Origin of the sequence: Neobacillus terrae, assembly GCF_011393025.1 — a bacterium.
Classification (GTDB): domain Bacteria; phylum Bacillota; class Bacilli; order Bacillales; family Cytobacillaceae; genus Neobacillus_A; species Neobacillus_A terrae.
This window is the reverse complement of record NZ_JAAOEO010000009.1, coordinates 115,344-218,530: the sequence shown is the minus strand read 5'-3', so window position 1 is coordinate 218,530 and position 103,187 is coordinate 115,344. Positions and strand designations below refer to the sequence as shown.

The following is a 103,187-nucleotide window of genomic DNA, read 5'->3' as shown; positions in this document are numbered from 1 at the left end:
GCGATTGTGGCGAAGTGGTTAACGCACCTGATTGTGGTTCAGGCATTCGTGGGTTCGATTCCCATCAGTCGCCCCATATATTGTTATTGTATTTTTTCTTTTTTTATTTTATTATTGGGCTATAGCCAAGCGGTAAGGCAACGGACTTTGACTCCGTCATTCGTAGGTTCGAATCCTGCTAGCCCAGCCATTTGCGGAAGTAGTTCAGTGGTAGAACACCACCTTGCCAAGGTGGGGGTCGCGGGTTCGAATCCCGTCTTCCGCTCCAAAATCTTCGGCGGCATAGCCAAGTGGTAAGGCCAAGGTCTGCAAAACCTTTATCCACCGGTTCGAATCCGGTTGCCGCCTCCAATAAAAATTTAATATGCCGGTGTGGCGGAATTGGCAGACGCGCACGACTCAAAATCGTGTTCCTTCTGGAGTGTCGGTTCGACCCCGACCACCGGTATCCTTAAATTAAGACCCCAACTTTATGTTGGGGTTTTTTTCTGTTTTAAAACAGAAAAATTAATAATAAGATATTTTTGTGTGAATGGGAAACCTAAATGGAGAGTACAAGAGGACAGTTTTTGAAAACGGGGTACGTTAAGATGAGAGTATTTTTTCAATATCATTCCAACCTTGAACCATTTAGTCTTTTTTCGGTGGAGCATCTTTTGACAATTGGCATACTAATCATTCTGAGTATCCTTATGTTTAGTAATCGCAACACGCTGATGCAGAAAGGGAAAAGAACATTTTTTAGATTTTCGTTAGCTTTCCTTTTGTTCATTACTGATATATCGCAGCATCTTTGGCTTTTGTATGAGAAAGCTTGGTTGCTGGAAAGAGATTTACCGCTTCATTTAAGCGATTTGGCTGTTATCCTCGCCATTGTGATGCTATTGACCAGAAGCTATAAACTTTTTCAATTTATGTATTTTGCAGGTTTGGGAAGTTCCATCCAAGCTATCTTAACGCCTGACCTTGGAAAGTTCTCTTTTCCGCACTTTCGATATTTTGAGTTTTTTATTTCACATGGAGGTGTGGTGCTGGCTTGCTTATTTATGATAGTTGCCTTTAGGTATAGGCCTACAATTTTTTCTATGTGGATAACCATACTTATTTTGAACTTATATGCACTAATTGTCTTTTTTCTTAATAAGGCAGTTGGATCGAATTACATGTATATCATGCATAAGCCCACCAGTACTTCACTTTTAAATTATCTCGGGCACTGGCCCTGGTATCTAATCTCACTGGAGCTAGTGATGATTTTATGCTTTTATATTCTTTACACTCCTTTTTGGATTAAAAGTAAAATAGAAAAGACCACAAGTTAATGTGGTCTTTCTGTTGGTTTAACTTCCTTGTGTAGTTGGTCTTATGATGATCTCGTTTACAGAAGCCCATTCAGGTTGTTCGATTGCATAGGCAATGGCGTTGGCAATATCCTCTGCTTTTAATGGCTGACTGGTTGCGCGTGATTTCAATGCGCCTATAGCATCCTCATCTGTAATAGTTTCAATCAGTTCAGTCTCAACCATCCCTGGCGAAATAATGGTCGTTCTTATTTTGGAGGTTGGAGACAATTCCATACGAAGACCTTCAGTGATCGCACGGACAGCAAATTTTGTCCCGCTATATACCGCACCAGCCATACCAACACGGTGTCCGGCAACGGATGAAACATTTAGAATATGGCCTTCTTTTTGTTTCTCCATTGTAGGAATAGCAGCAGCAATGCCATTTAAGACACCCTTAATGTTTACATCCACCATGCGATTCCACTCATTAACTTTTAATTTATTCATAAAAGAGAGCGGCATTAAGCCGGCATTATTAATCCAAACATCGATCCGATTATAAGCATCAAGAGCAAAATTTGCTAAGTCCTGCATCTCCTCAAGAGATGTCACATCGGCTGTATAATAGGAGGCTTCTCCGTTAGCTTCTTTTATACGATTGACTGTTTCTTGTAAACGTTCGGTTCTCCTGGCTGACAAGATGATCTTTGCACCTTGCTCGGCAAGTTTTTCTGCAGCTGCTTGTCCAATTCCGCTGCTGGCACCTGTTATAACAACAACCTTACCTTCAATAGTCAAATGAATACCTCCCCTGATTTTTTTACTCGGTACTATACACTTATTCAGTCATACTTTTTTCCCAAACTCCTTTAACTTCAACACCAGTAGCCTTTGCTGCTTCTTCCAATTCCTTAATTTCCTGCTCATTTAAGATAATATCTACTGCAGATATCGCACTCTCAATGTGTTTTGGCTTAGTTACACCAATAATTGGAACAGTATGTTTTGCAATCGCCCAAGCCATTGCAATTTGGGCAGGATCTGCATTATGTTTTTTTCCGATTGTGTCCATAACGTCAATTAAGTCATCAAGCTTTTCTAAAACTTCGGAAGTAAAGGCCTCTCCTCTTCTTGTTCCGGCTTTAAAAGGATTTTTTGAGCTATATCTGCCTGTTAAAGCACCTTGTTCTAATACCATATAAGAAAAGAATAAAACTTTATTTTGATTACACCAATCAATAATGCCAGCTTCCTCAGAGGAGCGGTAAAGGAGACTATAGTGGTTTTGTACGGCAGAAAGCTGTAAACCTTCTTTTTCCAAAATAGACGCAGCTAATTTTATTTCCTCTAAGTTATGATTCGAAACTCCAGCATGTTTTACTTTCCCACTTTTCATAAGTGGAATTAGCTTTAATGTCCATCTTTCCACATCATTAGGGTTGTGGATCCAGTAAATATCTGTGTAATCCACACCAAGCCTATCAAAGCTCCCAGCTAGCATTTCTTCCATAGCATCTTCTGTCTGGGTTCCGCGAGGTGTAAATTTCGTTGAGAGTAAGAAATCGTTTCGGCCCTTAATAAAACTTCCTAGAATTGTTTCAGAAGCACCCATTCCATAAACAGCCGCAGTATCCCATAAATTAAACCCAGCCTTCATAGCGGCTTCAAAAACAGGCTTTAAATCTTCGTCAGTAAGATTATTACCAAAAACAGCGTCTCCGCCGTTTACACCATTTCCCCATGACCAGGTACCCAGTGCAATCGCAGGGATTTCTTGATGTTTCAATTTCACATATCTCATACTTAATCACACCTCCATAAGTTTTTAACACATTCATTATTAACTATTAAAGATATAAAAAACAAGATTAATGAACTGATGTTAATTTTGATAAAACGAAAGAGGGAAAAAATAGTCACTTCTAATAAAGATAAAAGGAAATGGGGAACTGAAGGTGGAGATAGTGACCCCAAACGGAAATATAAAAGGAGTAGGGGGAACTAAAGAGAGAGATAGTGACCCCAAACGGAAAAATAAAAGGAGAAGGGGTAACTAAAGGTGGAGATAGTGACCCCAAACGGAAAAATAAAAGGAGAAGGGGGAACTAAAGGTGGAGATAGTGACCCCAAATGGAAAAATTAAAAGGAGAAGGGGTAACTAAAGGTGGAGATATTGACCCCAAACGGAAAAATAAAAGGAGAAGGGTAACTGAAGGTGGATATAGTGGCCACATATGGAAAAATAAATGAAAAAGGGGTAGCAAAAGGGATAATTAAATATAATGAGCTGAACGACCAACACCCACCTTTTTAAAGTTTCCCGAAAGTGTATTTCTGATTGCTTTCTTAGACTTCATAATTCTGCACCAATCATAAATAACGTTAGTAGTTACTTTTTCACTAGGGAATAGAATTTGAAATTCTTTGACGCTTCTTAAGATTGCTGATGAAACTCCCTCTTTATGGCCACAACTTTTACAGGTTAAGATTTTTATATCATCATTAGTTAAAAATAGACCACAGGATTTGCATATTATTCCCTTTTGGATTTGTTGGTAGGTATAAGAAGGCCTTTTTGCATATTGGGATTTTTTTATATGTATTGCGGCCAGCTTTTCTGCCAACTTAAACGGCTTGCCAAATATTTCCGCGGATTTTCTAGATAACTGATCAAAAAATCGTGTTAACTGTGGAGGAAAAATAATGGGGAGGTTCAAAGGAGCTTGATAAAGGAAAAAAACGGGATTGATAAATATGAGATGGGCCTCCACATTAAAGGTGAACCCAAGCTCGTGGATCAGCCTGCGAAACAGCGATTCACTGCGTTTGAGCTGAAGGAGGGGGTTTTTAATTTCGTTCCCTGCAGCAGTATACCAATTGTCCTTCTCGACGTAAAAGTCACCTTCATAATTTTTTACTTCAAAGAGGTAAATGGTACCTTGAGAAATCAATAAGGAATCAATTTGAAATACGGTGTTACTACAATCAAACAAAAGATCATTTAACATCAGCCAATCACCTTTAAGATCTTTTAATAACAAATCAAATTGCTTCTCACCCAAATAGCCTTTTTCAAGGTGCAGGTAATTCGAAGCCTCCTTGGGATCAAGGTTCCACCTTGTATTCAGGATCCTTAATAATAATAATTCTTCCGGTTCAGTACGGGGTTTTATTAACATTTCTTCACATCCTTTCTTCTGAATAAAGTTCTGTTACAGACCCTTATTCCCTCTATACAAATAAGAAATAAATTCGACAAATTTCCACAAAAACCCCTTGACCTACTCGGAAAAAACGTGTATTATATAGTAGTTGATTCGTTAAGACGCATTTAAATATGCGGGTGTAGTTTAATGGTAAAACTCCAGCCTTCCAAGCTGATGTCGTGGGTTCGATTCCCATCACCCGCTCCATACATAGCCAACGCAGTGTTTCGTTAAAAATAATGAAGCGCTGCGTTTTTTCATGTCCTGTAGTATGAGCTGCTGCAAAAAAAAGGATGCATTAGCATCCCAAAACATCATATTTTCCTTCACCGCCATGAATTTTTATGAACATATTCATGAGCGAAGCGGTGAGATTTCTTGCATTTTCTTCTTTTGTGGATGGAGATAAATAAATAATCTGCAGGGCATTTTTTGTTTCTTCAGTTACTGGTGTTCTGGCCGAGTCGACGAATGGGCTTCCAAAAGGGCCTTCGCCATCTGTGGAAATCACCAGATCTTCTAAAGAATTAGATCTTCCGTTCAGCCCCTCATATTCCTCTCCGGGTGCGCCAACTCTAATTTCAACAGCCCCACTCAGCTTATCTGCATCATAAACCCCAATTGGCACCTGGTATTGCAGCGAAAAAAAGTTGTTAATATCGATGGCACTCTGGACAGAGGGAAGGTAGTTTTGTTTTTTTATCCTGCGGAATAGGGCCTCTGAGGAAGGACGGTAGCGGTTTGGATCCTTGCCCGTCATTTTAAAAATGCTTCGCCACTCTTGAACACCTGGCAGATCAGTAACGCTTTTGTCCTCGAGCTCAAAAAAAATCGATTCCTGGAAGAGCTGAAGTCTTCCTTTAAGCATTTGTGGCGAATCCCCAACTGTAATACCGCTGTATTGAATGATTCCCACTTTGAAGCCGGGAACCAGCTCTTTTAACTGGGATGACAGAGTAATTTCCATTGTTTCACCCTCCAAAATTCATTAAAAATAGTTTATCATAAATAAGATGTAACCATTAACCATATAGGCTCATGCCTTTAAATAAAAAGTACCAGGAAAGGAGGCTTATAAATGGATTTCAATCGGTTAAAAGATGAAGTAATTGCTTACAGCAAGACAATTGGCATTGATAAAATTGGATTTACAAGCGCTGCACCTTTTCTGGAGCTGAAAAACAGGCTTGTTCGCCAGCAGGAGTTAAATTATCAATCCGGTTTTGAAGAGCCGGATATTGAAAAACGCGTCAACCCATCATTGCTGCTGAATGATGCACAGTCCATTATTTCTATAGCCCTTGCTTACCCTGCAAAAATGACCGTCCATATTCAGGGAAAAAAGGGCGAAAGAAGAGGTATCTTTTGCAGAGCATCCTGGGGGCAGGATTATCATCATATACTTAGAGACAGACTTAGGAAATTAGAAGAGTTTATTCAAACAAAATTGCCTGGAGCAAAACTGCAGTCCATGGTCGATACCGGAGAGCTTTCAGATAGAGCGGTTGCAGAACGGGCTGGGATTGGCTGGAGCGGGAAAAATTGCTCTATTATAACCCCAGAATTCGGATCCTTTGTTTATTTAGGTGAAATGATCACCAATATACCTTTCGAGGCTGACATGCCTATCGAGGATCAGTGCGGAACATGTACGAAATGCCTTGATGCATGTCCAACAGGTGCGCTAGTCCAGGGAGGACAGCTAAATGCTCAAAGATGTATCGCCTTCCTTACCCAAACAAAAGGATTTCTACCAGACGAATTCAGGGAAGAGATCGGTAACAGGATCTACGGATGTGATACCTGTCAAACAGTATGCCCCGTTAACAGGGGAAAGAATTTTCACTTTCACACAGAAATGGAGCCAGACCCAGAAGCTGCTAAACCTCTATTAAAACCTCTTATTAAAATTAGTAATAAGGACTTTAAAGAGAGGTTTGGCTACGTATCAGGATCGTGGAGAGGGAAAAAACCTCTCCAGCGCAACGCAATCCTTGCCTTAGCATTTTTTAGAGACAAATCCGCTTTAGATCAATTAATTGAGGCGATGAAGGATGACCCTCGGCCAGTTATTCGCGGAACTGCTGCCTGGGCAATCGGAAAAATTGGCGGGGAGTTAGCTCAAAACGAACTAGAGAAAGCTAGGCTTAAAGAGAAGGAACCTGAAGTACTGGAAGAAATTGATAAAGGCCTGAAATTGGCAAAGGAGCTGGTGTAATCACTGGCTCCTTTATTTTTTTGGTTGAATTGCTTTTTTCTATCATATGTATGAAAAGAAAGGAGCGATGATATATGCGGAAGCAGCTTCAGGATTTTTTGGAAAAAAGAATTCAGCATTATGTAAGTACATCGAGAGATGAGGAATTTTCGAAACAAGCACAATTAAAAATTGACGCCTGTATGAAAAGGTCAGCAGAGATCGTTAAGGTAAATGCGTCAGGAAAGATACTCGAAAAAGCCGCAGAAGAAGAGTTTAGCAAGGCCAAATATCAGCTCCATTTTCAATATTTAATTAAACAGAAGGGAACTCTTTATATAGAGGAAGAAGTTGAGCAAAGGGAAGCTACTTTTTATAAGAATGTTTTGGTGGAAGACATAGAAATTAAATCTGACGATGGCAGCATAAAAATAGACAACGAACCCGACCTTCGGGTATTGGAAGAAGAAGATGACAGAATTTCATATGAATATAATCGGCTAAGGGCTGTTCAGTATGCTGAAAGATGGTGGAATGACTACAACCCGGCATATAGAAAATTTCAAAATGACTGTACTAGTTTTATATCCCAATGCCTGCACGCAGGTGGAGTGCCTATGAGAGGTTATCCAAACCGTCAAACGGGATGGTGGATCAAGGGGCAAAATTACAGTTATAGCTGGGCAGTGGCAAATTCATTGAGACTCTTTCTGGACAATTCTAAATCAGGGCTAGGGGCAAAAGTAGTAAGCAGGCCTGAGCAGCTTCTTCCTGGGGATGTTATTTGCTATGATTTTCAGGGGGATGGACGCTTTGACCATAATACAATTGTTGTAGCCAAGGATGCGAACGGAATGCCCCTTGTCAATGCGCACACCTACAATAGCCGGATGAGGTATTGGGCATATACAGACTCAACTGCCTATACCCCTAATATTAAATATAAGTTCTATTCGATTTTGGACGGGAGGTAACTTAAGTTGTATGAGAGGGCTGGAGTGGTATAATAACTGTTAGATTTACTTATATGAGGTGAAAAAAATTGGCATTGCATGTAGTTTTATATCAGCCGCAAATTCCTTCCAATACGGGAAATATCGCAAGAACCTGTGCCGGGACTGGAACAAGGCTTCATTTAATCCGCCCCCTTGGCTTCTCTACCGACGACAAAATGCTGAAGAGAGCTGGATTGGATTATTGGGAACACGTTGAAATTGCTTATTACGATTCATTGGATGAATTTTATGAAAAGAATGAAGGCGGTCAATTTTTTTATTTGACCAAGTTTGGGAAAAAACCGCATTCTTCTTTTGATTATAGTGATCCTAGCAAGGATTATTATTTTATTTTTGGCCGTGAAACAACCGGGTTGCCAGAGGAAGTTAGGGAAAAAAATAAAGAGACCAGCCTTCGTATCCCGATGAATGAAAATATACGGTCCCTCAATCTTTCAAATACGGCTGCAATCCTTGTTTACGAGGCTCTGCGCCAGCAAAACTACCCAAGTCTTTTAAAAGAATTTAACGATTAAAACAGGTCCCCAAGCGACCTGTTTTGTTTTTTATAGATATTTTTGGTTAAATTACTTTTGTATGAGGAAAGGAGAATTGAAATGAATGACGTTATTTCACTTTTACAAAGCCACCGTTCTATTCGGAAATTTAAGGATCAGCCTTTAACAGATGAACAGATTAGGCTGATTGTAGGTTCTGCCCAATCTGCTTCAACCTCTAGCTTTGTACAAGCCTATTCGATTATTGGTATAAAAGAAAAAGAAAAGAAGCGAAAGCTTGCAGAACTTGTTGGAAACCAGTCTTATGTTGAAAACAACGGACACTTTTTCGTTTTTTGCGCTGATTTTCACAGGCATGAGCTTATTGGAAAAAGGGAAGGAAAGGATGTTCTTCCTTCTATAGAAAGCACGGAAAAATTTATGGTTGGCATTATCGATGCTTCACTGGCAGCTCAAAATGCAGCTGTTGCAGCAGAGTCTCTTGGATTGGGCATCTGTTATATAGGGGGAATTAGAAATAATCTTCCTGAGGTTAAAGAAATTTTAAAAACGCCTGAACACGTGATCCCGCTTTTTGGAATGGCAGTGGGTTATCCAGACCAGGATCCCGATTTTAAACCACGTCTTCCGCTGGAGCATGTATACCATGAAGAAGAGTACCAGCAGGATAAAGAGGTATACGAAAGACAGCTGGATGAATATGATGCTCTGGTTTCAAGTTATTATGAGGAAAGAACAGAGGGCAAGCGGAAAGACCGCTGGACCGAGCAGATGGCATTGATGCTTGAAAAACGCGTGCGTATGTACATGAAAGAATTTGTTCAAAAAAATAAAATGGATTTGCATTAAAAAAATTTTTTCAAAGAAAAAAAGGCTGCCAAATGTAAATGGCAGCCTTTTTTATTTATTCTTACTTGTTTGGTGTTCCTGGCTTATCATTGTATCCGGCAGTAAATATGGCAGCAAGGAAAGTAATCATAACAGCGACGACTAGTACAGTACCCATAATTATGTAAGCCCCCTTTTTAGCATTTTTATTATACAAACATATAATATCATTATAGCCTATTTCCTAGCCTATGAAAACGTAAAGCTTAATTTTTCATTCAGGAAAAGTATTTTGGAATTAATTGGGATTAAGAATGTTCAAATAAACCTGCGCATAGAGTATATTAATCGTCTCTGATAAAGCGACAGGGGGAGGACCTGACCTAATGGATATATTAAAAAAGATTGAACACTACCGAGAAGAAGAGGAAAAGCTTCGCTGGGAAGGAAGTTTTAGGGATTATCTTAACTTGCTGAAAGAAAAGCCATGGATTGCTCAATCTGCACACTCACGGGTTTATAATATGATTAAAGATGCTGGAATTGAAGAGGTTAAAGGTAAAAAGAAGTATCAATTCTTCAGCAACCAGATGTTTGGTCTTGAGGAATCATTGGAACGCCTTGTTGAGGAGTATTTTCACCCTGCTGCTAAAAGGCTGGATGTTAGAAAACGTATTTTATTGTTAATGGGTCCAGTAAGTGGAGGTAAATCCACTTTGGTTACCATGCTGAAACGAGGATTAGAGGCTTATTCACGTTCAGACAGAGGCTCCGTCTTTGCGATTAAGGGCTGTCCGATGCATGAGGATCCGCTCCACTTGATCCCGCATCATCTGCGTGCTGATTTTAATGAGGAATATGGAATCCGTATTGAAGGCAATTTGTCCCCGCTAAATGTGATGCGTCTGGAAGAGGAATACGGGGGCCGGATTGAGGATGTATTAGTTGAAAGAATCTTCTTTTCCGAAGACAGGCGGACCGGAATCGGCACCTTTAGTCCTTCTGATCCAAAGTCCCAGGATATTGCTGACTTAACCGGAAGTATTGATTTTTCAACCATCGCAGAATTTGGATCTGAATCTGACCCGCGAGCCTACAGGTTTGATGGTGAATTGAATAAAGCCAACAGGGGAATGATGGAGTTCCAGGAAATGCTGAAGTGCGATGAAAAATTTCTCTGGCATTTGCTTTCACTGACACAGGAAGGAAACTTTAAAGCAGGAAGGTTTGCGCTGATCAGCGCGGATGAATTAATAGTTGCGCATACGAATGAAACAGAATACAGATCCTTTATTTCTAATAAGAAGAATGAGGCTCTTCATTCACGGATTATCGTTATGCCTATCCCATACAATTTAAAGGTAACCCAGGAAGAAAAGATTTATGAAAAAATGATCCATGAAAGCGATGTTTCAGATGTTCATATTGCCCCTCACACTTTAAAAGTTGCAGCCATGTTCACAATTCTTACTAGGCTGAAGGAACCGAAAAAAGGTGACATAGATCTGGTTAAGAAAATGCGCCTTTATGATGGCGAAAATGTAGAGGGGTATAATACTGCTGATATTGAAGAGCTTCAAAAAGAACACACCGATGAAGGTATGAGTGGTATTGATCCGCGTTACGTCATCAACCGCATTTCCTCAACCATTATCAGAAAAGAAGTACCTTCCATTAATGCTCTTGATGTTCTCAGGTCTTTAAAGGACGGGTTGGATCACCATCCATCCATTACGGCTGAACTGCGTGAGCGTTACATGAACTATATTTCTATTGCCAGAAGAGAGTACGACACTATTGCCAAGAAGGAAGTACAGAAGGCTTTTGTTTATTCCTATGAGGAGTCTGCGAAGACATTAATGGATAACTATTTGGATAATGTTGAGGCATATTGTAATAAAGCGAAGCTTCGCGACCCGCTGACGGGAGAAGAAATCAGCCCGGATGAAAAGCTGATGCGGTCAATTGAAGAGCAAATTGGCATTTCTGAAAATGCAAAAAAAGCATTCAGGGAAGAAGTATTAATCCGAATTTCAGCATTTGCCAGAAAAGGCAAGCGGTTTGATTATAATTCCCATGACCGGCTTCGTGAAGCCATCCAGAAAAAGCTGTTTGCGGATTTGAAGGATGTTGTAAAAATTACGACCTCCACAAAAACACCGGATGAACAGCAGCTGAAGAAAATTAATAATGTTGTGGCTAGACTTGTAGATGAACACGGCTATAATACTACTTCCGCGAACGAGCTTTTAAGGTACGTGGGAAGCTTGCTAAATCGGTAGAATACAGGGGCTGGCGCTTATGCGCCGGCCTTTTCTGTTTAGAAATCACCTAATAAGGGAAAAGAAACCTTAGAGGTGATAAAACATGGAAAAAGAACTTGATAAAAATTATCAACCCGATAACGGATCTATGGCACCAAATATGGAAGACATTAAAAACCTCGGCAAACAAATGGAAAACCGCAGAACAAATCAGGTGTTAAAAGAAGAATACGAAAAATACCCGGATCCAATTCAGCATGAACCGGAAGATGACTAGCCTCCACACAATGTGTGGGGGTTTTATTTTTTTATCCATATCCTCATCCCAGGCTGCTAGAGAAATAACCGGCTGGTCCACAGTCTAAATGCCTTTCATCCGGACGACCCCATGGAGGTGATATACTGCTTTTCATTTTTATGTCAGCCTTTTTTTCTATACACGAAATAATTGTCAAAATTATTTGTAAATTATTCACCAAACCTGCATAGGATAGAGTAATCAACTTTTCATTACTTTGTATTTTGGGCAGTCGAATTAGTGTATGCATAAAAAACCAAAACAGTGAAACAGAATAAAAAAGTGAATAAGGAGGGGTTTACATTGACCGATAAGAGTAGCCATCAGTTTGTGATTTCGCGAGAAGATTGGTCCCTCCACCGTAAAGGCCACGATGACCAGCAGCGCCATCAGGAAAAAGTACAGGAGGCAATCCGCAATAATCTTCCAGACTTAATAACTGAAGAAAGTATTATTATGTCAAATGGTCGCGATGTGGTTAAAATTCCAATTCGTTCTCTGGACGAATACAAGATTCGCTATAATTATGATAAAAACAAACACGTGGGCCAGGGTAACGGAGACAGCCAGATTGGGGATGTGGTCGCACGGGATGGTTCCGGCAATGAAAAAGGACCTGGTAAAGGCCAGGGTGCTGGAGACCAGGCAGGTGAGGATTACTTTGAAGCGCAGGTATCCATGATGGAGCTGGAAGAGGCGCTTTTCAAGCAGCTGGAGCTTCCAAATCTAAAAAGGAAAGAGCAGCAGGAAATAATTGTTGAGAACATTGAATTTAATGATATCCGGAAGACTGGGCTTATGGGGAATATAGATAAGAAGCGGACAATGATGTCTGCATTCAAAAGGAACGCGATGGCAGGGAAACCGGCCTTCCATCCAATCTACAAAGACGATTTAAAATTTAAAACCTGGAATGAAACCATAAAGCCGGAGTCCAAAGCAGTTGTTTTGGCCATGATGGACACAAGCGGCTCAATGGGAATTTGGGAAAAGTATATGGCACGCAGCTTTTTCTTTTGGATGACACGCTTTTTGCGGACGAAGTACGAGAAGGTAGATATCGAATTTATCGCTCACCATACAGAAGCAAAGATTGTTTCAGAAGAAGACTTTTTCTCCAAGGGGGAAAGCGGCGGAACCATTTGTTCTTCTGCATATCGTAAGGCCCTCGAATTAATTGATACAAAATACGATCCAAGGAAATTTAATATTTATCCATTCCATTTTTCAGATGGAGATAACTTAACATCAGACAACGCCAGATGCGTGAAATTAGTTGAAGAACTGATGAAGGTCTCCAATATGTTCGGTTACGGTGAGGTCAATCAGTATAATAGACATTCTACTTTGATGTCTGCTTATAAAAACATTAAGAATGAAGATTTCCGCTATTACGTTTTGAAGCAAAAGTCAGATGTATTCAATGCTATGAAGAGCTTTTTTAGCAATGAGGAGAGCAAGGCTTACGCATAATAAAAAGATCCGGCAGGGAGAAGCCCTGCCGGTTTCCTTTTGTATAAAAAACGGAACTTTTAATTAAGGGATTGTAAAAAACAAGGAAAAGTTCTATTATAGGGATAGATAATTAATTAATTTAATTAAGTTAGTTTTCCAGAGGATTTATAAAGCCAACTTCTTAGAATAGAGGTGTTTATTATGACTGACATATATCAATATATCCAGGACTTAATTGAATACGGAGTTAGGAAAAAATTAATCGAAGCAGACGATGTACTTTATACAAGAAACAGAATCCTTGCCTTGTTAGGTTTGGATGATTGGGAGGATACTGGTTCACCTGAAACCCTCCTGGAAATTTCAGATATTCTCGGGGGAATTTTAGACTGGGCAGCAGAAAATGGCCATCTTGTTTCCAATACAACGACTGAAAGAGATATTTTTGACACTGAGATTATGAATTGCATGATGCCAAGGCCGTCAGAAGTAGTCCGCGAATTTAAGCAAAATTATAAGGAAAGTCCCGAAACTGCAACCAATCAATATTACGATCTTTCTATAGCCTCCAATTATATACGCGAGGACCGGGTAGACAAAAATAAACAATGGAAGTCTCCAACACCATATGGGGAGATTGACATTACGATTAACTTATCGAAACCGGAAAAAGATCCAAAAGAAATAGCCCTTTTGAAAAATGCACCGGCAGCATCGTATCCAGCCTGTGCCCTCTGCAGGGAAAATGAAGGATTTAAGGGAAACCTAAGAAATGCAGCCAGAGCCACACACCGTGTAATACCCATCACTCTAAATAACGAGGATTGGTGTCTCCAGTACTCACCATATGTTTATTATAACGAGCACTGCATTGTATTCAGGGAACAGCATCTTCCAATGAAAATATCGCGGGAAACCTTCACAAGACTGTTGGAGTTTACTGAAAAGTTCCCTCACTACTTTGTTGGCTCAAATGCAGACCTTCCAATAGTTGGAGGTTCAATTCTTTCCCATGATCATTTCCAGGGGGGAAGATACGAATTCGCTATTGAACGGGCCAACATGGAAGAAACTATCACTCTTCCAGCCTATCCTTCAGTTACAATCGGAATCGTTAACTGGCCGATGTCAGTTTTAAGGGTAAGAGGGGATAAAAAGGAAGTGGAAGAGGTAACCGAGTTCATATGGAAGCAATGGCAGGGATATAGTGATCCGAATACTGAGGTATTTGCTTTCAGCGAAGATGTTCCCCATAACACGGTTACACCAATCGCAAGAAGGCGCGGTCAGGAGTTTGAGATGGACGTAGTATTGAGAAATAACCGGACATCGTATGAGCATCCTTTCGGTATTTTTCATCCTCACCAGGAAGTGCACCATGTTAAAAAAGAGAATATTGGACTTATTGAAGTAATGGGCCTAGCTGTACTTCCTGGGAGATTGGAAGGGGAATTAGAAAAGCTTTCTCAATACCTCATAGAAAAAACTCCTAAAGAAAATTGGGATGAATCCATTCTGAAGCATTGGGACTGGAGCCGGGAAATTCTAAAGCAGTATTCAGCTATCAATCATGAAAACATAAAACAAATAATCGAAACGGAAGTAGGCAGGAAGTTCCAAACTGTACTTGAACATGCCGGAGTATTTAAACGAACCGAGGATGGAAAGCAGGCTTTTCTGCATTTTTTAAAGCATCTCGAACAGAATGTTTAATAGTTTAAAAGAGAGAGTTCAATTTTTAAAAAGAATCGTAGAAGGAAGGTAAATTAAATGAATGCTTCAGAGCTTAAAGAGTTGTTTCAAAACCAATTTGGCTATAACGAGGGGGTAAGGGTGTTTTTTGCTCCGGGCCGTGTTAATTTAATAGGCGAGCATACGGATTACAATGGCGGCTACGTGTTTCCTGCTGCTTTAACATTTGGCACATGGGCAGCGGCAGCTCCAAGAAAGGATAATGTCTATCGGTTTGCTTCCGCTAATTTTCCTACTGAAGCGGAGTGCAGTGTATCAGAAACGCTTGTTTACCGGGAAGAAGATGACTGGGCCAATTATCCAAAGGGTGTATTAAATGAACTGATCCAGCTTGCCGAAGATGAAAACAAAAGCTACTCTGGAGCAGATATATTATTCTATGGTAATATACCTAATGGAGCTGGTTTATCGTCTTCTGCATCTATTGAGCTTGTCACAGCACTGGCTTTAAGCAAGCTTGCCGGCTTTGATATTCCTATGCTTGAGCTTGTAAAGCTAGGGCAGCGGGCAGAAAATCGCTTTGTTGGGGTTAATTGCGGAATTATGGACCAGTTTGCAGTAGGTATGGGGAAAAAGGATCACGCAATGATGCTTAAATGTGATACCATGGAGTATCAATATGTCCCTGTAAAGATTGAAGGGTACAAACTTGTTATAACCAATACAAACAAGCGTCGCGGCCTCGCAGATTCCAAATACAATGAGCGCCGAAGTGAATGTGAAGAAGGCTTGGCCATTATAAAAAAATACTTACCTGAAGTACAATCACTTGGAGATGTTAGTCTACAGAATTGGAATAAGGTAAAAAGTCATATTGAAAATGAAACGATTCGCAGGCGTGTGGAGCATGTCATAACTGAAAATGAGCGTGTTCTTTTAGCAACAAAAAGCCTTCAGGAAAATGCCCTTGTCTCTTTTGGTGAAATGATGAAGCAATCACATGAATCACTTAGAGACTTATATGAGGTAACAGGCTTTGAGCTGGATACCCTTTTTGAAGAAGCAGCAAAAATTGAAGGGTGTATTGGAACTCGTATGACCGGAGCAGGCTTTGGAGGCTGCAATGTCAGTCTGGTTAAAGAACATGCTGTGGATGAATTTAAAGAAAAAGTAGCTAAGAATTATTCATTAAAAACCAAACTCGATCCTGACTTTTATGTATGTGAGATTGGTGATGGAGCAAAGGAAGTATTTTAAGGAGGAATTGAAATGGCAATTTTAGTAACTGGCGGAGCGGGATATATCGGCAGCCATACAGTTGTGGAACTTTTAAATCAGGGTGAAGAAGTAGTTATTGTTGACAGCCTCAGAACAGGGCATAAAGAAGCAGTAACAGGCGGAACCTTTTATCAAGGAGATCTTCGTGACCGCAGCTTTCTTGATTCTGTTTTTAGCAAACATGAGATTGAAGCAGTTATTCATTTTGCTGCAAGTTCCCTTGTAGGAGAGAGCGTCCAGCAGCCACTTCCTTATTATGAAAACAATCTAATTGCCTCACATACCTTGGTATCAGCCATGATTGACCACGGAGTGAAGAAAATTGTTTTCTCTTCGACTGCTGCAACATATGGCGAGCCTAAACAAGTTCCTATTCAGGAAGAGGATATAACTAATCCGACCAATCCTTATGGCGAAACAAAATTGGCCATGGAAAAAATGTTCCGCTGGTGCGACCAGGCATATGGCTTAAAATCGATTTCCCTCCGCTACTTTAACGCGGCAGGTGCGCATCCTGACGGAATTATTGGCGAAGACCATAATCCTGAAAGCCATCTTATTCCGATTATTCTTCAGGTAGCCCTTGGCCAGAGAGAATCGATTGGAATCTTTGGTGATGATTATCCAACAGAAGATGGCACATGCATCCGTGATTATATTCATGTTATGGACCTGGCGAATGCCCACTGGCTTGCACTGGAGCATTTACGTAAGAATGATACAAGCGATGTTTTTAATCTTGGAAATGGAACAGGCTTTTCTGTTAAACAGGTTATAGAAACAAGCAGAGAAGTTACTGGACATAAAATTCCGGAGGTCATCAGTCCTAGAAGAGCAGGAGACCCTGCAGCACTCATTGCAACTTCCGAAAAAGCTCAAAATGTGCTCGGATGGAAGCCAAAATACAATGATTTAAAAACCATCATTGAAACGGCTTGGAAATGGCATAGTGCTAATCCAAACGGATATGGTGATGAAAAATAAAGTACGAAAAGAATCCTTGTCTTTAGCGGCACAGGGATTTTTTTTACACTTATTAAAACAGCTGCCGCATTAATGGGAGGCAGCTGTTTTTGTTCCTTTTGCTGAAAATATCTCGGTCAAAATAAGGGTGACTGCTCCCATCGCTGTTGCGTCTTTGCCAAATTTTGATACGATAATTTCTGTTTGTTTGGCCTCTTTTGTTAGGGCTCTTTGATTTACCGTTTCAATCACACTATCCAGAACGAACTCTTTTGCATTTGAAACACCGCCGCCGAGGATAATCCTTTTAGGATTAATGATATGTATAAGATTTGTTAAACCAATTCCAATATACCTGCCAGCCTGAGCAAGAGCGCTGATACTCAGCTGATCACCCTCTAGGGCAGCCTTATAGATTAGCTCTCCAGTAATGTTCTCGATCTTTTGGCCAGCAAGCTTTGGTAAAATGCTTGCCTGTCCGCGACTTATTTCATCTTTTACATAATCAGCTATTGCAGGGCCTGAGGTAAAGGTTTGAAGGCAGCCATTATTACCGCAGGTACATTTAGGGCCGTTAATATCAATTGCCATATGTCCAATTTCTCCGCTGATAAAATGATCTCCATGATAAAGCCTGCCATTGATGATTATTCCAGCTCCAACACCACGGCCCACATTAATACAAACAAAGCTGTCAATGCCTGTTCCGCTGCCAAACCATAGCTCACCAAGACCCATGGCCCGTGCATCATTTTCAACCTTAACTGTTATTTGGAATTCCTGTTCCAATGCCTGTTTTATATGGATATTTTGAAGCTTTAAATTAGGCGCAAAAACAGAAATGCCTTTTTCTACATTTACAATTCCGTGCATTCCTACGCCTATTCCAATAATCCTTCCATCTTCAATTATTTTCTCATTTTTTATGGAATAAATAGCAGTCTTCATTAAAGATAGCAGCGTATCGTTTGTTAGAATTTCAGGGATAGGGAAAATATCCTTTTTAATAATTTTGCCTTCAATTGAAGATAAAATTACTTTTAAATCATGCGACCCAATATCCAGACCAATTACAAAGAATTTATCTGAATTTAAGGTCAGCATCGTAGGTTTTCGGCCGCCGCTTGATTCTCCAAGATTACGTTCTATTACTATATCGTCCTCCAATAATTCTTTAACTAGATTACTGACAGTAGGAGGGGTAAGCTTTGTTACTTTTGCAATTTCCGCTCGAGAAATAGGTCCTTTTTCGCGAATAATATTTAAAATTAATGACCGATTGATCGATTTCATCAGCTGAAAGCTGCCAGTCATCATATTCTTGTCCATTGATATTCCTCCGCCTGGTGATAAAGTTACTTAATTAAATTTAATTATAAACTATATTAGAGAGTATTAAAACTGCTCCCCATTTAGGAGTAAGATATTATCATCTTCACAACTTCCACATAACTTCTCTATAAATTCTTCAAAAGTGTGCCTTATTATAAAGGTAACTTAATTGAAAGTTGGTTCAACAAACCTTACTTTCAAAAACTTCCCTTATTGAGATTGGTCATGGCACCAGTCTTTTTTTTTGGCTTAAAAAGAAAAAAGCCCCAAAAAGGTGGCTTATTCTCCGTGTGTAAAATGATTGTCTCCCATTGTGTAGTTTGAACTTTCTCCCGGTTTGGCTCCTGGATTTTTGGTTACGCCAGTGCTGTTATTTATTTTTTTATTTCTTCGGTCAATCAGAAAAGCGAAAAGGGAAATTCCAGCAACTAAAATAAGTACCCAAAACAATAACATCACCTCATCTTTATTTTAATGTATTCCCCAAAGTTAATAGAGTTTCCTACATATACTTCTTTCGTTTTAACCTCCCTATAAAAATTATCTCTTCGGTCAAAAATTTATTACCTTTCCGAAAGTCAGTAAAGTTCAAAAATAAATAAATTTTATTAATACTGAAATGGAGATAAGAGAGAAATCTGGTCATCAATTCTTTAAGGAGCGAATCATTGTCGAAATGTTGTCGATAACGAGACAAAACTTTAATAACCATTTTAGTAGAACGATAACCATACTTGATAAACTTAATGATAGCGATGATATTGAATGAGGGAAAACAGGGTGGGATAACCGCCCTGTTTTTTTATGTGTCTGTAAACTTTTTCTCTCTGTTGGGAAAATTTCTTTTAGACAGATAAGGAGTTTTTCCTACAAAGAAAGGTAGGGTAAGCTACTAAAAGATTACTAGAAATAAAAAAATAGTCCAAAAGGTGCAGAATAATTGATTAAATTGTCAGAAAATGAATCTTTCATACTGTTGTAAAATAATAATTTTCCAAATATTATAAATATGTGAATAACAAATTTTGAGGGGGTAATTCATTGAACAAATTTTTAAAGTCAGGTCTGACAACGGCTGTAATTGCTGGAACACTTTTCTCAGGGTTTCCTGGAAATTATTTTAATACTGCAGGAACCAGCCCATTACATAAGGTTCAGGCTCAGGCAAATGTTTCCCAATCTTACGGGTCTTTGGATTTATCAATTGTCAATGATGAAAAATTGCTAGAATCATTGATTAAAAGAGGAGTTATTCCTGCAGGTGCAAGTGCTGCAGAAAAGCAAAAAGCTTTAAACAATTATCTTGAGGTAAAAGGCAAAGACGATAAAGCGAAACAATCTGATCCGCTTGCCGCAAAAGTAAAAGCAGCAGATGCTGAAAAACAGCGGAAATTTAAAGATTTCAATCATGGTCTTTTAAAAGGTCAGGGTAATAAATATGGCCAGTTGAAGGGTAATCCGGATCCTGTTCAGGAAGGTGCATCACCAGGAGTTAAGAAGAAGGGCAAATTGCTAACCTTAACGGTAGAATTTTCAGATTTGCCACATAACCAAATTCAACCTGATGAAACAGATAATTATTATAAAGACTACAATCTTCAACATTATGAAGATATGATTTTTGGAGAAAAGGGTGTCCAAGGCCCAAATGGTGAAGATTTTGTATCCCAAAAGCAATTTTACGAACAGCAATCCGGTGGTACTTACACTGTCGAAGGTAAAGCTTATGGTTGGCTAAAGGTTCCAGGAACTGCAGCATTTTATGGGGCTGATGCTAAAGGCGGACACGATAATGTTGGGCCAGGCGGTTCTAAACAACTAGTAAAAGATACATTAGAGGCAGCTAAAGCTGCTGGTATTCCTCTTCAAGATTATGATTTGGAAGATCCGCATGATCTAAACGGAAACGGTAACTTATGGGAGCCAGATGGTTTAGTAGATCACTTACAAATCATCCACTCAGGTATGGGGCAGGAAGCTGGTGGCGGAAAACAAGGAGACAATGCAATATGGTCTCACCGTTCTGCAGTATTCTATGATCCAGATGGTCTAGGAAAAGGTCTTCCTGGCTTCTATGACTACACAATGATGCCAGAAGACGGAGCAACTGGTGTTTTCGCTCACGAGTATGGTCATGACTTGGGTCTTCCAGATGAGTATGACACTCAATATACAGGTACAGGCGAGGCAATCGGCTACTGGTCAATTATGGCAAGCGGCTCATGGGCAGGTAAAGTTCCAGGTGCAGAACCTACTGGATTCTCTCCTTTTGCTAAATCTTACTTTGCTTCTACATTAGGAGGAGAATGGGCCAAACCTACAGCTGTAAATTGGGAAGATGTGTCAACCAAAGGAACTCAATTCCTTCTTGATCAAGGTAATTCTCCTCTAGGTAAGAATGGCCAAACGGTTCAAATTAACTTACCACAAAAGAAAACACATGTTTTAGATCCTTTGACTGGAAGCTATTCCTTCTGGGGAGGAAATGGTGATGAGATTAATAATACAATGGTAACAAATGTTGATTTGACAGGTAAAACTACTGCCTCTTTAACTTTTGATGCTTGGTATAAGATTGAAGAATCATGGGATTTTGCTTTTGTCCAAGTTTCAGAGGATGGAGGAAAAACATGGAAGTCGCTCTCCAATGCTGATACTAGATCAGATGTAGTAAATGGTGTTTATCCAACGATTCCGGACAATCTTCCAGGATTCACAGGTGATTCCAAAGGGTGGAAAAAGGAAACCTTTGATCTTTCTGCATACACAGGGAAGAAGATTCAAGTACAATTCCGTTATATTACTGACTGGGGATACAGTGACACAGGATTATTCGTGGATAATGTAAGAGTTACTGCGGACGGTACAGATATTCTAACTGATGGTGCCGAAAATGCTTCTTCTGCTTTCACTATGAAAGGTTTTGACAGATTCGATGGTAATGTATATGCTAACCAATATTATCTACTTGAATGGCGTAACCATAAAGGCGTAGATGAGGGACTTGCTCACATCAAGCGTGGCAATTCATTAATGAGCTATGATGGCGGATTAGTAGTTTGGTATGTGGATGAAAGTTATACTGATAACTTTACTGGCACTCATCCTGGTGATGGATGGCTGGGAGTTGTCGATGCTCACCAAGGCAACGACCTTCTATGGCAGCTAGCTACTGGTAAAACTGCTGAGGCAAGCACGCGTTACCACATTGCTGATGCAGCGTTTGGATTGAATCCCACTTCTGGTTTGAATATTGATTACCCAGGAGTACAGACATTAACTTCACCAAGTCTGCCTGCTATATCGTTATTTAACGACAGCAATTCATTTGCAAATACTTTCATGCCAGACGCTGGCCGTAATCTCGGCAAATATGGCCTGAAAGTTCGTGTGAACGGCCAATCAACTGACAAATCAGTTGGTTCAATCGTAATCTACAAATAACATCTTTTTAGAAACCCGGGTCTATGACCTGGGTTTCTTTTCTGTAGAAAAAATATTACTGGGAAATAGATTAATAGTTTCCACTGCATTGACAGTGAAAACTAAAAGTACTAAACTTGTAAAAGTGGTGTTCATACTTTGTTTAAAAGTATGGGTGCTGCTTATCTTATTTATATTGACGGATTGGTAAAAAGTATTAGTAAATGCTCGATATACATCCATCATGAAGCAATTATGTGTTTTCACATATTTGCTTTGTGATGGATTTTTTGCGTTTATAGCTTTTTTTAGTAGAATTTTTAAACGCATTACTACGGCTCTGCCTTCGCCTTAAGGCTAGGCAATTGCCGAGGTTTCTTTAATTTTCTGGGGGTAAGGAGTATGACAACAAAAACAGTTACCGTTTCTATTAACGGGGAAACAAAAGAAGTAGTAGAAGGAGCACGCATACTTGACCACTTAATGGCCGAGGGAGTGGAGCATCCGCATATTTGCTATTCAGAAATTACCGGTCCTATTCAGACATGCGATACATGCATGTGTGAGATTGACGGCCAACTGATGAGAGCCTGCTCAACCACCTTTGTGGATGGTATGGACATTAAAACAAGCTCGGAGCTGGCTAAGTCAGCACAAGCAGAAGCCATGGACAGGATTCTTGAGAACCATATGCTTTACTGTACAGTGTGTGACAACAACAATGGCAATTGCCGCATACATAATACGGCGGAGCAAATGGGTATTGAACATCAAACACGCCCATTCACTCCAAAGGGATACGATGTCGATATGACCCATCCATTCTACCGCTATGACCCGGACCAATGTATATTATGCGGACGCTGCGTTGAGGTTTGCCAGGATGTTCAGGTTAACGAAACCTTGACCATTGATTGGGAAAGCCAACAGCCAAGGGTCCTTTGGGACGGAGGAAAGTCTATAAACGAATCCTCCTGTGTTTCATGCGGACAGTGTTCTACCGTCTGCCCATGTAACGCATTACAGGAAAAATCAATGCTAGGCCAGGCCGGATTTATGTCTGGTATAGAAGATAATCTTTTATCACCGATGATTGATTTGGTAAAAGCAGTTGAACCAAGCTATACAGGCATTTTTGCTATTTCCGAAGTGGAAGCAGCCATGCGGGATACTAGAACAAGGAAAACCAAAACAGTTTGTACGTTCTGTGGTGTCGGCTGTTCATTTGAAGTTTGGACAAAAGGCCGTGAAATATTAAAAGTAGAACCAGTTGAACAGGCACCGGTTAACAGCATATCTACCTGTGTTAAAGGTAAGTTCGGCTGGGACTTTGTAAACTCTGAAGAAAGATTGACTACTCCATTGATTCGTAAAGGAGATCAATTTGTTAAAGCATCATGGGATGAGGCATTAACTCTTATTTCACAAAAGATGGGCGCTATTCAAGCAACTGATGGTCCCAATGCAATCGGATTTGTTTCTTCTTCAAAAATTACAAATGAAGAAAATTACTTAATGCAGAAGCTCGCCCGCCAGGTATTTACGACAAATAACGTTGATAACTGCTCAAGGTACTGCCAGTCACCTGCAACAGACGGCTTAATGTCAACAGTAGGCTTTGGCGGAGACTCAGGTACAATTGAGGATATTTCAAAAGCAGGTTTAGTAATGATTGTTGGTGCAAACCCAACAGAAGGACACCCAGTTCTTGCAACCCGGGTAAAACGGGCTCAAAAACTGAACGGCCAGAAATTGATTGTTTCTGATCTTCGTAAGCATGAAATGGCTGAACGTGCTGACTTATATGTACACCCTAACCAGGGAACAGACTTTGTATGGCTTAGTGCCGTAGCAAATTACATTCTTGAAATGGGATGGGAAGATAAAGAATTTATCTTAAATCATGTTAACCAGTTCGAGGAATATAAAAATCATCTTTCCAAATTCACTTTAGAATACGCTGAGCAAACTACAGGCATTTCAATAGACACACTAAAAGAAATGGCTAAGATGATTCATGAAGCCGATGGAACCTGTGTGCTTTGGGGAATGGGTGTTACACAAAACGTTGGAGGAAGCCATACATCAGCAGCTATATCTAATCTATTACTGCTGACTGGTAACTATATGCGTCCAGGTGCAGGTGCCTACCCTCTTCGTGGACATAACAATGTTCAGGGTGCATGTGATATGGGAACTCTTCCAGGCTGGCTTCCAGGCTATCAGCATATTACTGATGAAGCTGCCCGTGCCAAATTTGAAGAGGCATATGGCGTAGAAATATCCGGTAAGCCTGGTAAAGATAATATTCAAATGCTTGAGGCGGTTGAAGCTGGAGAACTAAAAGCAATGTATCTTGTTGGTGAAGATATGGCATGGATTGACTCCAATGCTAATCATGTACACGACACATTATCCAAGCTTGAATTCTTTGTTGTCCAGGATGTTTTCTTTACAAAAACAGCTCAGTTTGCTGATGTTATTTTGCCTGCGGCACCATCACTTGAAAAGGATGGCACCTTTACAAATACAGAGCGTCGGGTACAAAGACTTTATCAAGTTCTTGAACCTCTTGAAGATTCAATGCCAGACTGGTGGATTATCCAGCAGGTTGCAAATTATATGGGAGCAGAGTGGAATTATCAGCACCCTAGTGAAGTTTATGCAGAAATGGCAAGCCTTTCACCTATTTTTAAAGAAGCAAGCTATGAAAAACTCGAGGGCTGGAACAGCTTCTTGTGGGGCAGCAATACTGGGGAAAGCACTCCGCTGCTATTTACGGAAGGCTTCAATTTCCCTGATAAAAAGGCGGTATTTTCTTTAGTTGAATACATTCCTCCTTATCATTTTGGAGAAGAATTCGACTTAGTTTTAAACAATGGCCGTTTGCTTGAGCATTTCCACGAAGGAAATCTGACTAATAAATCAAAAGGCTTGATTTATAAGCTTCCTGAGGTATTTGTCGAGGTTTCTCCTGAGCTTGCAAATGAGCGCGGAATATTCGAGGGATCTCTTTTAAGATTAGTTTCTCCTTACGGTGCCATTAAGTTAAGAGCCACCATTACAGACAGGGTTCATGGAAAAGAGTTATATGTACCAATGCACTCTGTCAGCCATGAAAATGCGATTAACCTGCTTACAGGAAATGCAGGAGATGTTAAGACCAATACACCTGCCTACAAGCAGACCAGGGTGAAAATGGAAATCTTGATTACAAAAGGGGATTCACCGCTTCCTTCCTTCAATCCAAGAAATGCGAAGCGCACACCGCAAATGGGTGCTGAAGTATATCGTAAATGGAAACGTGATGATTATCAGCCGATTGCTTCATTAAACGAGTATATAAAACCGGGTTCTCAGAAAACTCCGTCTGTTAAGGAAGAAGTAAAACCAGAATCTCAAAAAATTGATTCGGTTAACAAATCTGTAAAACAAATTTCTCGAGATAAAAAACAAGATTTAGTTCTGAAATAAATAACAAGGGTAGAAAGTCCATTGCCAATGCTTCTTTTTGGTGTGGACTTTCTGCGGTATAAAAAAGGGAGAACTTAAAGATGGCAAAACCAATTTCTATGATTTTTGAAGAACAAAAAACGGGTGAGGAAAAGAATCAGGAATCGATTCAAAGCCTGAAGGAACATGCAGCAGAAAATACGGAGGCATTAAAAGAAGCCATCGTACTTATCAGTGAGCTACAGGGGAGCGGAATATTGGATGCTGCTGTTTCTCTGGTAAAAGCAAAAGAAAAAGTGGCGGAAATTGCTATTGGACAAATGGTCCGCCCACCTGTCACCAATATGATTAATAACGCCATGGCTGCTGCGGGAGCCTTAAGTGAATTAGACCCAGAGTTTACAAAAAAGCTGGTTAACGGACTAAATTTAGGGATAAAGAAGGCTGATGAGGGATTACAGTCAAATAAAAAAGCAAGTGTATGGGACCTTGTAAAGGCAATGAAGGACCCTGATATAAACCGGACCCTTCTATTTGGCCTAAATCTTATAAAAGGCATCGGGCAAGGTTTAAAATAAAACAGTTGAAAATAAAATTATTTCTCTTAGAAAGGGTAAAACTAAATGGAAAATAAACTCATCATTCTTGCTATAACGAAATTTTCTAATGTGGTTAAAAACATTACATTATCAATTTTATTGATTCTACTAAGTTTTTTAATGATCAGGCAAATCTATTCAATAGGAGAAATGGCCATTTTCACCCCTAAAGATGTGCATTCAATTTTAGAACAGGTCGTTAACTTTTTTCTTTATTTTGCCTTTTTCACGATGGTAGTTGTTTATTTTAAAAATGGTGAGTATTTTCAGCTCCGGTACCTTATTTATATTGGAATTACAGCAACCATCCGATTTATCATTGTTAACCGGTCTGATGTATTTCAAAATTTGCTATTATCGATTGTTATTTTAGTACTTATAGTAGGCTATTTGCTTTTAGCCCCTTCAAAGTCAATTTTGGGGAAGAAAAGGGGGAAAACAGATGAGCAAAAGGGAACATCAATTTAATGAAGTTGTCCGCAAAGTCCGAAAAGATCTTTTTGGAAAAGGTCCTGACTCTATAAAAACGGTATTTGTTGATAATATGGCCATTACAACTTTAAAAGGAAATCTTACTCCGGTTGAAAAGTTTATTATACAGAGTTCGGAAGGCTTTGAACAAGTACACAGAGCAAGGACAAAAATGATTCAGGATCACTATAAAAAGGAGCCTCCAGTGGAGCTCGAAGAAGTAATGCAAAGTAAGCTGGTTCTTTTATTTTCGGATATTAATATTGAAGAAGATATCGCTGTATCCGTCTTTATGTTTGAACAGCCGATTGAGAGGTGACTTTAATTTTGCTGCAAAATGAAACCAATCTTTCTATTACTCGCTTTCAAAACGGCGAACTATGGGAAACAGATGATACGATTGTGACTGAATTCCCGATAACCATAAAGCTAAACCAGGAGGAGTTTGCTACACTTGTGTGCACTCCGGAATATTTGGAAGACCTGGTTATTGGATTTCTGGCTTCAGAACATGTAATTAAAGGCTATAGTGATATCGAGGATTTATGGATAGAAGAAGGACGGGGCTTTGCTCATGTTACGGTAAAAAATACCCATCTGCTAAATGATCAATTCCGTTCAAAAAGATATATTACTTCATGCTGCGGAATGTCGCGCCAGGGCTTTTACTTCGTTAATGATGCTTTAACTGTTAAAAAAGTGGGACATATCAAAATAAGCCTTACACCGGCTGAATGTATTGAATTGATGGATAATCTTCAGAAGGAGGCAGAAACCTTTAAGCGAACCGGCGGTGTCCATAATGCCGCGCTTTGTGACAAAACTGGGATGCAGCTAATGCGAATGGATATTGGCAGGCATAACGCTTTGGACAAGCTTTTTGGCTACTGTGTGAAAAATTCTATACCCACTGATGATAAAATTCTCGTTTTCAGCGGAAGAATATCGAGTGAAATTTTAATAAAGGCTTCTAAGATGGGATGTTCAGTTATCCTATCCAAATCTGCTCCCACAGAGCTTGCAATAGAACTAGCCAACAAGCTGGGCATTACAACAGTTGGTTTTATTCGAAATGAAAGTTTTAATATCTACACAAACGACTGGAGAATATCAGATAGAAAAGAACCAGAATTATCCTAACAGAGCTGTGAAATGGCTCTGTTTTTTTTGTTTGGGAAATTATAGATTTTTACCTTGTGAATTACTCCGAACTAAGTTTTTGTAATCCAGCTTCAGCGCCCAGCCAGTTTTCCTCGAGAATATGCTTCTTTGAATATCTTGTGAGGATCATGACCGATAGGTGATGATTCGAACAGCTCGGGGTCATAAGCCAACTCACTTCAGAAATCAGAACAAGGAACGCTTCGGAAGCATCTACATCGCACGAAGGAAAAGCTTTAGCTTTTCTGAGGATGACTAAGTGATTCGTCTTATGCCTGTTGGAGGCCCACAGGATGGGGGTCAGGAAGGCGTGGCCACAGGACAAGGAAAGCTCCGGCAGCATAATCATCGCACGAAGAAAAGCGCAGCTTTTCGAGGACGTGGCGATTTTTTCCTTTCATCATCTAACTCGAGCGCTTTCACCTTATGTTCTTGTCATATAAAACTGGTAAATGGAGGAAGAATGTACAAAATCCCTAATATGAGTTTGATAGATTTCCAGAAGGGAAAATTTAAAGCATTATTTGGTAGTTAAACCTCAGGAATCGAACAGGAAGGGATGGGAAATGGATGGAGTTTAAAAGAAACACTCGAAAGTGGTTTCTCCCAGGATTAATTGGTGCGTTAATTGGTGCTTTGGTCATTCTGGCTGCCACTTCATTTTTACAGGGAGAAAATTCAGTAAAGACTGCTGCCGATGCAGGAAAAAAGGCTGTAATGGACGGAAAAGCTCTTGCAGCAGATGATAATCAGGAATCAGAGGTAACCAAAGCTGTTAAAAAAGCAAAGGATGCTGTAGTAAGTGTAGTTAATTTTCAGGAGGGCAGCGGCGATATTCTGCAGGGCACAACGCCGAAAGCTGTAAGCTCCGGATCGGGTGTTATCTATAAAAAAGAAGGATCAAAAGCGTACATTGTGACAAACCACCATGTAGTTGATGGTGCAACCCAGCTTGAAGTTAATTTAAATAATGGTGATAAGCTGCAGGCAAAGCTTTTAGGCTCTGATCCATTATCAGACCTGGCTGTTCTTCAGGTGGACGGAAAAAAGATAAATGATGTAATCGAAATGGGCGAATCAGATCACTTAGAACCAGGAGCGTCAGCCATTGCTATAGGTAACCCTCTTGGATTCCTGCAGGGTACAGTTACAAAAGGTGTTATAAGTGCAGCCCAGCGAACAATGCCAGTTGACCTTGACCAGAATGGTGCAGTGGATTGGCAGGCTGAAGTTATTCAGACAGATGCTTCTATTAATCCTGGAAACAGCGGAGGTGCTTTAATTGATATCAACGGCCAGCTGATTGGTATTAACTCCTCAAAAATTTCCCAGGATGCTGTTGAAGGAATAGGGTTTGCCATTCCAATTAGTGCCGCCAAACCAATTATGAAGGACCTTGAAAAGTATGGAGAAGTGCGCAGGCCTTTTATTGGTATCGGCCCAATGTCAATTGATGAAATTCCATCCCAATACTGGAGCAGAACACTTCATCTTCCAGGCAGTGTGAAAAAAGGAATTGTGGTCATGTCAGTGGCTTCGAATTCTCCCGCCGAAAAAGCCGGCTTAAAAAAATTAGATGTCATTACGTCTATTGATAATAATAAGATTAATGATGCACTGGGATTAAGAAAATATTTATATCGCATTGCAAAACCTGGAGATAAGGTAAAAATAACATTTTACCGTCAGGGTAAAGAGAAGTCTGCAAATCTGACCATTGAAGAAGGCCAGGCATCAGCTCAATAATAAACCTTTTGTTAACAGGCAGTCTCATAACTGCCTGTTTTTTTATGAAAACTTTATAGACAAATTTGTGACAAAGACGAGCTGCCTCCAAAAGTTAAGAAAAAGTTAAGGTATCCCTTCCATAATGATGTTGTAAGACAGTAGAGGACGTAAGGAGGACATACAATGGAAGAAATCGGGCAGATCAAAAAGCGTCGTAAAAGGTGGTGGTTAATGGTACCGCTTCTGGCAATGATCCTTGCTGCTGCAATTTTTAGTTTCAGCCATGGCAGATGGGGAGCAAATGAAAGGAATCACTTCCTTCCTAATGCTCAGCAATTTAATGGGAGTCAACAAATGCCTCCACAGAATGCGGTTCAATCACCGCAGCAAGGGAAGCCGGGTAAAACTGGAACCTTCAATGGCCGTAGTGGCAGGGGCGGGGAGCACAGGCAGCAAATGAACGGCCGTCAAGCCAGTATGCATTTTGGACACGGGCCAATGGGAAGAGGCTTTAGAGGCCCTCATCACTTTGCTTTTGGGCTAGTCAATTGGATTTTGGCGGGTGCAGTATTCCTCCTTGGATGGCTATTACGCAAAACCGCTGGAAGCAGTATCGTAAGAAAGTGGACAGGCTGGCTTCTTATGTTTGTCGGAGCAGTTCTGATATTGAAAGAGTTCCTTATTGCAATCGCAGCTGCTGTCTTTGTTTATTGGCTATATAAAAAATGGAAGAAAAGTGAAAAAGGTCAAAGCTGGGATGTGCCAGTTTCATTTCAGGCTTCGCCTGTTCCGGTAAACAGCCATGCTGACCTGTTGGATGAATGGGAAAGAAGTATTTCAAAGGAGGAGAAGTAAAATGGGTATTTTAAAAAGAGTAAAAACAATTTTTACTGCAGATTTACACGAGGTACTGGATAAGATGGAAAATCCTTTAGTCATGATGAACCAACATATGAGAGAGCTGGAGGGTCAGGTTTCGGAGGCGCAAAAAGCACTTGCCCAGCAGCTATACTTGGAAAATCGGTATGCCCAGTTAGTGGCTGATGCGGAAGCTTTAGTTGCCAAACGCGGCAGGCAGGCAGAACTCGCAGTTTCAAGGAACGAGGAAGACGTGGCAAGATTGGCGTTAAAGGAGAAAATTCTTCAGGAAGAAAAACTGCAAAACTATCAGGCCCAATTGGCTGCGATCAAAAATCAAACCACTACTCTTCAGGGGCAAATCGTCAAGATGAGTGAAAAATATCAGGAACTGGAATATAAAAAGCTAAATCTTCTGTCAAGAGCTCACGCGGCTAAAGCAGTAAGGCAATCACAGGAGTCACTGTCCGCCTTTGATCCTTCAAGTGCTGTAAATGGATTTGCAAAAGTAGAAAGCTATGTTCAAAAGCTAGAAGCAGAAGCTGCTGCAAGCACACAGTTCTATCGATTAACTACTGGGAACAATACAGTAACCCTTAATGACGATTTGCAGGAAAAGGTAAACCAGGAACTTGAAAAGCTAAAAATAATAGAATAATCCGGAACATATTCCAGAAGAGCCACAGCTATGTGGCTCTTTTTCCCGTAATGGCAGTTGACCGGAAGTTTTATAAATATGTAATTTAATAATTAATTTTTAAAAATTTCGTCTCTATTATTTGGCTTTTAACAAATAACAGATTTAAGGTATAATGTTATTTGGTAAATTAAATGAATTCTTCACACACATATATTTTTTCAGCATTAGGGTACCGGCTCCTGAATAAAGCCGTGCCAAAGAATTAAAGATGAAAGAGAGTGTTCATAATGGGCCGTAAATGGAACAATATTAAAGAAAAAAAGGCGTCAAAGGACGCTAATACAAGCCGTATATATGCAAAATTTGGACGTGAGATTTATGTTGCTGCCAGACAGGGTGACCCGAATCCTGAATCCAATCAGGCATTAAAGTTTATGCTCGAGCGTGCAAAGACTTACAGTGTGCCAAAACATATTATCGACCGTGCGATTGAAAAAGCAAAAGGCGGTTCTGAGGAAAGCTTTGATGAACTTCGCTATGAAGGATTTGGGCCAAATGGCTCTATGATTATTGTTGACGCTCTTACAAATAACGTAAACCGTACTGCATCGGATGTCCGTGCTGCTTTTGGTAAAAATGGCGGAAACATGGGTGTCAGTGGATCGGTAGCCTATATGTTCGATCCTACTGCTGTTATCGGGATTGAAGGAAAATCAGCTGATGATGTGCTTGAGATCCTTATGGAAGCAGATGTTGATGCACGTGACATTCTTGAAGAAGAAGATTCTGTCATCGTATACGCAGACCCTGAGCAATTCCATGCCGTACAGGAAGCATTAAGAAATGAAGGAATCGAAGAATTCACCGTTGCTGAAATTACAATGCTTGCACAAAACGAAGTTACTCTTCCTGAAGATGGCCAGGCAAAATTTGAAAAGCTTATTGATACCCTTGAAGATTTGGAAGATGTCCGCCAGGTATACCACAATATAGACTTAGGCGAATAAAAAGAACAAAAGGCATTTGCCTTTTGTTCTTTTTTGTTTGGATTATGCTTCTCTAAAATCTTATGCTTTCCTATTAAAAATTGAAGTTGTCTGGGTCTGAACCAATTCGCTCATTTTTATTAAGAGAATTAATTCTTTCCATGTCCTCAGAGGATAATTCAAAATCGAAAATGCTGGCATTTTCAATAATACGATGTTCTTTAATCGACTTTGGAATAGTAACAACCTCATTTTGGAGATCCCATCTTAAAATAACCTGAGCAGCTGACTTTTGATATTTTTCTCCAATTTCTGCAATGACTGGTTCATTTAAAAGCTCACCTTGTTTTAATGGTGACCAGGCTTCAAGCTGAATGCCCTCGCTCTTACAGAACTCATGAAGCTCTTTCTGAGTTAAATGCGGATGATACTCTACCTGGTTAACCATAGGCTTGATTTCTGCTTCTGCTAAAATATCCTTTAAATGATGTACATGATGATTGCTAACACCAATAGCTTTGACGCGGCCATTTTTATATAATTTTTCAAGCGCTTTCCAGGTTTCAACATACTTTCCTTTAACAGGCCAGTGAATCAAGTAAAGATCAAGATAGTCTAGACCGAGCTTCTCCAGGCTTGTATCAAAAGCCTTTAAAGTTGATTCGTATCCTTGATCAGCATTCCAAACTTTAGAGGTGATAAATAGTTCTTCGCGTGGCACTCCAGATTCCTTAATACCTTGGCCTACACCTTCCTCATTTTTGTAAACCGCTGCTGTATCAATGCTTATATATCCATTCTTGATCGCAGCTTTTACTGAATCAATTACCTCAGATCCCTCTTTTACTTTGAAAACACCAAGACCAAACCAGGGCATTTCCACCCCGTTATGTAACTTTACTGTACTTTTTAAGTCTAATGCCATTGCTATCCCTCCTAATTCATCATGCTTCTTTATTTTCTCACATTATGGAAAAAACTTAAAATTTATTGTCTATTCTCCGAAAAGAGCCAAAAGCATCAAAAATAAGGAGAAATATGGATGGTTTAAATGCTAATATGCAGTTATAGTTAAAACTAAGTCGAAATTCCCCATTTCCCGAAGAAACGGTCGGATAATAGGAAAAATAAACGGGATTGAACCATTTTTATAATAAGGACGGGATAGTTCGTGAAAAAGCAAAACCCCTCTTTGACAATCACAGAAATGGACAGCCTTCATAAGAGGGTTGAAGATTTGGAGAGAATTGAGGCAGAGCTAATGAGAAAGCTCCGAGTCAATGATGATTATATCTCGAAAGTCCTCGATGCGCTGCCTATTAATATATTTTTGGAAGATCCCGATGGTAAAACTATTTTTGCCAATGAACAGGCTTGTAAAGCCAATGGTAAGTCCAAGGAAGAATTAATAGGAAAAACAGTATATGATTTTTTTCCTGAATCAATAGCCAGTGATGTTCGAAAGGTCGACATGAGTGTCTGGGAGAACAGAAAATTAACAACAACGGAAATTAAAACGGGCTTTCAGGGAAAAGAAAACTATATGTTTGCTGGAAAAACTATCATACAGTTAGAGGAGTCCCAGGAAGACTTCCTGCTGGGTTTTGCTCTTGATATTACTGATCGGATAAAAGCTGAACAGCTTTTGAGAGAAAGTGAGGAGAAGTTTAGGGGCCTCGTAGATCAGGCGGCAGACAGCTTCTTTCTTATTTCTCCTTCCGGCCAGATTATTGATGTAAATATGACAGCGAGTGAACTGCTGGGTTATAAAAAAAGTGAACTTTTAAAGCTTACTGCAGAGGATTTATTCATCCACTTGAAAGATAAGATAACTAAAAGGTGGAAGGGAAATAAATCATATAGGTTTGAAGATTTTATCCTTACAAAAGAAAAAGAGGAGGTCCCGGCGGACATTAATGTCCGTCAGGTGAAAATTGGCGGCAAGCCATATTTTCTTGCGTTATGCCGGGATATTAGGGATAAAAAGCAGGCAGAAGAGATAATGGAACATATGGCTTATCATGATGCTCTTACAGGTTTGCCAAACCGGTGGTATACCCAGACCTGGCTTGAAGGACGTCTCGGTAATAGTATAAGTGGGAAAAAGCCATTTGGTATTCTGTTAATTGACCTTGACAGATTCAAAGTTATAAATGATAGCTTGGGACATCACGCTGGAGATTTACTCCTGCAAAGAGTTTCTGTACACCTTCAGGAAGCGATCGGTAAAGAAAAAGGAAACATACTCGCAAGATTCGGCGGGGATGAATTTATGATTCTTCTTCCAGATGCAAAAAGCCCTGAGGATGCGTTCGCTGTTTGTGAGAGAATCATAGAGATAATGACTGAGCCATATTATATTTATGATCAAAAGTTTAATATTACGGCAAGTATAGGAATTTGCCTATTTCCTGAGGATGGACAGGATGTAAATACTCTTATAAAGAATGCTGATATGGCTATGTACCGTTCCAAAGAGCAGGGCAGAAACTGCTACAGCCTTTTCAACCCATCCATGAAGGAAGATGCCATGGAACGAATGGATAAAGAAATTCTCCTTCGAAAAGCGCTCGATGAAAATGAGTTTGTTCTCCATTACCAGCCCAAAATGGATATTTTAACCGGAAAAATCCAGGGGATGGAGGCATTGATACGCTGGAAAAATGATCAGGGAAAAATTCTTTACCCAGATTCATTTATCGAAATTGCTGAGGAAACAGGACTAATTGTTCCAATAGGTGATTGGGTAATTCGTGAAGCCTGTCAGGAATGCAAACAATGGCAGGATGCAGGTTTAACAGATTTATCTGTAAGTGTAAATTTATCACTGCAGCAATTTCACAAGCAAAATCTTGAGCAGCTTATTGCTTCAGTTTTGGAGGAAACGGGTCTGTCTGCCTCATCACTTGAACTTGAACTAACAGAAAGTACGGTGATGAAGCATCCTGCACAGGCAGCTATCGTTTTAAATAACCTAAAGTCTCTTGGAGTCTCTATCTCTATTGATGATTTTGGAACAGGATTTTCTTCGTTAAGCTATCTAAAGCATTTTCCGATTGATACTCTAAAGATTGATAAATCCTTTATTATGAATCTTGAATGGGATGAAGCTAATACTGCCATTGCTTCTGCGGTCATATCTCTAGCGCAAAGTCTCAATTTACGGGTGGTAGCTGAAGGTGTTGAAACAAAAGAACAGCTTGAGTTTTTACGAAATAAAAACTGTAACCTTGCCCAGGGCTACTTAATTAGCAGACCCCTTGAAAGTATTAAGGCACTAAGATTTGTGCAGGATAATAGAATGACTGTATAAATAAGAGACTGGCTCAATCCAAATGAGCCAGTCTCTTTGTCTAATCAGATCCGTAGATTCTAAACGAAAGGGTGCAACTATGGTTCTGCTCTCCCCTAAAGGCGCGGCAATCCCCTAGTTTTTAATGTATTACTATTCCCATTTTAGTCGTTCAAGGAGCTGCTGTTTAAAAAGCTGAAGAATAAAATCTTCATAAAAGTCCTTTTTGACAATAATTTGATTGCTGCCGTCCTTATTAGTAAAGAATAATGCATCAGTATGTATTTCGTTTAAATCGAAGTATTGGTGGACCTTTTCAAGTTTTTCAGCCAATTTTACATTCTTGAAAACAATAGAAAATTCGATATCTTCTTCATTGACTTTCTCCGTTATACTCAGCAGCTCTTTGTTAAATTCATAATTTAATTTCATGGTATTCCTCCTTTATATAAGGTATCTGAGATAAATGTATGCCGTTGATAACAGAATCGATAATATCATTAAAGGGAATGCAACAAATAAAAACTTCGCGAAAGAAATCCTATATCCTTCTTTGGCAGCCATTCCGGCCACAATTACATTTGCGCTTGCACCTACCAATGTTCCATTCCCGCCAAGGCATGCTCCAAGAGCAAGACTCCACCATAAAGGTTCTAAATTACTTATTCCCATTGTTCCCATTTCTTTAATCATTGGAATCATTGTGGCGACAAACGGAATATTATCAATAAAGGCAGAAGCAATAGCGCTAATCCAAAGTATTAAAATCGAAGTGGAGGCGACATCTCCACCTGTTAAACTGATGGAGTAGTCTGCCAGCTTCTTAATAACGCCTGTTTCCATCAGTCCTGAAACAAGAACGAATAGGCCAATAAAAAAGAAAATAGTTGTCCATTCTACTCTATGCAATGCCTTTTCCAGATAGCTTTCTCCTGAAAGAATCAATAACAGAAAGGCACCTCCAAGCGCTATTGAGGCAGATTCAATATGAACCATTTGATGGAGAAAAAAGCCAATAATCGTAAGGGCCAACACACTTAATGCCTTCCACAGGAGCGGCTTGTTTTTTATTTCTTTTGATTCATCAAGCTCCATAAGTGCAGATTTTAACAAATCTGTTGTTTTAAGCTGCTTTCGATATAGTAAAGCCAGAATAGCTACATTCACTGCCAATATAAAGAAAGAAATACCGAAAAGGTTATAAATAAATTCCATAAAAGTAAGTTCCTTTACTGCACTTCCCAGCATAATATTGGGCGGATCCCCGATCATGGTGGACGTTCCTCCGATATTAGAAGCAATTATTTCCATGACCAGATAGGGAACAGGATTTACCTTAAGCTGACGGGTTATGCTAAAAGTAACAGGAACCATTAATAGAACAGTAGTTACATTGTCCAGCAGTGCTGATCCCAACGCAGTTATCACTCCGAGGGCAATGAGAATTTTCATGGGGCTGCCCTTTACCTTTTTAGCGGACCAAATGGCAATGAAATGAAACAAACCTGTTTCCGCCGTTATGGTTACAATAATCATCATTCCAGTAAGGAGGCCTAATGTATTAAAATCAATATGATGAAGCGCCGTTTCCTGATTGATGATTCCCAAAAAAACCATTAATAACCCGCCGGCCATCGCAGCAATTGTACGATGGATTTTTTCAGTTACAATAAAAGCATAAGCAATTAAAAATATGCCAATGGCTAAAGCTGCTTCATTTGACATAATTCCACCTCTTCTCCAAGTTTTCTGTATGTTTTTTATATCTGGCCTTACTCCCCTTATCTAGTTTGTTTTTGCCAAAAGGGCTAATATTTGCAAAAAAACGCAAAAAGGAGCCTGTGGTGACAGGCTCCTCCAAAAAACATAGCAATATTTTATTTCTATCAATTGTATAAAAGGATAGAGGAGTTGTAAAGGGAAAACTAAATAAAGATAGCTGTTGCCTAAAGTAGCTCAACGAAATTATATTTAAATGATCACCAATTTAATTGAATTTAAATGGATAAAAAAACCATAAATAAGGTTAAAAATAAAAGCTTATGGTATAAAGGTATATGGAATGTAAAAAGATGATTCGTTTTTAAAGACCACAGCGGGGTAAATAAGAGCATTGGTTTTGGACAATGGGAGGATATCCATATGAGCGAAAAGCTGTTAGACATAGAGATAGATGAAAAGGGAAATTTAACAACAATCTTATTAACTGGAGAACTTGATGGGTCCATGATTCCTTATTTTCAGGAAAAATTAAATCCTTCCTTTCTTGCTGAAAAAGAGAATCTCCTCTTCGATTTTAGCGGTCTTAAATATATAGACAGTACAGGGCTAAGACAATTTATTTATCTAATTAAATTGAGGGCTGCAGGAAACAAAAATATCATAAAGGTTAAAAATGCCTCTCCAAAAATCACCCGTGTCTTTACCGTAACCGGAATTCATCACTTTCTTGAGCTTGTTTAAGATGCAGATAAGTGCCCATACCTAAGTGTGCTTTTTATTTTTGGAAAAAAAGAACCAGCATAAAGGATTAACTCCTTAGCAGGTTCTTTTTGAATTACTCACCGTTTTCCAAATTGATTAAATATCTGGCGAATCCCCCGCTGGAAGGACCAGCATAAGTAATATTTTTAGTTAGCTTTGCATATTTTTGAGCCTCGGGTGAAGATTCAAAAAAGGTGATTGCAAATCCTCTAACAGGTGATATTGCCCAGTTTTTATCTGCTGAAGGATTTATCCGTTTATTTTCCTTGATAAAATCAGTTAAAATCTGCCTCGTTTCGTAAGGAGCCTTTAGTATGACTTCTCCTTTGCTTACCCCTGGAAATGTTGTGCTTGACGCACGATAACTGTTAGCTGCGACAATAAATTTTTGATTAGGAGTAACAGGTTTTCCTTTATAAGTTAGGTTAATAATTCTGCTTGTATTAGGATTAATTAGCTTTTCAACAGCATCATACTTTGCTGGGCGAGTTACATCAATTTGATATTTTATACCGTCAATTACATCAAAATTATAGGAACGAAAATTCGGGTCAATTAGTAACTGTTCCTGGCGGCTGGAAGGATCGATTTTCCTAAATTGGCCTGCACTCATTTCCAGCCATTCCTTTAGCTGTCCTCCATTCACTAGAACTGCCTGAAGTGAGTTAGGATATAAATACAAATCCGCTATGTTTCTTATGGCGAGGGTACCCGCTGGAATATCTGTGTAATAGGATGGACCGCCACGTCCGCCAGCTTTAAAAGGAGCAGCAGCAGACAGAACAGGAATACCCGCATATTTAGTATAACTTGGTTCCCTCAATTTTTTAGTAAGATAATCAGTTTGGGCCATGTTTAAAAGCTGTACAGAAGGATCATCCTGGACAAGTGAAAAATAACTATGGATAGGCGTGGATGTTTCTCCAACAGGACTGTTTACATATTTAATTGTGGCAGTATGTTCAGGCTTAATTATCTTTAAAAGGGCTTCGTCAGTTTCCACAAGGGAATTCCCCATGTCATCTGCAATCTGTCTGGTAAATCCTTTGCCGGTCAGGATTTTCCACTTACCCTGCTTCTTCTCCAGTTTAAGGTCAATAATTCCAAGAGTATTTCCGAAAGAACCAGCCATTACTACGGGCTTGCCATTTATTGTTCCTGAGTTAAGGTCTACATTTGGTAAATCCTTATAAAGAGGGCCGGGGAAGATTCGGTGGGAATGCCCTGCAAAAATGGCATCGATGCCAGGTACGAATGTTAAGTAATAAGCGGCGTCTTCCATCCATGGTGTGTAAGGCTCTGCACTAATTCCTGTATGAGCAAGGGCTATGATAATATCAGCACCTGACTTTTTCATAGCAGGAATATATTTTTTGGCGGATTCAACAATAGACCTTGCCTCGACTTTCCCCTCAAGATTCGTTTTATCCCATTCCATGATTTGGGGAGGTACGAACCCAATTACACCGATGCGGAGGGTTCGTTTTTTGCCGCTGCTGTCTGTAACCTTTCTTTTTAGAATAGTATAAGGCTTAAAGTATGCTTTATTTTGTGATGCTTTATATACATTTGCATTAACCACTGGCATCTTTGCCCCTTTTAATGCGGTATTCAGGAAGTCAAGGCCGTAGTTAAACTCATGATTGCCAAGTGTGATCGCATCATACTTAAGGAAGTTAAAAGCCCGATAAACCGGATGTACTGCTCCAGTCTTAAGACCTTTTACTTTACCTATATAATCTCCTAGAGGGTTTCCCTGCAGGTTATCACCATTATCGAAGAGGAGAGAGTTACTGGCTTCTTTCCTGGCCTGTCTAATTAAGGTTGCCGTTTTAACAAGCCCAACCTTGTTATCTTCTTTGCTTTGGTAATAATTATAATTTGCTAAAGACACATGCAGGTCGGTGGTCTCCAAAAGTCTGAGATCAACAGAGAGATTTTGCTGAGCTGCCGATACAGAGGAAGTGGCCTGAAAGAGAGGGGAAATCAAAAATGGCAGCAGTGTTAGAAGGGCTAGGCCATGTTGAATTTTAACCAAAACAATAACCTCCTTATTGGTGAATTTTCATTTGATATAGTATCTGTAATAAAGATGAAAGTATGAAATATAGAAAAAGGACAAGGGGGATTATAACCGGATTTTAAAGTGAAAAGAGCAAATCCGGGCAATGAGGACTACAGTTTTTTTTAAAAGGGAATGGGATTAAGCGGCAAAAGCAGAAAGGCGACTGAAATCGTTATAGCAGTTAAACCTCTATTTCAGGAGAAGGGACTAGGACGAAAGGTAATGGAGGAAAATGTTCCTGGGGCGGATATTTGAGCTTAATTGCAGATGTCCCAGCTGACAGGCTTTTTTAAGCAATTCGGTTTTACTTATTGAGACAATAATCATGGGGAATGTACCCTAAATTTTAGCCTTAAAGGAAAAACCAGCGGAAGTCCGCTGGTTTTCATCTTACTTTTTCATCCATTCTGGTTTTCCAAAACCTTTGAATTCTTTATCAATCGTTGATTCAAATTCTTTTGATTCTACAGCTGCCTTAAGATCTTTTGCAAAGGAAGAATTTATGTCTTTAGTATTTACAACAATACGGTTACGGTAGTCATCTGGCATTTTTTCAAGCTGGAGAGCATCAAGCAGGTTCATTTTTGCCGCTAGTGCAAAGTTTCCTGGTACTGCAGCTGCATCAGTTCCATCTACTGAACGTGGAAGCTGGGCGGCTTCAATTGGTTTAAACTGAAGCTTTTTAGGATTTTCCTTAATATCTTTTTCTGAGACGGTTAATGGATTAACATTTTTATCAAGTGTTATTAGTTTAGCATCTTCCAGTATTCCTAATGCACGGGCAAGGTTACTAGGATCATTAGGAATAGCAATGGTGCTTCCTGAAGCAATGTCATCAAGTGATTTGTACTTCTTAGAATAAATACCCATTGGTGCTGTTGGCACTACTATTAGTTCGGAAAGTTTTAGGTTATGCTGCTTGGCAAAAGTCTCCATGTAAATTTTATGCTGAAATAAGTTTGCATCAAGGTCGCCTTTGCTAAGAGCAATGTTTGGCTGTACATAATCGCTGAATTCTACAATCTTAACATCGTACCCTTTTTCCTCAAGAACGGGCTTGATTGCTTTATTGACCATATCGCTGTATGGTCCGGCAGTTGCACCAATAGTAATTTGTTTTTTCTCTGAAGAATCCTTTGAAGTTGTTTTTTCAGTGTTACCGCAAGCAGCTGCAACACTAACTGATAACAATAAAATTACGGCTAATAAAATCTTTTTCACTTTATATTCCTCCCATGAAGATAAAATTATATATTTTTAGCGCTTATCTGTGATTCTGGCAATTTTATCACCCGCGAATTGAATAAGCTGGACTAAACAGATTAGTATAACAACCGTTGTTACCATAACGGTGTTGTCGTAACGATAATAACCAAAGCGGATAGCAAGGTCTCCGATACCGCCGCCCCCGATAATTCCTGCCATGGCGGAATATCCAACAAGGCTGATAGTAGTAAGTGTCAAACCCTGAATAATACCGGGACGCGCTTCCGGTATCAAGATGTCTTTTATAATCATCCAGGGGGTTGCCCCTACTGCCACAGCCGCTTCGATAATGCCTTTATTGATCTCTCTTAAAGAAGTTTCTACTATTCTTGAAAAAAATGGGATAGCTGCAACAGACAGGGAAACGCTTGCTGCTGTCGGACCAATTGTAGAACCTGTAATCAGATTTGTTAAAGGAAGCAGGGCAACAAGAAGAATGATAAACGGGATAGAGCGAATCATGTTGACCGTAAATCCCAAAATTGATTTCAAAGGACGATTTTCTAAAAATAAATCTTTGTCTGTTACGAAAAGGAGCACTCCTAGTGGTAGGCCGACAATAATGGCAATAGCAAGAGAGATAAGTACCATATAGATCGTTTCATAAAATGCTTTATTCAAATCGGGAAGCAAGTTAAAAAGACTATCAATCATTCTGTATCACCTCCAGGTTTTGGGTCCGATTTCTGAGATACTCTGCCGCCATGGCTATTTCTGTACTTTCTCCCTTTAGTTCCATGACAAAGATCCCTAGTGGAGTTCCCTGTATATACTCTATTTTTCCGTGAAGAATATTTCCTTTAACCTTGAATTTTTGAATCATGTCACTAACAACAGATTCTTCAGCAACGCTGCCCTGGAAGGTGATTTTTACAATTGTCCCAGTACTTTTTTTTAGAATGTGTTCAGGAAGGTCAAAATCCAGGACGCTGTTAATAAATGATCTTGTAAGTTCCTGTGTCGGTTTGGAAAAGACGTCATAAACACGGCCAATTTCAACAATTCTTCCATTTTCCATAACGGCGATTCTATCGCATATATCTTTAACTACTTCCATTTCATGTGTAATAAGAACAATCGTCAGACCCAGGTCGAGATTTATTTTTTTTAACAAGGATAGAATTGACTTTGTAGTACTTGGGTCTAAGGCAGAGGTAGCCTCGTCACACAGAAGAACTTTAGGATCATTGGCAAGAGCCCTGGCAATTCCGACCCTCTGTTTTTGGCCGCCGCTTAATTGGGAAGGGAATACATCTCTTTTATCAGAAAGGCCAACCAGTTCAAGAAGCTCGGTAACCTTTGATTCCATTTCCTTTTTTGTCTTCCCGGCAGCTTTTAGGGCAAATGCTATATTGTCAAACACAGTTTTCGATGAAACTAAATAGAAATGCTGAAATATCATTCCGATTTTCTGTCTGGCTTCACGCAGTTCTTTTTCCTTCAAATTTCCTAGGTTTGTCCCATCTACCTGCACATTTCCCGATGTTGGTTTTTCCAGGAGATTTAAGCAGCGTAGCAGTGAACTTTTACCGGCGCCACTGTACCCGACAATTCCAAAAATTTCACCGCGTTCAATGGTCAGGCTGACATCATTAACGCCAATAACGGTTCCTTTTTTGGTGGTGTATTCTTTTTTTAAATGCTCGACGCGGATCACTTTAATTTCCTCCCTTTTAAAATCAAAAAGCCTCTTTCATTCAGAAAGAGGCAAGCGAAAACATATGTTTAACGGCTTATCTCTCAGAATGATTACATTCTGCAGGAAGTGGCACCGTTCCATAATGGAGGTTGCCGGACGTCATAGGGCCTGATCCCTCAGTCTCTCTCGATAAGTGAATAGTATGTAATTTTTAACTATTACGTATATTAAATCTTTGTAATCCGATTGTCAATAAGGTTTTTTTACACTAAAGTATAAAAGCGCTTACAACACTGCCGTACCAAGAAGAAATTTTTTTATTGTTGATTTTTCCTTAATTTGCTTGAAGAAAAGGCGCGAGACTCCTCGGAAATTCTCAATTATGCTTTCGCAAAATTTCGTGCGATGTAAATTCCTGGATGCTTTCCTTGTGCTATCGCATTTCCTTCGTGCGTGGGCGATTTCAAGGGTGCTATTCAAGTTCCCGCAGGTGCATCGCGCCAAGGAGGAAGCGAGCGCCGGGTGCGGAAATCAACAGGCAAGATTAACAAAGCCCAAAAGAGAAAAAGAGAAGATATTCCTTCATGTTTTTAGCTATTTAAGATTATTTGCGCATCTTTACACATATAGCAATAGCTTTAAAAAACTGACAAAATTTTGTCAAAAACATTTGAAGAAAAAAAGAAATGAAACGCTTACAACCAAAATCCTCCTTTGGTTTTTTTATAATAGGGTTATAGAAAGGCGGAGGTGCATAATTAATATTACAACGATAATTGAATTGGAGAACCAGGAAGCTGAGATTCTGGCAGGGGCTAAAATGATTTTTGCACAGGAACAAATAAATCAAAATATAGTGGAAACTTGTGTAGAGGGATTCCATGCAAATGAAAAGAAGGAAGTCATTTCAAATGAGGAAGCTATGCAAAAGGTTTTTAACCGACTAAAGGAAGATGGTTATATTCCAAACAGTGTAGAAGATTTCTCCTTCCAAATGCCATCCTGCGAGCGCCTGAAAAAGAAAGAGTTAAATGAACAGGATATACCACAGAAGGTTATTTTATCGTATATGTACTTATTTGGAGCACAGCAGGATTGTCTCAGAGGAATCAATTCTGAAATCATTGAAAAAGGTGCTATCCGAAGACAAACATCATCTTTTGGAATTAAATAAACAGGCGTTCAGAAAAGGCACCATGATGGCAGCCGTCCTTTAAGGGACGGCTTTTTTTTTGATTGATAAGAAAGTATAAGGGTTTACCTATTAAATTGTCTAGTTCCAGCGCCCAGCGCCTAGTGTCCATCCCACTTCTCCCTACGATAAGTCAACAGCGAAATGCTTTGCATTTCGTGTATCCTTTATCTCAGTCAAAGTTGAGGCCCGCAGGACGCGGGTCAGAAAGGCGTTGCCACAGGACGTGGCGACTTAGCCTTTCTTCAAATGGCCATACGTCGCTAAACAGGCGTTTGCACTTTTCTTAAAGAGTGTTGGGTAATATCTTAGAGGTAATTATTTATTGATCCTCCCAAATTATTGATAGAAGATCAAAACTTAATGAAAGAGTTCTAAAACGCGTCGATAACCCAAAATTCAATGACAAAACCTGGCTTTTAATATTGATTAGTAATGTCTTTGTACAGACATTTGATAAAAAGGCAATTCTTGTGAATAGGAGGAATAGACTCATTGATAGGACCCAAAAAATAAAAAATGATTTCAGGTATTAAGTTTATCGCTTAAAAAGGAAATTTTTTAGACTTTAGTGATGCAGCTTACTTAATTGAAAATGATTATCACCTATACTAAAGACAGACGGAAGTTATAGGAGGTATAGTGATGGAAAAACAAACAGTAAAAGCCTACCAGGAATACAGCGAGGATAAATTTACAAAGCGAGTTATATATATAAAGGGAGAGAGCACTGCGTTCGTTCTTAATCTTCTCCCAGGACAAAAACTTCCTACCCATAAACATCCGGGCACTGAAGTTTATCTTTATACAGTATGCGGAAATGGTACATTTACTATTGATGGCTCGAGCATTGAAACAGCTGAGGCAGATTTGGTTCACTGCAGCGGGGAAGAAGAATTAGCTTTCGAAAACACAGGAAAAGAACCAGCAAGCTTATACGTAGTCCTTAATAAATTGCCAAGCGAGGCATATGCTAAAAATATATAAAAGAAAAAGCGGCCCACTGGCGCCGCTTTTTTGCATGGTAGTTTATTAATCAACTGTCTGAAAAATATCAATCAATTTGATTGCTTTATCACTCATTTCCGGAAACTTATCGATCATTTTGAGAATTTTATCACTCATTGCCAGAAACTTATCGATTATATCAACAAAACTCCCACTAGTAAGGGACTTACCTTATCAAAAGTCGAATCCCAGACTTCTAAAAAAGCCAGGCGTCCGCCTGGCCCTGGTAATTGAATCTTTATCAAGGTTATAGAACAAAAAGCCAAAAGCAAGTAACCTCATTTTTAGAAAAAGCCATACTTTCCAATTCTAAATCAATCATTTTGCTGTTAGTATCGATTAAGTTAATGACTTAATCCATCATTTCCGGCAACATATCAATCATTTTGATCTCTTTATCAATCATTTTGAGGAATTTACCATTAGAATCTCAATAAAACAAAAAGCCAGGCGTCCGCCTGGCCCTGGTAATTGAATCTTTATCAAGGTTATAGAACAAAAAGCTAGAAGCAAGAAACCTTATTTTTAGAAAAACCCGCACTTGCCAATTCAATATCGATCTTTTTGCTGTTAAAATCGATTAAGTTAATGACTTAATCCATCATTTCCGGCAACATATCAATCATTTTGATCTCTTTATCACTCATTTTGAGGAATTTACCATTAGAATCTCAATAAAACTAAAAAGCCAGGCGTCCGCCTGGCTTTGATTACTTAGTGTTTCATCGTCTTTTTATTTGTAAAACCAAAGAACCACCAGTTCCAGTCACCAAGAAGCTTCATCAGGGCAGGAACGAGAATAAGCCTAACGATGGTGGCATCAATAAAAATCGCAATGGCGATGCCGACTCCGAGCTGTTTGACAGGCATTACTCCCGTAAAAGCGAATGCCCCAGTAACAACAATCATAATCGCGGCGGCAGAGGTAATGATTTTACTTGTAGAAGTGAGTCCTTCTACTGTTGCCCTGCTGTTATCCCCCGTTTCCAAATAATACTCCTGAATACGTGATATTAAAAAGACTTCATAATCCATGGAGAGGCCAAAAACAAGACTAAAAACAAAAACTGGCAAAATCAGCGCAATGTCAGTTGGTTTCATTCCGAAATGGCCCAGCTGGTAAATCCAGACCACAATACCAAAGGTTGAACCCAGGCTTAATACGTTCATAACGATGGCCTTTATTGGTATTAAAATGGAACGGAAAGCAATCATTAAGATAACAAGAGTTGATAATAAAATCAAAATTAATCCGTAAGGAGCTTTTTGATAGATTTCATCAAATATTTCCTGCTCAAATTTAATTTGTCCTCCAAAGTGTGCCTTCACGCCTAAATCTTTATCTGACCATTCTCGAATCCAGGCACGTGCTTTTGAGGAGTGCTGGCCTGTTTTCAGGTACACATTTACGAGCATTTTATTATCTTTTATAAAAGCATTCATAACAGGGGCCAAACGCTGACGTCCCTGATTTGAGGACAGCATTTGTGATAACTGTTCAGGATCATTGATGCCTGAAACAGAATAAGGAGATTCCACAGCAGAAACTAGCGAATCTTTCTGAAGCTTGTTTATAGCCTTTTTTGTTTTCACAAGATTTCCTTTATCGGTGATTTTCCCTTTTGTCTCAAAAATGATTTCAACTTTTTTCTCATCTCGCTTATCCTTTGGAACAAATTCCTCCCTAAACGTTTCAATAGCAACCCTCGAAGGATACCCGGGAGGCAAAGAATCAGTACCTGGAATAGCAAGGACCATGTTTTTTATTGGTGTAAGCCCGGATAAAAGAATAAAAAGTGCACCGATGATCATAAGAACCGGCTTTTTCATAACAAAGTGTGCAAAGCGATACCATACTGTTGATTTTTTATCTTTTACCCGAAGAAGGCTTAGTTTATTAATTCTGTTGCCAAGAAGCGATAGGAGGGCGGGCAAAAAAGTAATGGCTGAAAGGGCTGAAACAAAGACAACAATCATTCCGCCAAGTGCTACGTTTTGAAAAATATCAATTTTTATAAATAGCAGACCGGCAAGCCCAATAAAAACACACATACCTGAAAAAATGATAGACCTTCCAGCAGTAGCAACAGTTGTTTTAACGGCATCAGCCACCGTTCCCTTTGTGAGCTCTTCTTTGTAACGATTTATAAAAAGAAGAGCAAAGTCTATGCTCAATGCAAGGCCGATCATGGGTATAATATTTAAAATAAAGATCGATAAATCTGATGTGTAGCTGAAAAAGTAAACAATCCCCATTGTAGTCAGGATGGAAACAATCCCAATGACAATCGGAATTCCTGCCGCAACAAGGCTTCCAAAGGCCAGTAAAAGCACTACTAAGGCGATGGGCAGGCCTATCATTTCTGCTTTGGTCAAGTCCTTCTGGCTGGCTTCATTTAAATCCTTCAATATAATTGGTTCACCCGTCATAGTTACTTTCAAACCTTTGCCATTGGCCAACCTATTATCCAAAGACTTTATTTCTTTACCAAGGCTGCCAGCATCTTTTGAAAAATTGATGAGACCATATGCATAGCTGTTCTTCATCATTCCTTCACGGTCAAGAGGACTTATTATTTTTTCGGCTCGATCGAAACCTTCCAGTTTATGAAAGGTTTTTTCAATATAATACCGCCATTGCTTATCTGAAACTGTTTTATCCCTTTCAAAAACAAGAATAATGGAGGACTTCGGATTGTTAAAATCTTTTTCTAGAATTTCCCTTGTCTCTTTATATGCTCCTTTATATTCAAATCCATTTCCGCTCAGTACGGACGGCAGCTTAAGGGCAAAAAATCCGAAACCGATGATAATCAGCAACCAGATAATTAGTACCACAGTTCTGTATTTATGAATAAACTCTCCCAATCGGTTCACCAATTAGCCTCCTGTTCAATCTGAAATTATGTTCAAGACTTTAATTGCAAATGTAAAAATAAATTGTTTCAGTGATCTTTTTTGCTAAAATAAAAATAAAATTAAAATAACGGGGTGATGCAGTTGGAAACGGATAAACTCAACAAGGTAATTGAAGCGGCCAAGCTATACTATTTATTAGATTACAATCAGAATGAAATTGCCAAGATGTTAGGTGTTTCTCGTCCGACAGTTTCCCGTTTTCTTCAAATGGCCAAAAGTGAAGGGATTGTCCAAATCAGTATTATGGATCCTACTGAAGATACAGCCAAGCTCGAACGCCTTTTGGAGGAAAAGTTCGGACTGAAAAAAGCGTTAGTAGCGTCAATTCCCCAATACGAAGATCATATCATAAAGAATTACCTTGGAGAAAAGGCTGCGGTCTACCTTAACGAAATTGTTAAGGATGGTGATATTATCGGGGTAACCTGGGGCACTACCCTTTACCATGTTGCCATAGAATTGAAACAAAAATTCGTAAAAGATGTAAAAGTTGTCCAATTAAAAGGCGGCGTCAGCCACGCAGAAACAAATACATACGCTTCGGAAATTCTCTATCTTTTCGGAAAAGCATTCAATACATCACCTCACTATTTGCCACTACCGGCAATTGTTGACCATGCCGTAGTCAAACAGGCGATGGAAGCGGACCGCCATATTCGAAGAATTCTTGACCTTGGCAGGGAATCAAATATCGCGATTTTCACCATTGGCCCTGTAAAGAAGGATTCTCTTTTATTCCAGTTGGGCTATTTTACCGATGAGGACCTTGAATCGCTCTACCCAAATGCTGTAGGTGACATTTGTTCCAGATTTTTTGATAAAAACGGAAATATATGCAATGAGAGCCTGAATGAAAGGACACTTGGCATTAATCTTGATGATTTAAAGAAAAAGGAAAAATCCATTCTTGTAGCTGGCGGGCCGAACAAGCTTGAAGGAATTTACGGGGCATTGAAAGGGAAATTTGCAAATGTACTGGTTACAGATCAATTTACGGCACAATTTTTACTTGATAAAAAGGACCAATAGGTATTTGTGAAGGACTTCTGAACTTATTTTACATTTGTTCATAAATGAGGTTACAAATGTTCATTTGTTTGGTATATTAGCTTTGATGAGATTTTAATAAATTTAATGATTTTATATATAGAAAGGATGAATAAGATATGACTGAAAATATTGCAGGCATGATCGACCATACATTACTGAAAGCAAATGCAACAGAAAGTGAAATTGTAAAACTAGCGGAGGAAGCTAAAAAGTATTCTTTTGCCTCTGTCTGTGTAAATCCGGCTTGGGTAAAAATAGCTGGTGAGGTTCTTGAGGGAACATCTGTAAAGGTTTGTACTGTTATTGGTTTCCCATTAGGAGCCTCTACTTCCGAAACTAAAGCATTTGAAACTGCAAATGCGATCGAAAACGGAGCAACAGAAGTAGATATGGTTATTAATATTGGTGCACTTAAGAGTCAAAATGACCAGCTTGTTGAGCAGGATATCCGTGCGGTAGTTGAAGCAGCAAAAGGAAAGGCATTAACAAAAGTTATTATTGAAACATGCCTTTTAACAGATGAAGAAAAGGTTCATGCATGTGAATTGGCTGTTAAAGCGGGGGCAGACTATGTAAAAACATCCACCGGTTTTTCAACAGGTGGAGCAACAGTGGAAGATATTCGCCTGATGCGCAAAACAGTAGGCCCGGAAATTGGTGTTAAAGCTTCAGGAGGAGTAAGAAGCAGAGAAGACGCCCTGGCCATGATTGAGGCAGGAGCAACCCGTATCGGTGCAAGCTCAGGTATTGCCATTGTAAATGGCGGAACATCTTCTGCTTCCTACTAAAAAGATAAAATGAGGTCTTCAGATGAGAGATATTCTTTTAGCATTAGTTGCAGGCATGATTGTTGGCATCTTGTTTAAATTTTTAAAGCTTCCATTACCGGCGCCACCTGTGTTTTCAGCAGTAGTGGGGATTTTTGGTATTTACTTTGGCGGAGTAGTTTTGGAGTGGGCGGTAAAGCTCTTCCATTCCTAGTAATACCCTATGGGGAGGATGAATGAAATGGATGAAAAAATGCTTATAGAAGAAGCAAAAAAAGCAAGGGAATTTGCTTATGTTCCTTATTCCAATTTCAAGGTTGGCGCGGCGCTGGTATCGAAAGATGGAAAAGTGTATCACGGCTGCAATATAGAAAATGCGGCATATCCCGTAACGAATTGCGGAGAACGGACGGCTATATTCAAGGCCATTTCTGAGGGAGTAACTGAGTTTGAAACACTTGCTGTTGTGGCTGACACTGAGCGGCCAGTACCTCCATGCGGAGCCTGCCGCCAGGTTATTGCAGAATTATGTCCTCCAGATATGGAAGTAGTCCTAACAAACCTTAAAGGTGATGTTCAAAAGGTACTTGTAAAAGACTTGCTCCCTGGAGCATTTTTACCGGCGGACCTTAAATCCTCAAAAGAATAAAATTTTAAAAGGGAGCCAATTTTGGCGCCCTTTTTCATTAGCCCTCTTTCTGATGTCTCGAAACATAAGGGTTTCCCGATATCCAAAAACGCCATGGATAATCTTTAGCATCACCTGAGTTTTCAATCCCGATTCTTTTTCCCTGAGAGATAGATTCAGGAGTGTACCCGTCAGAAATGAAAAGAGGGGGCTCCCAGAAAAGATGTCCATAGTCCTGCATAGTGATACCCAATGCTTTAGTCAGTTTACCGGGTCCATTCGTTAAATTTTTCATATTGTCAGTGCCGCGTCTTTCTATCATTAGTGGTAAGCCATAAACAGGTTCCACAGCCCTGATTAATACAGCCTCTGGTTTACCTATCGTTTCACAAACCACATTGACAAGGCAGTGTGTATGCATTAAATACGTATAAATACGTCCGGCTTCGGCAAACATAATTTCCGTTCTTTTAGTTCTCCGGTTCTCGTAGCTGTGTGCAGCCCGATCCACTGGACCTTTATAGGCTTCAGTCTCCACAATGTATCCAGCTGCAATTCCGTCCGGTGTTTCTTTTACCAGTAGGCATCCGAGAAGTGACTGGGCAAGCTCCAATGTAGGCTGATTGAAAAAATTCTTATCTATTGGTTTAAAATCTAAATGGTCGTTCAAAAAATCCCTCCTTACCTTACTAACATAGTGCTTCCCTTTCTATTTTCGTTTTAATCTTTTACCATAGTAGAAGAAGTTTATGTATTGATTAAAGAAAGGTTTTGATGAATTGAACAAAAAAATTGGTTTTATAGGATTTGGTAAGATGGCTCAGGCAATATCAAAAGGCATTCTTAAGTCGGAGAGTATATTGCCGGAAAATATTATGGCGAGTGCTAAAACAGAAGAAACTCTGCAAAAAATGAATCGTGATTACACAATACTGTCCTCACGTGATAATAGAGAAGTGGCCGCCTTTTCGGATCTTCTTATCCTGGCAGTAAAACCTGATTTACACCCTGCTATTATCAGGGAAATAAAGGATGAAGTAAAAGAAAATACAATAATTGTGACAATAGCTGCAGGGATTAGCTTAAATGATTTAAAGTCCCTTTTTGAAAGAAATATTAAAGCTGTCAGAACCATGCCAAATACCCCCTCGTTTATTGGGGAAGGAATGACAGTGCTTTGTCCAAACGAATGGGTTTCCGATGAGGATCTTAAAAGTGTACAGGCACTTTTTGAGTGCGTTGGTGAAACTGAAGTATTGGAAGAAAAATTAATGGACGCTGTTCCTGCAATAAGCGGATCTTCTCCTGCTTATGTTTACATGATGATCGAAGCAATGGCTGATGGCGGTGTCCGCCTAGGGATTCCAAGGGACAAAGCATACCGCCTTGCTTCACAGGCTGTATTAGGTGCTGCAAAAATGGTGCTGGAAAGTAGTACACATCCTGGTGAATTAAAAGACAATGTCTGTACTCCAGGAGGCGCAACAATTGAAGCAGTTGCCTCTTTAGAGAAAAATCACTTTCGGGGCACAGTACTTGATGCCATGGATAGCTGCTTTCAAAAAACTAAAGCTTTAGGCAACTAGTAAAATTAGAAAGTCCCTGATGGGGCTTTTTTATTTTGAATGCTTAAGTATCCAAACTTATATGAGAAAAAGTGTTTTGATCGCTATTAAACTTTTTCTGCTATTTAGATTTGGATTTGTAATATAGATTCCATGGGAGATTAGGGAATTTGCTGCATTTAGGTAGATCTTATGATGGGGTTTAAATCATAGGTCAGGACGGGTGAGACTCCTTCGGGAAAAGTAGACCAATGGAGACCTCGCAAGCGCACCTCACCCAGGAAGCTCTAGGTCTGCCAGAGGAAAGCGAGCGCATTTGTTACAGCAAAAGAAAGGGCAGTCTGGCTCTGCGGGAGGTTCTCAAGAGGGTCTTTCATTAAAGAGTGGAAATGAATGGGGAGTTTAAAAGTATATTAAAATAAACAAAAAGTTATATCCATAAATTTACATATAAAATAGAGAGTTTTACAGTATAAAAAGATTGTCACGGTTACCGCTTCCATAATACACTTGAAGTTACGAAGAAATGACAGTTTTCGATAAAAATTGACGATTCTTTAATGGGGTGCTGGGTATGGATTTTAATAAATATAAAAATATGCTCTTTAAAAAAATAAAAGATCAGATTTCCGCCTGGTTTGAAACCCAAGATCAGAAGCCAATAAGCAACCGAGATGTTTATCTTTTTTTACATTCAATTAAAGGGACATCCGGTACCCTTCAGTTGGGTGGGCTTTTTCAGGTTGCCTCCTGTTTGATGGATAAAATCGAGGAAGATTCTGAAAAGGATTGGCAGACCAGTGACCTGTGGGATTTCCTATATGAATTAATAAGCCTTGCATATGAATATGAAAATTTTGAAGAAAATGGGCAGGAAAATAAATATACCAACGAAGAGAATGCTCCGTTAATTCAAATTATTGATGATGACATCTCTATGCTTATTTTGCTGAAGGATGCCCTGGAGGAGCAGGGATGGATGGTTATCACAAGCACCAAACCTGAAAAGGCAATATCTCAATACTACGACTTTCATCCAGATTGTGTGCTCATTGATATTCATCTTCCTAATAAGAGTGGGTTTGAGGTAATTGAAAGGCTTCAAAAACAAAACGCACGCCAATTTGTCCCTTTTATCATGATGAGTATACTTAGTGACAGGGCCACAAGAATGAAAGCATTTAAACTCGGAGCAGACGATTTTGTGGAAAAGCCAATAGACATTGAAGAACTGTCAGTCAGGCTGGACCGTCATCTGCAGAGAAAGAGAATGTTTGACCAGTCGGCTTTAATGGATGATATGACTATGCTCTACAACCGCCAATTTTTTAGGACGGTTTTTGAAAGGAATATTAGCGAGCTTAAAAGAAACTCAAGCACTTTTAGTATCGCAGTATTAGATCTTGATCATTTTAAAAATATTAATGATACATTCGGCCATTTAGCTGGAGACCGGGTACTGACCTCGTTTGCTCAATTTTTAAAAGAACATACAAGAAATGCAGACAGTGTTTTCAGATATGGCGGCGAAGAGTTTGTTATTTTGTTTGAGAGGACAGAAAATCTAAGTGCCGTTGAGATTGTGAACCGAATTTTAGAAAAGTTTACCGATAAGATATTTGATGAAAAAGGACAGGATTTCAATGTAACTTTTTCCGCTGGGATATTTTCAGTAGATTCGGATTCCATCGCCTTGGAGACAGCTTTTCATGCTGCAGACCAGGCATTATATAAAGCAAAAGAAAAAGGAAGGGCAAGGGTTGAAAGTGCCAACCAATTCGATACAGATTTCTCCAAAAAGCCTTTATATATATCGGTCATCGATGATGACTCTATAATTCGAACCATGCTTAGAAAAATACTTGAGTCCATGGATTTCCAGTATTATGAATTGGATATAAAGGTTTTTGAGGATGGCCCCTCATTCTTTGAAACAAAACGTCTTGAAGAAAAGGGAGAACACTTCTTAATATTGGATGGAATTATGCCGGTAATGGACGGAATAGAGGTTTTGGATCAAGTTAAAAAGTCCAAACAGAATTCACACGTGCTGATGCTCACGGGAAGGAAGGGCGATTATGATATTGCAAGAGCGCTTAAACTGGGTGCGGATGATTATTTGACAAAGCCTTTTAGTATTACAGAACTGCAGGCAAGAATTCAGCGCCTAATTCAAAGGATGGAATAGTTTATGCTCACCAGTGAATTGTATGGTTTGACGCTTGCTGCTACAGGACTTTTATCTATTCTATTTATCCTTCTTTTTTATTTATTGGTCCGAAAAGCCTTTTCAATTAGGGAAAGAAATCAGATAGAAATAGAAAAAAAACAGTATGAGGAACCTATATTTACTTTTTTGGTCGATGGGCAGTTAAAAAGAGGAGTAACCCCCTCTACTTTTACACAAAAAAAAGCAGTTGAAGAGCTGCTTGCAAAGTTTGCTGGTTTATTAGAGGGAGAACAGGAGAAAAAACGCATTTTTGAACTCGCACAAATTCATTTAAGTGATTTCTATCGCATCCGATTAAAAAGCAGAAAGTGGAGCGACCGGATGAATGCGTTATTCCATATTGAAGATTTTAAAATTCGATCACTTGAAGGGAATATTATTTCTCTTTTTGAAAAGAAGAAGATAACAAGGGATGAAGCCATCCATGTCTTAAGGATTCTTGCCGCTTTCCAGTCAAAAGAAATTTACAGTCTGCTCTTAGACCGTTTTAATTCGTTATCAACCTATGAATATAGAAACATTTTAACCCGTTTGGACGAAAACCATTTTGATCAGTTTGTATTGGGCTTTAACAAGTGTGGGATTCCAATGCAAAGTGCCATTCTTGATGTAATGGGGACTGAAAGAAAATTAAAATATGTCTCTTTCATTGAAAGTGTGTTTAGGGCTTACTCAGGCGAAATTAAAATCAGAGCCTTAAAAACTCTTGGTGAAATAGGCTATGTAAAAGATATTGATCTCTATTTACCTCTTTGTAAATCTGCAAAATGGGAAGAAAGAATGATGGCAGCAAAATTAATTGGCGTTCTCCGTGAACGAAAGGGTATCCCCGATTTAAAAGCTCTTTTACATGATTCCAATTGGTGGGTACGTTCTCAGGCGGGACAATCTATAAAAAGCTTTTCGGATGGAGAAAAGGTTCTCCAGTCGATACTGGAAACATCTTCAGATACATTTGCACGGGATATGGCATGGGAATGGCTGCACAAAGGAGATTAAAAAATGGATGACTTGCAGTGGATGGAAATTGTTACATATTTTGGTTGGTTTATCGCTGTGTATATGGTCGTCGTCATTGCCTTTTATACTGTCATTCTCGTTATCTCGTCCTTCCAGCTTCGCAGGGAATACCAGCTGGACAGAACTAGGACATATGAGGATTATACAAATGAGATTTATACGAAGCCAGTTTCAATAATTGTTCCCGCCTACAATGAGGAGGCGGGAATTGTTCAAAGTGTAAGATCTCTGCTCAGTATAAATTATCCCGTTTATGAAATAGTAGTTGTAAATGACGGTTCTAAAGACAACACGGTAAAAAAGGTTATCGAGCAATATGATATGAAAGAAATACAAAAAGTAGTCAGACGGCAGGTTGATTCCAAACCAATAAAAAAGATTTATCAATCTCAGATTCTGCCGAATCTTTTCCTAATAGATAAAGAGAATGGCGGAAAGGCAGATGCTCTTAATGCTGGTTTGAATTTTTCCCATTATCCTTATTTCTGTTCCCTCGACGGAGATTCCGTACTAGAGAGTGATGCATTCTTGAAGGTTATGAAACCCATTATAGACAGCAATGAGGATGTCATTGCATCCGGGGGAAGTGTAAGGATTGCTAATGGCTGTGACATCCGCAATGGCAATATCCTGAAAATAGGATTATCGGACAAGCCAATAGTTATTATGCAAATAATTGAATATCTCCGTGCATTTCTAATGGGAAGAATCGGTTTAAGCAGGCATAACCTTCTTCTGATTATTTCTGGAGCTTTTGGCGTTTTCTCCAAGTATTGGGTGGTAGAAGCAGGCGGCTATAAGACAGATACTGTTGGTGAAGATATGGAGCTGGTTGTCCGGCTTCACAGCCTTCTAAAGGAAAGAGGACTTAAAAAGAAAATTGTATATGTCCCAGATCCAGTATGCTGGACAGAGGTGCCGGAGGATTTCACCTTTTTACGAAAGCAAAGACGGCGCTGGCACCGCGGCTTGTTTGAAAGCTTATGGACACATAGAAAAATGCTGTTTAATCCTAAGTATGGAGCAATCGGCTTTATCTCCTTTCCATACTTTTGGATTGTAGAATTTTTTGGCCCCATCGTGGAATTGGCAGGATATTTATTTATTATCCTGTGTTTATTTCTTGGCGGAATCTATATTGAGTTTGCCATTCTGATTTTTCTTCTTTCCTTATTCTATGGCTCATTATTTTCTATGGCGGCTGTTCTTCTAGAAGAGTGGAGCCTCACAAAGTATCCTAAGGTGTCTGATATTATAAAGCTATTTCTCTATTCGTTGACTGAAACCTTATGGTATAGACCACTGACTGTTCTGTGGCGGTGCGAAGGAATCTGGCAAATGATAAAAGGCGACAAGAGCTGGGGAGAAATGAAAAGAAAAGGTGTATCGCAATGAAAAAAAAAACCTACTTATTTATTTACATATTTGTCCTCATGGCTCTCATAACAAGTCCCTTTTGGCTTTGGCAAATCCAGCATTCAAAAAAGCTGAACGTACTTATAGTAGACAAGACGGTTCCGGATAAAACGTACCGGGAGCATAAAGGATTAGTCTGGGTCCTTAATAACGGAAAGTATGTTAAGGATGATCAAAAAGGATACCTTGTCGATTCTGATTATCGGGGCTTTAAGCCAGAGGAAGGAAATAAATACAAGATAAATGGGCTGCCAAAAAATTTAAATAAATATGATGTTATTTATCTTACAGACCAATATGGAGTGTACAGAAATGAATTCCTCGGCCAGAACCAGAAAGGAAACAGGTCGCAAAGCCTCTATGGGGGCCTTAAAATGCCTGAAGTCGAAAAGATTGAAAAGACATTGGTCCAGACTCCCGGCAAAACCCTGGTGGCAGAATTCAATACTTTTGGAAGCCCTACAAAAGAAAATGTTAGAACAAAAATTTCCAACCTGTTTAATTTAGATTGGAGCGGCTGGATTGGAAGATATTTTACGGATCTTAATGGTCCTGAGGTTCCTGTTTGGGTAAAAGATGATTACCAAAAACAAAAGAAGTGGAATTTTTCTGGGGGCGGCTTTGTTTTTGTAAATCAAAATGATTTTGTTGTAGTAATAGATGAAAAGGAACTAACGGAAGAGGGAGCCCTTTTTAGTCTGACAAGAGCAGGGGAAAAGCGATTTAATCAGGAGTTAAAGGCCAATTACAAGTACTGGTTTGACATCAATGAAGCCAGGGATAAAGACGGAATTCTCGCAAACTATCAGCTTCCGGTTACCTCCAAAGGTAAAGAAGCCTTAGACAGATATGGGATTCCTTCTCATTTTCCTGCCATCATTTCCACTCAAAATGTAAAATACACCTCTTATTATTTTGCAGGTGACTTTGCTGATGAAGCAGAGGTACCTGGAATTTATCAGACGAAAGGCCTGGATGTATGGAAAAAACATTTTGCCGCAGGCGATTCTTTTTACTGGAAGTCCTATGTACCGATAATGAAGGAACTGCTGGCTAATGGTCTGCATCATAAGGTGAATCAGGAAAAAGTTGAGGTAACAGAGGACTCCGGAATCAATATAAACAGCCGTACAGGAAAGGAATATATTCAAATTCAAAAGGATGGTAAATGGAAGGATTTTTTAATAAAGGGCGTTAATATTGGGATGGGAAAACCGGGATACTTTCCTGGCGAAACAGCTATCCCGAAAGATGAGTACCTTCGCTGGTTCCAGCAAATTGGCCGGATGAATGCAAATGCTATTAGGATTTATACACTCCATCCGCCAGCATTTTACGAAGCCTTCTATGAATATAACCAAACGGCAAAGAAGCCACTTTTCCTCTTCCATGGTTCATGGGTTAACGAAGAAGGGCTTGTAAAATCACAAAATGCTTTTGCCAAGGAAAATATTGATGATTCTCGGACAGAAATTAGAAATATGATTAATATTATTCATGGAAATGCCCAGCTGGAAGAGCGGAGAGGACATGCCTCAGGGACTTACAAATACGATATTTCTAAATATGTCCTTGGTTTTATTGTTGGTATCGAGTGGGACCCACAGATGGTTTCCAGTACTAATACTGCAAACAGGCAAATAGGCCAATATAGCGGACAGTTTTTTAAAACGGAAAAAGCATCTCCGTTTGAGAGCTGGCTTGCCCAGAACATGGATTATGCGGCCAAGTATGAAAGTGAAAATTACCATTGGCAGCATTCCATGAGCTTTGCAAATTGGCCTACAACTGATTTGCTAAAGCATCCATCTGAACCTTTGGCCACTGAAGATATGGTTTCAGTAAATCCAAATCACATTGCAGCAACGAAGGATTTCCATTCTGGATTATTTGCTTCGTACCATATTTATCCGTATTATCCTGACTTTTTAAATCTTGAAAAATCATATACAGAATATGTAGGTTCAAATGGGAAAAAGAGTGCGTACGCAGGATATCTTCATGATTTGATCGAAAGTCATAATATGCCTGTGCTTGTTGCGGAATTTGGGGTTCCAGGTTCCCGTGGTCTGACTCACAAGAACCAGTTTGGCTTTAACCAGGGCTTCCATTCCGAAGAAGAACAGGGAGAAATTGATAAAAAGCTTTATCAATCAATCGTATCTGAAGGATTTGCGGGAGGCATGGTATTTACCTGGCAGGACGAATGGTTTAAGAGGACATGGAATACCATGGATATCGATAATCCGGATAGGAGGCCATACTGGACGAATCAGCAAACGAACGAGCAGCACTTTGGGCTATTGGGATTTGAGCCGGGAAGAAAGGATAAAGCCATTTTGGTTGATGGGGAATCAGGAGACTGGGAAAAAGCAAGTGCTAAAGTTATTTATCAATCCAAAAACAAAAAGGGCAGCTTAAAAACGGTTAGCTTAGCATCAGACTCAGGTTATTTATACTTTCTGCTAACCTATAATTCTCCTGTTCAGTACCCTGAGGATGAAACAGATATTCTCCTGGATACGAAGACAAATCAGGGCCAAACGAGCATCCCTTTAAAGAACGGTACAAAACTTAAAACAGACTTCGGAGTGGATTATGATATTAAGTTAAATGGGCCTAAAGAGTCGAGGGTTATGGTAGACAGCTACTACGATAGTTTCTATTATCAATACGGGCAAATTCTAAAGATGATTCCTTTAAAATCGTACGCCGGACAAAAAAACAATGGAATTTTTCATCCTATTAGGCTTGCCTTAAATAAACAATTAAAGATACCGAGTACTGGACAGATCATTCCTTTCCAGGATTATGAAACAGGTGTCTTAAAATATGGTGATGCCAATCCGCTTCATAAAGATTTTAATTCCTTAACCGATATAAGCATTAGTAAGGATAAAAAGACGGTTGAAGGCAGGATTCCATGGCAGCTGCTAAACGTAAAAGACCCAAGCTTAAAGGAAGTAATGGGCGATTTATGGACAAGCGGGCTAAAAGGTACAGAGACCATTAAAGGTATAAGGATTGCCGTAGCCGAGACAAAGAATGGCAAGGTTCAGATGTCCTTTCCTTCTTTAAAAAATAACCTCCTTTTGCAAGAAGATACCTATTTGTATTCATGGGATGATTGGAATGAGCCGTCTTATTATGAACGCCTAAAAAAGTCATATGATGTTATGGCGAAAACATATAAAACAAGCAGAATTGGGGAAGGCGCTAAATGAAGAGGATTTTATTGGCAGAGGACGAGGAAATTTTAAGAATGCTGGTTACAGACACACTTGAAGATGAGGACTACGAAGTTGATGAGGCAGAGGATGGACAGCAGGCTCTCGAACTGGCAAGTAGGAATCATTATGACTTAATCATTCTTGATTACATGATGCCTATGCTGACCGGTCTTGAGGTAATTGAAGCTATAAGAACCAAGTTAAATAATAAGAGTGTCAAAATCTTAATGCTTTCCGCTAAAAGTCAGAGTTATGAACAAGAGAAGATCATTCAGGCCGGGGCCGATTATTTCATGGCAAAGCCGTTCAGCCCCCTTCAGCTATTGGAGAAGGTAAAGGGAATAGTAAATGAGTATTAATATGAAATTTAAAAACAGTTTATCGAGGCAGTTTATCTTTTTAATGGGGACTTTTATCCTTGCGTTTACTATTGGTGCAGCAGTGTTATTATCTTTACTTCACTTCCTAAACAGCAGTTTTTCCGAACAACGAACGGAGTTAAAGGAAAAAGAACGGGTTGTTCAGGCAATTGATAAGGATTTTAATAAAGCCTTTTTTGATGCCAGGGGCTATTTAGCTCTTGGCAATAAAAATTTAAAAACAAGCGCATTAGCCCAGGAAGGAAAAATTAGGATACTAAATAAAAAGCTTGAAAAGCTTGATCCATCTAAGGAAAACAGAAAGCTTATCAGTGATATAGATTCTTTCCGACATTACTATTTCGACCAGACCTTGCCTGAAGCATTCGGTAACTATGAGAATGGTAAAATGGATCTTGTTATTCAAACTGCCAATACTCAGGCAACATCAAGAGTAAACGAGTTTCAGCATCTATTAAGCAATTATATAGATACTTCAGAAAAAAAATTAGAGCAGAATTTTAAGTATTTAGTAAAAATGCAAACCTATGTCCAAATCGGATTTATTGTATTTATTTTAGGTATTCTTCTTTTATTGCTTAGAATAATCAGGATCATGCTGAGAAACGTTGGTCAGCCTCTATCTTTGCTGACAAAAGCAGCCTACGACATTGCAGAAGGACAGATTTCTTCCCCTATTATTGGATCAGACCGCAAGGATGAGATTGGGCTTTTGTCTAATGCATTCCGGACCATGGCGCGTAAGGTACAGGAAAAAGAAGAGGATTTGATGGCTCATAATGAAGAACTAATGGCACAGCAGGACGAACTCCAGGCCCAGCAATATGAATTAGAAACAGCACTTGAAATACGAAAGCAAAATGAGGAAAAGCTAAAGAACAGAAATCAACTCACGAATTTAATCTCCAACTCACTTGATAAGCAAGTCGTTTTAGATAGTATTGTACACACTATGTGTAAAATCATTGGTGCTGATAGAGGAATTATTGCTCTTTATAACGATAAATCCAGTGCATCTCATGGCATCTCAAAAAAGGGTGAGGAGCAGTTTCTCATCCATATGGAATCTGGCTTATATGAAAAACTATCTTTCGAAAAAAAGCCTTTTGCTATTAGAAGAGAACTTGATTTGGCTGAAAAGGGATTTCATGATGGAATTTTATATGGACATGATTTGTATTTGCCCATTTTTTCATCTGACACACACATTTCAGCGGTAATGGTGTTTACCCGCTATGGTTCACCATTCCAGGAATCCGATTTAGGAGAGTATATGGCTTTGGCCAAAAATATCGGTATCTCTCTTGATAAGATTTCGCTATTTGAGAGATCAGAAGAAGAGAGAAAAAGGAATCAGGACATCCTGGACACTGTAAAGGAAGGGATACAGCTCGTTACAATTGATGGAAGGATTCTCCAAGTAAATGATCAATTCTGTGAAATATTTAATGAGGCTGAATTACCTCTGGTTGGAAAACCCTTTAGTGTCTGGAGTAGGGAATTAGCAGAATTCGTGGAGGAAGAAGATTTCCCTGACTTTCTTAAAAAAACTGTACAGTTCAACGACCCAGCAGTAAAGGTAGAAAAAGCTTTCATCTATAGATTTAAGTCCAATAGCCGAATTATAAAAGTTTATAGTGAGGATTTATACAGGGGCAATGAAAAGCTGGGTACTGTTTTCGTACATAGGGATATTACAAAAGAATATGAAGTGGACCAAATTAAGTCGGAATTTGTTAGTACTGTAAGCCATGAGTTGCGTACTCCGTTGGCTAGCATCCTTGGTTTTACCGAATTAATGCTTAATCGGGAGCTGAAACCGGAACGGCAAAAGAAATATCTTGCTACCATTCTTAGCGAAGCTGTACGCTTAACCTCTCTCATTAATGATTTTCTTGATGTTCAAAGAATGGAGGCAGGAAAGCAGGCTTATGACAAGAAATATATTGAGCTTCTTCCTATTCTTAATACAGTTATTGAACTCCAAAAGGTTAATACTTCAAAGCACGAGATTATTCTTGATTCCTGTCCCGAAAACCCAATGATTTTGGGTGACAAGGCTAAGGTCGAACAGGTATTCACGAATCTAATTAGCAATGCGATAAAGTATTCGCCGGAGGGAGGGCCGATTAAGATTCAGGTTCACCACTCAGGCGGCTGTTTAAATGTTGATGTAGCAGATAAAGGGATGGGTATCCCTAAAGATGCAATGGATAAACTGTTTACGAAGTTTTATCGAGTTGATAATACGGACCAAAAACGAATTGGGGGAACGGGACTTGGGCTTGCCATTGTCCAGGAAATTATGAAAGCCCACGATGGTTCTGTAACAGTGGAATCGGAATATGGAAAAGGCAGTACATTTACTGCAAGTTTTCCTGCCGTCGAAAGTACAGCAGATCCTCACGAACAAGATAAGACGGCTAGTTCCGGAAGCGGTTATAGCATAATGGTTGTAGAGGATGATACAAGCCTTGTCCGGCTAATTAGACAAGAGTTAAAGGACAGCGGCTTTAATGTAATTGCTTTTAAGAAGGCTAGTGAGGCATTAGAGTATCTGAACATAAATACGCCAGATGCAATTGTCCTGGATATCCTCCTTGAAGATGCAGAAACCGATGGCTGGGAGTTTATGAAAACAGTAAAGAAGAGAGATAACCTGGCGCAAATCCCTATTATTGTTTCATCCGCACTGGAAGAAAAAGAAAAGGGGTTTTCGCTTGGGGCAATGGATTACTTAATAAAGCCATACAAACCAAGCCAGTTATCCCGTACGATAATGCAAACTTTACTTAAAATAGGCAAGGTTGGCCAAATACTTGTGCCTGAGAAAGAAGACTCTCGAACCTAAGAGTTTATTATAACGCTAACCATTAAAGCTTCCCTTAAGGGGAGCTTTTTCTTTTTGAGCTTGGAAGAAGAAAAAATTATTTTTTACAAATTTATGAAAATGGAAAAAGATTAAATAAGAACATTTTGTGAAAAGCCATATAAAAAGGAAGCAAGATTTTTATAATGAATATAGTGTAATGCAGATTTACCGCATTAGAAGCCGTTTTAAGGAGGATTAATGACCTGATAGGATGTAGCGGTGCAGCATATAATAATACAAGCTACCAAGGAATACAAAGGGGCGGAAGACATGAACGGAAATAAAGAATACAGAGTTGAGAAGGATTTTTTGGGAGAAAAGAAAGTACCTGCACAAGCCTATTATGGAGTTCAAACCTTAAGAGCGGTTGAAAACTTTCCTATTACAGGATATCGGATTGAGTCAAGCTTAATTAAAGCAATGGCCATAGTAAAAAAATCTGCTGCCATAGCTAACAATGAAATTGGACAACTGAAGGAGAAAATTGCAAACGCTATCATATTAGCGGCTGACGAAGTAATTGACGGAAAATGGCATGAACAATTTATTGTGGACCCTATCCAGGGAGGGGCAGGAACATCGATTAACATGAATACAAATGAAGTAATTGCAAATAGAGCACTTGAATTGATTGGCGAGAAACTCGGAAGTTATAAAGTTATTAGTCCCAATACCCATGTTAACATGGCCCAATCGACAAATGATGCTTTTCCAACAGCTATCCATATTTCCGTTTTATCGAGTATGGAAGGTTTACTCGAGGCCATGAAACAGCTTCACGCAGCATTTGAACAAAAAGCTATTGAATTTAATGATGTCATTAAAATGGGCAGAACCCATTTGCAGGATGCTGTGCCTATCAGGCTGGGACAGGAGTTTGAAGCATATGCAAGGGTTTTGAACAGGGATTTAGAACGTATAGCCAATTCCCGTCAGCACCTGTATGAGGTAAATATGGGTGCTACAGCTGTCGGCACAGGATTAAATGCTGAACCCCTGTATATTGAGAGGGTAGTACACCATCTGGCTGAAACAAGTGGTTTCCCTCTGAAGAAAGCAGAACACTTGGTGGATGCAACGCAGAATACGGACAGCTATCTTGAGGTATCCGCAGCCTTAAAGGTGTGCATGATGAATATGTCCAAAGTGGCTAATGATTTAAGGATGATGGCCTCAGGACCGCGAGCCGGCCTTGGTGAAATTCAGCTTCCGGAACGCCAGCCAGGTTCTTCGATCATGCCTGGAAAAGTAAATCCTGTTATGGCAGAAGTGCTGAATCAGGTTGCATTCCAGGTAATCGGCAATGATCATACCATTTGCCTGGCAGCAGAAGCAGGGCAGTTTGAATTAAACGTCATGGAGCCTGTCCTGGTTTTCAATCTGCTTCAATCCATTAAGATAATGACCAATGTCTTTACCGTATTCCGCCAGTATTGTCTTGAAGGTATTACAGCCAATAGGGAAAGACTGGAGCACTATGTCAACAACAGTGTTGGAATTATAACAGCCATCAATCCGCATGTTGGCTATGAAACGGCAGCCGCGATTGCAAAAGAAGCAATTGTAACAGGAAAGTCGGTAAGAGACCTTTGCCTGGAAAAAGGGGTACTTACGGAAGAAGAACTGGATATTATCTTGCATCCATATGAAATGACTGACCCGGGCATAGCGGGCAAAGAGCTTATTGAAAAAAAGGATGTTCTGAAAATCTAGCTGATTAGTTCTGGTGTGCGGAAAATGGGATATTAGATTAACTTAAAGAGGAGGCTGCGCTTGAGCATCCTCCTTTTGTACATAAAAAGTATAAAGTTTTGACCTGTAAAAGCGCCTAGCGAATTCTCATCTTTGAAAAGTTTACTTGAGTATCTTCCGCAAGTATGACGCAGGTGATACTGGGTGAAGCTCGTGTCCATTCCACTTTTTCGTATGATAAGTGAACACGAACTTTTAAAGTGCTCCTGCGCCCATAATCAAAGGAGCTAATGTTCAGTTCGTCGCAAAGCTGCATGTTGTCTATTCAAAAGAGGATGAACAGGAAGTTTACTCGGGCACCCTGACCCCCTGAATGGGCGCTTGTGCTTATCTTATTTATTTAGACTTATGAATATCAGCGTTAAAAACCGGATTCTGTGTATTCGGAAGGTGCCAGAAGGTCTCTATCGCAATTTTTTTGACATCCATAAGGCCTTTAAACTCTTCCATAAAAACACCCCGTCCAGGGTCGCAGGATGGACTGCTTTGTATACCGACTGTGCCCATTATTTGATAGCCATTTTGCTGGTAGTTTAATAATTGGTCAATAATTGGCTCCAGTATTTTTCGGCAGTGGGCCCTGTATGATTTATTATCATATTCCTCATAAGTCATGGGTGGGCGTTCAAGACCAAGGAAAGTAAATTCAGGACATGGAAGCTGGACAATCCCATATCCATTTTTTAGAGCCCATTCCATAACGGAAGGAATGGCACCAAGAGCCCGGGCTTCCTCTTCTATAACTGTATTTTGATTAATAATGCAATGAGAAACAAGAAGAATCTTTTTACTACGCTGCATGATCTGATCCCTTTTTATTATAAGTATTTTGAATGGAAGGCACCCTGCTGATTAAAAACATAACCAGAAGGCAGGTAAGAATTTTATCAACAAAGTTTCCTGTAATTCTGGATATAAAGGTGGAGGCAAAAATATCGTGGCCAGCAGCTCTTGCCCATAATACTACAAGGTCCATACCGCTGCCGTTTAATCCTCCAAATAAAGCAACTGCGATAGGCGTGCCAATTAATGGTGCGATAATCGATAACAATAAGCCGGTTGAAAGGGCAACATACCATTTGGCAAAATTAAATTTCCTTGCCATAAACCCAGTAACAAGTGCAATGGCTATATTAACGAGTCCAAAAAATACTGCCGAAGGTTCTGTCGTTATGCCTAAAACCACGTTTGTCAAAAGACCCGTAAGTGAACCCCACCATGGACCAAATACGACAGATACTAAAACAGTTCCAATGGTATCTAAAAATAAAAGTGGAATTTTCATCATTGATACCATTGTTCCTAATACCACATTAAGTGTAATACCCAAAGCAGAAAAAACCAGAATAAATGTTTTACGATTACCCATTAAATCCTCTCCTTTTATGTTTGTCTCATTTTAATATTTATATTAGGGAAAGCAGGAAAAATCCCATTTACTCACCCATTCATCATTTTTTGTTTCTTTCATTGAAGCAAAAAGCACGCCGGATATAAAAATCCGCCGTGCTTACTCTGTCTTACATAGATATATGATTGTGTGAGCTCTGACTCAATCTTTGTTTCTTTGATTTTCTAAAATGAAGCAGTTCATAAACTACTGGAATAACAACTAAGGTTAATAAAGTAGCTGCACTGAGCCCTCCGATAACAACGATTGCAAGGCTTTGGGAAACAAGGTTTCCTGTTTCTGCCTTTTTGAATAGGAGCGGAAGCATAGCGAAAATGGTTGCAATAGCTGTCATAAGGATTGGCCTCATCCGGATGGAGGCGGCTTCGACTATTGCATCACGCATAATCATCTTTTCTTCATTTTGCTTAATACGGTCCAATAGAACAATGGCATTTGTAACGACTACACCAATGAGCATCAGGGCTCCTAGCAATCCTGTAATATCAACGGCAATTCGGCTGATAAGGAGAGCAAAAATGGCTCCAATGGCTGCCAGTGGTAAAGAGAAAAGAATCGCAATTGGCGCACGGATTGTTTTAAAGGTAATGACCATTATTAAAAATACCAGTCCAATAGAAATAGCCATCGTCGTAAAGAGGTCATTAAAGTCATCCGCCTGCTGCTGGCTTGCTCCGCCTACAAAAACATTCACGTCACTTGGAAGCTTCATGCCTTTTACATCTTTTTTATTTCCAAAAATTCGTTTGTTCATTTCTTCGGTGACCTGGGATAATTTATCTGCTTTTACCATGGCTGTTATCTGGATATAGGCGTCACCGTCTTTATGGAAGGCACTAGATGGTTTTTCCTCTTTATTTAATGTTGCCACGGAAGAAACAGGTACCATTCCTGCTTGAGTCATTACTGTGATCTTGCTGAGATCATCTGGAGTTTTTGGATCAAGAATTGGGTCAAGCAAAACCATAGTCTTTTGTCCATCTAATTCCATGGAACCAATTGGAGTCCTGTTTAACATTACCCCAACCTGCTGGGCTATCTGTTGAGTATTTCCCTTAGATAATTCTACATCTAGAGAATAAACTGTCTTTTTAGATTCCTGATTAGAAGAGATTTTTTCAATGCCTTTTATGTTTCTTATCTTAGTTTCTACTGACTTCGCTGTTTTTTCTATGCTGGCAAGGTCCTCACCCATTACATCAATATTTATCTGAGGGGAACCACCACCCATCATAGAGGAAGCAGCAGCAGTCAAGGTTGCGCCAGGGTATTTATCTTTTTGGGAGTTTATCTTTTTAATAACCCCATCGGTTTCATCTTTATTTTTCAAAATGATATTTAAATTTGCAACGGTAGGAGAACCTACGTCGCCAAATTTGGCTGCATCTTCACTAATCCCCAGAGTAGTAAATTCATTTTTGACCTCATTAAGGCCAGTAATGAATTTTTCCAGCTCAAGAGTATTCTCCTTTACTTTTTCTACAGGAGTATCACTTGGGTAATTTAAAACTACCTGAACAAAATCAGCTGATGAATTGTCTGTTGCTCCTTTTGGCATGGAAAAATAAGTTCCTATGGATCCCGCAAATAACAAAAAGGATACCAAGATAACAACCCATTTATGGTTCAAGGACCATGTTATAAATCTTGTAAACTTGACTGAAGGCTTATGCTCCCGCAGTTTAGCATTCTTTAATAGTGCAGAACTCATTAGAGGAACAACTGTTAAGGCTACTACTAAAGACGAAAGAAGTGAATAAGTAATCGTTAAAGCGAAAGGAAGCACGAAGTCCTGTAAACCGCCGTTAACAAGGCCAATCGGCAGAAATACTGCAACAGTAGTTAATGTCGAAGCAGTTATCGCACTCGATACTTCTTTGGTAGCATCTAATACTAGGTGTACGGAAAACTTCTCATTTTGCATTTTTCTAAAGATATTCTCAATAACTACAATACTGTCGTCTACAAGCCGGCCGACAGCTACTGCAACCCCGCCGAGAGTCAGGATATTTAAGGTTACACCTGATTTAGACAGCAGGAATAGAGTAAAGGCCAATGAAAGTGGTATGGATACTATGGTAATAAAAGTAGAACGGATATTGCGCAGAAAAACCATAATAACAATGGTTGCGAATAAAGCCCCGATCAGAACCTCTTTCATCATAGAGTTAACCGAGGTCTTCACCATGTCTGCTGTAGCAATAAGTATTTTTGCTTCTGCCTGATCATACTTTTTGTTTAATTCTTTAATCTTTTTGCTAAGGTCTTTACTTACAGAAACCGCATTTGAGTTGCTGTCTTTTACCACGATAAGCAGCAGAGAATCATTTCCGTCAACTCGGGTCATCATTCCCTCAGGCTTCTTTACGTTTACCGAAGCCACATCCTTTAAAGAAACTCCAGGAGCAACAGTAAGGCTTTCTAATTTTGAAATGCTGTTAATATTCCCAACAACACTAATATTGCTGGCTTTTCCGTCGATGTTTTTTTCGCCAATAGCAACTGAAACATTTTGTCCTTGAAGAACGCCCATTAATGATTGCAGAGATACTTTTTTTTGTGCTAAAAGTGCATTGTCTACCTTGACGGAAACAAAGGAGTCTGAGCTGCCGTATGTTTGAATAGCTGCAACACCTTTAATACTCTTAAGCGGATCGATTATTTTTTGCTTCGCAAATTTAAGATTTTCAGTTGTAAGGCCGTCCTTGAAGTTCACTGCTACATCTGCAATTGGAATCATGGATGTGTTCCGCTGGACAATAGTAGGCTTCATAATATTTGGAGGCAGCTGCAGGCTGCTAACTGCTTCGGCTACATCTTGTTTTGCCTGTTTCATATCTGTTTTAGAATCAAAATTAATATCGATTTTTGTAAAACCGTCCCCAGTTGTTGAAAAAATGTTCTTCTTACCTTTAACACCAGCCACCGTATTTTCAATTGGTGTTGTAACCTGGGTTTCCATTGTTTTTGCATCTGTTCCCTGACCCATAGCAACCACCATTACAAGCGGTTCATCAGCTGGCGGCAGGAATTCCATCGGCAGCGTAAAATAGCTTATGAGTCCCATTAGTAAAACTAGTACTGACATTAAACCAACAGCTGCCTTATTTTTAAATGCCCATTTTGTGAACAAAGACATAGTAAATTTTATCCTCCTATGGTTAATTTATCCTAAACAACTTCAAAATCTTACCACAGAACAAATGGAGAATAAAACCTTTTTTTTATAAATTTCACAATTTTTTTAATAAGCTTCTTTTTTCCATACAGCTGTGAAGGAGGTCATGACACCAACACACAAAATGGTTATAAAAGAGTAGAAAAACTTTTCGAGTCCCACGACTTCTATTCCACTTGTAATGACTAAGCCGTCAATTAAAAAAATAATTACCCCTACATTTACAGATGTGAGCTTTGTCAGCAGTTGAGCAAGAAGATCAGTGCCTCCGGTACTAGTTTCATACCTAAGCATCAGGCCAATTCCAACTCCCACAAGCAGACCTCCTATAATCGTGCTGGGTAAAATACCCAGATGGAAACGGCCGTCTAAAAAGGAAAACAAGTCTATGGAAAACGAGGAAATAATCAATCCTTGCAGGCTGTAGTAAAAATAACGCCGCTCATACACCCATGCTAATGCATAGAGTGGGAGACTCAATATAATGATACTCAGTCCTGTCGGAAGGCCATAAAAATAGTGAAGTATGAGCCCAATCCCAATCACCCCGCCATCAAGTAAATGGTGGGGAACTAAAAAACCATTAATTCCAAAGCTTAAAAGAAGGCTTCCAGTAAGTACTGCTGCAATTTTTTGCAGGATAAGACATCACCCCAACCTGTCCTTTTTCTACTAAAATATGTTAGGAGAGAGGGAATAGAATCAAAAGTTTAATTACGAGGTGAAGGTTAAAGAAAAAATAAAAAAGCTGAACCCCTAAGTATGGGCTCAGCTTAATTTTAATGCTGTAAAAATGCCAGCTGAAAAAAGAATAAAACGGCAAATAGATAAACAAGCGGATGAACTTCACGCCATTTTCCTTTTACTACTTTCATTAACGGAAAGGAAATAAATCCAAGAGCTATTCCTGTGGAAATGCTTGAAGTCAGAGGCATGCTGAGGATAACTAAGAAGGCTGGAAAGGCCTCGTCTAATTCATCCCATTTTATATGGGCAATGCTTCCCATCATCAAGCTTCCGACGATAATCAAGGCAGGTGCTGTTATGGCAGAAAGCCCTGACACAGCTCCAACGAGTGGTCCGAAGAAGGCTGATAGAATAAACAAGATAGAAACAGTAAGAGTGGTTAACCCAGTTCTTCCTCCAGCTGCTACACCACTGGAGCTTTCGATATACGCAGAAGTTGGGCTTGTTCCAAAAAGGGAGCCAATAGTTGTTGCAATAGAATCAGACAGAAGAGCAGCCCGGGCTCTTGGCAATGTTTTTCCTTTCATTAAACCAGCTTGCTGTGCAACACCAATCATGGTTCCGGTCGTATCAAAGATGGTGACAAGAAGGAAGGAAAAGACAACAGCGTAAAGGCTGTGGCTGAATACCTGTCCAAATGCATCCACGGGATTGGTAATGATCATCCCTTTCGGCAGATGGGGAAGAGATACAAATCCTTTTTTGAAGGAAAGCTGACCTGTAAAGTAAGCAATTGCTCCAGTAATAATCATTCCGAAAAACATCGCGCCATTTACTCTTAATGACAATAGAATCAGTGTGACTGCCAGGCCGGCAATGGCAAGAGCTGCTTGTGGTGCGTGCAAATCACCCAGGCCCACAAGGTTAGTTGGGTGTTTTGTAATGATTCCTGTTAGTCTTAAACCAATAAAAGCGATAAATAACCCGATACCGGCAGTAATCCCATGCTTTAAATTGTCAGGAATTGCTTCAATTAATTTACTTCTAAATGGGGTAAGGGAAAGAATAATAAAAATCAGCCCCGCTACAAAAACTGCGGCAAAAGCAGTTAGATAATCAATATTTCCATGTGTCCCTACTACTGAATAAGCAAAATATGCGTTTAGGCCCATACCCGGTGCGATTGCAATCGGATAGTTTGCAAAAAGTGCCATCCAAAGTGTTCCGGCAACAGTTGCAATAATCGTTGCGGAGAACACTTGTTCAAAAGGAACTCCAGCATCAGATAAAATAACAGGATTAACAATAACAATATAAACCATTGTCAGGAAGGTAGTTATTCCAGCAAGTATCTCAGTTTTTGCATTAGTTTGATTTTCTTTTAATTTAAACATGATAACACTCCTAAAAACGAACATTAATAACAACAGATTATATAATATTCGTTTTTTCTACAAAAATCAACAGGTAAAAACAAAAGCTGCAGCCTAATGAGAATTACAAAATGAGTAAAAAGGTTTGTGTAAAAATTATTTTAACCATAAAGCTATGTTTACCATTCCAATATTAAATATTTAAGCCTTTTAAAAGGACTATTGGACCCTCAAATTTAATAGTGTAGTGGTTGTACAGTGAAGGAAATATAGTTTAAAAATGGAACTACTTTTTGATAGGTAATTCATGTTACCATGAAAAGATAACATACGTATTGAACTTACAGCCAAATACAGAAGAAGGGAATAGGGGGAGGAATAACAATGATTAAAGCAATAATATTTGATTTTGACGGAACTATAGTGGATACAGAGAGTGTCTGGTACGAGCTTTATAGAGAAATACTATTTGAAGAATACAGCTTGGAACTGCCACTCGAAGAATTTTCCAAATGCATTGGCACCACAGATGAAGTTCTTTATGCATACATACAGGAGGGGACAGGTAAAAAGGTTGATCGAAATAAGCTGGAGGAAGCGGTTAAGCATAGGTTTTCTGGGAAGAAAGAAATGCTGGAGGTCCGTGAAGGCGTTTTGGAAAAAATAAAGGAAGCCGAAGATCTAGGGCTTAAAATGGCTCTGGCATCAAGCTCGAGCAGGGAATGGGTAGATAGCTTTTTAGAACAATTTAACCTGAAAAGTTATTTTAGCGTAATTAAAACGAGGGAGGATGTTGAAAAAGTAAAGCCGGACCCTTCATTATACTTGAAAGCATTGGAGGAACTTGGAGTTGAGCCTTTTGAAGCACTGGCGATAGAGGATTCAGCTAATGGAGTACTCGCGGCAGTTTCAGCAGGAATGCATTGTGCAGTTATCCCAAATCAAGTGACCGCGCAGCTCAAATTCCATGAAAAGGCAGTACGTTCTGAACACTTTAGGGATTTGTCCTTTAAATTTGAGATTTATAATATTTAAAAACAAACCGGCAGGAATTTCCCTGCCGGTTTGTTCATGATTAAAAGATTTGATTCAAAATATAGTATAAAATGGCGGCAATTGCAGCAGATATAGGAAGTGTAATAATCCAGGTAATCACCATACGCTGAGCTGTATCCCATTTAACACCTTTAATACGGTGAGATGAACCTACACCTAAAATTCCAGAAGAAATTACATGCGTCGTACTTACCGGAAGGTGGACATAGGATGCTCCAAAAATAACAAGCGCGCCTGTTAAATCGGCAGCAACACCGTTGATCGGACGGATCTTCATAATTTTACCGCCGACAGTTTTAATGATTTTCCATCCGCCAATGCTTGTTCCAAGTCCCATTGCAATCGCACAGGCGGCCTGAACCCACAAAGGGATGTCTGCATTCGGATGAAGATATTTATTAGATATTAAAGCCATTGTAATAATACCCATTGATTTTTGAGCGTCGTTTGTACCATGTGAAAATGATTGCAGGGCAGCAGTTGCTACCTGAACATATCTCATATTTCGATTTGTTTTTGTTAGATGAGAATTCCTAAAAACAACTTTAAAAATGCTGTAAATTATATAGCCAATTACAAAAGCAAGAATCGGTGAAACGACGAGAGCTTCAAGGATTTTTATAAATCCACCGTAGTTCAAAGCCTTAAAACCAGCTGAAGCAATGGCAGCCCCGGCTACTGAACCGATAATGGCATGGGATGAACTGCTTGGAATCCCATAGTACCAGGTAAGAAGGTTCCAGAGGACAGCGGAAATCAAGGCTGCCAGAATAACTACCGATCCGTTATGCAAGGTAAAAGGATCTACAATATCTTTTGTAATGGTCTTAGCAACTCCAGTAAATGTCATTGCACCAACAAAATTCATTACCGCTGCCAAAAGAATGGCATGGCGCGGTTTCAGAGCTTTAGTTGAAACAGAAGTTGCAATGGCATTAGCCGTATCATGGAAACCGTTAATAAAGTCGAATACCAGGGCTCCAATAATAATTAGAATGGTAATCATAAATATACTGCTCATTAATAGGTCTCCTTAAGCATTTTTCATGATAATGGTTTCAAGTGTATTTGCTACACTTTGGCAGCTGTCAGCAATATCTTCCAGGGTTTCATAGATTTCTTTGTACTGGATAATACGGATAGGATCTTTTTCAACTGCGAATAAGTGTTTTATACTCTGCCTTAAGATATTATCACATTTAGATTCATAATCTTTTGTTTTTATGGCATGCTCTCTGATAGCGAGGAGCTTTTTGCCTGTAAGAAGGCCGATTGCTTTGTCAATTTCATTTACGCTGCCTTCAATAGCTGCCACGAATTGAAGCATAAAGTCATCAGCTTGTGTAATAGAATACATTTCGAAAAGAGCTGCACAGGATTCCAGGCCATCTAGGACATCGTCCATGCTGATTGCAAGGTGAAGGATGTCTTCACGCTCAATAGGAGTGATGAACGCATCATTTAGTTCCCTGATTACATCATGTACGAAGGTATCACCTTTTGTTTCATACTCTTTCATTTTTTCAGAGAAGATTTTCAAGTCGCTTACATTTTTTAATTTATATTCTGTAAAGAAATTGCTGCTCTCCTTTAAGTTAGTTGAAATATTGGTTAACAGCACCATAAACTTATCATTTTTTTTTAAGGCCATTTCTTTTACCCCCGTTTTTCATCCCAAAAATTAGTTCACCAAACGAGAATAATTTTATAAAAATATTGTCGAAAAGGGAATTAATTAACCTTAAATTTACAAAAACTTAACAAAAGAATATTCTGATAAATTGTTTTTTAAAAACAAAAATATTTTTAGGTCGCCTGGTTTTGGACATCTGAGAAGCGGGAACAAAACCTACACAGTTGTTTTACCCAAAATTTAGAATTAAATCCATAAAACTGGATATTTCACGGCTTATGCCGTTTATATAAATGGAGCAGCCCGGTTAAAGGCTGCTCTTTGTGTTTTTATTTTTAGCCGTCGGGGCTCGAAAAGGTGCTTCCGTTCTTATTTCTCTTCGGCGCTGTGCGCCTTTAGGGTCTCCATTGACCCGCTTTTTTGCAGGACATTGAAACTTGCATCGCGAAAACTCGTTAGCAAAGGAAAACAGCCATGTATTTAAATCGAACGAAGTTACCCGAAAGCATCATTGAGATCTTTCGAGAATTCTTACACTTCCAATCGCAATGTGCCAAACCATTTACACTTAATATAAATCTTTTTTATAAAATTTCTATTATTAGAAGAAGTTAAACAGGCTCCTGACTGGAGGATGCGAAAGCCACGTGACAGGATAAAGGCGGCCAGTCCCTGCGATAATTCTTCATGGGTGCTACCCTTCCTAGAGTGATCAATAGGCAAATTTAACGGAGTCTATATAAATGAAAGTTTTTACAGCACAATTTTTTAAAAAATAATTTAAAGGTATTATTCCTCGTTTTAAACTTCTGTATTATAGGAAGCAACTTGAATCCTATTAGTATTTTTCGTATGTCCAGAATGAAATGTGTGCATAATAAATTTGTCAGTTATTTTAAAAAACATTTTTGTCAACAGTCTTTTTAATCTTTTGGTTTAATTAAAAAGATATCGGGTATTTTATAGGTACAAGCAGTTAGCTAATAGCAAGATGGTAAAGCATCAGCGAAACCTAGAATGCAGCTACTGTTTGAGACTGCGGCAGTCGTTCATGAATGAAATGGAATTTTAAATTACTATTAAGGAGTGATAAGAATGGGTTTTCTTTGGGCATTAATTATCGGAGGTATCATCGGTTGGTTAGCTGGTATCATTATAGGTAGAGATATTCCAGGCGGTGTTATTGGAAACATTATCGCAGGTTTTGTAGGTGCATGGTTAGGTGGATTGCTTCTTGGAGATTGGGGTCCGCATGTAGCTGATTTTGCAATAATCCCAGCTATTATCGGTGCCGTAATACTTGTATTCCTTCTAAGCCTGATTATGAAAGGCTTCCGCAGGTCTCATGACTAATAAAAAGTGCCTCCCTCGGGAGGCATTTTTTTTTGGCTAATCTGAAACTATATCCATAAATTCTGAAAGCATAAGAAAAACCACGCCATTTGCCTAATGGCGTGGTTTTTCCAATTTATATTTCCTCTAAACTAATCCCCGAAAAGATTGGAGGATTATCCAGAAAAGGCGCATGACAGACAATTTTTTCTAATGTCAATGGGTGAATGAATTCGAGTTTTGCAGCATGGAGGGCCTGGCGGTCAAAGAGAGGCAATCCTCCATATAGAATATCACCTACAAGAGGATGTCCAATATGGCTGAGGTGAACTCGAATTTGGTGTGTTCTCCCCGTATCAAGCCAGCATTTAATGGCGGTAAACTTTTTGGATGAATAGCTTTTTAATACCTGATAATGAGTTATGGCATCCTGGCCAGTCGCGGAAACACGTCTCCTAACTGGATGATGGCGGTCTCTCCCAATCGGTTCGTTAATGATTCCTTTTTTTTGATGGAGCTGACCTTGAACAAGGGCAAGATAAGTTCTTTTAATTTCCCTTTTTTCAAGCATCATATCCATTAAGGAACCTGCTAAAGAATGCTTTGAAAAAATAATAGCCCCGCTTGTATCTCTGTCTAGTCTGTGTATATGCCGAATGTTTCTTATTTCACCCTTTGACAGCAAATAATATGCAGCAGCATTTGCAAGTGTCCCTGTTTCATCAGGTTCGTTGGGATGGGTACTAATAAATGGCGGTTTATTAAAAACAATCAAATGATCATCTTCATATAGAACAGGAACATCCAAGTATGATGGCTCTATTTCAAAAGGAACCTCCTCAAATAGAAGAAGCTGAAGTTTAGTTCCCGAAGAAAGGTTTGCATTCCAATTCGCTGGGTTACCGTTTATTAAGGCTTTTTTTTCTGTCCTAAAAGAATGGGTTAATTTTTTTGGTACCTTCCATTTACTGCGGAATACCTCCTCAATTGTAACTTCATTCCAAGATTCAGGAATGGTTACTTCAAACCATTTTCCTAAGCTCCTTGTTTCCAGCATATTCATGCAGATGAGGCCTCCTTTTTAATTTGTTATTTACCACTGAAACCGGGCCCCGCCTACTGTTTTAAAAGCCTCAAGTGTGGTTATAATTACCACCATTTTTACAGTTCTGATTATGTTATTCTATGGATAAGAAGCTTTAATTTTTTGAGAGGTTCACAAAGGTGGGTTTTAAGTGAAAATTGTTTTTGCATCTACGCCCAGCCAGGAGGAAGAAATCAGCGAGTTGATTCGGTACTTTTACACGAATGTATTTCCAGCTTATTTTACGGAACAGGAAATTAAGGAATACGAGCGTTTAAAAGTATTGCATGCTTCATCCCGGCACTTTGAGCATTTTGGTACATTAAGAGAAGCATTTCGGGTCATGGCATGCTTGCAGACTTTAATTTTTATTTTGGAAGCATCAGATTACGATGACTTCCATGCAGCTCTCTTTAGTAAAAATGCTGCAGTTTTAAAGGATTATGGACTTTATTTTCCTTTTGAGTATGATCAGTTTGTAACTACCCAGAACCTGAAAAACGATTTATTCGGTATGTATTCAAAACCCGCTAATCAAATGCTTGTGTAGAATTTTTAGTTCTGCTGTTCTCCAATGATAGATTCAAGTGCTGGGAAAGCCTGTTGCTGCAGGCTTTTTTTTTGTTTTCCAAAACATCATTGAGGAGTCTTGTTTGTGCCTTCCGCTTCCATCAAAATAGTGAACAAAGTCATCAATGGGTTTTAACATAGCCAAAAAGAAAACTAAGATAGAATACTTTTCTAAAATACTTTATTATCTTAAGTGATTTTGATAAAGAACTCAAATAGTCACTCCTGTTCTTAATTATTTTTTCCTTAATGTAAGTGCAAATTGGAAAAAGAATTAAATTACATATAAAATAAAAGATGAAGCTCATCATGATAATATTTCATTCTTATGAAGGAAAGAAATGTAAACAGATTAGGATGCAGGAGGAGATTAAATGTCTTGGAAAGATAAGGCGAACAGGTGGATTCAATTTGAACAATTGGATTCTGAATTAAAAGCAGAGCTCATTAAAATTGAAAAAGATGAGAAGCGTTTAGAAGAAGCCTTTTATAAGGACCTTGAATTTGGTACAGGCGGTATGCGCGGTGAAATCGGAGCGGGTACTAATAGAATGAATATTTATACAGTCCGTAAAGCTTCTGCTGGATTGGCTGCTTTTATTGAGACTCAGGGAGTGGAAGCAAAAAATCGCGGGACAGTAATAGCATTTGACTCCCGGCACAAATCTCCAGAGTTTGCCATGGAAGCAGCTAAAACTTTGGCTTCTCGTGGAATTAAAACGTACGTTTTTGATGAATTGAGACCAACCCCGGAGTTATCTTTTGCTGTTAGATATCTTAACGCATTTTCGGGGATTGTGATTACAGCAAGCCATAATCCTCCTGAATATAATGGATACAAAGTTTATGGTCCTGATGGAGGCCAGCTTCCACCGGAAAGTGCAGATCAGGTAATTGAAAAGGTTAATGAAATTGAAAATGAATTACAGGTAGATGTATTGAGCGAATCAGAACTAAGGGAAAAAGGCCTAATTCAAACAATTGGCGAGGAAATTGATACAGCCTATACGGACAAGCTCCTGACAATATCAGAGAATCCTGGACTTGCAGAGGAGACAGATTTACAGGTAGTATTTACTCCTCTTCATGGAACTGCCAATAAGCCTGTCAGAAGGGCACTTGCTGCTCTGGGATATAAAAATGTCCATATTGTAAAAGAGCAGGAACTTCCAGATGCTGAGTTTTCAACTGTTAAAAGCCCAAACCCGGAGGAGCACGCTGCATTTGAATTAGCTATCCGTGATGGAAAAGCAACCGGAGCTGATATACTCATTGCCACTGATCCTGATGCGGACCGGCTTGGAGTTGCAGTTAAGAATCCAGAAGGCGAATATGTTGTTTTAACAGGAAACCAAACAGGTGCCTTACTGCTTGATTATATTCTTGCTCAAAAAACGGGAAAGGGTACACTTCCAGCCAATGGAGTTGTCCTTAAAACTATTGTTACTTCTGAAATCGGAAGGAAAATTGCATCAGCATATAACCTGGAAACAATCGATGTATTAACCGGATTCAAATTTATTGCTGAAAAAATTAAGGAATATGAAAAATCTGGTAAATACTCCTTCCTTTTTGGATACGAAGAAAGCTATGGCTACCTTATTGGTGACTTTGCCAGAGACAAGGATGCCATCCAGGCTGCATTATTAGCAACTGAGGTTAGTGCCTACTATAAAAAGAAGGGCATGTCCCTTTATGATGGCCTGATGCAGGTTTTTGAAAAGTACGGTTACTATCTGGAGGGCCTTCGTTCTCTAACGTTAAAAGGAAAAGAAGGCGCAGAACAAATCCAAAGAATCCTTGCTTCTTTCCGATCTGAGCCGTTAACAAAACTCGGCAATCTGGAGGTTCATTCTACTGAAGATTATTTAACTAGTCTTCGTGTAACCGGATTAAAAGAAGAAGCCATTGACCTTCCAAAATCGAACGTTCTGAAATATACCTTTAAGGATGGCTCATGGGTTTGCTTAAGGCCTTCAGGAACAGAACCAAAAGTAAAATTCTATTTTGGAATAAATAGTTCCAGCCTTGAGGAAAGCCAGAGAAAATTGAAGGAAATTGAAAGGGACTTTATGGAACTTGTTGACCAAAAAGTGAAAGAGTCTGAGGGTAAATAATCAGCTGACGCTGCTTAGATTTGTCAGAAAGGAAGTTTTTATGTTAAAGGATCAAGTGGCTATTATTACAGGAGCATCAAGAGGAATAGGCAAAGAAATAGCCCGCCAGTTGGCAGAACAGGGAATGAAGCTTGTACTAGCAGGCAGCTCAGAAGAGGTTCATCAAACGGCTGAAGAACTGAAAAAGACAGGATTTGAAAATATCATTTCCATCCAATCAGATGTTTCCAGGGAAAAGGATGTTCAAAACCTTGTAGATAAAACACTGGCCGCATTTGGGCAAATTGATCTGCTGGTGAATAATGCTGGCGTTGGTTTTTTCAAATTAACGGAAGAGGTTTCTCTTGATGAGTGGAAAAAGGTTTTTGAAGTAAATGTTCAGGGAGTTTTTCTTGGGGCAAAAGCTGTTCTTCCACATATGAAAAAGAGGAAATCCGGAAACATCATTACAATTTCCTCCGATGTGGGCCGCTATACAATACCTAATGGAGCAGCTTATACAGCTACAAAATATGCAGTTCAGGGCTTCTCCGGTTCTTTAGCACAGGAAGTGCGTGAATTTGGAATCCGTGTAGGCACCATTAATCCAGGAATGGTTGATACTTATTTTGCCGGATCAACACAGGGGATTCCTGAAAAAGAGGAATGGTTAAAAGTGGAGGACATTGCGAAAGCAGTGGTCTACATGGCCTCGGCACCACAATACATGGTGGTAGATGAAATCATCCTTCACCCGCTGGTACAAAATTATCCTATAGCTTAAATACGAAGAGGCTGTCACCAAGAGTGGAGACAGCCTCTTTCTTTTTGAGTCTACGAAGCTTTTTGTTTCCGTGAAACTTCTACCTTTGCATTGCCCATAAAGAAAATGGTTACTGCAGCAATTACAACAGGGATAAGAGCAAGCATAAATGTGTGGGTAATCGAGATAGACATGGCATTAACAATTTTATCTAAAACAAATCCAGGTATTTTAGACCGTTCGCCAGCCTGGAATATTTGTCGGGGATCGCCTATTTTAAAGGATGCACCTCCGCCGCCTGCCATGCCTTTAAATGCTTCCTTTAGCTTATCGGTAAAGATATTGCCCTGGATGGTTCCAAATATGGTAACTCCAAGTGTCATACCAAAGGAGCGAAGAAAAGAGTTAGTCGAATTTGCTGTCCCTCTAAATTGCGGCTCCAAGTTGTGAAGAGAGGCGGTAGGAAGCAGAGAAAAAGAGAAACCTACTCCAAAGCCCACAAGTATCATATAAAGAGTAACCAAGGTTCTCGAAGTTTCCGGTGTCATCGTACCTAGGAAATAGATTCCAATTATATAGGAAACGATTGATATAAACATTAAATTACGGTAGGAAGTCTTTGTTAAAAAGATTCCTCCAATAGAACTGCCTGCAACAGAGCCAAGCATCATCGGTGTCAAAATAAGCCCTGCATTTTTCGCAGTCCCGCCAAAAACAGCCTGAACAAAAATAGGGATAAACACAGTCATGATAATGAAGGTAGCTCCATATAAAAATGCAAGAAGCTGTGATGCTGCAAATAATCTCCGTTTAAACAGCCAAAGAGGCAGGATTGGTTCCTTCGCCTTAACTTCAGCAATAAAGAAAGCAATAAAAAATACTAGGAAACTGCCAAATAAACCAATAATTTGGGCAGAATTCCAGTTATATTCTTTTCCGCCAAGTTCCAGGGCAAACATGAGACTTACAACTGCAATAACTAAGGTTATTGCCCCCATCCAGTCTATTTTTTGCTTCGAATGCTTCAGCGATTCTTTGTAATAGCGAGTGATCAGGAATAGCGAAACAATCCCTATCGGAACATTAACATAAAAAACCCAATGCCAGCTGATATAATCCGTAATATAAGCGCCAAGTAAAGGACCAAGTACGCTGGATGCCCCAAAAACAGCACCGAGCAGGCCTGTCATTTTTCCTCTTCTTTCGGGAGGGAAAATATCAAAAATAATCGTAAAGGCAATTGGCATCAAGGCACCGCCGCCAATACCCTGGATTGCCCTGAAAATACTAAGCTGAATAATCGTTTGGGCAATTCCGCACAGAGCAGAACCAATTAGAAAAACCGCCAGTCCAAAAATAAAGAAGCGTTTGCGGCCGTACATATCCGAAAGCTTACCGAATATCGGCATTCCAGCCATAACTGCAACCATATAGGCAGATGTCACCCAAATGAATTTATCAAACCCGCCCAGATCAGACACAATTGTACCCATTGCGGTTGCAACGATTGTATTATCCATCGCTGACATCAAAATACCCAGCAGGAGTGCCGTTGTAACCAGTTTTAAATTTTGGCTGTTTTCTGTCATAAAAATCCCCCTTTTGTAAAAAGAAAAAATCTTAGTGTAATCCCGTTCTTAAAGAAAATATTGGTAGTCAGATACCTAAGTTTATTGGACATTCAGGAAGATTGTCAAATGAATCTTTTATGAGAAAGCACATTCAAAGACCGCCTTCATACTGGCGTATATTTGGTTCGTTTAGAAGCAGGGGAGTATGAAGAAAGCGGTTGTGCATTCATAGATAAGGAGTGGGGTGATTCCTTAGCCGAAATCGTGCATTCTTTAATGGAAAGCGTGCATTCCTTAGTCGAAAGCGTGCATTCTTTAATGGAAATCGTGCATTCACGAGTCGAAAGCGTGCATTCCCGAGTCGAAAGCGTGCATTCTTTAATGGAAATCGTGCATTCTTTAATGGAAATCGTGCATTTAAGCAAATTGAGGAGGGTATTTAATAGAGAAATAGCCGGAATGGAGGATAACAAGTCGCTGTGACAGCTTGGAATCCCCCTTTTTTTATAAAAAGATAGAAAAATAGAGTTAATTTTATAAAATAAGGTTTAAAACTAGATAGGATTACATTGAAATACCTATGAGGGTACCCGAAGAAAACAAATATAGAGATTATCCCTCGCAGGATAACCTCTTTACTTTGGCTAGCTCCATGCCCAGTGACTGGAGGACTTCCCGCTTTGATAAGTCCCCGTCGCCTCGTGATCACTTGCCGTGATGTCTGTCTTCTCTGTCTAGTGGCTTGAATAATAGGTTAAAGACCAGCCTTCTAGCTGGCTGGTCTTAATGATTGCCGCCCTCTGAACAAGACCCCTAAACGATTACATTTTCATTAATCTCGGTCAAAGCGGCCCAGTTTATACGTCATTTAAAGAGCACTTCCTCTTTACCTCTGAAAGAATTCAATCCACTCGCCTTCAGGTCCGTGAAAGAAGAAGTATCTGAATCCATTTGGAAGAATAGTAATCTCCTCATCAATTAATTTAACATCCAAAGTTTTGATACGTTCAAATTCTTTTTCTATATCATCCACTGTAACTGCAAGGTGATGGACTTTCCCTTCTTCCGGAAGGCCGCCGTTATATCCCTGGATAAGTTCAAGTTCGGTTCCGCCAGCTTCATCAAAGCCAAGAAAGGCAAGCTTCATGTGTCCATCCGAATGTGTTATTTTATCAATTAATTTAAAACCGACTACATCTCTGTAAAACTTAATGGATGAATCAATATCCTTTACCATGATTCCAACATGATCTACTTTTCTTCCTGCCAATGTACTGCCTCCCAATCTAAATTTCTATTAGGACTTTAATAAGTCATGGTCAACATAGCGCTCGCCTTTTAAAGTGCTTAAAAGGTTAATAGCTACCTTTGCACCATCACCGGCAGTAACGATAGTATGTACACTCACACCTGCAACAGTACCAGCAGCCCAGATACCTTCAATATTTGTTTTTCCATCTGCATCTACGTCTAAAACAGTTTTAATTCTAGGTTCTGTTCCAGGTTTTACATTCAGCCCCACTTTTTCAGCAAGGTCAACTAATACTCCGGTAGCTAGAATAACATTTCCAGCTTCGTACTGCTGCTGGTCTGTTTCAACGACAAAATTTTCTCCGTCTTTTCTGATATCTGTAACGGTTGCCTGAACAAGCTCAGCGCCAAATTTTGCTGCTTGCTTTTTTCCCAGTTCAACTAGGCCTGCACCTGTGATTTCTTCAACACCATAATGGTTTTCTACCCAAGCTCTTTTGGTCATACTTTTTTCATTATCAACCAATAGAGTTTTCTTTCCAGCCTTAGCTGTAAATAAGGCAGCACTAGCACCCGCAGGGCCTGCGCCAATAATCACTACATCAAACATCCTAAAATACCTCCCATTTTTTAGTAAATCAACAATTATATTATTGCATATTTATTTCAAAACATTGAAATATCTTGCCTGAGGATGGGCAAAAACCATTGCTGAAACAGATGCTTCAGGTTCCATCATAAACCCATCAGTTAATTGAATCCCGATTTCTTCAGGGCGAAGCAAATTAAACAATTTCTGCTGGTCCTCCAGGTCAGGACATGCAGGATATCCAAAGGAATAGCGCTGTCCCTGGTATCTGGCTGCAAAGCGATCCTGCATACTGAAATCAGCTGGATCAGGAAATCCCCATCGGTCGCGCATCTGCCTGTGTATTAATTCAGCAAAAGCCTCAGCTGTTTCAAGCGCCAATGACTGAAGAGTATGGCTTTCCAGGAAACGTCCTGATAATTTTAACTCATCTGCTTTTTGTCTAATACCTTTTCCAGCTGTAACGGTAAAGAAACCAACATAATCCTTTTGTCCGCTGTCAACAGATTTAATAAAATCAGCAAGGCACAGGAAAGGATCCGATTCCTGGCGGGGGAATTCAAAGGTCTCTATAACCTTATTCGTTTGTTCCGGGTGATAAATATAAATTTTATTGCCATCTGATTGGGCCGGGAAGAATTGATAAACCGCAGCCGGGGATATCCAGCCTGACTTATTAGCCTCTTCTAGCAGATTATCAACTACTTCTTTTACTTTAAGAGCTTTTTCGTCCTTCGCATCCAAGAGTTTGGCGATTTTTCCTTTAACCCCAAGATGATGGCCAAGGAGCATTTGCATATTGATGTAAGGTTCAATATGTGAAAGAGAATATGTCTTTAAAACATGCCTTTTTGTATCCTGTGGAATGAAAACAGGTGCTTCCATAGTAATTGTATTTTTGGGTTTTACAGCAACCGAAACAGCTGCTTGGCTTTGGAACAAGCTGGACGTATTTAAGGAAGTAAGTTTTTCTTTCTTCTCGCTAAATAATTTTTCAACCTCTTCCTGAGATTTCAACTGATTGGCTAGAGACAAACCGTTCATAGCGTCTTTAGCATAAAGTACAAGTCCATCATACTCACGGGAAATTTTAGTATCAGTAAATTTCCTTGAAAGGGCCGCGCCTCCTACTAATATAGGTAATGAAATATCTGCTTCTCTTAAATCTTGAACTGTTAGTACCATTTGCTGAGCTGATTTTACAAGTAATCCAGAAAGACCTAATATATCGGGCTTTTCCTTACGAATAGCCTGTATAAGCTCGGTAGGAGAGACCTTTATTCCTAAATCTAGAACCTCATAGCCGTTATTGCTTAAAATGATATCCACTAAGTTTTTTCCGATGTCGTGGACATCTCCTTTAACAGTCGCCAGGATAACCTTTCCTTTGGAGGAAGAGACGTCTCCTTTTTCCATGAAAGGTTCCAAGTAAGATACAGATGCTTTCATAACCTCGGCACTTTGAAGAACCTCGGCAACAATCAGCTGATTATCGTTAAACAGCCTCCCTACCTCCTTCATTCCTTCCATTAGGGGTCCGTTAATAATATCAAGAGGGGAAGAATAGGTTTCGAGAGCAAGTGCCAGGTCAGGAATCAGGCCTTCTTTTGTACCTTCAACCACATAGTAAGCGAGTCTTTCTTCTAGACTCATATCGGGCAAAGTTTGTTTGCTTTCCTTCTTTTTATCTCTGTAAAAGTCAGTAAATGCTGCTAGGGCTTTATCTGTAGTCCTGAATAATAATTCCTCCGCCTGTTGCACCTCTTCTTTAGAAATAGAAGCAAAACGTTCAAGCTTTTCAGTGTTTACAATGGCATAATCAAGGCCAGCCTGAGTGCAGTGATACAGAAAAACCGAGTTAAGGATCTCACGGCCGACAGGAGGGAGGCCGAAGGAGATATTGCTTATCCCCAGGATGGTTTGCGTTTCCGGGAGATGTTCTTTAATCAGCCTGATGCCCTCCACTGTTGCTTTTGCTGAGCCTATATACTGCTCATCACCCGTACCAACCGGAAAAACAAGAGGATCGAAAATAAGATCCTGTGGCTGTAAATGGTATTTATGAACAAGCAGTTCATAGGACCGGCGGGCAATCGCCAATTTTTTTTCAGCTGTTACACCCATACCTTCTTCATCAATGGTACCGACTACAACCGCTGCACCATATCGGTGGATAAGAGGAACAATTGCTTCAAATCGTTCTTCACCATCTTCAAGATTAATGGAGTTGATAATTACCTTGCCCTGGGAATATTCAAGTGCTTTTTCAATGACTTTTTCATCAGTGGAATCTATTACAAGAGGAGCTTTAACTTTTTTGACAACCTCCTTAATAAAATTCTCCATGTCGATAATTTCTTCTCTATCAGGGTCTGCAAGGCAAATATCAATAACATGTGCGCCGCCTTTAACCTGGGCTCTTGCTATCTCGGATGCTTCCTCAAATTTACCTTCCGAAATTAATCTTTTAAACTTACGGGATCCAATTACGTTAGCGCGTTCCCCGACCATTATAGGGCGAATGGTTGGATCATCGTAGATCAGTGGTTCGATTCCCGCAACCATATGGGTGAAGTCAGTGCTTACTTCTCGCGGAGATAAGTCCTTCATAGCCACCGAAATGGCTTTAATATGTTCAGGCGTGGTACCGCAACAGCCTCCCACAATATTCAGCCAGCCATTAGCAGCAAAGTCAGCCAACTTCTTAGCCAAAGTTTCTGGTGTTTCATGATAGTTGCCTTCTTCATCGGGCAGGCCAGCATTGGGATAACAGCTTACTGAAGTTGAGGCAATGCTGGCAAGAGAACGGATGTGTTCCTGCATAAACTCAGGGCCGGTAGCGCAATTTAAACCAACCGCAACAGGATTCATATGCTGAACAGAAATATAAAAAGCCTCTATTGATTGACCGGCAAGTGTGGTACCCATTGGCTCAATGGTTCCTGAGATCATCAGCGGAAGAGTTCTGCCCGTTTTTTGAAATGCATTTTGAATACCAATAAAACCAGCCTTAACATTAAGCATATCCTGGCTTGTTTCCAAAAGAAGAAGATCCGCTCCTCCATCAATTAAGCCAATTGCCTGTTCTTCATACGCCTCAGATAGTTTGTTAAAGGTGGTCCCGCCGGTTACACTCAATGTTTTGGTAGTTGGCCCCATCGACCCTGCAACATACCTGGGATAATCCTTGGTTGATAACTTTGCAGCTTCCTTTTTTGCTATTTGGGCTGCAGCTTTATTAATTTCATAGGCTTTGTAGCCGAGCCCATATTCATCAAGGACAAGGCTCGTAGCACCGAAGGTATTTGTTTCGATAATATCGGCACCTGCTTCAAGGTATTCTCTATGGATTTTTGCAATTACCTCGGGTGCAGTTAAATTCAAATTTTCGTTACAGCCATCGAGCTCTTCGCCGCCAAAGTCCGCAGCCGATAGATTGGCTTGTTGAAGCATGGTTCCCATGGCGCCGTCCATAATTAGAATCCTCTTTTTTAGCTGGTCAGTGAACGGTGGTATCTGCATAGATGTTCCCCCTAATTTTGTTCGCACGCTCGCGGGCATACTTTGATAATTCAGCGGTCAATTCATACTTTAAAAATGGTGTGATTAAATAAATTCCATTAAATAAGTCTAACGCAGCATCTATAAGAGATTTAGCAATGCTAATTCCTTCGAGGGCGGATTGCTCTGGATTGCCCTCAAGTTTTGACATTCGATCCCTGATAGAGTCCGATATTTTAATACCAGGCACCTCGTTATGCAAAAATTCTGTGTTCTTACTGCTCAATAAAGGCATTAATCCAATATAAATTGGTGCATCAAGCTGTTTGGTATTTTCATAGATTTCCAATAATCTTTCCTCCGAAAAAACTGGCTGAGAGATAAAATAGTCTGCGCCAAAATGGATTTTCTTCTCCAGCCGCTTTACAGCTTTTTCGAGTGAACGTACATTAGGATTGAAAGCAGCAGCAATACTAAATGCGGCTTTTTGTCCCAGGTCTTTGCCCGAAAAAGACAAACCTTCATTTAATTGCTTGATCATTTGAATCAATTCAAAGGAAGAAACATCATATACAGAAGATGCTCCTGGGAAATCCCCAACTCTGGCAGGGTCACCAGTAATAGCCAAAACATCGTGGAGACCTAGAGTATGCAGTCCCATAAGGTGAGACTGAAGGCCAATAATATTCCTGTCGCGGCAGGCGATATGGATGAGAGGACGCATGTCGAGTTCCTGCTTTACAAGAAAGCCAAGGGATTCATTTGAAATTCTAACAGAAGCAAGGGAATTATCTGCTAATGTAATAGCATCTATTCCTGCCTGCTTTAATACCCTTGCGCCTTCAAAAAATTTGCTTGTGTCCAGCTTACGCGGCGGATCTAGTTCAACAATAACAGAAGGGCGCTCCTTCACAATTTCCTGAAGAGGGGAGTAATCCCGTTGAGTTGGCAGGGGTACAACCGTAATTTTTTCAGGCTGAAGTTTAACTTTTTTCTCCGTAATGGGAACAATATTTTTTAATTCTGATGCAAAAGCCCGTATATGCTCAGGTGTTGTTCCACAGCAGCCGCCAAGCAGACGGACACCTTCATTCCTAAAAGCCATGGCTGAGTGTCTAAAATAATCAGCATCTCCTTCGTAATGGAATTTGCCGTCTGTATATGTTGGAAGGCTGGCGTTAGGATAAGCTGATAAAAATGCCTTCAAGGGAAGCTCTATTTGCTCAAGAGTCAGCAGCATATGATGAGGGCCGAGCCGGCAATTTAATCCTACAATATCTGCACCGATTCCCTCAAGCCGTTTCAATGCCTCGTTTACCGGGATTTGATTTTGCAATATACCAGGCTCCTGAAGAGAAACCTGCGCAACAATCGGAAGTTTTGTTTCCTTCCGGGCAATGGTGAGGACGGTTTCCAGTTCTTCCAGATCATAAAAGGTTTCCAAAAGAAGTCCATCCACACCTTCTAAGAGAAGGCAGTAAAGCTGTTCTCGAAAGCTTCTCTTAATTTCTTCGATTGAGACAGAATTAGGCTTAATTCCCCGATTTCCACCGATGGTGCCAAGCACATAGGCCTTATCTTTTGCGGCTATTTTTGCATTTCTCACAGCAGCACTGTTAATTTCCTTTACGGAATCCTCCAGGCCATATCTTAACAGTTTAAGATAATTAGCGGCATAAGTATTGGTCTGAATCAAATCAGCCCCTGCATCAATATAGGCCTTATGAATACTCTGAATCTGCCCCGGATGAGACAGATTCAGTTCTTCAAAACAGCAATCAGTGCCGAACGAGTATAAAAGAGTACCCATAGCGCCATCGCCGATTAATATTTGTTTTTCCATCTTTTCTAAAAAGCTCATGATAGGTCTCCTTGCTGAAGGATTAATTCTTTCTTATTCACATTCTCCAGTGCCTGTGAAAAGTCTATAATGAGATCATCTGGATTCTCCAATCCGACAGATAAGCGAAGCAGGCTGTTAGTAATGCCGCGCTTTTCTCTTTCAGCCTGTGGCATTGCCGCATGGGACATTTTTGCCGGGTAGGATAAAATCGACTCAACGGCTCCAAGACTAACTGCAAAAACAGGGAGTTTGACAGCCTCTACAAAGTTCCGGAGCGCTTCCTCATTAGAAAGTTCAAAAGATAACACTGCTCCAGGGCCCTGAGCCTGAGATTTTTGTAATTCGTGCTGTGGATGTGAAGAAAGTGCTGGATAATATACATTTTTGATGGCAGGATGATTATTTAAAAACTCAGCTATTTTTAGAGCGGATTTCTGGGACTGTTCCAGACGGACCTGCAATGTTTTAATACCTCGCATTACCAGCCACGCGTCCTGCACACCGAGAATAGCTCCAAAAGCATTTTGAAGAAATCCTAGTTTCTTCGCCAATTCCTCATCCTTCACAACTGCCAGGCCAGCAACTACATCACTGTGCCCTGACAGGAATTTTGTAGCGCTATGCAGGACAATATCTGCATCAAGCTCAAGCGGTCTTTGCAGGGCAGGGGTTAAAAAGGTGTTATCTACATAAGTAAGGGCGCCCTGTTTCTTCGCCAGCTTGCTGATAGCCCTTATATCCGTTACCTTTAGCAAAGGGTTGGAGGGGGTTTCCACATAAAAGGCTTTAGTATTTGGTTTGATGGCTGCTTTTACTTGCTCTAAATCTGTCATATCAACAAAGGTGTGATCAATGCCAAATCTTGAAAGGACTTCTGTTACCATTCTGAAGGTTCCGCCGTATACGTCCTCGGTAATTACAATATGGTCATCAGATGACAATAGAAGAAATGCAGTAGAGATGGCAGCCATTCCAGATGCGAAGGCAAAGCCCTTTGATCCGCCTTCAAGCTCAGCGATAATTTCCTCGAGCGCTTCGCGTGTCGGGTTACCGCTCCGGCTATAATCATATTTTCCAAAACGGTCAATTTCAAATTGATGGAAGGTTGAAGCATGATGAATCGGCGTGCTGACCGCACCTGTTGAAGAATCTATTTTTTGCCGGTTATGAAGAAGCTTTGTTTCAAATGAATAATTTTCACCTGTCATCGCACGGTCACTTCCTTTTCCACTCGGGCAAAAGCCTGCTCAAGATCTTTAATTAAATCCTCATGGTCTTCAATTCCAACAGAAAAACGCAATAGCCTATTACAAACACCTGCCTGGATCCGAATTTCCTCTGGTATGTCTGCATGAGTCTGTGTTGCCGGATAGGTTATAAAACTTTCAGTTCCTCCCAGACTTTCAGCAAAGGTAATGAGGGAAAGCCCTTGAAGGAAAGGATTAACCCATGACTCGTCCTTTACCCTAAAGGAAACCATGCCGCCTCTCCCGGGATAAAGCACATCTGTAATACCCTCATGGTTTCTTAGAAATTCAACTACTTCTTTGGCATTTTTCTCATGCTGTTTCATTCTCAGTGACAGGGTTTTCATTCCCCTCATTAACAGCCAGGAGTCAAATGGACTAAGTACCGCTCCTGCTCCATTATGATAGAGAGCCAGAGCTTCACATAGTTCCTGGCCCTTAGCTACAATCAAACCCGCAAGCACATCATTGTGTCCGCCAAGGTATTTGGTTGCACTATGTATGACAATATCAGCACCAAGATTTATGGGCTGCTGTAAAATTGGAGTATAAAAAGTATTATCAACAATTAGCAGGATGCCGTGCTTTTTAGCAATTTTTGAAACGGCAGAAATGTCTGATTGCTGCATAAGAGGATTAGTTGGAGTTTCCAGAAAGATTGCTTTTGTTTGCGGGGTAATCTTTTTTTCAATCTCCTCAGGACAACAGGTATTTACATACTGGGATTTTAAGCCCCATTTTTTATACCCCTGTTCAAGAAGACGGTAGGTACCGCCATATAGATCTTCACTTACAAGCCATTCATCACCAGACTGGAATAGTGATAATACTGTAAAAATAGCTGCCATCCCAGAACTGCAGGCAAACCCCTGATCTCCGCTCTCAAGGTCTGCAATTGTTTTTTCTAGCAGCTGTCTTGTTGGATTTCCAGTGCGGACATAATCAAACCCGGATGATTGCCCAATTCCATCATGGCGGTAGGCCGTCGAAAAATAGACAGGAGGGTTAACGGTTCCTGTGGAAGCTTCACTTCTATTGCCGATTTGAGCAAGTTTTGTTTCGATTTTATACATTTTTTTCACTCCTTTAATGTTGGAAAGCTATGGTGCGTGAAAGCAGGATTTTATAGAGGGGAGGGGAAGAAAAATAAAAAAAGCCTTCTATAAGAAGAAGACTTTTAAGTGCAGATTAATCAGCCATTCTTCTTATCTCCCAAGTTACAATCCTAACTTGCTGGAATTAGCACCTTTTCAATGGCAAAGCCATTGATGGTTGCTGAGGTGTCATAGGGCCATTCCCTCAACCTCTCTTGATAAGAAACAATATTTAAATTATTTATAAAATTTACTACAATTAGAAGACTGTGTCAATTGTTTTTACAAATTTCCTACTTTTGATGGAGTCATTTCTCCGTCTATATTCTAAAGATTCTACTTCTTGAAAAAGGTATAATATTGGAAAAGAGTGAAGAAACGGGGAGGAAATGAAGTGGGGGAGGACACGCGGTATTCGGAATTAAAGATATTAAAAGAGATAGCCGAGCTATTAAATAATGGTTCAGACCTTAAGCAGGTACTTACGGAGGTTTTAAAAAAACTATTAAATGTAACTGGATTACAGACAGGCTGGATATTTTTAATTAACAATGACGGGCATTATGAAATGGCGGCCAATAAAAATTTGCCCGAAGCCTTATCGTTTAATGGGTGCGAGCCAATGTGTTCAGGTGAGTGCTGGTGTATTAACCGGTATCTCAATGGGAGACTGGATAAGGCTACCAATATAATTGAATGCAAACGGCTCGAAGATGCGATTGATTTAAACTGGGGAGAGACAAACGGACTAACACATCATGCAACTGTCCCTTTAAAAGCGGGAGATGAAAAATTCGGAATCCTTAATGTTGGTTCCCCGCAAAAGAGACATTTTGAGATAGAGGAGCTTACCATGCTTGAATCCGTTGCCTTTCAAATAGGAACGGCCATTAAACGAATAAACTTAACACAGAAAGAACAGGAGCTTGCCCTAACCGCGGAAAGAAACAGGCTCGCAAGGGATCTTCATGATTCAGTTAATCAGCTGCTATTTTCACTTAGCCTGACAGCTAGAGGAGGAATAGAAAGGTCTAATGATCAAGAAGTAAAAGAAACCTTTGCTTACATCCAGGATCTTGCACAGGAAGCTCTTAATGAAATGCGGGCCTTAATTTGGCAATTGCGTCCAAGAGGATTGGAATGCGGATTGGTCAGTGCACTAAAAAGCTACGGAGAAATGCTTGGTCTCAAAATGGACATTAAAGTAAAAGGGGTTATCTCTCTTCCTGGCCAGGTAGAGGAAGTGCTCTGGCGGATTGGCCAAGAGGCATTAGCTAACTGTAAAAAGCATTCCGGGCAGAATGAGGCAAAGTTGAAATTTACTATAAAAGAAAAAGAAGCATTTCTTGAAATCCAGGACGAAGGCTGTGGATTTTTATATGATGGAATAAAAGAGCTTCCATCGTTGGGACTGAAAAATATGAAAAACAGGACAGAAGCGCTTAATGGGCGTTTTATATTAAAGAGTGAACCGGATAAAGGAACGGAAATCAAGATTGTCATTCCGGTTTAAGGGGGATATTTTTATATGGGAATCCGGATTTTAATTGCAGATGATCATCCTGTGGTGAGAAGAGGCCTCGTTTTTTTTCTTAAAACTCAGCAGGGGATTGAAATAATTGGTGAAGCCAAAAATGGCCGGGAAGCAGTGGAGTTGACTGCACAAATGGCACCAGATATCATACTAATGGATTTGGATATGCCAGTTATGAATGGTATAGAGGCGACACGGCAAATCAAAGCTCAAAACCCTTTAATTAAGATTATGATGCTGACAAGCTTTTCTGATCAGGATCATGTTATTCCAGCAATCGAAGCAGGAGCCTCAGGCTACCAGCTTAAGGATATTGAACCCGATGAACTAGTGAGGGCTATTAAACAGCTGATGCACGGAGAAAATCAACTTCATCCAAAGGCTACTACCCATCTCCTTACACACTTTAACAGTAGGAATAAATCGGAAAAAACCCCTCTGGACGAACTGACTAAGAGAGAAATGGACGTCCTGAAGGAAATAGCCAAAGGAAAAAGCAATAAAGAAATTGCCATATCTTTGTTTATAACTGAAAAGACAGTTAAGACGCATGTATCAAATATTTTAGCAAAGCTTGATTTGGCCGATCGTACCCAGGCAGCACTTTACGCTGTTCGCAATAGAGTCGTTGAGGAATAGTGAAAAATGGCGAATAGCTAGAACTTCAGACTAAAGTTGTAGATATTCCTTTTTATTTACGACTAATATCGGAGGCAAAAATCAATCTGTTCGACGATTTGAAAGTTCATGATTCTCTCTATACTGAAAGTAACAAAAGTAACTGGCTGAAAAAAGCCTGGGACAAAGGAGAGCTTATCATGAATTTAGTTATTATAAATGGAAGTGCACGCAAAAACGGACGGACTGGAATTGCCTGCCGGCATATTCAAAAGAAATATAGGGTTGACCTAATTGATCTTAGCCTGCTCCAGCTGCCCATTTTTAATGGGGAAAAAGAACAGATTGAGCTTGCTGAATATAAGTGGCTTGAGGAAAAGGCCAGCAAGGCGGATGGAATTATACTTGCCACACCTGAATATCACAATGGAATGAGCGGGGCGCTAAAAAATGCCCTCGATTTTCTAGGTAGCCAGCATTTCTTTCAAAAGCCAGTCGCTTTGTTAGCTGCTGCCGGCGGCGGTAAAGGTGGCATTAATGCTCTTAATAATATGAGGATTGTTGCCAGAGGGCTTTATGCTAATGTCATTCCTAGACAGATTATTGTTGATCCTGATTGCTTTGATTATGAAAAGGAAGAACTTCTTCCCGAGGCAGATAGACTGGCGCGTTTGATGATGGAGGAATTGAAGCTATATGTAAAACTCCACAGTATGATGAAGGAGGGGAAATAATGGTGAATTTATATAAAGATCCCCGCTTCCACTCCATATTGGCTGCTAATATTCTTTCGTCTATTGGCTCAGGGATTACAATGACAGCTGTCCCCTGGCTTCTGATTTCAAAAGTCGAAGGGGGTACACTTTTTGGCTATATCACTATTGTGATGACAGTCATTAATTTTCTGACTACACCTATTATTGGGCATGTAATCGACCAATATCCCCGTAAAAATATTCTCCTTCTAGGAGAGATTTTGGGTTTTTTTCTCCTTTTGTTCTTCGCGCTAGAAGGAATAATGGGTGTAAATTACGAACTTTGGCATTATATTGTTTTGTACGGGAGCGCCAGCTTTTACTATAATCTTTTTTATCCAGCCATTTTTGCTTTCAATCAGGAGATTTTTGAACCAGCAGCATATCGTCCTCTAAGTGGAGCGATGGAAATTCAGGGGCAGCTATCAAGTGTTATATCAGGGGCTCTGGCAGCGGCTTTACTTTCAAGGATTGACCTTCATTGGCTTTTGTTATTTGATGCGGCTACTTATTTAAGTGCTTTCCTTTTGTTTTATAAAATTCCTTATCATCAGCAGAAACGACAAGTCACCCAAAAGGTTCTCTTTTGGATAAAGGTAACAGAAGGTTATCGGTATATGCATAAAAGGCCTGCATTATTTCTCTTTTTAACAGCATCTTTTATGCCTTTCATCGGTGTCATGGTAACGAATTATGTAAATCCGGTCTATCTTAAAAACATTCTCCATGCCGATGTAGCCGTATATGGTATGCAGGGCATGGTTTATGGAATTGGGGCAGCAGCTGCAGGTGTGATTATTCCCATCTTGGCCTTAAAAAAGGGAAATGAGTTTTCCATATTAATATCCGTTTTTGTTTATGCTGCAGGAATTTCCGTTGTCATCTTCACCAAGTCGATTTCTGTTTTCTATTTACTCACGATTCTGATGGCTTATGGGAATGCAGGGACAAGAGTGGCCCGCAACGCGTTTATGATGGAAAATGTTCCAAATGAAGTTATGGGCCGGACAGATAGCTTATTCAGGCTTATTGGCCTCGGGATAAGAATTTTACTGCTGTCAGTTTTTACAGAGCTAAGCATACAAAATAATATTACCTACAGCTTTTATATTCTATCTGCCCTGCTGATTACTTGCTTCCTTATCATTTTTATTCTTAATCGAAAAGCTAAAGTTCATAAGAATTGGGTCATTTTTAAAAACACGGCATCCCACTAGGGACACCGTGTTTTTTGGTGGAATTCTTCAGCCCGGTTTTTCTTAAAAATTTTTTAAACTTCATGCATTTACTTTTGGCTTCAGGAAAGACTATACATCGGTTCATCCTGCGGCTCATTTTCCAATGATTCGTTAGCATGGTCAATGTAACGCAGCAGAGAAAATAATGTTGTTTCTATTACTGAATAGTCATGTTCAAAATGATAAGCATGCAGAAACTGTTCAATTTTCTTAGATAAAAATTGATCTGATGTTCTTACCATCAGAATTAATAAGTTATCCCATTGGGAACGGTGCGTATAGTATAGCGCCCGATCATAATCCATCTTATTCATTTATACTTTCCTCCTTATAAGGAGTTGATATTATTTTATGAGTTTTCCCTGAGAACTTTCACAGAAAATCTTGGACATCCCTGTTCAAAGGGTTTAGCAAATTTAACCTGTATAAATATTGTGGATGTTCTTCAAATTTGAGAGGGATGATAAAAACAGGTGCCTAAGATTTTATTGTGTTTACTATATCTGTTTTTACTTTACACTCCGGAGGATGCCGCTGCTGCCGAATTGGATCGTCCTTATTCGTATCAGTCGCAGGTTCTTGATTTAATGGAACTTCGCTTGAAATATAAAAAAGAATTAACCTTTCGAGTGATCGGAACAACTCATTCAGGAAGAAAGATCTGGGCAGTCAAGCTTGGAAAAGGGGAAAAAAATATTTTGCTTGTCGGATCCCATCATGGGAGGGAGTGGATGACAAGCATGCTCCTTACAAAAATGCTAAAGACCTATACTGAGGCCTATGCCAAAGGAACACCCATAGGATCCTTCCCATCCGACTTACTTAATAAAGTTTCTATATGGTTTGTTCCGATGCTGAACCCGGATGGAGTCACCATCCAGCAGAAAGAGGATAGCGAATTTCCTTTTTGGGATAAGGATAAAATAATAAAAATGAATAATGGATCATCAGACTTTACAAGATGGAAAGCAAACGGTCTTGGGGTCGATTTAAACAGACAATATCCTGCTGGGTGGAACAAGCTCGATAGAACTACTTCAACACCGTCATACCAATTTTATAAAGGTAAAGCCCCGTTGGAAGCGCAAGAAGTAATTTGTCTTGTTAAATTTGTAAAAAAAATCAGTCCGAAAATCGCAGGAGCGTACCATTCTGCTGGAAGAGAAATTTTCTGGAATTATCACAACGGCCCTTATACAAAACGGGACAGGGCAATAGCCAAAAAAATCACAAAGATGACTGGATATAAGTTAAGCAAGCCTGTTAGAGAAGCGGTTGGAGGCGGCTTTACGGATTGGTTTATAACAGAGTATAGGAGGCCTGCTTTTACGATTGAAATCAGCTACTTAGTAGGGGAAAACCACCCGCCCTTATCCGTATTTCCCGAAGAATGGAAAAGAAATCGATTGGTTGGAATGCTTCTTGCAAATGAGGCTTATAAATTGACTTCGAGTAAATAATTTTGGAGGTATTACAATGATAAGAAAAAATATTTGGATGTTTTTTGCAGCTGTTTTTTTAGTTATGAATCTTAATCCTCAAGGAACTGAAGCCCAAAAACCTGATTATGAGAAGTACGGACGAATTGCGATTGCGGTAGTCAGAGCGGATTATCCGGAAGCAGAAGTTAGAGAATATGAATATTTAGGCAGGGTAAAGGGTGCAGAAACGAATGTTACAGATTCCTTCCGTTTTCAAATAAAAGAAAAAGGAAAAATGGGATATGTCATTATTAGGATTACGCACAATTTAACTAATAAGAAGCTGTTAAACCTAAAGGTGGAAACTACTGCTGGCTAATAGAGAGCCCAGGTTTTTCCACTGCTAAAATGGACTTAATTTTATATCTCGTTTCATCATTCCCCCTTTTTCTTCATACATTGTGGTAAGAAGCGAAAGGGGGAACATCTCTTGAATGCAGAAGAACGTAAGGCCCTAGAATATTCCATAGAAGAAATTACAGAAATAGCGAGTGGCTTTGGTTTGGATTTTTATCCGATGAGATATGAGATTTGTCCTGCTGATATCATATATACCTTTGGTGCTTATGGAATGCCAACCCGATTTTCACATTGGAGTTTTGGAAAACAATTTTACAAGATGAAGCTCCAATATGACCTTGGATTGAGCAAAATATATGAATTGGTCATTAACTCTAATCCATGCTATGCATTCTTGCTTGATTCCAACAGTTTAATCCAGAATAAATTAATTGTTGCGCATGTTCTCGCTCACTGTGACTTTTTTAAAAACAATGTTCGTTTCCAAAACACGAAAAGAGACATGGTCGAAAGTATGGCAGCAACTGCCGACAGAATAAGCCAATATGAAATCCGTTATGGGAAGAAGGAAGTAGAAACCTTTCTTGATGCTGCTCTTGCCATTGATGAACATATTGATCCTTCTTTAATGCGGCCGAAGCTTTCCTGGTCAATGGAGGACGAGGAAGAAGAGGATCAGCCAAGAGTAACTCCTTATGATGATCTATGGAACATAGGTCAAAAGGAAGTCCCAAAAAAGGATGTAAACAATAGAAAAAAATTCCCGCCTAAACCCGAAAAAGATTTGCTCTTATTTATTGAAACCTACAGCAAGGAATTGACTGACTGGCAGAGAGATATCCTGACCATGATGAGAGAGGAAATGCTTTATTTCTGGCCGCAGCTTGAAACCAAAATCATGAACGAGGGCTGGGCTTCCTATTGGCATCAGCGTATCCTTCGCGAACTGGATTTAACTAGCGGTGAGGCTATAGAGTTTGCAAAGCTCAACGCAGGAGTAGTTCAGCCATCCAAAACGGGGATTAATCCATATTATCTTGGCATAAAAATTTTTGAGGATATTGAAGAAAGATTTGATAATCCGACGGAAGAAATGAAACGCAGGGGAGTCCAGCCAGGCTCCGGAAGAGAGAAAATGTTTGAAGTAAGGGAAATCGAATCCGATATCTCTTTTTTAAGGAATTATTTAACCAAAGACCTGGTTATGCGCGAGGATATGTATCTCTTCCAAAAACAGGGCCGTGAATACAAAATTATTGATAAACAATGGGAACAGGTCCGTGACCGTCTTGTCAATATGAGGGTTAACGGCGGATTTCCATATATTACCGTTAACGACGGAGACTATTTACGGAATGGCGAATTGTATTTAAAGCACTGGTTTGAAGGAATCGAATTAGATATTAAATACCTGGAGAAGGTACTTCCTTATATCCATCAGCTATGGGGAAGGCCTGTGCATATGGAGTCTATTATTGAGGATAGGCAAATGCTTTTTTCGTATGATGGAAAAGGATTACATCGGAAATACTTATAGTGCTGGTGAGGGTGCCTTAAAGGGTGCTCTCTCTTTAATTAAGCTGTGTGCCACTTATAACTAGAGGAACACAGCTTAATTATTTTGCAAATTTAAAAGGTACCTCAAAATGCCATATTAAAAATAAAATAATAAGCATTGATATAAAATAGGCACGAAAAGGATGGTATTGGTGAAGGGCTATAACTGAAAACATGACAAGATCAAATAAAAAGGAGTACCAGAAGTGCCAGCCGTTTTGATAAGAAATTCTGCCGGTTATCAGTAAAATCCACTCAGCTGTAATGTAGATCAGCGACCATAGAAGGATGTAGAAAAACCTTATGCGCCAGGTTTTAGGAAAGTGGGAAAGGAACAAAAAAACACTTATAGGCATGGTAATAAGAGCATAGACGACGACAGTCATTCCATGGCCATATAAGAAATCAGGATGGAATTTCCATAGGGTATATTCTTTAACTATGTATTCATATAAAAGTCCACCGGCAGCAATGAATAACATACTTGCATGGTATTCTCTCCAGTTTTTCCAATCTCCCCATTTAAAAGAAGCGATAATTGTAAAAACAGTGATCGCAAGATGCATATTCTACAATCCCTTTCGCTTATGTTTTTTACATTTTCCCCATATGCTGTTTAGTTATTCCAACTTGCCATGTATATTGCCGTTTATGAAATTATGCAACTGATAAATCAGGTGTTCAAATGAGAACAGGCTCCCCAATATTTGAATGTGATCTTTTAAGCTCTTTCTTTGGATAAGAAAAATTGACTCTATTCACCTCTTATTAGATGTTCCCGGTCATCTGTCTGAGGAGGTTCCTCCATCCAGCCATGATTTATCATGATATTCGCACCATCTTCAGCATAAAGGACCACTTCCGGAATGAGTGAAGCAAATCTTAGTGCCAGATCCCGTCTGGGGCTTCCTGAAATGGCTGCTCCGTAATTTGTTACCCCTGCTGGAATCATACCGGCTACATGAAACATCATTAGATTATCAGAAAAAATAGGCTCAGTTGAGTCAGATACAGAGATATCCTATGTCATTGGAGCTGGAAGATCCTCTTTCATTAAAATATCAGTGAAAATCTCAAGATGCTATTCTGAAAGCCTTTTTCCTCGTAAAAAGTAATCCTTCACTTCTTTATGCCTGGCTATTTGGGCAGAACCCATAATTAAAGTTTTTCCGATTGAGTTGGTTTGGACGTTATTAAAAAGAATGGTGACTTCCTGGGCTGTTAAAGGACGTTTTCCACCGATAAATCCAGCAAGGAAATGCTGCCTTTTCACAAAATCTACCTTGTCTGGCATCGAAAGCATTGGCGGCCTAATATATATCCCCTGATTGAGCATCAATTCTCTTGTTAAATCCTGCAAACGCACAGCAGACTTTAATACAGATTTAAAAAAAGAAATAACGTCTTCCCTTGTAGAAAGTCCAAGGGCCCCGCTGCTTGATGCCATTCCTAAGACAGACATATTTCTTAAGTACATAAGAGCAGAAAATAATTTAGGGGCATTCGGTTTGACATCCTCTTTGGTAAAACCCAAAGGAGGCGGGAAAACCTCCGCAAAAAAAAGTTCTTCAAAAAAGAAATATTTCGTTTTGAGGAATCCAAAGCAAATTCAATAACTGGGCGGACTTGATCATCTTCCGCCTTTGAAAGGAAATGACTATTTATACATATGGAGGCGGTGTCATTTACATATTGCATCCACAATGCAGATATTTCCGCTGCCGTTAAATGAATTTTCATTTTATCCTCCAAAAACATCACATCCTAATTTACGTATATGCTTTTAGTATTTTTCACGGGGGGAGAAATTATTAAATATCTTGTAATTTATTAAAGCCAGAATAATATCTCGGAAAATTAACCAATTTAAACCAAAGATATGACAAAATAGTCCTATTAATCATAATGAGAGCTTATTTATTTTGGTGAGTGGGAATGAGTAAATAGGAAAACAAATAAAGTAATAGTTGGAGCAATTACTGCTTTCGGTGCCTTCTCGTCGATATATGGAATGGTATTAACTATATCTGATAAAAGCTTACCTTATCTTGTTGATATGTGTGTCTTAGCGGTTATTTTTCTTTTAATATCAAATTGGTCAGTTGTCTTGCCAAGCGGGGCATCCTGGCGGCCTGGAATATCCGTCATTATGTTCAATGCACTGGCGTTTCCTGCTTCGCTTGCTATTTTGGTTTCATTGCCCGGACTTTTAAGAATTACAGTTAAAAATAAAAATCCATTACGGCCGACTTTTTTAATGATCGGTTATATAAACGCAGGAATATTGGGAACAAACCTGGTTTTTTATCACTTCTCTTAATATTCTCATAGTGTTTATTATACTTTTGCGGTTCTTCTGGTATCCTTTTTCACTCACTTTATCATTAATCGTTTTCTATCTGCCTGTATAATGGCCAATAAGAAAAAAACAACGATTATTCAGCAAATCAATGAAAGCAAGAAGGACATAAACTTGGGTTTTTTTAAATATTTATCTTATCAGCTATATAATGTATCTTCATTATTACTTTATGGGGGTGTTCGGAATACTCCCGGCAATTCTCCTTTTAATCGGGATATATCAATCAGTAAAGTATTTTAATAAAGCTTATAAACTCGAAAAAAAGGCTTATACTGATGCACTTACTAGTGCGGAAAACAGAGCTTCCTGGGAAAGATTTACCTCAATCAAGACAGAGCTTATCGGAACATTTGCATTGCTTGATTTGAATGATTTTAAAAAGGTTAATGATAACTTCGACCACGACAGAGGGGACTTGGTTTTAAAGGATACGGTTAAAAAGCTGCAGGAGGATTCCTATCTTTATCACAGAGTATTCAGGTACGGGGGAGATGAGTTTGTTCTCTTTTTCCCGCATGGTGAAGATAAGAAGGATTTCGTAAAAATGTGGATTAAGAAGCGCATTCTTGAATTAGAGGAGACTTGGGGAAGGGAGGGACTCCCAGTTACCATCAGTTTTGGATCAGTGCTTTTTCAGGGAAGCCCTTTTGATTTGGCTGTAGCCATAAAAAAGGCAGACGAACAAATGTATGAATATAAAAAGAAGAAAAAAAGATTAATATAAAGATTTTTGAAAAGCTGGCTTGAGGTTATTGTGACATTTTATATAGTCAGCTTTTTTTTAGGTTTTATGTGAAAAATGAATCATAGAAGCTTTAAAATTGACACAGATTTATATACGAGTTACCATTATCTTGAATTCGAGATATTATAAATAATATTAAGTGTCCATTAACTATTAATTGTACAGGATAGCAGGGAATACTAAAGAAGATTAGTGTGAATGTTTTTTGCACTTAGTTTGCAAAGGTAAGAATTGCTATAACTATAGGAATTAAAATATTTTACGAAAGGATAATAATAATGAAACATTTATTTCAACAAGGGGCGGATGAAACACGTCCAACATTGCTTTTACTGCATGGTACTGGAGGCAATGAACATGATCTGGTTCCTATCGCAGGAATGATAGATAAACAAGCTTCTGTCCTGAGTGTAAGAGGAAATGTTCTTGAAAATGGTATGCCGCGTTTTTTTAGACGGCATGCTGAAGGGGTTTTCGATGAAGAGGATTTAATTTTTCGGACAAAGGAATTAAATGAATTCCTTGATGAAGCAGCAAAAAAGTATCACTTTGACAGAAATAATATTATGGCTGTCGGTTATTCAAATGGTGCCAATATAGCTGCAAGCTTATTGTTTCACTATCAGAATGCTCTAAAGGGTGCAATCCTGCATCACCCAATGGTGCCAAGACGAGGAATAGAGCTTCCGGATTTAACAGGAGTTCCAGTCTTTATTGGAGCAGGGACAAATGATCCTATTTGTTCTCCGCTTGAGTCATCCCTTCTTGATGAGCTGTTAAGAGGAGCAAACGCAGATGTCCATATTCATTGGGAGAATAGAGGGCACCAATTGACTGTTGAGGAAGTTGAAGCTGCTGGCCAATGGTATCATACAAAATAAAGAAGAAAACCAAAAGCGCAGGCGTCCTATCTGGAAGCTTGCGCTTTTCTAATACCCAGCCCCAGCGCCCAGTGAATGGTTAGCATCCCACTCCCTGAGATAAGTCACAAAGAATCGACTTGCATTTCATGTTTTCTTTATAGCGGTGGCCCGGAGGACAAGGAAAGCTGCGGCAGCCATTGCCTCGCACGAAGGAAAAGCTTTAGCTTCTCCAAGAATGCAGGTTAGAAAGGCGCTGCTAAGGATGTTGCGATTTTAGCCTTTCATCAGATCCCTAGTGACGTTTAATTGGAACTTCTGCTTTTCTTATATAGTGCCATTTATAAATGGCTGGTCTGAACTTAAACGAACAACCATTTCACTTAGTGCGATTGTAACAAGATCTTTTTCCGTGTATGTTTCTGCATCAAGAGGAGAAATACCGAGTGAATGACTACTTTGCGCCAGTCTTTCTCTGATTTGCTGGCACATCCAAAGGTGGTAGTCGGAAAGTTCGACTTGCTTGGCCATTAAAACCCCTCCTTTACACTTTATTTCCCCGCTTTTATTCAAACGCAAACGTATTGGATGTCCTTTAAAATGAACAAATTTGAGGTAAATTTTTCTTTATAGCGGATTTGCAGTTTCCAGACTTGAGGGTTCCAACGTTTATGAGCGTTGCTATTAAGAACAAAATACATCCTTTTTGGTGAAGTATTTCCGCATTTCTCAATGAAAGGCTCTGCTGTTTTGTATCTAGCTATGTTATTTAAACCGTCTTTCACTCAAAAAGGAAGATTCCGGACACAAAGGCCCCATTATTGCCGTTTTTAAAACGAAAAGTGATTATCTGTTTCTCCTTCTTAATAATGAACTTGGTCCATAATGGCTGTAATAGTTTGTGACATTGTTATAGTTTTTATAAGTTGTTTATTAGAGATGTCCCAATAAAATGAGGGTGCCATAATTATGTCACCCTCTGTTAGTTTATATTTAATGGTTTTGGGATTTTTTGGTTTTTTTATGTGAGACAAGACCATCAACATCTGTTA

Annotated in this window: 88 protein-coding genes, 6 tRNA genes, 1 pseudogene and 2 riboswitches (1 of these 97 only partly in view); of the genes and pseudogenes, 59 read left to right on the top strand and 36 right to left on the bottom strand. The window is 39.5% G+C overall.

Annotation, left to right across the window (positions count from 1 at the left end; translation table 11 throughout):
- The 6 genes from G8761_RS15015 to G8761_RS14990 all read left to right on the top strand — a co-directional run bounded on the left by G8761_RS15015 (position 1) and on the right by G8761_RS14990 (position 1,322).
- Positions 1 to 76 (top strand) — tRNA-His (locus G8761_RS15015).
- Between the two features lie 39 nt (positions 77 to 115).
- Positions 116 to 190: transfer RNA gene (locus G8761_RS15010), tRNA-Gln, on the top strand.
- 3 nt (positions 191 to 193) lie between these two features.
- Positions 194 to 268, top strand: a tRNA-Gly gene (locus G8761_RS15005).
- An 8-nt stretch (positions 269 to 276) separates the two neighbouring features.
- A tRNA-Cys gene (locus G8761_RS15000) sits at positions 277 to 351 on the top strand.
- Between the two features lie 15 nt (positions 352 to 366).
- Positions 367 to 448: transfer RNA gene (locus G8761_RS14995), tRNA-Leu, on the top strand.
- A 97-nt stretch (positions 449 to 545) separates the two neighbouring features.
- Positions 546 to 1,322 (top strand): YwaF family protein, encoded by a 777-nt coding sequence (locus G8761_RS14990; RefSeq protein ID WP_338000964.1) that lies wholly within the window; start codon positions 546 to 548, stop codon positions 1,320 to 1,322.
- 18 nt (positions 1,323 to 1,340) lie between these two features.
- Here the strand turns inward: G8761_RS14990 and G8761_RS14985 are convergent, their stop codons facing one another.
- The 3 genes from G8761_RS14985 to G8761_RS14975 all read right to left on the bottom strand — a co-directional run bounded on the left by G8761_RS14985 (position 1,341) and on the right by G8761_RS14975 (position 4,465).
- A complete protein-coding gene (locus tag G8761_RS14985) occupies positions 1,341 to 2,084 on the bottom strand; it encodes an SDR family oxidoreductase (RefSeq protein ID WP_166028046.1) in 744 nt (247 codons plus the stop codon).
- Positions 2,085 to 2,124: 40 nt separating this feature from the next.
- Positions 2,125 to 3,087, bottom strand: a complete 963-nt coding sequence (locus tag G8761_RS14980) for an aldo/keto reductase (protein ID WP_166028044.1) — start codon at positions 3,085 to 3,087, stop codon at positions 2,125 to 2,127.
- Positions 3,088 to 3,559: 472 nt separating this feature from the next.
- Positions 3,560 to 4,465, bottom strand: coding sequence for a nuclease-related domain-containing protein (locus G8761_RS14975; protein WP_166028042.1), 906 nt, complete (start codon positions 4,463 to 4,465; stop codon positions 3,560 to 3,562).
- A gap of 160 nt (positions 4,466 to 4,625) precedes the next feature.
- On the opposite strand from G8761_RS14975, the gene G8761_RS14970 reads away from it, so the two are divergent.
- Positions 4,626 to 4,699 (top strand) — tRNA-Gly (locus G8761_RS14970).
- Positions 4,700 to 4,790: 91 nt separating this feature from the next.
- On the opposite strand, the gene G8761_RS14965 is transcribed toward G8761_RS14970, so the two are convergent.
- Entirely contained in the window at positions 4,791 to 5,459 is a 669-nt protein-coding gene (locus tag G8761_RS14965; protein WP_166028040.1) for a B3/B4 domain-containing protein, read from the bottom strand.
- 111 nt (positions 5,460 to 5,570) lie between these two features.
- Between G8761_RS14965 and queG the strand changes: the two genes are divergently transcribed.
- The 10 genes from queG to galE all read left to right on the top strand — a co-directional run bounded on the left by queG (position 5,571) and on the right by galE (position 17,001).
- Positions 5,571 to 6,710, top strand: coding sequence for a tRNA epoxyqueuosine(34) reductase QueG (gene queG, locus G8761_RS14960; RefSeq protein ID WP_166028038.1), 1,140 nt, complete (start codon positions 5,571 to 5,573; stop codon positions 6,708 to 6,710).
- Between the two features lie 74 nt (positions 6,711 to 6,784).
- A complete protein-coding gene (locus G8761_RS14955; RefSeq protein ID WP_166028036.1) occupies positions 6,785 to 7,663 on the top strand; it encodes an amidase domain-containing protein in 879 nt (292 codons plus the stop codon).
- Between the two features lie 68 nt (positions 7,664 to 7,731).
- The gene (gene trmL / locus G8761_RS14950) at positions 7,732 to 8,220 is read left to right on the top strand and encodes a tRNA (uridine(34)/cytosine(34)/5-carboxymethylaminomethyluridine(34)-2'-O)-methyltransferase TrmL (protein ID WP_166028034.1); all 489 of its coding nucleotides are present in this window, start codon (positions 7,732 to 7,734) and stop codon (positions 8,218 to 8,220) included.
- Between the two features lie 81 nt (positions 8,221 to 8,301).
- On the top strand, positions 8,302 to 9,051 hold the full coding sequence (nfsA, locus tag G8761_RS14945; RefSeq protein ID WP_166028032.1) for an oxygen-insensitive NADPH nitroreductase: 750 nt from the start codon (positions 8,302 to 8,304) through the stop codon (positions 9,049 to 9,051).
- Between the two features lie 365 nt (positions 9,052 to 9,416).
- Positions 9,417 to 11,312: a PrkA family serine protein kinase gene (locus G8761_RS14940; protein WP_166028030.1), complete on the top strand. Its 1,896-nt coding sequence runs from the start codon at positions 9,417 to 9,419 to the stop codon at positions 11,310 to 11,312.
- A gap of 85 nt (positions 11,313 to 11,397) precedes the next feature.
- Positions 11,398 to 11,571, top strand: coding sequence for a hypothetical protein (locus G8761_RS14935; RefSeq protein ID WP_166028028.1), 174 nt, complete (start codon positions 11,398 to 11,400; stop codon positions 11,569 to 11,571).
- A gap of 324 nt (positions 11,572 to 11,895) precedes the next feature.
- On the top strand, positions 11,896 to 13,065 hold the full coding sequence (yhbH, locus tag G8761_RS14930) for a sporulation protein YhbH (RefSeq protein ID WP_166028026.1): 1,170 nt from the start codon (positions 11,896 to 11,898) through the stop codon (positions 13,063 to 13,065).
- Positions 13,066 to 13,248: 183 nt separating this feature from the next.
- Positions 13,249 to 14,760 carry a UDP-glucose--hexose-1-phosphate uridylyltransferase gene (gene galT / locus G8761_RS14925; protein ID WP_166028024.1) on the top strand — a complete coding sequence of 504 codons (1,512 nt, stop codon included), beginning with the start codon at positions 13,249 to 13,251 and terminating at the stop codon, positions 14,758 to 14,760.
- Positions 14,761 to 14,817: 57 nt separating this feature from the next.
- Positions 14,818 to 15,996: a galactokinase gene (locus G8761_RS14920; protein WP_166028022.1), complete on the top strand. Its 1,179-nt coding sequence runs from the start codon at positions 14,818 to 14,820 to the stop codon at positions 15,994 to 15,996.
- A 12-nt stretch (positions 15,997 to 16,008) separates the two neighbouring features.
- Positions 16,009 to 17,001 (top strand): UDP-glucose 4-epimerase GalE, encoded by a 993-nt coding sequence (gene galE / locus G8761_RS14915; RefSeq protein ID WP_166028020.1) that lies wholly within the window; start codon positions 16,009 to 16,011, stop codon positions 16,999 to 17,001.
- Between the two features lie 69 nt (positions 17,002 to 17,070).
- Here galE and G8761_RS14910 read toward each other — a convergent pair whose 3' ends face one another.
- The gene (locus G8761_RS14910; protein ID WP_420800255.1) at positions 17,071 to 18,309 is read right to left on the bottom strand and encodes an ROK family transcriptional regulator; all 1,239 of its coding nucleotides are present in this window, start codon (positions 18,307 to 18,309) and stop codon (positions 17,071 to 17,073) included.
- Positions 18,310 to 18,591: 282 nt separating this feature from the next.
- Positions 18,592 to 18,762, bottom strand: a complete 171-nt coding sequence (locus G8761_RS14905; protein ID WP_166027695.1) for a hypothetical protein — start codon at positions 18,760 to 18,762, stop codon at positions 18,592 to 18,594.
- Between the two features lie 591 nt (positions 18,763 to 19,353).
- Here G8761_RS14905 and G8761_RS14900 point away from each other — a divergent pair.
- From G8761_RS14900 to G8761_RS14855, 10 genes are all read left to right on the top strand, one after another.
- Positions 19,354 to 21,756: an immune inhibitor A domain-containing protein gene (locus G8761_RS14900; protein WP_166028018.1), complete on the top strand. Its 2,403-nt coding sequence runs from the start codon at positions 19,354 to 19,356 to the stop codon at positions 21,754 to 21,756.
- Between the two features lie 381 nt (positions 21,757 to 22,137).
- Complete coding sequence (gene fdhF, locus G8761_RS14895; protein WP_166028016.1) at positions 22,138 to 25,209, top strand: formate dehydrogenase subunit alpha; 3,072 nt, start codon at positions 22,138 to 22,140, stop codon at positions 25,207 to 25,209.
- Between the two features lie 80 nt (positions 25,210 to 25,289).
- Positions 25,290 to 25,766 carry a helical membrane plugin domain-containing protein gene (locus G8761_RS14890; protein WP_166028014.1) on the top strand — a complete coding sequence of 159 codons (477 nt, stop codon included), beginning with the start codon at positions 25,290 to 25,292 and terminating at the stop codon, positions 25,764 to 25,766.
- A gap of 45 nt (positions 25,767 to 25,811) precedes the next feature.
- Positions 25,812 to 26,255: a phosphate-starvation-inducible PsiE family protein gene (locus G8761_RS14885; RefSeq protein ID WP_166028012.1), complete on the top strand. Its 444-nt coding sequence runs from the start codon at positions 25,812 to 25,814 to the stop codon at positions 26,253 to 26,255.
- Positions 26,230 to 26,577 (top strand): Na-translocating system protein MpsC family protein, encoded by a 348-nt coding sequence (locus tag G8761_RS14880; protein WP_166028009.1) that lies wholly within the window; start codon positions 26,230 to 26,232, stop codon positions 26,575 to 26,577. Before G8761_RS14885 ends, G8761_RS14880 begins: the two co-directional genes overlap by 26 nt.
- 8 nt (positions 26,578 to 26,585) lie before the next feature.
- Complete coding sequence (fdhD, locus tag G8761_RS14875) at positions 26,586 to 27,398, top strand: formate dehydrogenase accessory sulfurtransferase FdhD (protein ID WP_166028007.1); 813 nt, start codon at positions 26,586 to 26,588, stop codon at positions 27,396 to 27,398.
- Between the two features lie 591 nt (positions 27,399 to 27,989).
- The gene (locus G8761_RS14870; RefSeq protein WP_166028005.1) at positions 27,990 to 29,165 is read left to right on the top strand and encodes a S1C family serine protease; all 1,176 of its coding nucleotides are present in this window, start codon (positions 27,990 to 27,992) and stop codon (positions 29,163 to 29,165) included.
- A gap of 165 nt (positions 29,166 to 29,330) precedes the next feature.
- Positions 29,331 to 30,002: a hypothetical protein gene (locus G8761_RS14865; protein ID WP_166028004.1), complete on the top strand. Its 672-nt coding sequence runs from the start codon at positions 29,331 to 29,333 to the stop codon at positions 30,000 to 30,002.
- A 1-nt stretch (position 30,003) separates the two neighbouring features.
- A complete protein-coding gene (locus G8761_RS14860; protein ID WP_166028002.1) occupies positions 30,004 to 30,663 on the top strand; it encodes a PspA/IM30 family protein in 660 nt (219 codons plus the stop codon).
- A gap of 269 nt (positions 30,664 to 30,932) precedes the next feature.
- Positions 30,933 to 31,652 carry a YebC/PmpR family DNA-binding transcriptional regulator gene (locus G8761_RS14855; protein ID WP_166027999.1) on the top strand — a complete coding sequence of 240 codons (720 nt, stop codon included), beginning with the start codon at positions 30,933 to 30,935 and terminating at the stop codon, positions 31,650 to 31,652.
- A 73-nt stretch (positions 31,653 to 31,725) separates the two neighbouring features.
- Here G8761_RS14855 and G8761_RS14850 read toward each other — a convergent pair whose 3' ends face one another.
- Complete coding sequence (locus tag G8761_RS14850) at positions 31,726 to 32,556, bottom strand: aldo/keto reductase (RefSeq protein ID WP_166027997.1); 831 nt, start codon at positions 32,554 to 32,556, stop codon at positions 31,726 to 31,728.
- A 246-nt stretch (positions 32,557 to 32,802) separates the two neighbouring features.
- Here G8761_RS14850 and G8761_RS14845 point away from each other — a divergent pair, with 246 nt between their 5' ends.
- Positions 32,803 to 34,944 (top strand): EAL domain-containing protein, encoded by a 2,142-nt coding sequence (locus G8761_RS14845; RefSeq protein ID WP_338000963.1) that lies wholly within the window; start codon positions 32,803 to 32,805, stop codon positions 34,942 to 34,944.
- A gap of 132 nt (positions 34,945 to 35,076) precedes the next feature.
- Here G8761_RS14845 and G8761_RS14840 read toward each other — a convergent pair whose 3' ends face one another.
- Complete coding sequence (locus G8761_RS14840; protein WP_166027995.1) at positions 35,077 to 35,355, bottom strand: hypothetical protein; 279 nt, start codon at positions 35,353 to 35,355, stop codon at positions 35,077 to 35,079.
- Positions 35,356 to 35,367: 12 nt separating this feature from the next.
- The gene (locus G8761_RS14835; protein ID WP_166027993.1) at positions 35,368 to 36,648 is read right to left on the bottom strand and encodes an ArsB/NhaD family transporter; all 1,281 of its coding nucleotides are present in this window, start codon (positions 36,646 to 36,648) and stop codon (positions 35,368 to 35,370) included.
- Positions 36,649 to 37,065: 417 nt separating this feature from the next.
- Between G8761_RS14835 and G8761_RS14830 the strand changes: the two genes are divergently transcribed.
- On the top strand, positions 37,066 to 37,386 hold the full coding sequence (locus tag G8761_RS14830) for an STAS domain-containing protein (protein ID WP_166027991.1): 321 nt from the start codon (positions 37,066 to 37,068) through the stop codon (positions 37,384 to 37,386).
- 94 nt (positions 37,387 to 37,480) lie between these two features.
- On the opposite strand, the gene G8761_RS14825 is transcribed toward G8761_RS14830, so the two are convergent.
- The 4 genes from G8761_RS14825 to G8761_RS14810 form a co-directional block, all read right to left on the bottom strand.
- Positions 37,481 to 39,445, bottom strand: coding sequence for a bifunctional 2',3'-cyclic-nucleotide 2'-phosphodiesterase/3'-nucleotidase (locus tag G8761_RS14825; RefSeq protein WP_166027989.1), 1,965 nt, complete (start codon positions 39,443 to 39,445; stop codon positions 37,481 to 37,483).
- Between the two features lie 417 nt (positions 39,446 to 39,862).
- Positions 39,863 to 40,693, bottom strand: coding sequence for a MetQ/NlpA family ABC transporter substrate-binding protein (locus G8761_RS14820; protein WP_166027987.1), 831 nt, complete (start codon positions 40,691 to 40,693; stop codon positions 39,863 to 39,865).
- Between the two features lie 36 nt (positions 40,694 to 40,729).
- Positions 40,730 to 41,392 carry a methionine ABC transporter permease gene (locus G8761_RS14815; protein WP_166027985.1) on the bottom strand — a complete coding sequence of 221 codons (663 nt, stop codon included), beginning with the start codon at positions 41,390 to 41,392 and terminating at the stop codon, positions 40,730 to 40,732.
- On the bottom strand, positions 41,385 to 42,395 hold the full coding sequence (locus G8761_RS14810; protein ID WP_166027983.1) for an ATP-binding cassette domain-containing protein: 1,011 nt from the start codon (positions 42,393 to 42,395) through the stop codon (positions 41,385 to 41,387). Before G8761_RS14810 ends, G8761_RS14815 begins: the two co-directional genes overlap by 8 nt.
- Before the next feature lie 73 nt (positions 42,396 to 42,468).
- A riboswitch (SAM riboswitch) is annotated at positions 42,469 to 42,573 on the bottom strand.
- Between the two features lie 624 nt (positions 42,574 to 43,197).
- Between G8761_RS14810 and G8761_RS14805 the strand changes: the two genes are divergently transcribed.
- On the top strand, positions 43,198 to 43,551 hold the full coding sequence (locus G8761_RS14805; RefSeq protein WP_166027981.1) for a hypothetical protein: 354 nt from the start codon (positions 43,198 to 43,200) through the stop codon (positions 43,549 to 43,551).
- Here G8761_RS14805 and G8761_RS14800 read toward each other — a convergent pair.
- On the bottom strand, positions 43,544 to 43,681 hold the full coding sequence (locus G8761_RS14800; RefSeq protein WP_166027979.1) for a hypothetical protein: 138 nt from the start codon (positions 43,679 to 43,681) through the stop codon (positions 43,544 to 43,546). The genes G8761_RS14805 and G8761_RS14800 overlap by 8 nt on opposite strands.
- 533 nt (positions 43,682 to 44,214) lie before the next feature.
- Between G8761_RS14800 and G8761_RS14795 the strand changes: the two genes are divergently transcribed.
- Positions 44,215 to 44,556, top strand: coding sequence for a cupin domain-containing protein (locus G8761_RS14795; RefSeq protein WP_166027977.1), 342 nt, complete (start codon positions 44,215 to 44,217; stop codon positions 44,554 to 44,556).
- 735 nt (positions 44,557 to 45,291) lie between these two features.
- On the opposite strand, the gene G8761_RS14790 is transcribed toward G8761_RS14795, so the two are convergent.
- Positions 45,292 to 47,454, bottom strand: a complete 2,163-nt coding sequence (locus tag G8761_RS14790) for an MMPL family transporter (RefSeq protein WP_166027975.1) — start codon at positions 47,452 to 47,454, stop codon at positions 45,292 to 45,294.
- Between the two features lie 123 nt (positions 47,455 to 47,577).
- Between G8761_RS14790 and G8761_RS14785 the strand changes: the two genes are divergently transcribed.
- From G8761_RS14785 to G8761_RS14770, 4 genes are all read left to right on the top strand, one after another.
- Entirely contained in the window at positions 47,578 to 48,525 is a 948-nt protein-coding gene (locus tag G8761_RS14785) for a sugar-binding transcriptional regulator (RefSeq protein ID WP_275940708.1), read from the top strand.
- 137 nt (positions 48,526 to 48,662) lie between these two features.
- Positions 48,663 to 49,334 carry a deoxyribose-phosphate aldolase gene (gene deoC / locus G8761_RS14780; protein WP_166027972.1) on the top strand — a complete coding sequence of 224 codons (672 nt, stop codon included), beginning with the start codon at positions 48,663 to 48,665 and terminating at the stop codon, positions 49,332 to 49,334.
- Between the two features lie 22 nt (positions 49,335 to 49,356).
- A complete protein-coding gene (locus G8761_RS14775; protein WP_166027970.1) occupies positions 49,357 to 49,527 on the top strand; it encodes a XapX domain-containing protein in 171 nt (56 codons plus the stop codon).
- A gap of 27 nt (positions 49,528 to 49,554) precedes the next feature.
- On the top strand, positions 49,555 to 49,962 hold the full coding sequence (locus G8761_RS14770; protein WP_166027968.1) for a cytidine deaminase: 408 nt from the start codon (positions 49,555 to 49,557) through the stop codon (positions 49,960 to 49,962).
- 37 nt (positions 49,963 to 49,999) lie between these two features.
- On the opposite strand, the gene G8761_RS14765 is transcribed toward G8761_RS14770, so the two are convergent.
- On the bottom strand, positions 50,000 to 50,611 hold the full coding sequence (locus tag G8761_RS14765; RefSeq protein ID WP_166027966.1) for a DNA-3-methyladenine glycosylase: 612 nt from the start codon (positions 50,609 to 50,611) through the stop codon (positions 50,000 to 50,002).
- A 109-nt stretch (positions 50,612 to 50,720) separates the two neighbouring features.
- Here G8761_RS14765 and proC point away from each other — a divergent pair, with 109 nt between their 5' ends.
- The 8 genes from proC to aspA all read left to right on the top strand — a co-directional run bounded on the left by proC (position 50,721) and on the right by aspA (position 64,367).
- The gene (proC, locus tag G8761_RS14760; protein ID WP_166027964.1) at positions 50,721 to 51,527 is read left to right on the top strand and encodes a pyrroline-5-carboxylate reductase; all 807 of its coding nucleotides are present in this window, start codon (positions 50,721 to 50,723) and stop codon (positions 51,525 to 51,527) included.
- 553 nt (positions 51,528 to 52,080) lie between these two features.
- The gene (locus G8761_RS14755; protein ID WP_243450029.1) at positions 52,081 to 53,694 is read left to right on the top strand and encodes a GGDEF domain-containing response regulator; all 1,614 of its coding nucleotides are present in this window, start codon (positions 52,081 to 52,083) and stop codon (positions 53,692 to 53,694) included.
- A gap of 3 nt (positions 53,695 to 53,697) precedes the next feature.
- Positions 53,698 to 54,735: a HEAT repeat domain-containing protein gene (locus tag G8761_RS14750; RefSeq protein WP_166027961.1), complete on the top strand. Its 1,038-nt coding sequence runs from the start codon at positions 53,698 to 53,700 to the stop codon at positions 54,733 to 54,735.
- Positions 54,736 to 54,738: 3 nt separating this feature from the next.
- The gene (locus G8761_RS14745) at positions 54,739 to 56,151 is read left to right on the top strand and encodes a glycosyltransferase family 2 protein (protein ID WP_243450028.1); all 1,413 of its coding nucleotides are present in this window, start codon (positions 54,739 to 54,741) and stop codon (positions 56,149 to 56,151) included.
- A complete protein-coding gene (locus G8761_RS14740) occupies positions 56,148 to 59,396 on the top strand; it encodes a hypothetical protein (RefSeq protein WP_166027959.1) in 3,249 nt (1,082 codons plus the stop codon). Before G8761_RS14745 ends, G8761_RS14740 begins: the two co-directional genes overlap by 4 nt.
- Entirely contained in the window at positions 59,393 to 59,761 is a 369-nt protein-coding gene (locus tag G8761_RS14735) for a response regulator transcription factor (protein ID WP_166027957.1), read from the top strand. Before G8761_RS14740 ends, G8761_RS14735 begins: the two co-directional genes overlap by 4 nt.
- Positions 59,751 to 62,633, top strand: a complete 2,883-nt coding sequence (locus G8761_RS14730) for an ATP-binding protein (protein WP_166027955.1) — start codon at positions 59,751 to 59,753, stop codon at positions 62,631 to 62,633. The genes G8761_RS14735 and G8761_RS14730 overlap by 11 nt, the downstream gene beginning before the upstream one ends.
- A 291-nt stretch (positions 62,634 to 62,924) precedes the next feature.
- Positions 62,925 to 64,367 carry an aspartate ammonia-lyase gene (gene aspA / locus G8761_RS14725; protein WP_166027953.1) on the top strand — a complete coding sequence of 481 codons (1,443 nt, stop codon included), beginning with the start codon at positions 62,925 to 62,927 and terminating at the stop codon, positions 64,365 to 64,367.
- Positions 64,368 to 64,742: 375 nt separating this feature from the next.
- Here the strand turns inward: aspA and G8761_RS14720 are convergent, their stop codons facing one another.
- From G8761_RS14720 to G8761_RS14700, 5 genes are all read right to left on the bottom strand, one after another.
- Positions 64,743 to 65,207: a CD3072 family TudS-related putative desulfidase gene (locus tag G8761_RS14720; protein WP_166027951.1), complete on the bottom strand. Its 465-nt coding sequence runs from the start codon at positions 65,205 to 65,207 to the stop codon at positions 64,743 to 64,745.
- Complete coding sequence (locus G8761_RS14715; RefSeq protein ID WP_166027949.1) at positions 65,197 to 65,775, bottom strand: CD3073 family putative ECF transporter S component; 579 nt, start codon at positions 65,773 to 65,775, stop codon at positions 65,197 to 65,199. Before G8761_RS14715 ends, G8761_RS14720 begins: the two co-directional genes overlap by 11 nt.
- Positions 65,776 to 65,926: 151 nt before the next feature.
- Positions 65,927 to 68,956, bottom strand: coding sequence for an efflux RND transporter permease subunit (locus G8761_RS14710; protein WP_166027947.1), 3,030 nt, complete (start codon positions 68,954 to 68,956; stop codon positions 65,927 to 65,929).
- A gap of 105 nt (positions 68,957 to 69,061) precedes the next feature.
- Entirely contained in the window at positions 69,062 to 69,637 is a 576-nt protein-coding gene (locus tag G8761_RS14705) for a YitT family protein (protein ID WP_166028066.1), read from the bottom strand.
- Between the two features lie 137 nt (positions 69,638 to 69,774).
- On the bottom strand, positions 69,775 to 71,076 hold the full coding sequence (locus tag G8761_RS14700; RefSeq protein WP_166027945.1) for an NCS2 family permease: 1,302 nt from the start codon (positions 71,074 to 71,076) through the stop codon (positions 69,775 to 69,777).
- Positions 71,077 to 71,442: 366 nt separating this feature from the next.
- On the opposite strand from G8761_RS14700, the gene G8761_RS14695 reads away from it, so the two are divergent.
- Complete coding sequence (locus G8761_RS14695) at positions 71,443 to 72,090, top strand: HAD family hydrolase (protein ID WP_420800258.1); 648 nt, start codon at positions 71,443 to 71,445, stop codon at positions 72,088 to 72,090.
- A gap of 40 nt (positions 72,091 to 72,130) precedes the next feature.
- Here G8761_RS14695 and G8761_RS14690 read toward each other — a convergent pair whose 3' ends face one another.
- Positions 72,131 to 73,132, bottom strand: a complete 1,002-nt coding sequence (locus G8761_RS14690) for an inorganic phosphate transporter (RefSeq protein WP_166027941.1) — start codon at positions 73,130 to 73,132, stop codon at positions 72,131 to 72,133.
- Between the two features lie 12 nt (positions 73,133 to 73,144).
- On the bottom strand, positions 73,145 to 73,762 hold the full coding sequence (locus tag G8761_RS14685) for a DUF47 domain-containing protein (RefSeq protein WP_166027939.1): 618 nt from the start codon (positions 73,760 to 73,762) through the stop codon (positions 73,145 to 73,147).
- 1,077 nt (positions 73,763 to 74,839) lie between these two features.
- Between G8761_RS14685 and G8761_RS14680 the strand changes: the two genes are divergently transcribed.
- The gene (locus tag G8761_RS14680; protein ID WP_166027937.1) at positions 74,840 to 75,097 is read left to right on the top strand and encodes a GlsB/YeaQ/YmgE family stress response membrane protein; all 258 of its coding nucleotides are present in this window, start codon (positions 74,840 to 74,842) and stop codon (positions 75,095 to 75,097) included.
- A gap of 115 nt (positions 75,098 to 75,212) precedes the next feature.
- Here the strand turns inward: G8761_RS14680 and G8761_RS14675 are convergent, their stop codons facing one another.
- A complete protein-coding gene (locus tag G8761_RS14675; protein WP_420800257.1) occupies positions 75,213 to 76,130 on the bottom strand; it encodes an RluA family pseudouridine synthase in 918 nt (305 codons plus the stop codon).
- A 181-nt stretch (positions 76,131 to 76,311) separates the two neighbouring features.
- Here G8761_RS14675 and G8761_RS14670 point away from each other — a divergent pair, with 181 nt between their 5' ends.
- From G8761_RS14670 to G8761_RS14660, 3 genes are all read left to right on the top strand, one after another.
- Positions 76,312 to 76,710, top strand: coding sequence for a DUF5365 family protein (locus tag G8761_RS14670; protein ID WP_166027935.1), 399 nt, complete (start codon positions 76,312 to 76,314; stop codon positions 76,708 to 76,710).
- A 394-nt stretch (positions 76,711 to 77,104) separates the two neighbouring features.
- On the top strand, positions 77,105 to 78,847 hold the full coding sequence (locus G8761_RS14665) for a phospho-sugar mutase (RefSeq protein WP_166027933.1): 1,743 nt from the start codon (positions 77,105 to 77,107) through the stop codon (positions 78,845 to 78,847).
- Between the two features lie 40 nt (positions 78,848 to 78,887).
- A complete protein-coding gene (locus G8761_RS14660; protein ID WP_166027931.1) occupies positions 78,888 to 79,610 on the top strand; it encodes an SDR family oxidoreductase in 723 nt (240 codons plus the stop codon).
- A gap of 50 nt (positions 79,611 to 79,660) precedes the next feature.
- Here G8761_RS14660 and G8761_RS14655 read toward each other — a convergent pair whose 3' ends face one another.
- Positions 79,661 to 81,178: an MDR family MFS transporter gene (locus G8761_RS14655; RefSeq protein WP_166027929.1), complete on the bottom strand. Its 1,518-nt coding sequence runs from the start codon at positions 81,176 to 81,178 to the stop codon at positions 79,661 to 79,663.
- A 162-nt stretch (positions 81,179 to 81,340) separates the two neighbouring features.
- Here G8761_RS14655 and G8761_RS14650 point away from each other — a divergent pair, with 162 nt between their 5' ends.
- Positions 81,341 to 81,643, top strand: a complete 303-nt coding sequence (locus G8761_RS14650; RefSeq protein ID WP_166027927.1) for a hypothetical protein — start codon at positions 81,341 to 81,343, stop codon at positions 81,641 to 81,643.
- A 403-nt stretch (positions 81,644 to 82,046) separates the two neighbouring features.
- Here G8761_RS14650 and G8761_RS14645 read toward each other — a convergent pair whose 3' ends face one another.
- From G8761_RS14645 to G8761_RS14620, 6 genes are read right to left on the bottom strand one after another with little or no spacing between them, the layout of a single operon-like run.
- Positions 82,047 to 82,430 carry a VOC family protein gene (locus tag G8761_RS14645; RefSeq protein WP_166027925.1) on the bottom strand — a complete coding sequence of 128 codons (384 nt, stop codon included), beginning with the start codon at positions 82,428 to 82,430 and terminating at the stop codon, positions 82,047 to 82,049.
- Positions 82,431 to 82,457: 27 nt separating this feature from the next.
- Positions 82,458 to 83,021, bottom strand: coding sequence for an FAD-dependent oxidoreductase (locus G8761_RS14640; protein WP_166027923.1), 564 nt, complete (start codon positions 83,019 to 83,021; stop codon positions 82,458 to 82,460).
- Positions 83,022 to 83,072: 51 nt separating this feature from the next.
- Positions 83,073 to 86,522 (bottom strand): methionine synthase, encoded by a 3,450-nt coding sequence (gene metH, locus G8761_RS14635; protein WP_166027921.1) that lies wholly within the window; start codon positions 86,520 to 86,522, stop codon positions 83,073 to 83,075.
- Entirely contained in the window at positions 86,500 to 88,362 is a 1,863-nt protein-coding gene (locus G8761_RS14630) for a bifunctional homocysteine S-methyltransferase/methylenetetrahydrofolate reductase (protein ID WP_166027919.1), read from the bottom strand. The genes metH and G8761_RS14630 overlap by 23 nt, the downstream gene beginning before the upstream one ends.
- Positions 88,359 to 89,552 (bottom strand): cystathionine beta-lyase, encoded by a 1,194-nt coding sequence (gene metC / locus G8761_RS14625; protein WP_166027917.1) that lies wholly within the window; start codon positions 89,550 to 89,552, stop codon positions 88,359 to 88,361. The genes G8761_RS14630 and metC overlap by 4 nt, the downstream gene beginning before the upstream one ends.
- The gene (locus G8761_RS14620) at positions 89,549 to 90,664 is read right to left on the bottom strand and encodes a methionine biosynthesis PLP-dependent protein (RefSeq protein ID WP_166027915.1); all 1,116 of its coding nucleotides are present in this window, start codon (positions 90,662 to 90,664) and stop codon (positions 89,549 to 89,551) included. The genes metC and G8761_RS14620 overlap by 4 nt, the downstream gene beginning before the upstream one ends.
- Before the next feature lie 129 nt (positions 90,665 to 90,793).
- Positions 90,794 to 90,910: riboswitch (SAM riboswitch) on the bottom strand.
- A 169-nt stretch (positions 90,911 to 91,079) separates the two neighbouring features.
- Between G8761_RS14620 and G8761_RS14615 the strand changes: the two genes are divergently transcribed.
- From G8761_RS14615 to G8761_RS14600, 4 genes are all read left to right on the top strand, one after another.
- Positions 91,080 to 92,198 (top strand): histidine kinase, encoded by a 1,119-nt coding sequence (locus G8761_RS14615; RefSeq protein ID WP_166027913.1) that lies wholly within the window; start codon positions 91,080 to 91,082, stop codon positions 92,196 to 92,198.
- 15 nt (positions 92,199 to 92,213) lie between these two features.
- Positions 92,214 to 92,858, top strand: a complete 645-nt coding sequence (locus G8761_RS14610; protein ID WP_166027911.1) for a response regulator — start codon at positions 92,214 to 92,216, stop codon at positions 92,856 to 92,858.
- 179 nt (positions 92,859 to 93,037) lie between these two features.
- Positions 93,038 to 93,571: an NADPH-dependent FMN reductase gene (locus G8761_RS14605; protein ID WP_166027909.1), complete on the top strand. Its 534-nt coding sequence runs from the start codon at positions 93,038 to 93,040 to the stop codon at positions 93,569 to 93,571.
- On the top strand, positions 93,571 to 94,809 hold the full coding sequence (locus G8761_RS14600; RefSeq protein ID WP_166027907.1) for an MFS transporter: 1,239 nt from the start codon (positions 93,571 to 93,573) through the stop codon (positions 94,807 to 94,809). Before G8761_RS14605 ends, G8761_RS14600 begins: the two co-directional genes overlap by 1 nt.
- An 80-nt stretch (positions 94,810 to 94,889) precedes the next feature.
- Here the strand turns inward: G8761_RS14600 and G8761_RS14595 are convergent, their stop codons facing one another.
- Entirely contained in the window at positions 94,890 to 95,144 is a 255-nt protein-coding gene (locus G8761_RS14595) for a YhdB family protein (RefSeq protein WP_166027905.1), read from the bottom strand.
- Between the two features lie 159 nt (positions 95,145 to 95,303).
- Here G8761_RS14595 and G8761_RS14590 point away from each other — a divergent pair, with 159 nt between their 5' ends.
- The 3 genes from G8761_RS14590 (at position 95,304) to G8761_RS14580 (ending at position 98,148) form a co-directional block, all read left to right on the top strand.
- Entirely contained in the window at positions 95,304 to 96,290 is a 987-nt protein-coding gene (locus G8761_RS14590; RefSeq protein ID WP_166027903.1) for a M14 family zinc carboxypeptidase, read from the top strand.
- 16 nt (positions 96,291 to 96,306) lie between these two features.
- On the top strand, positions 96,307 to 96,630 hold the full coding sequence (locus G8761_RS14585) for a DUF3889 domain-containing protein (RefSeq protein ID WP_243450027.1): 324 nt from the start codon (positions 96,307 to 96,309) through the stop codon (positions 96,628 to 96,630).
- A gap of 111 nt (positions 96,631 to 96,741) precedes the next feature.
- Positions 96,742 to 98,148, top strand: a complete 1,407-nt coding sequence (locus G8761_RS14580) for a SpoVR family protein (protein WP_166027901.1) — start codon at positions 96,742 to 96,744, stop codon at positions 98,146 to 98,148.
- A gap of 79 nt (positions 98,149 to 98,227) precedes the next feature.
- Here the strand turns inward: G8761_RS14580 and G8761_RS14575 are convergent, their stop codons facing one another.
- The gene (locus G8761_RS14575; RefSeq protein WP_166027899.1) at positions 98,228 to 98,734 is read right to left on the bottom strand and encodes a CBO0543 family protein; all 507 of its coding nucleotides are present in this window, start codon (positions 98,732 to 98,734) and stop codon (positions 98,228 to 98,230) included.
- Between the two features lie 188 nt (positions 98,735 to 98,922).
- A pseudogene (locus G8761_RS14570) lies at positions 98,923 to 99,866 on the bottom strand (DUF3231 family protein).
- 313 nt (positions 99,867 to 100,179) lie between these two features.
- On the opposite strand from G8761_RS14570, the gene G8761_RS14565 reads away from it, so the two are divergent.
- From G8761_RS14565 to G8761_RS14555, 3 genes are all read left to right on the top strand, one after another.
- Positions 100,180 to 100,488, top strand: a complete 309-nt coding sequence (locus G8761_RS14565; protein WP_166027897.1) for a hypothetical protein — start codon at positions 100,180 to 100,182, stop codon at positions 100,486 to 100,488.
- A gap of 217 nt (positions 100,489 to 100,705) precedes the next feature.
- Positions 100,706 to 101,254: a diguanylate cyclase gene (locus G8761_RS14560; protein WP_166027895.1), complete on the top strand. Its 549-nt coding sequence runs from the start codon at positions 100,706 to 100,708 to the stop codon at positions 101,252 to 101,254.
- A 296-nt stretch (positions 101,255 to 101,550) separates the two neighbouring features.
- The gene (locus G8761_RS14555) at positions 101,551 to 102,156 is read left to right on the top strand and encodes an alpha/beta hydrolase (RefSeq protein WP_338000965.1); all 606 of its coding nucleotides are present in this window, start codon (positions 101,551 to 101,553) and stop codon (positions 102,154 to 102,156) included.
- Positions 102,157 to 102,462: 306 nt separating this feature from the next.
- Here G8761_RS14555 and G8761_RS14550 read toward each other — a convergent pair whose 3' ends face one another.
- Complete coding sequence (locus G8761_RS14550) at positions 102,463 to 102,666, bottom strand: hypothetical protein (protein ID WP_166027891.1); 204 nt, start codon at positions 102,664 to 102,666, stop codon at positions 102,463 to 102,465.
- Between the two features lie 462 nt (positions 102,667 to 103,128).
- On the bottom strand, positions 103,129 to 103,187 hold the 3' end of the coding sequence (locus tag G8761_RS14545) for a DUF3939 domain-containing protein (protein ID WP_166027889.1). It continues 292 nt past the right edge of the window; only the last 59 of its 351 coding nucleotides appear in the window; the start codon falls outside the window, past its right edge; the stop codon is at positions 103,129 to 103,131.

Excerpts from the sequence above, each read along its gene's own strand:
- G8761_RS14990 (WP_338000964.1), top strand. The coding sequence starts at position 546 with ATGGAGAGTACAAGAGGACAGTTTTTGAAAACGGGGTACGTTAAGATG.
- G8761_RS14980 (WP_166028044.1), bottom strand. The coding sequence starts at position 3,087 with ATGAGATATGTGAAATTGAAACATCAAGAAATCCCTGCGATTGCACTG.
- G8761_RS14975 (WP_166028042.1), bottom strand. The coding sequence starts at position 4,465 with ATGTTAATAAAACCCCGTACTGAACCGGAAGAATTATTATTATTAAGG.
- G8761_RS14965 (WP_166028040.1), bottom strand. The coding sequence starts at position 5,459 with ATGGAAATTACTCTGTCATCCCAGTTAAAAGAGCTGGTTCCCGGCTTC.
- queG (WP_166028038.1), top strand. The coding sequence starts at position 5,571 with ATGGATTTCAATCGGTTAAAAGATGAAGTAATTGCTTACAGCAAGACA.
- G8761_RS14955 (WP_166028036.1), top strand. The coding sequence starts at position 6,785 with ATGCGGAAGCAGCTTCAGGATTTTTTGGAAAAAAGAATTCAGCATTAT.
- nfsA (WP_166028032.1), top strand. The coding sequence starts at position 8,302 with ATGAATGACGTTATTTCACTTTTACAAAGCCACCGTTCTATTCGGAAA.
- G8761_RS14940 (WP_166028030.1), top strand. The coding sequence starts at position 9,417 with ATGGATATATTAAAAAAGATTGAACACTACCGAGAAGAAGAGGAAAAG.
- G8761_RS14935 (WP_166028028.1), top strand. The coding sequence starts at position 11,398 with ATGGAAAAAGAACTTGATAAAAATTATCAACCCGATAACGGATCTATG.
- galT (WP_166028024.1), top strand. The coding sequence starts at position 13,249 with ATGACTGACATATATCAATATATCCAGGACTTAATTGAATACGGAGTT.
- G8761_RS14920 (WP_166028022.1), top strand. The coding sequence starts at position 14,818 with ATGAATGCTTCAGAGCTTAAAGAGTTGTTTCAAAACCAATTTGGCTAT.
- galE (WP_166028020.1), top strand. The coding sequence starts at position 16,009 with ATGGCAATTTTAGTAACTGGCGGAGCGGGATATATCGGCAGCCATACA.
- G8761_RS14910 (WP_420800255.1), bottom strand. The coding sequence starts at position 18,309 with ATGGACAAGAATATGATGACTGGCAGCTTTCAGCTGATGAAATCGATC.
- fdhF (WP_166028016.1), top strand. The coding sequence starts at position 22,138 with ATGACAACAAAAACAGTTACCGTTTCTATTAACGGGGAAACAAAAGAA.
- G8761_RS14890 (WP_166028014.1), top strand. The coding sequence starts at position 25,290 with ATGGCAAAACCAATTTCTATGATTTTTGAAGAACAAAAAACGGGTGAG.
- G8761_RS14885 (WP_166028012.1), top strand. The coding sequence starts at position 25,812 with ATGGAAAATAAACTCATCATTCTTGCTATAACGAAATTTTCTAATGTG.
- G8761_RS14880 (WP_166028009.1), top strand. The coding sequence starts at position 26,230 with ATGAGCAAAAGGGAACATCAATTTAATGAAGTTGTCCGCAAAGTCCGA.
- G8761_RS14870 (WP_166028005.1), top strand. The coding sequence starts at position 27,990 with ATGGAGTTTAAAAGAAACACTCGAAAGTGGTTTCTCCCAGGATTAATT.
- G8761_RS14865 (WP_166028004.1), top strand. The coding sequence starts at position 29,331 with ATGGAAGAAATCGGGCAGATCAAAAAGCGTCGTAAAAGGTGGTGGTTA.
- G8761_RS14860 (WP_166028002.1), top strand. The coding sequence starts at position 30,004 with ATGGGTATTTTAAAAAGAGTAAAAACAATTTTTACTGCAGATTTACAC.
- G8761_RS14855 (WP_166027999.1), top strand. The coding sequence starts at position 30,933 with ATGGGCCGTAAATGGAACAATATTAAAGAAAAAAAGGCGTCAAAGGAC.
- G8761_RS14850 (WP_166027997.1), bottom strand. The coding sequence starts at position 32,556 with ATGGCATTAGACTTAAAAAGTACAGTAAAGTTACATAACGGGGTGGAA.
- G8761_RS14840 (WP_166027995.1), bottom strand. The coding sequence starts at position 35,355 with ATGAAATTAAATTATGAATTTAACAAAGAGCTGCTGAGTATAACGGAG.
- G8761_RS14835 (WP_166027993.1), bottom strand. The coding sequence starts at position 36,648 with ATGTCAAATGAAGCAGCTTTAGCCATTGGCATATTTTTAATTGCTTAT.
- G8761_RS14830 (WP_166027991.1), top strand. The coding sequence starts at position 37,066 with ATGAGCGAAAAGCTGTTAGACATAGAGATAGATGAAAAGGGAAATTTA.
- G8761_RS14815 (WP_166027985.1), bottom strand. The coding sequence starts at position 41,392 with ATGATTGATAGTCTTTTTAACTTGCTTCCCGATTTGAATAAAGCATTT.
- G8761_RS14805 (WP_166027981.1), top strand. The coding sequence starts at position 43,198 with ATGATTTTTGCACAGGAACAAATAAATCAAAATATAGTGGAAACTTGT.
- G8761_RS14800 (WP_166027979.1), bottom strand. The coding sequence starts at position 43,681 with ATGGACACTAGGCGCTGGGCGCTGGAACTAGACAATTTAATAGGTAAA.
- G8761_RS14795 (WP_166027977.1), top strand. The coding sequence starts at position 44,215 with ATGGAAAAACAAACAGTAAAAGCCTACCAGGAATACAGCGAGGATAAA.
- deoC (WP_166027972.1), top strand. The coding sequence starts at position 48,663 with ATGACTGAAAATATTGCAGGCATGATCGACCATACATTACTGAAAGCA.
- G8761_RS14775 (WP_166027970.1), top strand. The coding sequence starts at position 49,357 with ATGAGAGATATTCTTTTAGCATTAGTTGCAGGCATGATTGTTGGCATC.
- G8761_RS14770 (WP_166027968.1), top strand. The coding sequence starts at position 49,555 with ATGGATGAAAAAATGCTTATAGAAGAAGCAAAAAAAGCAAGGGAATTT.
- G8761_RS14755 (WP_243450029.1), top strand. The coding sequence starts at position 52,081 with ATGGATTTTAATAAATATAAAAATATGCTCTTTAAAAAAATAAAAGAT.
- G8761_RS14750 (WP_166027961.1), top strand. The coding sequence starts at position 53,698 with ATGCTCACCAGTGAATTGTATGGTTTGACGCTTGCTGCTACAGGACTT.
- G8761_RS14745 (WP_243450028.1), top strand. The coding sequence starts at position 54,739 with ATGGATGACTTGCAGTGGATGGAAATTGTTACATATTTTGGTTGGTTT.
- G8761_RS14740 (WP_166027959.1), top strand. The coding sequence starts at position 56,148 with ATGAAAAAAAAAACCTACTTATTTATTTACATATTTGTCCTCATGGCT.
- G8761_RS14735 (WP_166027957.1), top strand. The coding sequence starts at position 59,393 with ATGAAGAGGATTTTATTGGCAGAGGACGAGGAAATTTTAAGAATGCTG.
- G8761_RS14730 (WP_166027955.1), top strand. The coding sequence starts at position 59,751 with ATGAGTATTAATATGAAATTTAAAAACAGTTTATCGAGGCAGTTTATC.
- aspA (WP_166027953.1), top strand. The coding sequence starts at position 62,925 with ATGAACGGAAATAAAGAATACAGAGTTGAGAAGGATTTTTTGGGAGAA.
- G8761_RS14720 (WP_166027951.1), bottom strand. The coding sequence starts at position 65,207 with ATGCAGCGTAGTAAAAAGATTCTTCTTGTTTCTCATTGCATTATTAAT.
- G8761_RS14715 (WP_166027949.1), bottom strand. The coding sequence starts at position 65,775 with ATGGGTAATCGTAAAACATTTATTCTGGTTTTTTCTGCTTTGGGTATT.
- G8761_RS14710 (WP_166027947.1), bottom strand. The coding sequence starts at position 68,956 with ATGTCTTTGTTCACAAAATGGGCATTTAAAAATAAGGCAGCTGTTGGT.
- G8761_RS14700 (WP_166027945.1), bottom strand. The coding sequence starts at position 71,076 with ATGTTTAAATTAAAAGAAAATCAAACTAATGCAAAAACTGAGATACTT.
- G8761_RS14690 (WP_166027941.1), bottom strand. The coding sequence starts at position 73,132 with ATGAGCAGTATATTTATGATTACCATTCTAATTATTATTGGAGCCCTG.
- G8761_RS14685 (WP_166027939.1), bottom strand. The coding sequence starts at position 73,762 with ATGGCCTTAAAAAAAAATGATAAGTTTATGGTGCTGTTAACCAATATT.
- G8761_RS14680 (WP_166027937.1), top strand. The coding sequence starts at position 74,840 with ATGGGTTTTCTTTGGGCATTAATTATCGGAGGTATCATCGGTTGGTTA.
- G8761_RS14665 (WP_166027933.1), top strand. The coding sequence starts at position 77,105 with ATGTCTTGGAAAGATAAGGCGAACAGGTGGATTCAATTTGAACAATTG.
- G8761_RS14660 (WP_166027931.1), top strand. The coding sequence starts at position 78,888 with ATGTTAAAGGATCAAGTGGCTATTATTACAGGAGCATCAAGAGGAATA.
- G8761_RS14655 (WP_166027929.1), bottom strand. The coding sequence starts at position 81,178 with ATGACAGAAAACAGCCAAAATTTAAAACTGGTTACAACGGCACTCCTG.
- G8761_RS14640 (WP_166027923.1), bottom strand. The coding sequence starts at position 83,021 with ATGTTTGATGTAGTGATTATTGGCGCAGGCCCTGCGGGTGCTAGTGCT.
- metH (WP_166027921.1), bottom strand. The coding sequence starts at position 86,522 with ATGCAGATACCACCGTTCACTGACCAGCTAAAAAAGAGGATTCTAATT.
- G8761_RS14630 (WP_166027919.1), bottom strand. The coding sequence starts at position 88,362 with ATGAGCTTTTTAGAAAAGATGGAAAAACAAATATTAATCGGCGATGGC.
- metC (WP_166027917.1), bottom strand. The coding sequence starts at position 89,552 with ATGACAGGTGAAAATTATTCATTTGAAACAAAGCTTCTTCATAACCGG.
- G8761_RS14620 (WP_166027915.1), bottom strand. The coding sequence starts at position 90,664 with ATGTATAAAATCGAAACAAAACTTGCTCAAATCGGCAATAGAAGTGAA.
- G8761_RS14610 (WP_166027911.1), top strand. The coding sequence starts at position 92,214 with ATGGGAATCCGGATTTTAATTGCAGATGATCATCCTGTGGTGAGAAGA.
- G8761_RS14605 (WP_166027909.1), top strand. The coding sequence starts at position 93,038 with ATGAATTTAGTTATTATAAATGGAAGTGCACGCAAAAACGGACGGACT.
- G8761_RS14600 (WP_166027907.1), top strand. The coding sequence starts at position 93,571 with ATGGTGAATTTATATAAAGATCCCCGCTTCCACTCCATATTGGCTGCT.
- G8761_RS14595 (WP_166027905.1), bottom strand. The coding sequence starts at position 95,144 with ATGAATAAGATGGATTATGATCGGGCGCTATACTATACGCACCGTTCC.
- G8761_RS14585 (WP_243450027.1), top strand. The coding sequence starts at position 96,307 with ATGATAAGAAAAAATATTTGGATGTTTTTTGCAGCTGTTTTTTTAGTT.
- G8761_RS14575 (WP_166027899.1), bottom strand. The coding sequence starts at position 98,734 with ATGCATCTTGCGATCACTGTTTTTACAATTATCGCTTCTTTTAAATGG.
- G8761_RS14565 (WP_166027897.1), top strand. The coding sequence starts at position 100,180 with ATGGTATTAACTATATCTGATAAAAGCTTACCTTATCTTGTTGATATG.
- G8761_RS14550 (WP_166027891.1), bottom strand. The coding sequence starts at position 102,666 with ATGGCCAAGCAAGTCGAACTTTCCGACTACCACCTTTGGATGTGCCAG.